The organism is Acetobacterium sp. KB-1, from assembly GCF_003260995.1.
Classification (GTDB): Bacteria; Bacillota; Clostridia; order Eubacteriales; family Eubacteriaceae; genus Acetobacterium; species Acetobacterium carbinolicum.
Genome location: NZ_CP030040.1, coordinates 1,556,957 through 1,672,299, shown reverse-complemented (window position 1 = coordinate 1,672,299; position 115,343 = coordinate 1,556,957). Strand labels below are relative to the sequence as shown.

General features: G+C 43.2%; 108 protein-coding genes and 4 tRNA genes (2 of these 112 running past the window's edge). 100 read left to right on the top strand and 12 right to left on the bottom strand.

Going from position 1 to position 115,343, the window contains the following annotated elements; genetic code table 11:
• The 4 genes from dnaJ to DOZ58_RS07690 form a co-directional block, all read left to right on the top strand.
• Positions 1 to 330 carry the end of a molecular chaperone DnaJ gene (gene dnaJ, locus DOZ58_RS07705; RefSeq protein ID WP_111887779.1) on the top strand. Its footprint begins 843 nt before the window's first position, so 330 of the gene's 1,173 nt are visible here — the last part of the coding sequence; its start codon lies off the left edge, out of view; its stop codon occupies positions 328 to 330.
• Between the two features lie 180 nt (positions 331 to 510).
• Positions 511 to 1,443 (top strand): cysteine synthase A, encoded by a 933-nt coding sequence (cysK, locus tag DOZ58_RS07700; protein ID WP_111887778.1) that lies wholly within the window; start codon positions 511 to 513, stop codon positions 1,441 to 1,443.
• Complete coding sequence (locus DOZ58_RS07695) at positions 1,440 to 1,874, top strand: Rrf2 family transcriptional regulator (protein ID WP_111887777.1); 435 nt, start codon at positions 1,440 to 1,442, stop codon at positions 1,872 to 1,874. Before cysK ends, DOZ58_RS07695 begins: the two co-directional genes overlap by 4 nt.
• 49 nt (positions 1,875 to 1,923) lie before the next feature.
• Positions 1,924 to 2,355 carry an MOSC domain-containing protein gene (locus DOZ58_RS07690; protein WP_111887776.1) on the top strand — a complete coding sequence of 144 codons (432 nt, stop codon included), beginning with the start codon at positions 1,924 to 1,926 and terminating at the stop codon, positions 2,353 to 2,355.
• A 120-nt stretch (positions 2,356 to 2,475) separates the two neighbouring features.
• On the opposite strand, the gene DOZ58_RS07685 is transcribed toward DOZ58_RS07690, so the two are convergent.
• Genes DOZ58_RS07685 through DOZ58_RS07675 form a run of 3 tightly spaced genes read right to left on the bottom strand, consistent with a single transcriptional unit; the run spans position 2,476 to position 4,566 of the window.
• Positions 2,476 to 3,732 (bottom strand): phosphotransferase, encoded by a 1,257-nt coding sequence (locus DOZ58_RS07685; protein ID WP_111887775.1) that lies wholly within the window; start codon positions 3,730 to 3,732, stop codon positions 2,476 to 2,478.
• A 12-nt stretch (positions 3,733 to 3,744) separates the two neighbouring features.
• A complete protein-coding gene (locus DOZ58_RS07680) occupies positions 3,745 to 4,212 on the bottom strand; it encodes a EutP/PduV family microcompartment system protein (RefSeq protein WP_111887774.1) in 468 nt (155 codons plus the stop codon).
• A gap of 3 nt (positions 4,213 to 4,215) precedes the next feature.
• Entirely contained in the window at positions 4,216 to 4,566 is a 351-nt protein-coding gene (locus DOZ58_RS07675) for a BMC domain-containing protein (RefSeq protein WP_111887773.1), read from the bottom strand.
• Positions 4,567 to 5,013: 447 nt separating this feature from the next.
• Between DOZ58_RS07675 and prmA the strand changes: the two genes are divergently transcribed.
• The 15 genes from prmA (at position 5,014) to DOZ58_RS07600 (ending at position 17,837) form a co-directional block, all read left to right on the top strand.
• Positions 5,014 to 5,952, top strand: coding sequence for a 50S ribosomal protein L11 methyltransferase (prmA, locus tag DOZ58_RS07670; protein WP_111887772.1), 939 nt, complete (start codon positions 5,014 to 5,016; stop codon positions 5,950 to 5,952).
• Between the two features lies 1 nt (position 5,953).
• Positions 5,954 to 6,706 (top strand): 16S rRNA (uracil(1498)-N(3))-methyltransferase, encoded by a 753-nt coding sequence (locus DOZ58_RS07665; RefSeq protein WP_111887771.1) that lies wholly within the window; start codon positions 5,954 to 5,956, stop codon positions 6,704 to 6,706.
• Between the two features lie 7 nt (positions 6,707 to 6,713).
• A complete protein-coding gene (gene mtaB, locus DOZ58_RS07660) occupies positions 6,714 to 8,039 on the top strand; it encodes a tRNA (N(6)-L-threonylcarbamoyladenosine(37)-C(2))-methylthiotransferase MtaB (RefSeq protein ID WP_111887770.1) in 1,326 nt (441 codons plus the stop codon).
• A 12-nt stretch (positions 8,040 to 8,051) separates the two neighbouring features.
• Positions 8,052 to 8,396 (top strand): histidine triad nucleotide-binding protein, encoded by a 345-nt coding sequence (locus DOZ58_RS07655; protein ID WP_111887769.1) that lies wholly within the window; start codon positions 8,052 to 8,054, stop codon positions 8,394 to 8,396.
• A 106-nt stretch (positions 8,397 to 8,502) separates the two neighbouring features.
• Positions 8,503 to 8,685, top strand: coding sequence for a 30S ribosomal protein S21 (gene rpsU / locus DOZ58_RS07650; RefSeq protein WP_013379247.1), 183 nt, complete (start codon positions 8,503 to 8,505; stop codon positions 8,683 to 8,685).
• Between the two features lie 11 nt (positions 8,686 to 8,696).
• The gene (locus tag DOZ58_RS07645; RefSeq protein ID WP_111887768.1) at positions 8,697 to 9,140 is read left to right on the top strand and encodes a GatB/YqeY domain-containing protein; all 444 of its coding nucleotides are present in this window, start codon (positions 8,697 to 8,699) and stop codon (positions 9,138 to 9,140) included.
• Positions 9,141 to 9,536: 396 nt separating this feature from the next.
• A complete protein-coding gene (locus tag DOZ58_RS07640) occupies positions 9,537 to 11,927 on the top strand; it encodes a cation-translocating P-type ATPase (RefSeq protein ID WP_111887767.1) in 2,391 nt (796 codons plus the stop codon).
• 187 nt (positions 11,928 to 12,114) lie between these two features.
• Positions 12,115 to 12,191: transfer RNA gene (locus DOZ58_RS07635), tRNA-Pro, on the top strand.
• 19 nt (positions 12,192 to 12,210) lie between these two features.
• Positions 12,211 to 12,287 (top strand) — tRNA-Ile (locus tag DOZ58_RS07630).
• Positions 12,288 to 12,296: 9 nt separating this feature from the next.
• Positions 12,297 to 12,372 (top strand) — tRNA-Phe (locus DOZ58_RS07625).
• A gap of 256 nt (positions 12,373 to 12,628) precedes the next feature.
• Positions 12,629 to 13,297, top strand: a complete 669-nt coding sequence (locus tag DOZ58_RS07620) for an L-fuculose-phosphate aldolase (RefSeq protein ID WP_111887766.1) — start codon at positions 12,629 to 12,631, stop codon at positions 13,295 to 13,297.
• A gap of 249 nt (positions 13,298 to 13,546) precedes the next feature.
• Positions 13,547 to 14,872, top strand: coding sequence for an amidase domain-containing protein (locus DOZ58_RS18530; RefSeq protein ID WP_162624471.1), 1,326 nt, complete (start codon positions 13,547 to 13,549; stop codon positions 14,870 to 14,872).
• 153 nt (positions 14,873 to 15,025) lie between these two features.
• Positions 15,026 to 16,387, top strand: a complete 1,362-nt coding sequence (locus DOZ58_RS18890) for a M23 family metallopeptidase (protein WP_242988634.1) — start codon at positions 15,026 to 15,028, stop codon at positions 16,385 to 16,387.
• Between the two features lie 146 nt (positions 16,388 to 16,533).
• A complete protein-coding gene (locus DOZ58_RS07605) occupies positions 16,534 to 17,094 on the top strand; it encodes a hypothetical protein (protein WP_111887765.1) in 561 nt (186 codons plus the stop codon).
• 50 nt (positions 17,095 to 17,144) lie between these two features.
• Positions 17,145 to 17,837: a RecX family transcriptional regulator gene (locus DOZ58_RS07600; protein WP_162624470.1), complete on the top strand. Its 693-nt coding sequence runs from the start codon at positions 17,145 to 17,147 to the stop codon at positions 17,835 to 17,837.
• Positions 17,838 to 17,845: 8 nt separating this feature from the next.
• Here the strand turns inward: DOZ58_RS07600 and DOZ58_RS07595 are convergent, their stop codons facing one another.
• Positions 17,846 to 18,697: a pyridoxamine kinase gene (locus tag DOZ58_RS07595; protein WP_111889707.1), complete on the bottom strand. Its 852-nt coding sequence runs from the start codon at positions 18,695 to 18,697 to the stop codon at positions 17,846 to 17,848.
• A gap of 100 nt (positions 18,698 to 18,797) precedes the next feature.
• Between DOZ58_RS07595 and DOZ58_RS07590 the strand changes: the two genes are divergently transcribed.
• The 9 genes from DOZ58_RS07590 to DOZ58_RS07555 all read left to right on the top strand — a co-directional run bounded on the left by DOZ58_RS07590 (position 18,798) and on the right by DOZ58_RS07555 (position 24,751).
• A complete protein-coding gene (locus DOZ58_RS07590; protein ID WP_242988633.1) occupies positions 18,798 to 20,192 on the top strand; it encodes a PLP-dependent aminotransferase family protein in 1,395 nt (464 codons plus the stop codon).
• 134 nt (positions 20,193 to 20,326) lie between these two features.
• Entirely contained in the window at positions 20,327 to 20,689 is a 363-nt protein-coding gene (locus tag DOZ58_RS07585) for a competence type IV pilus major pilin ComGC (RefSeq protein WP_111889706.1), read from the top strand.
• Positions 20,690 to 20,720: 31 nt separating this feature from the next.
• The gene (locus DOZ58_RS07580; protein WP_162624469.1) at positions 20,721 to 21,191 is read left to right on the top strand and encodes a prepilin-type N-terminal cleavage/methylation domain-containing protein; all 471 of its coding nucleotides are present in this window, start codon (positions 20,721 to 20,723) and stop codon (positions 21,189 to 21,191) included.
• Positions 21,181 to 21,597 carry a hypothetical protein gene (locus tag DOZ58_RS18525; RefSeq protein WP_162624468.1) on the top strand — a complete coding sequence of 139 codons (417 nt, stop codon included), beginning with the start codon at positions 21,181 to 21,183 and terminating at the stop codon, positions 21,595 to 21,597. Before DOZ58_RS07580 ends, DOZ58_RS18525 begins: the two co-directional genes overlap by 11 nt.
• Entirely contained in the window at positions 21,578 to 22,090 is a 513-nt protein-coding gene (locus DOZ58_RS07575) for a prepilin-type N-terminal cleavage/methylation domain-containing protein (RefSeq protein ID WP_162624467.1), read from the top strand. The genes DOZ58_RS18525 and DOZ58_RS07575 overlap by 20 nt, the downstream gene beginning before the upstream one ends.
• A complete protein-coding gene (locus DOZ58_RS07570; RefSeq protein ID WP_111887760.1) occupies positions 22,087 to 22,503 on the top strand; it encodes a hypothetical protein in 417 nt (138 codons plus the stop codon). Before DOZ58_RS07575 ends, DOZ58_RS07570 begins: the two co-directional genes overlap by 4 nt.
• Positions 22,500 to 23,471 carry a type IV pilus biogenesis protein PilM gene (gene pilM, locus DOZ58_RS07565; RefSeq protein WP_111887759.1) on the top strand — a complete coding sequence of 324 codons (972 nt, stop codon included), beginning with the start codon at positions 22,500 to 22,502 and terminating at the stop codon, positions 23,469 to 23,471. The genes DOZ58_RS07570 and pilM overlap by 4 nt, the downstream gene beginning before the upstream one ends.
• Positions 23,468 to 24,028 carry a PilN domain-containing protein gene (locus DOZ58_RS07560; protein ID WP_111887758.1) on the top strand — a complete coding sequence of 187 codons (561 nt, stop codon included), beginning with the start codon at positions 23,468 to 23,470 and terminating at the stop codon, positions 24,026 to 24,028. Before pilM ends, DOZ58_RS07560 begins: the two co-directional genes overlap by 4 nt.
• A 3-nt stretch (positions 24,029 to 24,031) precedes the next feature.
• Positions 24,032 to 24,751, top strand: a complete 720-nt coding sequence (locus DOZ58_RS07555) for a hypothetical protein (protein ID WP_111887757.1) — start codon at positions 24,032 to 24,034, stop codon at positions 24,749 to 24,751.
• A gap of 135 nt (positions 24,752 to 24,886) precedes the next feature.
• Here DOZ58_RS07555 and DOZ58_RS07550 read toward each other — a convergent pair whose 3' ends face one another.
• Positions 24,887 to 25,510: a MarR family winged helix-turn-helix transcriptional regulator gene (locus DOZ58_RS07550; RefSeq protein WP_162624466.1), complete on the bottom strand. Its 624-nt coding sequence runs from the start codon at positions 25,508 to 25,510 to the stop codon at positions 24,887 to 24,889.
• A gap of 236 nt (positions 25,511 to 25,746) precedes the next feature.
• Between DOZ58_RS07550 and DOZ58_RS07545 the strand changes: the two genes are divergently transcribed.
• From DOZ58_RS07545 to DOZ58_RS07500, 10 genes are all read left to right on the top strand, one after another.
• Complete coding sequence (locus DOZ58_RS07545; protein WP_111887755.1) at positions 25,747 to 26,841, top strand: BMP family ABC transporter substrate-binding protein; 1,095 nt, start codon at positions 25,747 to 25,749, stop codon at positions 26,839 to 26,841.
• 63 nt (positions 26,842 to 26,904) lie between these two features.
• Positions 26,905 to 28,443, top strand: coding sequence for an ABC transporter ATP-binding protein (locus DOZ58_RS07540; protein ID WP_111887754.1), 1,539 nt, complete (start codon positions 26,905 to 26,907; stop codon positions 28,441 to 28,443).
• Positions 28,428 to 29,492, top strand: a complete 1,065-nt coding sequence (locus tag DOZ58_RS07535) for an ABC transporter permease (protein ID WP_111887753.1) — start codon at positions 28,428 to 28,430, stop codon at positions 29,490 to 29,492. Before DOZ58_RS07540 ends, DOZ58_RS07535 begins: the two co-directional genes overlap by 16 nt.
• On the top strand, positions 29,492 to 30,424 hold the full coding sequence (locus DOZ58_RS07530; RefSeq protein WP_111887752.1) for an ABC transporter permease: 933 nt from the start codon (positions 29,492 to 29,494) through the stop codon (positions 30,422 to 30,424). Before DOZ58_RS07535 ends, DOZ58_RS07530 begins: the two co-directional genes overlap by 1 nt.
• A gap of 328 nt (positions 30,425 to 30,752) precedes the next feature.
• Positions 30,753 to 31,820 (top strand): 3-dehydroquinate synthase, encoded by a 1,068-nt coding sequence (gene aroB, locus DOZ58_RS07525; RefSeq protein WP_111887751.1) that lies wholly within the window; start codon positions 30,753 to 30,755, stop codon positions 31,818 to 31,820.
• A 131-nt stretch (positions 31,821 to 31,951) separates the two neighbouring features.
• The gene (aroA, locus tag DOZ58_RS07520; protein ID WP_111887750.1) at positions 31,952 to 33,253 is read left to right on the top strand and encodes a 3-phosphoshikimate 1-carboxyvinyltransferase; all 1,302 of its coding nucleotides are present in this window, start codon (positions 31,952 to 31,954) and stop codon (positions 33,251 to 33,253) included.
• Positions 33,231 to 34,310, top strand: coding sequence for a chorismate synthase (aroC, locus tag DOZ58_RS07515; RefSeq protein ID WP_111887749.1), 1,080 nt, complete (start codon positions 33,231 to 33,233; stop codon positions 34,308 to 34,310). Before aroA ends, aroC begins: the two co-directional genes overlap by 23 nt.
• Before the next feature lie 9 nt (positions 34,311 to 34,319).
• Positions 34,320 to 34,616, top strand: a complete 297-nt coding sequence (locus DOZ58_RS07510) for a chorismate mutase (protein WP_111887748.1) — start codon at positions 34,320 to 34,322, stop codon at positions 34,614 to 34,616.
• Positions 34,617 to 34,618: 2 nt separating this feature from the next.
• On the top strand, positions 34,619 to 34,948 hold the full coding sequence (locus DOZ58_RS07505) for a hypothetical protein (RefSeq protein ID WP_111887747.1): 330 nt from the start codon (positions 34,619 to 34,621) through the stop codon (positions 34,946 to 34,948).
• A gap of 178 nt (positions 34,949 to 35,126) precedes the next feature.
• On the top strand, positions 35,127 to 38,555 hold the full coding sequence (locus tag DOZ58_RS07500) for a pyruvate carboxylase (protein ID WP_111887746.1): 3,429 nt from the start codon (positions 35,127 to 35,129) through the stop codon (positions 38,553 to 38,555).
• Between the two features lie 270 nt (positions 38,556 to 38,825).
• Here the strand turns inward: DOZ58_RS07500 and DOZ58_RS07495 are convergent, their stop codons facing one another.
• The gene (locus DOZ58_RS07495) at positions 38,826 to 41,165 is read right to left on the bottom strand and encodes an Ig-like domain-containing protein (protein ID WP_111887745.1); all 2,340 of its coding nucleotides are present in this window, start codon (positions 41,163 to 41,165) and stop codon (positions 38,826 to 38,828) included.
• 544 nt (positions 41,166 to 41,709) lie between these two features.
• On the opposite strand from DOZ58_RS07495, the gene DOZ58_RS07490 reads away from it, so the two are divergent.
• From DOZ58_RS07490 to DOZ58_RS07450, 9 genes are all read left to right on the top strand, one after another.
• The gene (locus DOZ58_RS07490; protein ID WP_111887744.1) at positions 41,710 to 42,012 is read left to right on the top strand and encodes an STAS domain-containing protein; all 303 of its coding nucleotides are present in this window, start codon (positions 41,710 to 41,712) and stop codon (positions 42,010 to 42,012) included.
• 10 nt (positions 42,013 to 42,022) lie between these two features.
• On the top strand, positions 42,023 to 43,744 hold the full coding sequence (locus DOZ58_RS07485) for a GH3 auxin-responsive promoter family protein (RefSeq protein WP_111887743.1): 1,722 nt from the start codon (positions 42,023 to 42,025) through the stop codon (positions 43,742 to 43,744).
• Positions 43,741 to 45,417 (top strand): GH3 auxin-responsive promoter family protein, encoded by a 1,677-nt coding sequence (locus DOZ58_RS07480; protein WP_111887742.1) that lies wholly within the window; start codon positions 43,741 to 43,743, stop codon positions 45,415 to 45,417. The genes DOZ58_RS07485 and DOZ58_RS07480 overlap by 4 nt, the downstream gene beginning before the upstream one ends.
• 3 nt (positions 45,418 to 45,420) lie before the next feature.
• Positions 45,421 to 47,160, top strand: coding sequence for an ABC transporter ATP-binding protein (locus tag DOZ58_RS07475; protein WP_111887741.1), 1,740 nt, complete (start codon positions 45,421 to 45,423; stop codon positions 47,158 to 47,160).
• Positions 47,157 to 48,929, top strand: a complete 1,773-nt coding sequence (locus DOZ58_RS07470) for an ABC transporter ATP-binding protein (RefSeq protein ID WP_111887740.1) — start codon at positions 47,157 to 47,159, stop codon at positions 48,927 to 48,929. Before DOZ58_RS07475 ends, DOZ58_RS07470 begins: the two co-directional genes overlap by 4 nt.
• A gap of 151 nt (positions 48,930 to 49,080) precedes the next feature.
• The gene (locus tag DOZ58_RS07465; protein WP_111887739.1) at positions 49,081 to 50,004 is read left to right on the top strand and encodes a RimK family alpha-L-glutamate ligase; all 924 of its coding nucleotides are present in this window, start codon (positions 49,081 to 49,083) and stop codon (positions 50,002 to 50,004) included.
• Positions 49,998 to 50,915: a RimK family alpha-L-glutamate ligase gene (locus tag DOZ58_RS07460; protein ID WP_111887738.1), complete on the top strand. Its 918-nt coding sequence runs from the start codon at positions 49,998 to 50,000 to the stop codon at positions 50,913 to 50,915. Before DOZ58_RS07465 ends, DOZ58_RS07460 begins: the two co-directional genes overlap by 7 nt.
• A gap of 232 nt (positions 50,916 to 51,147) precedes the next feature.
• Positions 51,148 to 52,815, top strand: coding sequence for a metallophosphoesterase (locus tag DOZ58_RS07455; RefSeq protein ID WP_162624465.1), 1,668 nt, complete (start codon positions 51,148 to 51,150; stop codon positions 52,813 to 52,815).
• A gap of 90 nt (positions 52,816 to 52,905) precedes the next feature.
• A complete protein-coding gene (locus DOZ58_RS07450; protein ID WP_111887736.1) occupies positions 52,906 to 53,388 on the top strand; it encodes a DNA-deoxyinosine glycosylase in 483 nt (160 codons plus the stop codon).
• Between the two features lie 31 nt (positions 53,389 to 53,419).
• On the opposite strand, the gene DOZ58_RS19255 is transcribed toward DOZ58_RS07450, so the two are convergent.
• From DOZ58_RS19255 to DOZ58_RS07440, 3 genes are read right to left on the bottom strand one after another with little or no spacing between them, the layout of a single operon-like run.
• Positions 53,420 to 53,617 (bottom strand): hypothetical protein, encoded by a 198-nt coding sequence (locus DOZ58_RS19255; RefSeq protein ID WP_371414206.1) that lies wholly within the window; start codon positions 53,615 to 53,617, stop codon positions 53,420 to 53,422.
• Between the two features lie 43 nt (positions 53,618 to 53,660).
• Entirely contained in the window at positions 53,661 to 54,887 is a 1,227-nt protein-coding gene (locus DOZ58_RS07445) for an MFS transporter (protein WP_111887735.1), read from the bottom strand.
• Positions 54,888 to 55,952, bottom strand: a complete 1,065-nt coding sequence (locus tag DOZ58_RS07440; protein ID WP_162624464.1) for a uroporphyrinogen decarboxylase family protein — start codon at positions 55,950 to 55,952, stop codon at positions 54,888 to 54,890.
• Positions 55,953 to 56,204: 252 nt separating this feature from the next.
• On the opposite strand from DOZ58_RS07440, the gene DOZ58_RS07435 reads away from it, so the two are divergent.
• The gene (locus tag DOZ58_RS07435) at positions 56,205 to 57,734 is read left to right on the top strand and encodes a CdaR family transcriptional regulator (RefSeq protein ID WP_111887733.1); all 1,530 of its coding nucleotides are present in this window, start codon (positions 56,205 to 56,207) and stop codon (positions 57,732 to 57,734) included.
• A gap of 192 nt (positions 57,735 to 57,926) precedes the next feature.
• On the opposite strand, the gene DOZ58_RS07430 is transcribed toward DOZ58_RS07435, so the two are convergent.
• Positions 57,927 to 58,349, bottom strand: a complete 423-nt coding sequence (locus DOZ58_RS07430) for a pyridoxamine 5'-phosphate oxidase family protein (RefSeq protein WP_111887732.1) — start codon at positions 58,347 to 58,349, stop codon at positions 57,927 to 57,929.
• Between the two features lie 377 nt (positions 58,350 to 58,726).
• On the opposite strand from DOZ58_RS07430, the gene DOZ58_RS07425 reads away from it, so the two are divergent.
• From DOZ58_RS07425 to DOZ58_RS07410, 3 genes are all read left to right on the top strand, one after another.
• Entirely contained in the window at positions 58,727 to 59,086 is a 360-nt protein-coding gene (locus DOZ58_RS07425; protein WP_111887731.1) for a type II toxin-antitoxin system RelE/ParE family toxin, read from the top strand.
• 2 nt (positions 59,087 to 59,088) lie between these two features.
• On the top strand, positions 59,089 to 59,421 hold the full coding sequence (locus tag DOZ58_RS07420) for a helix-turn-helix domain-containing protein (protein ID WP_111887730.1): 333 nt from the start codon (positions 59,089 to 59,091) through the stop codon (positions 59,419 to 59,421).
• A 412-nt stretch (positions 59,422 to 59,833) separates the two neighbouring features.
• Complete coding sequence (locus tag DOZ58_RS07410) at positions 59,834 to 60,352, top strand: site-specific integrase (RefSeq protein WP_111887728.1); 519 nt, start codon at positions 59,834 to 59,836, stop codon at positions 60,350 to 60,352.
• A gap of 203 nt (positions 60,353 to 60,555) precedes the next feature.
• Here DOZ58_RS07410 and DOZ58_RS07405 read toward each other — a convergent pair.
• Positions 60,556 to 60,631, bottom strand: a tRNA-Ala gene (locus DOZ58_RS07405).
• Positions 60,632 to 61,033: 402 nt separating this feature from the next.
• On the opposite strand from DOZ58_RS07405, the gene DOZ58_RS07400 reads away from it, so the two are divergent.
• From DOZ58_RS07400 to DOZ58_RS07215, 38 genes are all read left to right on the top strand, one after another.
• Positions 61,034 to 62,287, top strand: coding sequence for a PocR ligand-binding domain-containing protein (locus DOZ58_RS07400; protein WP_111887727.1), 1,254 nt, complete (start codon positions 61,034 to 61,036; stop codon positions 62,285 to 62,287).
• A 2-nt stretch (positions 62,288 to 62,289) separates the two neighbouring features.
• Positions 62,290 to 63,408 (top strand): response regulator, encoded by a 1,119-nt coding sequence (locus DOZ58_RS07395; RefSeq protein ID WP_111887726.1) that lies wholly within the window; start codon positions 62,290 to 62,292, stop codon positions 63,406 to 63,408.
• A 291-nt stretch (positions 63,409 to 63,699) separates the two neighbouring features.
• Positions 63,700 to 63,975: an ethanolamine utilization microcompartment protein EutM gene (gene eutM / locus DOZ58_RS07390; RefSeq protein WP_070371827.1), complete on the top strand. Its 276-nt coding sequence runs from the start codon at positions 63,700 to 63,702 to the stop codon at positions 63,973 to 63,975.
• 28 nt (positions 63,976 to 64,003) lie between these two features.
• Positions 64,004 to 64,789, top strand: a complete 786-nt coding sequence (gene pduB / locus DOZ58_RS07385) for a propanediol utilization microcompartment protein PduB (RefSeq protein ID WP_111887725.1) — start codon at positions 64,004 to 64,006, stop codon at positions 64,787 to 64,789.
• A gap of 44 nt (positions 64,790 to 64,833) precedes the next feature.
• Positions 64,834 to 66,495, top strand: a complete 1,662-nt coding sequence (locus DOZ58_RS07380) for a propanediol/glycerol family dehydratase large subunit (RefSeq protein WP_111889705.1) — start codon at positions 64,834 to 64,836, stop codon at positions 66,493 to 66,495.
• 16 nt (positions 66,496 to 66,511) lie between these two features.
• Positions 66,512 to 67,171, top strand: a complete 660-nt coding sequence (locus DOZ58_RS07375; RefSeq protein WP_111887724.1) for a propanediol/glycerol family dehydratase medium subunit — start codon at positions 66,512 to 66,514, stop codon at positions 67,169 to 67,171.
• Positions 67,172 to 67,186: 15 nt separating this feature from the next.
• On the top strand, positions 67,187 to 67,690 hold the full coding sequence (locus DOZ58_RS07370; RefSeq protein WP_111887723.1) for a diol dehydratase small subunit: 504 nt from the start codon (positions 67,187 to 67,189) through the stop codon (positions 67,688 to 67,690).
• 37 nt (positions 67,691 to 67,727) lie between these two features.
• The gene (locus tag DOZ58_RS07365) at positions 67,728 to 69,542 is read left to right on the top strand and encodes a diol dehydratase reactivase subunit alpha (RefSeq protein ID WP_111887722.1); all 1,815 of its coding nucleotides are present in this window, start codon (positions 67,728 to 67,730) and stop codon (positions 69,540 to 69,542) included.
• Positions 69,543 to 69,544: 2 nt separating this feature from the next.
• Positions 69,545 to 69,919 carry a glycerol dehydratase reactivase beta/small subunit family protein gene (locus tag DOZ58_RS07360; protein WP_111887721.1) on the top strand — a complete coding sequence of 125 codons (375 nt, stop codon included), beginning with the start codon at positions 69,545 to 69,547 and terminating at the stop codon, positions 69,917 to 69,919.
• Positions 69,920 to 69,931: 12 nt separating this feature from the next.
• The gene (locus tag DOZ58_RS19160; RefSeq protein ID WP_111887720.1) at positions 69,932 to 70,348 is read left to right on the top strand and encodes a BMC domain-containing protein; all 417 of its coding nucleotides are present in this window, start codon (positions 69,932 to 69,934) and stop codon (positions 70,346 to 70,348) included.
• Between the two features lie 60 nt (positions 70,349 to 70,408).
• The gene (gene pduL / locus DOZ58_RS07350; protein ID WP_111887719.1) at positions 70,409 to 71,062 is read left to right on the top strand and encodes a phosphate propanoyltransferase; all 654 of its coding nucleotides are present in this window, start codon (positions 70,409 to 70,411) and stop codon (positions 71,060 to 71,062) included.
• Positions 71,063 to 71,066: 4 nt separating this feature from the next.
• On the top strand, positions 71,067 to 71,891 hold the full coding sequence (gene eutJ, locus DOZ58_RS07345; RefSeq protein ID WP_111887718.1) for an ethanolamine utilization protein EutJ: 825 nt from the start codon (positions 71,067 to 71,069) through the stop codon (positions 71,889 to 71,891).
• 24 nt (positions 71,892 to 71,915) lie between these two features.
• Positions 71,916 to 72,755, top strand: a complete 840-nt coding sequence (locus tag DOZ58_RS07340; RefSeq protein ID WP_242988669.1) for a flavoprotein — start codon at positions 71,916 to 71,918, stop codon at positions 72,753 to 72,755.
• A gap of 17 nt (positions 72,756 to 72,772) precedes the next feature.
• Positions 72,773 to 73,051, top strand: coding sequence for a EutN/CcmL family microcompartment protein (locus DOZ58_RS07335; protein WP_014356937.1), 279 nt, complete (start codon positions 72,773 to 72,775; stop codon positions 73,049 to 73,051).
• 12 nt (positions 73,052 to 73,063) lie between these two features.
• On the top strand, positions 73,064 to 74,074 hold the full coding sequence (locus tag DOZ58_RS07330; RefSeq protein WP_111887716.1) for a cob(I)yrinic acid a,c-diamide adenosyltransferase: 1,011 nt from the start codon (positions 73,064 to 73,066) through the stop codon (positions 74,072 to 74,074).
• 28 nt (positions 74,075 to 74,102) lie between these two features.
• Complete coding sequence (locus DOZ58_RS07325) at positions 74,103 to 74,513, top strand: heme-binding protein (protein WP_111887715.1); 411 nt, start codon at positions 74,103 to 74,105, stop codon at positions 74,511 to 74,513.
• A gap of 34 nt (positions 74,514 to 74,547) precedes the next feature.
• Positions 74,548 to 75,957: an aldehyde dehydrogenase family protein gene (locus DOZ58_RS07320; protein ID WP_111887714.1), complete on the top strand. Its 1,410-nt coding sequence runs from the start codon at positions 74,548 to 74,550 to the stop codon at positions 75,955 to 75,957.
• 14 nt (positions 75,958 to 75,971) lie between these two features.
• The gene (locus DOZ58_RS07315) at positions 75,972 to 77,297 is read left to right on the top strand and encodes a 4Fe-4S dicluster domain-containing protein (RefSeq protein ID WP_111887713.1); all 1,326 of its coding nucleotides are present in this window, start codon (positions 75,972 to 75,974) and stop codon (positions 77,295 to 77,297) included.
• Between the two features lie 23 nt (positions 77,298 to 77,320).
• Positions 77,321 to 78,277: a hypothetical protein gene (locus DOZ58_RS07310; RefSeq protein WP_111887712.1), complete on the top strand. Its 957-nt coding sequence runs from the start codon at positions 77,321 to 77,323 to the stop codon at positions 78,275 to 78,277.
• 69 nt (positions 78,278 to 78,346) lie between these two features.
• Positions 78,347 to 78,895, top strand: coding sequence for a BMC domain-containing protein (locus DOZ58_RS07305; protein ID WP_026396043.1), 549 nt, complete (start codon positions 78,347 to 78,349; stop codon positions 78,893 to 78,895).
• Positions 78,896 to 79,039: 144 nt separating this feature from the next.
• The gene (locus DOZ58_RS18520; RefSeq protein WP_162624463.1) at positions 79,040 to 79,969 is read left to right on the top strand and encodes a hypothetical protein; all 930 of its coding nucleotides are present in this window, start codon (positions 79,040 to 79,042) and stop codon (positions 79,967 to 79,969) included.
• 127 nt (positions 79,970 to 80,096) lie between these two features.
• Positions 80,097 to 81,842, top strand: coding sequence for a DNA polymerase III subunit gamma/tau (gene dnaX, locus DOZ58_RS07295; RefSeq protein ID WP_111887711.1), 1,746 nt, complete (start codon positions 80,097 to 80,099; stop codon positions 81,840 to 81,842).
• A gap of 87 nt (positions 81,843 to 81,929) precedes the next feature.
• Positions 81,930 to 82,274, top strand: a complete 345-nt coding sequence (locus tag DOZ58_RS07290; RefSeq protein WP_111887710.1) for a YbaB/EbfC family nucleoid-associated protein — start codon at positions 81,930 to 81,932, stop codon at positions 82,272 to 82,274.
• A gap of 7 nt (positions 82,275 to 82,281) precedes the next feature.
• Positions 82,282 to 82,881, top strand: coding sequence for a recombination mediator RecR (recR, locus tag DOZ58_RS07285; RefSeq protein WP_111887709.1), 600 nt, complete (start codon positions 82,282 to 82,284; stop codon positions 82,879 to 82,881).
• Positions 82,882 to 82,905: 24 nt separating this feature from the next.
• Entirely contained in the window at positions 82,906 to 84,633 is a 1,728-nt protein-coding gene (gene ptsP / locus DOZ58_RS07280) for a phosphoenolpyruvate--protein phosphotransferase (RefSeq protein WP_111887708.1), read from the top strand.
• Positions 84,634 to 84,659: 26 nt separating this feature from the next.
• Positions 84,660 to 84,923 carry an HPr family phosphocarrier protein gene (locus DOZ58_RS07275; protein ID WP_111887707.1) on the top strand — a complete coding sequence of 88 codons (264 nt, stop codon included), beginning with the start codon at positions 84,660 to 84,662 and terminating at the stop codon, positions 84,921 to 84,923.
• Positions 84,924 to 85,020: 97 nt separating this feature from the next.
• Positions 85,021 to 85,395 carry a YtxH domain-containing protein gene (locus DOZ58_RS07270; protein WP_111887706.1) on the top strand — a complete coding sequence of 125 codons (375 nt, stop codon included), beginning with the start codon at positions 85,021 to 85,023 and terminating at the stop codon, positions 85,393 to 85,395.
• A gap of 16 nt (positions 85,396 to 85,411) precedes the next feature.
• A complete protein-coding gene (locus DOZ58_RS07265) occupies positions 85,412 to 85,768 on the top strand; it encodes a DUF948 domain-containing protein (protein WP_111887705.1) in 357 nt (118 codons plus the stop codon).
• Positions 85,769 to 85,926: 158 nt separating this feature from the next.
• A complete protein-coding gene (locus tag DOZ58_RS07260) occupies positions 85,927 to 86,247 on the top strand; it encodes an STAS domain-containing protein (RefSeq protein ID WP_111887704.1) in 321 nt (106 codons plus the stop codon).
• A gap of 23 nt (positions 86,248 to 86,270) precedes the next feature.
• Entirely contained in the window at positions 86,271 to 86,684 is a 414-nt protein-coding gene (locus DOZ58_RS07255; RefSeq protein WP_111887703.1) for an ATP-binding protein, read from the top strand.
• Positions 86,674 to 87,426 (top strand): SigB/SigF/SigG family RNA polymerase sigma factor, encoded by a 753-nt coding sequence (locus tag DOZ58_RS07250; protein ID WP_111887702.1) that lies wholly within the window; start codon positions 86,674 to 86,676, stop codon positions 87,424 to 87,426. Before DOZ58_RS07255 ends, DOZ58_RS07250 begins: the two co-directional genes overlap by 11 nt.
• Positions 87,427 to 87,523: 97 nt before the next feature.
• Positions 87,524 to 89,602 carry an elongation factor G gene (gene fusA / locus DOZ58_RS07245; protein ID WP_111887701.1) on the top strand — a complete coding sequence of 693 codons (2,079 nt, stop codon included), beginning with the start codon at positions 87,524 to 87,526 and terminating at the stop codon, positions 89,600 to 89,602.
• Positions 89,603 to 89,880: 278 nt separating this feature from the next.
• Positions 89,881 to 90,474, top strand: a complete 594-nt coding sequence (locus DOZ58_RS07240; protein ID WP_111887700.1) for a xanthine phosphoribosyltransferase — start codon at positions 89,881 to 89,883, stop codon at positions 90,472 to 90,474.
• A 4-nt stretch (positions 90,475 to 90,478) separates the two neighbouring features.
• Complete coding sequence (locus DOZ58_RS07235) at positions 90,479 to 91,315, top strand: glutamate racemase (protein WP_242988632.1); 837 nt, start codon at positions 90,479 to 90,481, stop codon at positions 91,313 to 91,315.
• Between the two features lie 64 nt (positions 91,316 to 91,379).
• Entirely contained in the window at positions 91,380 to 92,390 is a 1,011-nt protein-coding gene (trpS, locus tag DOZ58_RS07230) for a tryptophan--tRNA ligase (protein WP_111887698.1), read from the top strand.
• A 227-nt stretch (positions 92,391 to 92,617) separates the two neighbouring features.
• Entirely contained in the window at positions 92,618 to 95,980 is a 3,363-nt protein-coding gene (locus DOZ58_RS07225; RefSeq protein ID WP_111887697.1) for a PD-(D/E)XK nuclease family protein, read from the top strand.
• Entirely contained in the window at positions 95,964 to 99,686 is a 3,723-nt protein-coding gene (addA, locus tag DOZ58_RS07220) for a helicase-exonuclease AddAB subunit AddA (RefSeq protein ID WP_111887696.1), read from the top strand. Before DOZ58_RS07225 ends, addA begins: the two co-directional genes overlap by 17 nt.
• Before the next feature lie 173 nt (positions 99,687 to 99,859).
• Positions 99,860 to 103,327, top strand: coding sequence for an ABC transporter permease (locus DOZ58_RS07215; protein ID WP_111887695.1), 3,468 nt, complete (start codon positions 99,860 to 99,862; stop codon positions 103,325 to 103,327).
• 95 nt (positions 103,328 to 103,422) lie between these two features.
• Here DOZ58_RS07215 and DOZ58_RS07210 read toward each other — a convergent pair whose 3' ends face one another.
• Positions 103,423 to 105,189 carry a S8 family serine peptidase gene (locus DOZ58_RS07210; protein WP_111887694.1) on the bottom strand — a complete coding sequence of 589 codons (1,767 nt, stop codon included), beginning with the start codon at positions 105,187 to 105,189 and terminating at the stop codon, positions 103,423 to 103,425.
• Between the two features lie 366 nt (positions 105,190 to 105,555).
• Between DOZ58_RS07210 and DOZ58_RS07205 the strand changes: the two genes are divergently transcribed.
• The 11 genes from DOZ58_RS07205 to DOZ58_RS07155 form a co-directional block, all read left to right on the top strand.
• On the top strand, positions 105,556 to 106,554 hold the full coding sequence (locus DOZ58_RS07205; RefSeq protein WP_111887693.1) for an ABC transporter substrate-binding protein: 999 nt from the start codon (positions 105,556 to 105,558) through the stop codon (positions 106,552 to 106,554).
• A complete protein-coding gene (locus DOZ58_RS07200; protein WP_111887692.1) occupies positions 106,526 to 107,317 on the top strand; it encodes an ABC transporter permease in 792 nt (263 codons plus the stop codon). Before DOZ58_RS07205 ends, DOZ58_RS07200 begins: the two co-directional genes overlap by 29 nt.
• Positions 107,302 to 107,940: an ABC transporter ATP-binding protein gene (locus DOZ58_RS07195; RefSeq protein ID WP_111887691.1), complete on the top strand. Its 639-nt coding sequence runs from the start codon at positions 107,302 to 107,304 to the stop codon at positions 107,938 to 107,940. Before DOZ58_RS07200 ends, DOZ58_RS07195 begins: the two co-directional genes overlap by 16 nt.
• Positions 107,941 to 108,079: 139 nt before the next feature.
• The gene (locus DOZ58_RS07190; RefSeq protein ID WP_111887690.1) at positions 108,080 to 108,910 is read left to right on the top strand and encodes a Cof-type HAD-IIB family hydrolase; all 831 of its coding nucleotides are present in this window, start codon (positions 108,080 to 108,082) and stop codon (positions 108,908 to 108,910) included.
• Positions 108,911 to 108,931: 21 nt separating this feature from the next.
• Positions 108,932 to 109,315: a Rid family detoxifying hydrolase gene (locus DOZ58_RS07185; protein ID WP_111887689.1), complete on the top strand. Its 384-nt coding sequence runs from the start codon at positions 108,932 to 108,934 to the stop codon at positions 109,313 to 109,315.
• A gap of 107 nt (positions 109,316 to 109,422) precedes the next feature.
• Entirely contained in the window at positions 109,423 to 110,067 is a 645-nt protein-coding gene (locus DOZ58_RS07180) for a transcriptional regulator (RefSeq protein WP_111887688.1), read from the top strand.
• A 394-nt stretch (positions 110,068 to 110,461) separates the two neighbouring features.
• Positions 110,462 to 111,172 (top strand): isoprenyl transferase, encoded by a 711-nt coding sequence (locus DOZ58_RS07175; protein WP_111887687.1) that lies wholly within the window; start codon positions 110,462 to 110,464, stop codon positions 111,170 to 111,172.
• Complete coding sequence (locus tag DOZ58_RS07170) at positions 111,156 to 112,040, top strand: phosphatidate cytidylyltransferase (RefSeq protein WP_111887686.1); 885 nt, start codon at positions 111,156 to 111,158, stop codon at positions 112,038 to 112,040. Before DOZ58_RS07175 ends, DOZ58_RS07170 begins: the two co-directional genes overlap by 17 nt.
• Positions 112,041 to 112,048: 8 nt before the next feature.
• Positions 112,049 to 112,843, top strand: a complete 795-nt coding sequence (locus tag DOZ58_RS07165; RefSeq protein ID WP_111887685.1) for an RIP metalloprotease — start codon at positions 112,049 to 112,051, stop codon at positions 112,841 to 112,843.
• A gap of 9 nt (positions 112,844 to 112,852) precedes the next feature.
• Entirely contained in the window at positions 112,853 to 113,917 is a 1,065-nt protein-coding gene (gene ispG / locus DOZ58_RS07160) for a flavodoxin-dependent (E)-4-hydroxy-3-methylbut-2-enyl-diphosphate synthase (RefSeq protein WP_111887684.1), read from the top strand.
• Positions 113,918 to 113,927: 10 nt separating this feature from the next.
• Positions 113,928 to 115,343, top strand: the beginning of a protein-coding gene (locus DOZ58_RS07155) for a PolC-type DNA polymerase III (protein ID WP_111887683.1). Its footprint extends 2,850 nt past the window's final position; the window shows 1,416 of its 4,266 coding nt (coding positions 1-1,416); it begins with the start codon at positions 113,928 to 113,930; its stop codon lies beyond the right edge, outside the window.

Here is a 115,343-nt window from a genome sequence, read left to right as displayed (position 1 = left end):
CCAATTACCTATGCCCAGGCGGCTATGGGAGACAGCATTGTAGTGCCTACCATTGACAGCAAGATCAAGCTTAAAATACCAGAAGGCACTCAAAACGGCAAGGTTTTCCGATTAAAAGGAAAAGGGGTCCCCAACGTCAATGGTCGTGGTCGGGGCGATCAGTTTATTACCATCAAGGTGGAAGTGCCACGTAAACTTAGCCGTGAACAGCGCCATGCCTTAAATGAGTATGCCAAGGTTGCGGGAGAAGATGCTCACCCTGAAGGCAAGCGTTTCTGGTCTCGCGTAGAAGCTGAGGCGAAGGAAAGTCATCCTAAAAAAGATGCCTGATCGTTTTAGGTTAGTATAAAGTTTTAAATGCCGGAGAAATCCGGCATTTTTTAGTTGACAAAGAAAAGCATGAGGCATATAATGAACCTACCAAAACATATCGAAATGATATGAATTAAGCAAGCCGTGTTCGGAAATATTAATTGAATTATAATTTTAAGGATAATGTGAGGTAAGAAGATGTCTAAAATTGCAAAAAATCTAACCGATTTAATTGGAAATACACCCTTATTGGAATTGTCGAACTATGAAAAAAGCCTGGAGCTGGAAGCTAAGCTGATCGCTAAGCTGGAATATTTTAATCCGTTATCTTCAGTGAAAGACCGGATTGGGTTTGCGATGATTGAAGCCGGCGAAAAAGCCGGGCTAATTAAAGAAGGTACCGTGATTATTGAACCAACCAGCGGTAACACCGGGGTTGGGCTGGCTTTTGTGGCGGCCGCCAAGGGGTATCGTCTTATTTTAACGATGCCGGAAACCATGAGCGTGGAACGTCGTAATCTGCTTTCGGCACTTGGGGCAGAGTTGGTACTGACACCAGGGGCAACCGGAATGAAAGGCGCCATTGCTAAAGCCACTGAATTGGCAGAAACCATTCCCAACGCTTTTATTCCCCAGCAGTTTGATAATCCCGCCAATCCAGAAATTCACCGTCAAACCACGGCCATTGAAATTTGGAATGATACCGATGGCGAAGTTGATATTTTTGTGGCTGGCATTGGCACCGGCGGAACCATTACCGGAGTCGGAGAAGTATTAAAAGAAAAGAAACCCGGAGTTCAAATTGTTGCGGTTGAACCAGAGGCTTCGCCGGTACTTTCCGGTGGCAGTCCGGGACCTCATAAGATTCAGGGGATTGGGGCTGGTTTCGTGCCCGGGGTTTTAAATACGGCTGTTTATGATGAAATTATTGCGGTCAGCAACGACAATGCTTTTAAAATAGCGAGAAACGTTGCCCAAAATGAAGGGCTGCTGGTCGGAATTTCTTCTGGAGCGGCCTTGTATGCCGCCATAGAACTGGCAAAACGCCCTGAAAACAAGGGAAAAACCATCGTGGTGCTGTTGCCGGATACGGGCGAACGCTATCTGTCAACGGGTTTATACGCGTTATGAAAATATCAACAAAAGGACGATATGCCCTGCGCCTAATGCTGGACCTGGCGATTAACAATACCGGGGAATACATTCCCATCAAACGGATTGCTGAGCGTCAGGAGATTTCAGAGAAATATTTAGAGCAGATTATCACCCAGATTTCAAGAGCGGGCTTTGTGAGAAGTGTCCGGGGATCACAAGGGGGTTACCAACTGGCCAATCCGCCGGCAGAATATACCGTTGGGATGATTTTACGACTGATGGAAGGGGAGTTGTCCCCGGTGGCCTGCTTGGATGAGCCGGGTAGCTGTGATCGCGCGGATCGCTGTGTTACGGTTGATGTCTGGCGGCAAATCAAAGATGCGATTGAAAATGTGGTGGATAATATCACCCTGGCCGACTTGGTAAAGTCTTATCATGAAAAAGGCAATTGCGAGTATTTTATTTAGAAATAACGGGAATAATGTTAAGAGAAAGTGATGGGAGTAGGTGGCACCGGTGGGAAAGGTTACAGCGATTTATCAAAGTATCGAAAAGGGTGAGCAGATTCGCCTGGATCAGCCAGCGCTTTTTATTGCGGGGTTCGGACTCGAAGGCGATAGTCACGGCGGTCGCGATCGACGACAGGTCTGTTTGTTTGGGCTTAGCAGCATTGAACAATTAAAAGAGGCCGACGGGGCTGGTTTATGTACCAGGCGGTTTAAACAAAATATTACAACCGCAGACATCAAGCTGTTTAAATTGCCACTGGGTACTCAGGTTAAGATTGGGGAAACGCTTCAGGAAATAACTCAGATTGGCAAAAAATGTTTTGGCTGTGAAATAGCGGATCAAGACGGAAAATGTATATTGGCCAATGAAGTTGTTTTTACGGCCGTGATCGAAGGTGGCTATATTAAAGAAGGTGACTTTGTTACGGTCATAAAATAATACATGAACACGATTATGGCATTGTGAATTTATGGTCATGGTATATCCGCCTAAAATAGAAAATATATTTACACAAAATACCGCTGATTTCATATATAAAATCAGCGGTATTTCGTGTTGTTAAGCCAGGTTTTTTAGTAACAGGGTATATTCTTTTATGTGGGTATACTTTTTTTGGTTTTGCATCAGCTCTCTGGAAATGTCCAGGCCCAGAAGTGAGGGGACTAAACGGTTTGCTTCAGGAAGCCTGAGCAGGTCATAGCAGATGCCGCGGTTAGCCAGTCGGGATAGGACATTGACCCCCGTGTATGACAAGGCATTTTGCAGCTGATCAATGAGATAAGCATCTACATCCAGATTTTTTAAGCTGTAGCTTTCCTCCCGATGGGCTTCCACCAGCTGGCGGAATTCATTTTGAAAGGTGGTATACAGATCAGTGATGGTGGTCAACAGGTAGGCCTGGAAATCGTTTTTTTCAGCGGTTGTCCGGGACTCATCACCAAACCAGGAAACATAGTTCAGGGTTAAGCTGGCAGTGAGTCGGCCAAAATCCTGGGCCAGCGGACCAAAACCGGCAAATTCTCCATCGATGATGCGGACGTCGTCAAAGCTGATCATGATGTTGGAACTGTGAAGGTCGGTATGAATCAGACATTCCTTATCATTTAGGAATTTGTTTTCCAAACGTTTGAATTCGGCCTGAATTTGAGGATTATCCACCAGTAAGGCTCTTTTTTCATCCGTGCCGGGAATCATCTCCCGTTCCCAGGAAACACCGATGTTTTCCCGAAAAAGAAAGGGGGCCAGGGCTGTGTATTCCGGATTTATAAAAAACCGTTCAACTTCAGATTTTTTATAGTTGGTGAGATGTAAATTGGAGGAGAAAAAAAGATTGCGGGCAAAAAATGCGCCAATCTTAGCAGTAAAATGTCCGTGTTTAACCATCCGGCAGAGCTCAAAACGGAGCAAACTCAAATCCATTAAATCCTCCATAACAATGATCCGGTTGGGTTCGTCAAAGAGATAAATTTCAGGACTGATGCCGGGATAGACCGAGTTCCAAAAAATAAGGGTGGCTATTTCCGAGCGCATCCGACCCAGATCCAGGGTCCAGCCATCGCCATCAGCTTCTTCCACGGTATTATTTTTTTCGTCCTCAATCCGAAACCGGGGCATGGAGAGCATTTGTTTCATGATCACTGATTTTCCCGACTGGTCGTAGACATGATAGATTAAGTTAACAAATCCTTCAATGCTTTCTTTTACGGCGTGTAAATCGACCACGGTAAGGTTGGCATCGGTTGGAAAGATGTTTTTTTCTTTAAGGTAGTTGGCAACGCCTGCCACTGTTAAATTGCCATAGCTGTCATAGGTCATTTTTTCACTTCCTTACTTATTGCGGTGGGGTTCCATATAATGATGGATGGTAGCTTCTAATTCCGGGATTCCTTCGCCACTATAGGCACTGACCACATAGATGTGTTTAGGATTGATACCGGCATAAATAAGAAGATTGCGGCTCCGTTTAATATTGCATTCGGGGAGATCTGTTTTTGTGATCACGCCAATCGAGGGAATGTTATAGGTATGGATAAAATTGGGTGGAAAGGCATTCTGGGAATCCATACAGGAACAAACCAGGATCACCAGTCCGGCGTCCATGGTAATATTTATGGCCTGACGTGAAAAAAATGGGAGTTCGATAAACTCCCCAGGGGTATCAATGAAATCGTCATAGTAACTGACCATTTGGGTCTTGGAATATTTAAGTTCTTCTTCATTTAGCCGTTGCATCAAGGTGGTTTTGCCGCTGCCGATTTTTCCGATTAAGGCCACCCGTTTTCGATTATTGGCCATCTATCAGGAGTAGGTGATTTTAGGAATGTCGAATCCTAAAATATGGTTAAGAGTATTGAGGATTTCAGAAACGGCAGCTTTGACATCACTAACCCGACCGGTGATTACAAGTGAACCACTGAAACGGTCCAGAAAACCGATTTCGACTGGGGCGGCTTTCGTTGCGGCGTCAGCGGCGATAATGGCGGCTTCGCTGGGGGTAATGGTTAAGATACCGATGGCATCGGCGGCTTCATCGTCCAGACCCAGTTTAATATAGATATCTGTTTTAGGCTTGGCAATAATATGTGCCAGGGTTACCTGTTTACCAGGAACGTATTCTTGTATGGAACGATTCTTCTTTTCAGTTTCCATCGTGTCACCTTTTCTTCGTGTATTTTGGTTGTTTGGATTTAATTTTTTCTAAAATTGTCGGTACTGGTTCATTACTTGTTTTAAAGTTTGTATTTATTTAACTGTGATCATTATAGCACTAAACTGGAACCCGTTACATCCATTAACGATATTTTACAGAAAGCCGGCAAAAAATTTCTGTATCCACGTTGTGCCGTACCGACCAATTATTAATCTGTTGTTTGCTGCGGGATCGGACAGGTTTAACAACCTGTCCGCCCCGATGCAAAGGGTCTGCCCCCTCGGTTACAACATGATGTAATAATTGTCGGTACGACTATAACTGTTACTAGAGATAAAGCATGAAAAACATATTTCTTTTATAAGCAAGATGGGTTATAATGATCAATTATTAAGCATGCGGTAAAGTGGTATAATACCACAACGATTAAACCAGGAGGTAAGGGAATGCTTTGGAAAGAAGTTCAAATCACAACAACATTGGAAGCTGAGGAAGCGGTGGTCAATGCTTTTTATGATGCCGGGGCAGATGGTGTGGCGATTCAGACCCTGCAGGATGTGCTATTAATACAACAAGATCCCAAAGTCAATTTTGTGGATGAAGCGCTTCTGGAAATTGATCCCAATGTTTCTATTGTCCGGGGCTATTTCAGCGAGGTGGAAGACACTGAAGAAGCGGTGCATAAACTAATTGCGTCAGTGAAGATGCTGCCATCCTTCGGTCTGGACCCCGGTGCCTGTGAGATGATGATCACAGAAGTGGAAGAAGAAGACTGGGCTAATTCCTGGAAAAAGTTTTACAAACCCACTAAGATGGGCAAAAGCATTGTCGTCAAACCAACCTGGGAAGACTATGTCCCGGATAAGGATGAAATTGTCATTAACATCGATCCCGGCATGGCTTTTGGAACCGGTACTCATGAAACCACCCAGCTCTGTGCCATTAAATTGGAAGAGTACATCAAGCCCGGAGATGTGGTGCTGGATATTGGCTGTGGAACTGGGGTACTCTCGCTGATTGCAGGTAAACTGAAAGCGAAAAAAGTGGTGGCGGTGGATTTTGATACCCTGGCGGTTAAAATTGCCCGGGAAAATGCGGAGCTCAATGATTTAGGCAGTATGGTTGAAATTCGCGAAGGTAACCTGCTCGATGTGATTGACGAGAAGGCCGATGTGATTGTGGCCAATATTCTGGCAGCGGCGATTGTGGAATTGTCGGGAATTATCAAACCCTACCTTAAAGAAAAGGGTATTTTTATTTCTTCGGGAATCATCATCGATCGGCTGGGGGATGTGCTAAGAGCTCTGGAAGCGGAAAACTTCAAGCTTGTTTTTGTTCAGCAGATGGGTGAATGGGTTGGAGTGGTCGCCCAGAAGAGGGACTAAGATGCACCGATTTTTTGTAAAACCCGAGCAGCGTTTCGAATCAACAATCACTATTTCGGGAGAGGATTTTAAACATATCGCCAAAGTCCTGCGGTTGGGGAAGGGTGACGTTATTGAAGTTTGTGATGGCCAGGGCACCGACTATCTGGTTACTTTAAACACGCCCGGCGAGCAGACTATTTCCGGCAGCATTGCCAGACACTACCCATCTCAGGGAGAAACGCCCGAGATGAGTGTCACCTTGTTTCAAGGACTACCCAAAGGCGCAAAAATGGAAGTGATCATTCAGAAAGCCGTGGAGCTGGGGGTTTATCAGATTATTCCCTTTTCTTCATGCCGGGCAGTTTCTCAAATTAAAGATAAGCAGGATAAAAAGCTCGAGCGCTGGCAGCGAATTGCCTATGAGGCCGCAAAGCAGTCCAAGCGGGGGATTATCCCCAGGATTTTGTGGCCGCTAACCTTTAAAGAAGTATTAAGCGAAGTTGCCCGGTATGACTTAATGATCTTAGCCTATGAAGACGAAAACCGGCAGACTTTGAAGGGCGCCCTGGAAGCGGTCCGAAAAATAAGCAAAACCGACAAACCGCTAAGCATCGGTGTGATCGTTGGTCCCGAAGGGGGCTTTGATCCTCAGGAGGCAGCAGCCTGTCAAGCCGCTGGAGTGATTAGCGTAACCCTGGGCAAGCGGATATTAAGAACCGAAACCGCTGGTATGGTGGTGCTCAGCCAATTGAATTTCTGGAAGGAAGAATAAGTTAAGGATGAATAATAAAAAAAAAGTTGGGTTTATGACCCTGGGCTGCAAGGTCAATACCTACGACAGCGAAGCCTTGATGGAAATCTTTGAGGCAGACGGTTACACCATTGTCGATTTCGCTGAGCTTGCCGATGTTTATGTGATCAATACCTGCACCGTGACCCACCTGGGCGACCAAAAATCCCGAAAAATGATGCGAAAAGCTAAGCGGATTAATCCCAATGCGATTATCTGTGCGGTCGGCTGTTATGTTCAGGTGGCCCCGGATGAGGTCGCAAAAATCGCGGAAGTGGATCTGATGATCGGTACCAAAAATCGCGCCGATATCCTTACCTATATTGAGGCCCACCGCAAGGATGCCAACCGGCGGGATTTTGTCTCAAATATTATGGATGAAAAGATTTTTGAACCGCTGATGATTTCGGAGGTCAAGGGTAAGACCCGGGCCTTTATTAAAATTCAGGAGGGCTGCAATCAATTTTGTACCTATTGCATTGTCCCCTTTGCCAGAGGGCCAGTCAGGAGCCGCGATTCGCAACAGATTATTGATGAAGTCAACCGGGTGGTTTTAATCGGCTATCAGGAGGTCATTCTTTCGGGTATTCATATTGCCTCCTATGGAGTGGATCAAGCCGGAAGTAGTGCAGATAAAGGGGATCTTATTGACCTGATTGAAGCCCTTGATCAAATTCCCAGACTTAAGCGGGTTCGACTGGGATCGATGGAACCCAAATTTATCACCCCGGAGCGGCTTAGGCGGTTGGCGGCCCTTGAAAGCTTTTGCCCGCATTTTCATCTGTCACTGCAAAGCGGCAGCGATACGGTGCTAAAACGCATGGGGCGCCGTTATACCACCGCTGAGTATTTAGAGATTGTCAGTCAGATCCGGGAAGTTTTCCCGTTAGCTGCCATCACCACGGATGTGATGGTCGGTTTCCCCGGCGAAACCGAGGATGAATTCAAAGAGACCCTGGACTTTGCCCGGGCCGTGAGTTTTTATCAAATCCATGTATTTAAATATTCCCGGCGCTCAGGAACTAAAGCGGCTGCCTTTATCGATCAGATTGATGAAACCATAAAAAATTCCCGCAGCCACACCCTTAGTGATCTGTCGAAAAAACTGGAGCTGGAATTTTTAAAGAAAAACGATGGCGTTCTGACAGAGGTTTTGTTTGAAGCAACCCATGACGAGACTGGTTATGAAGGTCATACCAAAAATTATGTTCCGGTTCGGCTTCAGACAGATGAAAAAATTAATGGCAGAATTCTAAAAGTTAGGGTATCATATAATAGTCAGTTTGCTGACAAATTAATCGGAGATTCGATATAACAGGAGGAAGATATGTCAAAGGACTGTATTTTTTGTAAGATTGTTAATAAGGAAATTCCGGCCGATGTAGTTTTTGAAGATGATCAAGTCATCGCATTTAATGATATTGCACCCCAAGCTCCGGTGCATGTGATAATTATTCCCAAAGAACATTTTGAATCGATTCTATCGGTACCAGCTGGAAACGATATTATCAGCCACATGCATACGGTGGCCAATCGGATTGCCCTTAAAACAGGGATTGCTAAAACTGGTTTTCGTCTGGTAAATAATTGCGGTAAGGATGGCAATCAAACCGTGCCCCATCTGCATTATCATTTATTGGGCGGTCGACCATTATTATGGCCTCCCGGTTGAAAAATAATTGACAGCGTAAGAAATAATGCGTATAATATAGTTTGACTCATACCATGTTGATTAACCGTACCGGAAATTAGCAACGGATTAGAGGGGGGGGTTGAAAATGTCTGAAGTAAAAATTAAAGAAAATGAAACACTCGAAAGTGCATTGCGACGTTTCAAAAGAAAAACTGCAATGGCTGGGGTTATGTCTGAAATTCGCAAAAGAGAGCATTATGAAAAGCCAAGCGTAAAGCGAAAAAGAAAATCAGAAGCAGCAAGAAAAAGAAAGATGAAAAAAAGATAGGATGTGACTAATTGGCATTAAAGGATCAATTACAGGCTGACTTAAAAACAGCAATGAAGGAAAAGAATAAGGTTAAGAAATCCACCATTACAATGATTCGGGCGGCTATTTTACAAGTCGAAAAGGATCAGAAAGTGGAACTGGAAGACGATCAGATTCTTGAAATTATTGCAAAACAGCTCAAACAACGTCGGGATGGCCTGGCCGAATTTGAGAAAGCTCAAAGAGACGATTTAATCCAGCAGGCTCGAGAAGAGATAACAATCATCGAGAGCTACCTTCCTACACAATTAACGGTTGATGAAATCAAAGTAATTGTGGCCGAAACGATAAAAGAAACCGGTGCAGTTGACGCAAAAGACATGGGAAAAATAATGAGTGCCCTGATGCCGAAGGTTAAAGGTCGCGCGGATGGAAAGCTTGTCAATCAAGTGGTCAGAGAAAGTCTGGCGTAGCAAAAAAATATTAATACTACACATATAAAGAGGTTTGTCCTGCGGCAGGCTTCTTTTTTTGTCTGGAAAATTTGAAGGGCTGGTGTGTGCTACCGTACCGACCAATTGTTAATCTGTTGTTCGCTGCGCCATGCGAAATCCGCTCCGCTCCTTTCGCATTGGTCGCGGGCAGTCGCCAACTACAAGCAAGCTTGTGAATGGCTCGTTGCCTGCGCGCAGAATCGGACAGGTTTATCAGCCTGTCCGCTCCGATGCGTACAACATGATGTAACAATTGTCGGTACTATGTTATTTGTCTGATCTTATCGCAGGTATTCTAAGACTGTTACAGATACAAGGTATTTTAAGATTATGATGTTATAATCCAAACAGTGAATAAATTACTGGGAGGATTCAATGGAGAATAATATCAACCTTGAAATTGGACTGACTCAAGCCCAGGTTGAAGAAAGGATCGCGGACGGAAAAGTTAATGTCCAACCCCAATCCAAAACAAAAACCATCGGCAGAATAATTAAAGACAATAGCTTAACCTTATTTAACATGCTTAACATCATCCTGGCATTGATGATTATTTTTGTGGAGTCGTTTCAGAACCTGCTATTTATTAATATTGTTATCATTAATACGTTTATTGGCATCATACAAGAAATAAAGGCAAAAAAAACCATTGATAAGCTCTCACTGATTTCCCAGCCTCATGTTAGTGTGTTACGGGATGGCAAGCTTGAGGAAATCGTCTTTGAAAAAATTGTGATGGATGATATTCTAATCCTGAAAGCGGGCAAACAGATTCCTTCGGATTCCCAGGTGGTAAAAGGGGAAATAGAAGTCAATGAGTCTCTACTGACTGGCGAGTCCGATTCGATTATGAAGTATGAAGGGGATGCTCTGCTTTCCGGCAGCTTTGTGGTGTCTGGGCAAGCGACGGTGCAGGTGACTCAGGTAGGTCTGGAAAACTATGCATCTAAATTGGTTGAAGCCGTTAAGGTCGCCAAAAAACCAAACTCGGAAATTATGAAAGCACTGGGCTTTATTATGAAAAGCATTGGCATTGTGATTGTTCCCCTCGGCCTGTTACTGCTTTATAAACAACTACTTGTCCAGAATTTGCCACTACAGGTGAGTGTAACCGGGACGGTGGCGGCCTTGATTGGGATGATCCCGGCGGGGTTGGTGCTCCTAACCAGTGTGGCTCTGGCGGTTGGGGTCGTTAGACTGGGGCACCACCAGACTTTGGTGCAGGAACTCTATTGTATTGAGACGCTGGCTCGGGTGGATGTCCTTTGCTTAGATAAAACCGGTACCATCACGGAAGGGAACATGGAAGTCCTGTCAATGGAAACCATTTGTCATGACAAAAATCCCGTTCAGGCGATCAGGGCTTTAATTGCTAATCTAAAAGATGACAATGCCACCTATCGGGCGCTTAGCGAAAGCTGTCAAGGGGAGGCCCCAAAATGGCTTTGCGAGCGGGTCATTCCATTTTCGTCGGAACGGAAGTGGAGCGGCGCTTTTTTTGCGGAACAGGGTACTTTTGTGATCGGCGCGCCGGAGTTTGTTTTAAAAGAGCGTTACGATGAAATTAAGGAAAAGGTTGAGCACTATGCCAGCGAAGGTAACCGGGTTTTAATGCTGGGGTATGCTAAAGAACCCTTTAAAGAAGATGGCAGCCTGCCAGAAAATATCAAAACCATCGCTCTGCTGCCGATGGGGGATAAAATTCGTCATGAAGCCAAGAAAACGTTGGAGTTTTTTAGAAACCAGGGCGTTGATATCAAGGTAATCTCTGGCGATAACCCGATCACCGTATCTCAGGTGGCACATCGGGCGGGACTGCTGGATTGGGATAATTTTGTCGATGCGTCGACGCTCACAGAAGATGAAGATGTTCACAAGGCTGCCCAGATCTATTCGGTTTTTGGCCGGGTAAGCCCAGGACAAAAACGACTTTTGATTGAAGCCCTTAAAAATCAGGGCCATACCGTAGCGATGACCGGGGATGGGGTCAATGATGTTTTGGCCTTACGAGAAGCGGATTGCAGCATTGCTATGGCCGAAGGGAGTGATGCGGTGCGCCAAGTATCCCAACTGGTCTTGTTGGATTCCAACTTTGCTAGCTTTACCCGGGTTTTGATGGAAGGGCGTCGGGTCATTAACAACATTACCCGTGCGGCATCGCTGTTTTTAGTGAAGACGATGTTTTCCCTGATGCTGGCCGTTATTGTGATCATTGCCAATGAGGCCTATCCCTTTGTGCCGATTCAACTGACCTTAATCAGTGCGTTGACTATTGGTGCGCCTTCTGTTTTTCTGGCTTTGGAGCCGAATAAAAACCGGATCACCGGAAATTTTTTAGAAAAGGTTTTAAAAAAATCGTTGCCGGGTGCTTTGACGGTGGTGTTTAATGTTGTGTTAATTATGATTGTTGGTTCCTATCTGGCATTGGATCACCAGCAGATTTCGACGCTGGCAGTGATTTCCACTGGTTTAATTGGTCTGGTTATTCTTTTTCGGGTCAGTCAACCTCTGGATAATAAGCGGTGGGCGTTATTTTTTACGATGACCGTTTCATTCCTATGCTGTGTCTTGTTTTTGGAAGACTTCTTTTTCCTGGTGCCGATTCAGGATTTCCTGCCAGCGATGTTGATTGTTTTGGGAATTACGATCCTTGATATCTATCCCTTATTGCGGATTTTTAGCTGGATCGTTGATCAGATTGAAAGGCTTCTCAATCGTCACCAAAAAGAAAAAAGGATGGCTAAAGCGACCGTATTAGAAAAATAGTAAAGCTAAAGCTTTTTTCACAAAAGGATCAGAAATCTGATTCTTTTGTGAAAAAAAGACTTGCATTCATGTATTTGATCGTGCTATAATAAGCAAGTCGTCAAAGATAAGCTTTATCTGAAAGAACAAAGATAAAATAAAGATTGACAACAGATTGATAAACATCTATAATAGTCAAGTATTGTATCGAGGTGTAGCGCAGTTTGGTAGCGCACATGGTTTGGGACCATGGGGCCGGAGGTTCGAATCCTCTCACCTCGACCATTTTTTTTAAATTACTTGGGGGCCTTTAGCTCAGTTGGTTAGAGCAACCGGCTCATAACCGGTAGGTCCGGGGTTCGAGCCCCTGAAGGCCCACCATATTTTTTTGCCCAGATAGCTCAGTCGGTAGAGCAGGGGACTGAAAATCCCCGTGTCGGTGGTTCGATTCCGCCTCTGGGCACCACCACTTAAAGAATAACAGCGAAAGCTGTTTTTTTTTGGTTAGAAATAGGTAAACATAAATAAACCTTAATCGCTATTGAGAAAAACGAAGAAATATTATAAAGTATAGAAATGACATCAGTAATATAAAAATACTTTTGTATCCTGAAATAACCTCAGAAACAGTCGGATGTGAAACGTTTTTTAAATGGAGAGCGGCTATTATACGAGTATCGATCGTAGACTTAAGTATTGTTATTAAAATTCAGGAGGATAAAATGATCTTACAAAAAGAACGAGAAGATGTGGTGCGTTATTGTCAAAAGCTGATTGAAGCAGGGTTAACGAAGGGAACCGGTGGCAATATCAGCATTTATAATCGGGAACAAAGGCTGATGGCAATCAGTCCTAGTGGCATTGATTACTTTGAAACAGAGCCGGAGGATGTTGTGGTTATCGATATCGATGGAAAGCATGTGGACGGAAAAAGAAAACCATCAAGCGAGCATGAGCTGCACCGCATTTTCTATGTGAAACGTGATGACATCGATGCAGTTGTTCATACGCACTCCGTTTATTCAACAGTACTGGCCACGCTTGAAGAGGGCTTGCCTGCCTCAAGCTACCTGATTGCGTTAGCGGGGTTGGATGTACGCTGTGCCGACTATGCGACCTTTGGTACTATGGAATTGGCGCAACTTACCTTTAAGGCCATGGTCGATCGTTATGCAGTATTGATGGCTAATCATGGTCTACTGGCTGGTGGTAAAGATATTCTAAATGCCTTTAATATTGCCGAAGAGATTGAACACTGTGCGGAAGTTTATGTCAAGGCCCGATCAATCGGAACGCCGGTGATTCTCAGTGAAGAAGAAATGACAAAAATGATTAGCATCTTTAATAAATCTTACGGACAAAAAACGACAAAAGCTGACTTAGACAAATAAAAAAAAGCTGCGAGTAACTCTTACTCGCAGCTTTTTTTACTGTCCCTGGCGACTAGCGCCGGGAAATTAAAAGGAACTCGGCGGCAAACTTGCAATCTGACAAACAACAATCGCTAACACAAATGAGTAGAAAGAGGGGAATGTTTGAGAAAAATCTAACCCGTGAGAAGGTTAATTTTCATTATCCGTTCACATAAAAAACACATTGTAGATATATAATTGTTACAAATGGTGAAGAGGTGCGAAAAAATGAAAAGAGTAATGAAAAGATCAAAGAAATCCATAAAGCGCAAACGGAGACGGACGATGATTGGCCTGGTGCTGATGTCCCTCATGGCAATGGGCGTTGTTTGCGTGGGTGTCATGGCAAATTCATACTCGATCACCACCAGCACAGAAAGCATCTTTGAAGCGAAAAACAAGAATAGTGATGCTAAAAAAGTAGGCGGCGATATAATAATTCGTGATAGTGATGAAACACTCGATGATGCTATGCTTGAGCCGATTCGCGACTATTTTAAAACTTATTTTAAGGCCCTGGCCAATCTGGAATCAGAAGATATCACCGCGATGTTTGTGGATTCGTTTAGCGAAAACGCCTGGATCAATCAAGCGTCTATGGATTATCTGATTCAATTAAGACAAAGCCAGAGTAATGATCTTAAGATGACGGATTATCAATGTGGGCTGACCGTCACCAGTATCAGTGAAGGATATGGTGAGATTGAAGTGGTTTTAGTAGAAGATCACCATATCAATTTCGCTTTTATTTCCAATGTTGATTCCTATAGTTCCGGGATTGCCCATACCTTTTATCTGAGCGAAACTAAAGATGGTTACGCGATCTCAGAGCATTACAAAGAAGAAGACAGTTTTTTGATGTTGGAAGAAGCCATCGCAGACAGCGATGAAAATCCTCAGGATGTGGCAGATCAACTTCTCGGTGAAGCCCTGGCTGTTATTGAAGAATTATCCCGGGAAAAAGACGACTTTAATATGGAAAACGGCGATAGTTGGACCAACTCCACCGATCACAGCTATGATGCTGAGGCAGCAGTGGATTATGCCATGACCTGGGTTGATCCCATTGAAGTCTTGCGTAACGAGGACTATGGCGTTTATGACAATTATGGTGGCAATTGCAATAACTACATCTCCCAAGCGCTTTTTGCCGGCGGCATCCCCATGGATAGTGATGGCTATAATAATACCCAATGGAAGTGGTATGGTGAAGAAGTGGATGATGAGGATGGCTCAGACTGGGGGCGAAGTCCGGCCTGGACGGGGGTAGCGGAGTTTTACACCTATGCCAGTGAAAATGAAGGGTATGGACTGGCAGCACTGGTGGATGAGAATGTTTTTTCCGGTTCGATGGGTGACGTCTTACAATATGGACATAACGGTGACTGGCTTCATTCGGTTATTATTAGCGATGTAATAAACGACGATGACGGCAACATGGCAGATTATCTCATTAATTCAAACACCACGGATCGCATAAACTATCCGGCCAGTGCCTATGGCTATTCGGAATTACGACTGATTAAAGTTTTGGGTTGGAATGACGGCGATTAGTTGAAGCAGATTTTAGTATCTGTATTTTTCTTCCTAATTTATGAATTAAATACGATATGTAGATGCGAGTTGGATTAAAAACGCAAATGACTTGTAAATTATAAAACCATATGGTATCATATTTGTAAATAAATTGTAACATGGAGGAGCGGCATGGATAAAACTCAGAATATCTTTGAAAAAGTTCGCGAAAGATTAAAAAAATACCGATTCAATTGGTCAACCCAAGAAGTTGAACAGGATGAATTCATAGAGATTGAGCATGTCAATCATTGCCAAACATTAAACAGTGACACAAAAAGACGATTTAAACTGCGGGGTTCTGCAGTTGTTGTTTGTACTTTTTTAGTATTGGTTGGAGCCGGAGTAGTTGATGCTCAAACCCGTGCCTATGAGGTAATTTACAAAGGTACAAGTATCGGCTGTGTTGACAGTTTGGATGTCCTGCAATTGGCTGTTAGCGATACGAACGATAGCAAAAGCGGCAGAAGAAACCGAGAAGGCAGCGATTACGAAATACGGATGGCTCGCTCCACCGATTTTTTAACAACTGAAGAAGTTGCTCAGGTTATTAAATCAATACGAGCTCAGGAGAAGACGGTTCAAGTTGCCCGGGCTGAAAGCGTGGCACCAACCGTTGAGGTTGCCCCCCCGGAGACACATTCAGATGAAACAAAACAGCTAGAAACCGTTAGTACAGAGGTATTAGTTGAAGAAGAACCGGTAGTTGAACCCGTTATGAGTACGGCTAATACCCCGGAAATCCAAACGGCAGCGGAGTCGGATCGTTCGGAAACACCAGTTGTTGAAGAAGAACCCGCGGTAGAGCTACCAGAAGTGGAGACCCCTCAAATTGAAACCGTCGTTGAGGGTATTCAGACAGAACAAAATCCGGCGGCAGTACCAGTTGAGGAAAACAAGGTGGTAGAAATTCCGTCGGTTGAACCAAAAGTTCCAGAACTACCGGCAGAAGTGGTGGTTGACAATCCGGTGGTTGAACCCCAAGTTCCAGAAACACCAGTAGAACCGGTGACTGAAGTACCGCCAGTAGAAGCCCCGGCAGAAGGACCACCAGTGGAAAGCCCGGCTGAAGAACCGGAAACGCCTCAGGTACAGTTTATTCTTCCCGCTAGCGGTCGCGTTGGTGAAATCCTCAGAAATTATGATGGTGGTTATTACAGTAACCATTATCGGGCGGCCGCAATTGATATCCTAAACAGTGAAGGAACAGCTATTTATGCAGCAGCATCAGGAACGGTTACCTTATCGAGTTGGTATGGCGGCTATGGAAAATGTGTCATCATTGACCATGGCAATGGCTATTCAACGCTGTACGGACACTTTAGTTCGGTGGATGTATCAGAAGGTGAAACCGTAGCCCAAGGTCAGCGCATTGGCGGTATGGGATCAACAGGGTCTTCTACAGCCAATCATGTGCATTTTGAAGTGCGGGAAAATAATGAGGCCCAGCCGATCAGTCATTATTTCAATGTCAGTTCCGGCGACTACATATAAGTCTGGCGGTACTGCATTATAAATATTCTCTATGTATTATAGACACCTAAAAAGGTGTCTTTTTTTTAAAAGATCTTGCGGAACTTGTATAAATATGGTATCATTATGTAACGAAAAAGTAACAAATAACAACAAGAGGTAAATGTATGGATGAAACTATAAAGAGTGAAAGAGAAAAACGACGAATCCAACGAAAGAGAAAAAGACAGACGCGTAGTATTGTCACTTTTATGATTTTGTTTATTATGGCAACTGTGGGGGTCGTCAGTGCTCAGACCCAGGGTTATGAGGTTTTTTACCGTGGCGAAAGTCTTGGTTATGTGCAGACCTCTGGAGTCTTTCAATCGGCGGTTGATCGGATTGAAAAGAACGTGATGGAATGTTATAATTACGATAATATCCACTTGGGCGATGGATTTGAACTGATCCCGAGCAGGATTGAAAATCCGATGGATTTTGATACCTGCATCCAGGTACTAAACAGTAAGAATATTCCTCTTTATGTGAGTGGAGCAGATATTTTCATGGATGGGCAAAAAATAGGGACCGTAACATCATTAGATAAAGCACAGGCTGTCATTGCAGCGTATCAAAGTGTTAACAACAAAAACCAAAGCGAGCTTGAATGTGTGGAAGTGATGGTGCCCTTGTCCGAAACCAAGGATTTTGCGGCCATGTTATCGGCCTTAAAAGGACGTACAAAATAAAAAATCGATCACCGGCTTTTGGCCGGTGTTTTTTTAAAAGGAGGTATCAGATGGCGGAAATAACGCGGGAAAAAGCGATGGATATGGCGGTAAAATATTTGTCTTTTAAGTCACGAACCAGTAGTGAAATGGTTAAGTATCTGAAAAAAAAGGACACTGATGAGCAAATTATTACCGAGGTGATGCAAAAGCTTAGTGAATACCGCTATATTGATGACCAGGTTTATTTAAAAAATTATGTCGAGAATAATCGGCATTTAAATTACTATGGCTCCCGTCGGATGATTCAGGACTTAAAAAAAAGAGGGATCAGTGATACCTTACTGCTGACCCTGGCAGATCTTCTTCCAAGCGAAGAGGAATATCGATGCGGTGAAATGGTGGCAAAAAAACAGCTGCGCGCATTAACGGGACAAACTTCGGTACAGAAGAAAAAGAAACTATATGATAAACTGGGAAGAATGGGTTACCCCACGGAAATGGTGTTAGAAATTATTAGAACTCTGGTTTTAGAAGAAGAACCCCAGGAATTAACCGAAGATGAGCTGGCAATTAAAGATCAGCAACTAAACGAAAAGCTTGACCGGGACTATCAAAAATATGCCCGCGCCCACCGTAAAAAGGGGGCAGCAGGCAAAGAGCTTAAGTTTAAAATTAAGAAGAGCCTGATAGGCCGGGGTTATCCTTATGAGCTGATCGACCAGAAGATCGCATCAGAACAGGAAGCGATAGAAGAAGACTAGGAGGCGGATTAGGATAAGCCCAACCGCTTAATCAAATAGGGGATAGCCCGTTCAAAACAGACCCCATAGCGTTTTTCCTGCCCCAGTTCCACGGTTTTTAGAATACATTCTCTCGTATAATCCACCGCAATTTGGGTGGATTCTTTTAGATTAAAATCGTTTAGCAGGCCAGCAAGTAGGGTGCTTCCAAAGATATCGCCGGTGCCATGGAAATAATCCGTCACCCGTTCATTAAAAGCATAGTCAAAGGTCCCCGACGCGGTGTCATAGGTGGCGGCGCCCAACTGGTGCGGATCAAAAGAAATGCCGGTAACCACTACTTTTTTAGAACCCAGCTGGGACAGTCGGACCAGTAAGGCCTCCACATAATTTTGATCATAATCCTCTCCCACATAAGGTTCATCCAGCAGGAAGGCTGCTTCGGTGAGGTTGGGTACGATAATATCAGCCTTGGCACAGAGTTTGGTCATGCCTTTGGCCATTTCGGGGGTATAAATAGAATAAAGTTCACCATGGTCGGCCATTACCGGATCGACCAGAATCAAGTTTTTTTCAGACTGAAAGCGATCAAAGAGATTGGCAATCAGATCGATCTGATCAAATGAGCCTAAAAAGCCGCTATAGAGCGCGTCAAATTCCAGATTAAGGGATTGCCAGTGATCAGCGATGGGACGGATATCTTCAGTTAAATCACGGTAGGTGAAATTCTCAAACCCACCGGTATGGGTTGACAGCACGGCGGTGGGCAGAACGCTGGTGTCAATTCCGGCAGCAGAAATAATGGGTAGCGCCACGGTTAGCGAACATCGGCCGACGCAGGAAATATCATGAATAGCGGCAACCCGCTTTTGCTTAGTAATCATTTGAAACTCCTTATTTTAAATGAGCTTATTATATGTTAAAATTGAACCTATAAAAAGCGTCAGTTAATCAAAAAATGATGGGTTCAGGTAAGGAGATATGATGATTACAATACCATTTAAGAATAAGGGTGCCTTTCTTTATGTCGAAATATACGAATATCTCAAGCGGGAAATAACCGATGGTAATTTAAAATTTGGCGAGAAGCTGCCTTCAAAACGTAGCCTGGCCAGCCATTTGTCAGTGAGTGTGAATACGGTGGATGCAGCCTATGGGCAGCTGGTGGCTGAAGGTTACCTTGAGTCCAGTCCCAAAAGAGGATATTTTGTCTGCCAGATTGATACCTATTTACTGAAACAAAATAATCACGTGTCGGAAAAAAAGATAAAAAAACCAGAAACCAGGTCCGTCAAAATTGATTTTTCACCCAATGCCATCGATCAACGTATTTTTCCTTATGAAGCCTTTCGTAAGATTTTTAAGGTTACCTTTAATGAATATGACAGTTACCTTTTAAATAAACCAGACCTTCAAGGTGAGTTGGAGCTTAGAAAAGCCCTGGTAGAGTTACTGTATCGCTCCCGGGGAGTACGCTGCAACGAAGATCAGATCATTATCGGTTCAGGAACTAGCCATCTGCTGCAAATCTTAGGTCTGCTCTGGGGAAAGAACAAATCGGTGGTGTTGGAGAATCCGGTTTATCTTAAAGCTTATCATATTTTTGAAAAAATGGGGAACCCGGTGATTTCCATCGATATTGATGAAAAGGGTATTCAAATCGAACCGATGAAGAAATTTTCGGATGTGGCCGTTTATGTGACCCCCTCCCACCAGTTTCCGTTGGGGATGAGTATGCCCATTGATCGACGCATTCGCTTACTTAATTTTGCCAATCAGGATCAGGGGAATTATATTATTGAAGATGATTATGACAGTGAATTTCGCTACAATGAAAAGCCGCTGCCCTCACTTCAGAGTATTGATAATAATGGTAAGGTGATTTACATTGGAACCTTTTCTAAATCCATTGCACCATCATTTCGGATTAGCTATATGGTATTGCCAGAAGCCTTGTTGAAGGCCTATCTTGAAATAGCGGATGCCATTAGTTCGCCAGTTTCCAGTTTGGAGCAAAAAATGATTGGTGCTTTTATTTCTGACGGTGTTTTTGAAAAGCATGTCAATAAAATGCGAAAAGTCTATAAGGGTAAACGGATCGTTCTGATGAATGCATTAAAGCAATGGGGTGATCGGGTCAAAATAACCGGTGAAAACGCCGGGCATCATCTGCTTGTACAGCTTGACAATGGTCTCACCGAAGAAGCTATGTATACCCGGGCCTTGGCTCAGGGCGTGCGAGTCTATCCGGTTTCACCCTATTTTATCCATGGTGCGGAAAATTATAAAAGCATGGTTTTGCTGGGGTATGGTTCGTTAACCGACAAACAGATTTATAGCGGGATTGGCATCTTAAAAGAAGCCTGGGATTTATAATCGGCTGACGATGCTGTTGATTAGATTTTAGATGAGGCAAAATATTTACTCTTTTTTTTAATATCCCAGCGTGGTAATATCAAATAAAAAGAGATAGGGGATTGAAAGTGGGAAATAAATGCAAACCCGTCAGAATGCACAGGATCATCCGACAAAATCGTTTTAGCGGCTTTACGTTGATGGAAATAATTGTTGTGATTGCTGTTTTAGGCGCCCTGGCAGCGATGGCGATTCCACAATTTACCGGTGTTCTCGAAAACTCTCAGAAAAAAACGGATGAGGCCAATATTCGGATTATTGAAAGTGCCGTTTTGCTTTATCAGGCGGAAATTGGGGATATTCCAGCAGGGGTAGATACCTTTAATGAACTGGTGACGGAGCTTAATCGTGTTGGCTATTTAAAAAATTCGGAAGTAAAGGCGGTCACGAAGGGTGTCGTTTTCACCTATGATAGCGCTTTAAAAGAAATCAGTTTGACTGCCAGCCCCGGTGTATAGCGCCACTTTAATGAAAACGAGTGCAAAAAAAATGAAACGTGCAAATCGTCCATGTCTACGGAAAAAAGAGGGTTATACCTTGCTGGAATTACTGGTGTCACTCTCAATTTTGGCTCTACTCACGGTTACTCTGCTTGGCACAGGATTTAACAGTCGTAATGCGTTTAGCGATAGCGCCTACGATGCCGAGTGTGAAAAAATCCTGTATGCCTTGCTTCAGTATCAAAATGAAGCCATTATGGATGGCTATCGGCGCCAGGTTCGGTTTTTAGATGATGGGATGCGGGTCGTCTGGACAAAAAACGGGGTCAGTCAGACAGAGCAGATTGTAGTAAAAACGCTGCGGTTCACAGGCTCCTATACGGGTGCCACAGCCTTAAATTTGTATGGACATGGAACCGTGTCCCAGGGAGGAACAATAAATTTGACAAGTTTAAGCGGTGATGTCAAAAGAATTGTGGTGCAGGTTGGCAACGGGAGGATTTATTTAGATGAATCGTAGGTTCAAAATCGGACCAATTATAAAGGCGCTTAAAGGTTATACAATAATGGAAGCGATTATCGCCATTGCTGTTTGTGGGGCGGCCCTGGTGATGATTTTGGGTCTGTATGGGATGGCGATAAAAACAGAGATGGTATCAAAGGCGATTTTTTCACGATCGGTGGAAATAAATAGCATTGTCGACGAAATTAATATCAATTTAAAAGAGCCTTCGACAACAAGTCTGAATGATCGGGTTAATTCTATTTTAATGAGCAGGTACCCGAATTATGAATTAAAAAATGTCGTGTCGGATCATCAACCTAATTTATATACGCTTGAAATCGCGCATACGAGTAAAAACAGTAGGGATAAGGTATTCTATATTAAAGTGTTCTGGAGGCAAGATGAGACGCCAGTCATTTAGAAAAGAAATGGGTCCCTCTGGCTTCTCTCTGATTGAGCTGTTAACGTCTTTAATGGTGATGTCTTTGTTGCTGGGGTTGCTACTATCGGGCTTGATTTATGCAAATACGATTAATAAAAAAGCCGAAACCAATCAAAAATTATTTTATACACAGCGATACATTGAGTTGTATTTTCAAAAACAGATTTTAAGATCGGAAAAAATAGTTTTTAAAAACAACCGCGTCTATCTTCAGGATCTGGAAAGCCCGGAAAGTTATTACAACTATTATCGTTACAGTAGCGGGTTTTTGAGACGCTATAAGGTTTATAAAAATGGCTTAACTTCGATCGGTTCTGGGGGTAATAGTCAATTTCTAGATGGTATTTCGTCTTTTTCGATGACCCTTGGCGCGAATCAGGAAATTGTTATAAAATACAGTTTAGTGGTTGAGGGATCAACTTACGATCGCGAAACGACGATTTCCCATGGAAGAATGGTGGAGTTTGTATGAATAAGCTAAGCGAAGATGGATTTGTGCTGCCCCTGGTTTTGGTCGTGATGGCATTATTAACAGCGGGTGCGGGTTATGCTTTAACCCGGGGAATGGCGGAACTGGAAGCCAATCGCTTGAATCAGGATTATCAGTTATGTATCGTGACAGGAAAAAATGCCATGGCGATTCTTCAGGCTGAGCTGGAGGAGGATGTCAATTATTCGGGTACTGGCGGGAAGAGTGCGGATGAGAACGGCGGTTATTATGAAATCCAGGTTTTTAAAACAGCAGAAAAATTGCGGTATGTGGAAATAAGTAGTGAATATAAGGCGTATCATATGAATTTCAGTGGTGAAATTGAGCTGGTAACGGATGCGGTGCCGTCAGGTCAGATTGTGAGATTTAACTGGAAAATGGTGGGGGCGGTGTGAAAAAGAGAAAAAAGTTCTGGGCGATTGATCTGGGTGAAGCGTTAACAAAAATAGTCGTTGGTGAGATTGGTGCGTCTGGTTGGGTCCAGATTGAAGGGTTTCGCATTGAAAAAACACCAGAACAGATTAGAAATATCGGCAATTCAGAAGAACAGTCGATGGTTAGGGGGTTTTTGCGTCATCTTTTAAAAGGCGCACGCCGTCATGATGACGTGATGTTGGTCATAAACCATAAAGAGATGCTAGTGGCTTCATTTACCTTTCCGATGATGACAATCAACGAGGTGGAAGAAGCAATCTATTGGCAATTGCAACTGCTTACATCAGAAAATCTGGAATTTTGGCGAATCGATTTTCAAGCGCGGGAGCGGACCCGGTGGTTTGAACATCTTGGTATTGATGAGACAAACTTGGATGTGCTGGGGGTTGCGGTAAAAAAAGATCTTTTGAGTCGGTATACAAAACTATTTGGTAAAACCGGCTGTCGTTTAGCGTCGATTGTTCCACAGTTTTATACCTTTGACAGTCTGATTGATCCCAACGTGGATCAGCCAACACTTATTATTGATATGGGAAAAAGTGAGACCCGTTTCTTTTATTATTACCGCGCCGCATTGGTTGAAAACCATCGGTTGGAGTTGGAAACGGGATGGGATGGAAAAACCTATTTGCGGGAAATTATTAAGGTAACGGAGCAAATTTTTGAATTTCCATTAGGGTATGAAAAAACCGGTATGAACGATATAAATGAAAATATTTATCTGATGGGAGGAGAGAGTCTTCATCGCGGCGTACTGGAGACGCTGTCAAAATGGCTAGATAAAAAAATCCGGCCTGTCGATGAGCTTTTGGATGAGAAAGAGGAACTGATTCTTCCCGGGAAAATGACCAAAGCCCAACGCTGCTTAATGACGCCCTGCGTGTGTGGATTAATCAAACAGGCGCAGTTGCGTGGTGGTTTGTTATGAAGTTAGAGATGAACTTATTACCAGTTGTTTCAGAAAGGAAAAAACAAAAGAAGCATACGCTAACAAAAGTGCAGATGATTTTTATCGGATTATTTATAGCAGTATTTATTATTTACGGAGCGTTGACTTGTTTGGATCTCCATTATCAGAAAGAGATTAAAAAGGTAGAGACACTGATTGAAAATAAATCTGATTATCAGGTGATTTATGCCAATCTTTCCCAGCAAAAAGAGCTGTTAAAACATCGCAGTCTCGTTTTGGAAGCCATCAACAAGGGAAAAGGACTACCGCTGCAAACGGTGGAGGAAATTCACAGGGTCCTACCGGCTGGGATAAAACTCTCCAATTATGAATTTCGGGATGGCCAACTGTCTGTCTCAGGTGAAGCAAAAAAGAAAGAAGAAATCCTGGAATTCAAAGAAAAACTTACGGGTCTGGAAATCTTTTTAGAAATTAACATGGTTAATACCAACACGAAAGAGGCGGTATCCACAATTAAGCCGGACGGGGAAGCCGGGTGGGAATTTACATTAAGTCTTCTAGTGGCGGAGGTTTAAGTGATGAATCAAAAGATGGAAAAACAATTAAGCGATAGAACCCCGAAAGCCCCAGAAGCACACCAAAAAAATAGTAAAACAAAGCTTCAGGAAGGGATTGTCGTAATGGCCCTATTGGTCATCTTCGTTACTTTACTGGTGATTCCTAAATACCAGGCCTACGGCGCAAGCAAGGCTGAACTTGAAAAAAGAGTACGCTATTATCAGGAATTGCCGGACCAAATGACGGAGGAAACCTATCTAAAAAAACTGGGTGAAATGAGTGAAGCGTTAAAGATAACCAACGATAGCCTGCCGGAAAGTTTAGATACGGTCAGTCTTTACGAAGCGGTTGCAAAAACAGCAGACACTGCTGAGGTAGGCCTCACTTCGCTGGAGTTTGGACTGATCAAGCTTCAGATCGATGATCCTCTAGGCGCAAGAATTGCGCCGGAATTTACTGAAAATGAAGAAAAAACGATTCAAGGACCGGATGGAAAGTTTTTAGCGACTTGTGAATTTACGGTGGTTTGTACCGGTAATGATGAAACATTTATGGCATTTCTGGATCGATTAAATCAATCAATTCCAGTTATTCGTGTCATCAGCTATGAAATCAAGAAAGGCTCTGGGTCTGAAAAACAGATGCACCTGAGGCTCGAAAGCTATGGCGTGGTGCAAAATAACCAGGATAATCAGAGGACAGAAAAAACGTATCAGCCACAAGAAATGCTAGCGCCCTAAATACCGTGCGATTCGATAACAGAACCACAATTACCGTGCCGATCAATTGTTAATCTCTTTTTTGCCTTGATGCAAATAATAGGATGTAACAATTGTCGGTACGGTTTTATCAGTTGTTAAAACAAGTAGCTTGTATCAATTGGGGTGTTTAACAATCGTCTCAAGGCTTGCAGTAATGGTTAAGAAGATGCGGTGGAGAGCTTTGATTTCCTGGGGTGAGATGCCATTCAAAGCCGTATTAAGGGGCGCAAATAGTTTGGCATGGACAGTTTCCAGTTGATCAAAAATTGCTTGACCATCGGGGGTCAGGGTGAAGACCACTTCACGCACGTTGACCGCTGATTTTTCTTTTCTTATGAGTTCTTTTTCCAGTAGTTTGGAGCTGCACTTTGAAATAGCGCTTTTTGAAATTCCCAATTTATTAGCCAATTGGGTCAGATTGATGCCTGAAAATCGGCCGATCATTTCAAGGGCTTTCAGTTCAGAAGGATAGAGAGAATAGGAACCATCATTGACTGTAAAGGTTTGCGGTAAAACAAGAATATCCTGATAAAGAGCAGCAGAATCAATCATCAGTTTCTTGAGCGCATCAAGATCTACGGAAGAATCGGATTGTTCAGGTTTTTGAACCGTTGATTTTTCTTTTTTTTGAACCGAACCTTCTTTTTTTTCTTCCGCGGCACTTTTCTTTTTCGTCTCTTTTTTCGAATCTTTTGTTTCTTTGACGTCCAACTTCTTAGCTTTTTTCTCTTTTTTCAAAATGACACTCCTTTCAATACGAAATCTACCATTTAACAGGGTGAAGAATCCGATTCACCACGGTTACATATAATAATACCGAATTAACCAACGCATTGCAATAGAAACATGGCTTAGACGACCGATTTATTCAACTTTTTTAGATTGCATTTTAGATGTTTTTTAGTTAAAATACTAGTGTGGGTAGGACTGTTTATCCGATGGTTCTAAACCAGATTAGAAATAGGAGGAAGAGAATGAAAAAAAGATTGGGAGTATTGATGCTTACACTGGTTTTATTGGTTGTAAGTGTAGCCGGATGCAGTTCAGGAGCGACATCAGGTAAAGCTGAGGTTACAAAGGTTGGTTTTATCTATGTTGGACCAGCAGATGATGGCGGTTGGTCACAAGCTCATGACAATGGCCGGGCAAAAATGGTAGAAAACTTAGACGGTAAGGTTGAAACCATCGTTAAAGAAAATGTACCAGAAGAAAAAAGCGCTGTTATTTCAACCATTAGAGATATGGTTGATCAGGGATGTACCATTATTTTTGGAACCAGCTATGGTTTTATGGATGGAATGGTTGAAGCAGCCGAAGAATTCCCTGATGTTAAATTTGAACACTGTTCAGGTTATATGACGTCTGATAATATGGGGACTTACTTTGGAAAAATTGAAGAACCACGTTACCTTTCCGGAATTGTCGCCGGCTTAACAACTAAGACGAATAAAATTGCTTATGTAGCAGCGATGCCAATTCCCGAAGTAATTCGTGGTATCAATGCCTTTGCATTGGGTGTAAAATCGGTAAATCCGGCAGCCACTGTTAATGTTTCCTGGACCAACACCTGGTATGATCCAACTGTTGAAAAAGCAGCCGCCGAAGCGCTGATCCAACAAGGTTGTGATGTAACCGCTCAGCATCAGGATTCAACAGCAACTATGGAAGCGGCTAAAGAAGCGGGTAAATTATCGATTGGTTATGATTTAAGTGCGGCACAAAGTATGCCAGAAGTCTATATGACGGCTCCACTTTGGGATTTTAGCGGTTATTATACCGATTCGGTTTCATCAGTCATTGACGGAACCTGGAAATCGCAGCAATACTGGGGTGGTATGACTGATGGGATCGTCCTACTGGATGAACTGACAACCTTGGCGCCAGGAACGGCTCAAGGTCAGATTGACACCGCTGAAGCCGCCATTAAATCAGGTGAGCTGGTAATTTTTGCGGGCGAATTAAAAGATCAGAGCGGCACTGTAAAAGTACCGGTTGGAACTACTCTGACAGATGAAGCGCAGTTAAGCATGGACTGGTTTGTTGATAATGTTGTTGGTAGTTTAAAATAATACAAATGGGTTAACGGACAGAGTCTTCTGACTCTGTCCGCTATTTTTAGTAAAGGTGAAAGCATGAATAATGATTATGTGGTTAAAATGGAAAACATCACAAAGGTTTTTGGTAAGGTCAAAGCCCTGGATCATGTGGAATTTTCATTAAAAAAGGGAGAAGTGCATGCCATCTTAGGAGAGAACGGAGCGGGCAAAAGTTCACTGATGAATGTTCTAAATGGCATTTATATGCCGGATGAAGGGCAGATCGAAGTGAAGGGCCAACGTGTTAGTATCAGTTCCCCCAAGATTGCCCTGGACTTGGGAATTGGGATGTTGCCTCAGCACTACAAGTTGGTCGATGCTTTTTCAGCAATGGAAAATGTGGCCGCCGGCAGTCGTAAAACAACCCCTTTTTTAAATAAGAAAAAGATTTTAGATGAGATGGGGAAATTGATTGCCCAATTGGGAATGGACATTAATCCCAATAAAAAGGTCTATGAAATGTCGGTTGCCGAAAAGCAGAGTCTGGAAATCTTCAAAGTCCTGTATCGGGGGGCTGATATTCTAATATTGGATGAACCCACGGCAGTACTAACTCCCCAGGAAATTAAGAATCTCTTTGAAATTGTTAAGAAGATGGTGGCAACAGGCTGTTCAGTGATTATTATTACTCATAAACTAGAAGAGGTTATGGAAATCAGCGATCGGATTACCATTATGCGTAAGGGCACGACCATTCAAACAGTTAATAAAGCAGAAACCACGCCGCAGGAACTGGCCGGGATGATGGTTGGCGATATGATGGAGCTTAATGTTCCCTATGTTGCGGTAAAACGGGGAGAAAAGGCGCTAGAAGTGAAAGATATCACCGCCATCGATCGAAATAAGGTCAATATTCTTGATCACGTCAGTTTTGACCTCTATGCTGGGGAAATTCTCGGCGTCGCCGGCATTGCCGGTAGCGGCCAGAAAGAACTATGTGAGAGTATCGCTGGTCTTTATCATATCAAATCCGGTGAGATTATTTTTGAAGGCGAAAACATCGTCGGCAAGAATCCCGAAAAAATCAGTCAGATGGGAATTAGTCTGAGCTTCGTTCCTGAGGACCGTTTAGGAATGGGTCTGGTTTCTTCGATGGATATTATTGATAATGTTTTATTAAAAGATTACCGCAACAAAAAAGGGCTGGGAATTTCTCGGGTTGTTTCCCGGGACAAGGCCGAAGCCCTGGTTGAACGCCTTAACGTGTCCACCCCCGCGATTGAAAATCATGCCGTCAGTTTGCTCTCTGGCGGGAATATTCAAAAGGTCTTGTTGGGTCGGGAAATTGAACTGGAACCGAAACTGATGGTGACGGCTTACGCCACCAGAGGTCTGGATGTAGGTTCTTCTCAAATTATTTATGAGCTGCTCAATGAGCAAAAAGTTAAAATGAAACCGATCATTTATGTGGGCGAGGATTTGGACGTTCTGATGAGTCTTTGTGATCGCATTTTAGTTATTTGTGAAGGTCGGGTAACAGGGATTGTGGATCCGCGAAAAACCACCAAAGAAGCCATTGGATTAATGATGTCCGGGGTTATTAGTGAAGGAGAACAAGCATGCTCCATATCGTAAAGAAAGATCTTCCCAAAACCCGGGAAAAAATAGTTGTTCGGCTGTCGGCTGTATTAGCAGCGTTGGCCTTGGCCTCAATCCTTGTTCTGGTTGCCGGAGCCAATCCCTTTGAGTTATATCTTGGGATTATTCAGGGCTGTTTTGGCTCGGTGTATCGTTTTGCTGCCACGATCGAGAAAATGGTACCGCTGCTGGTGCTCTCTTTGGGGGTAATGGTTGCCTTTAAAATGCGCTTTTGGAATATCGGTGCTGAAGGTCAGTTTCTGATGGGGGCAGTCGGAACCACATTGGTAGTCCGGCTACTGCCGGATCTGCCGCTACCAATTATGCTGATGTTGATGAGTGTCGTTTCTTTTTTATTTGGCGCCGTTTGGCTGATGGTTCCAGCTTTTTTAAAAGCCCGTTTTGGAACCAATGAAACGCTGTTTACGCTGATGTTAAACTATATCGCGTTAACACTGGTAACTGCATTGCAATACGATTTCTGGAAGGATCCGGCAGCCAGTGGGATGCCTAAAATAGCTAATCTTCCTCCCAATGCTTTACTACCCGGTGTCAGTGGTTTTAATTTAAGTATCTTGATGGCAGTTATTATTGTTCTGGCGATGTATTATTTTATGAACCGATCAAAAATCGGATTTGAAATTTCTGTTTTGGGCGAAAGTGAAAATACCGCCCGATACATCGGTATTAATGTCACTAAAACCATTATGATCGCCGCTCTTGTTAGCGGCGGTTTATGCGGTGTGGTCGGGATGATGCAAACCACGGGTGTCAGCGGGGCGTTATCAACTCAAATCACTGGCGGTTTGGGTTTCACAGCCATTATCGTAGCCTGGCTTTCAGGACTCAAGGTGCCCTTTGTAGTCGTTAATTCCTTTGCCTTTGCGGTATTGTTGCAGGGTGCCTCGTATATTCAAACCGCCTTCCAGATTCCCGGTTCGGTGGCAGAAATGATTCAGGCGATCATTCTGTTTTTTATTTTGGGCAGCGAGTTTATCTTGCAGTACCGCTTTGTTTCCGATAAAAATAAACGTGAGGTGGCATAATGGAATTTGTTTTTTTCTTAACGGCTGCGGTTAAGGCCGGAACCTGTTTGCTTTATGCGACTCTGGGAGAAATTATTTCAGAAAAAGTCGGCCACCTTAATCTTGGGGTGGAAGGGATGATGCAAATGGGGGCGGTGGTTGGTTTTATTGCCGGGTTTACCTTTGGCAATCCCTACATCGCGGTGCTCTGCGCAGCCATTGCCGGGGCCTGCGGGGCTCTGATTTATGGCTTTCTGACGATTAGCTTAAAGGCTAATCAGGTAGTTACCGGGCTGACGCTTAGTATTTTTGGGGTTGGCTTTGCCGCCTTCTTTGGCAAGAACTTTGTCGGGAAAAAAGTGCCGGAAGCGATTACCACATTTTTTGCGCCGATCAAGCTGCCGATTTTTGGGGATATTCCATACGTTGGTCAGATCTTTTTTAACCAAAGTGTTTATGTTTATTTTTCTTATCTACTGGTGATTGCCATTTATGTTTACCTTTATAAAACCAAGTGGGGCTTAAATACCCGGATGGTTGGTGAAAATCCGGTCGCGGCTGACGCCAGCGGAATTCCCGTGGATAAGTATAAATATTTTAATATTGCCCTTTGTGGAGCACTGTGTGGCCTGGGTGGAGCCTTTTTATCCCTGGTTTACATCAGTATTTATCCGGTTAATGTCGTCAGCGGACGAGGGTGGATTGCGGTAGCACTGGTTATCTTTGCGATGTGGAATCCCGGCAAAGCTTTATTGGGGGCCTATTTCTTTGGCGCTTTGGATATTGCCAGTTTTTGGCTCCAGCAATATACCCTGCCAGTTTCAATTTACTTCTTCACGGCCCTGCCTTATTTGGCAACAGTATTTGTTTTGATCTTTACCTCGATGCGAAAGAGCAGCAACAAAAAAGAACCAGCCTGGCTGGGTAAAAACTATTTCAAGGAAGACCGATAAAAAGAAAAGACCGTCTTATATAAGACCGTTGAATAAATTGCCGTACCGATCAATTTTAATCTATTGTTCGCCGCGGGATCGAACAGGCTATGCCGTGTTCGCCCCGATGCGTACAATCAGATTAATAATTGTCGGTACTGCGTTGGTACGATGTTTATAGTTTAACCGTCTTATATAAGACGGTTCTTTTGTAAACAAATCTGTCTTTACAATGGAGACAGGTGTTAACACAACTAAACCATTTAAAAATCCCAGGACAATGCTTTATGGTTTTAAATTGAAAAAACTATGATATAATAGAGGTTAAGATTTTAAAGGAGCCGAGAAAATGAAGGAATTAATTTGCAAAACAGAGAATATGCACCAGTACCCCATTATCATCGAAAAAGGCATTAAAGGGCGGCTGGCCCAAATGAAGGCGCTCTTTTCCCAGTATCACAAGGTGGTGATTATCACCGATAAAAATGTAGCAAAAGAGTATTTAAGCGATGTGGAACGTCAGGTTCGTCAGGCTGGTCCCAAGGTTTACAGCATTGTCATTCCTCCAGGCGAGGCAAGCAAGTGCCTGTCGCAAACCGCCGAAATATATGACGAACTGGTTAAATGTAATATCACCCGCAGTGATGCTATTTTAACCCTGGGCGGTGGCGTCGTTGGGGATTTGGGCGGTTTTTGCGCGGCAACCTATCTCCGCGGCATTGATTTGATCCAGGTACCGACATCATTGTTGGCACAGGTTGACAGCAGTGTCGGCGGAAAAGTCGGGATTGATCTAGATTATGGCAAAAATCTGGTCGGTGCTTTTCATCAGCCTAAAGCCGTTATCATTGACCCCTTATTTTTAGAAACCCTTGAAGATCATTATATGATTGATGGTATGGCCGAGGTCATCAAGTACGGTTGTATCAGTAGTGCCCCGCTTTTTGTCAAACTGATGGGGTATGCCTATTATGAGGATTTGGTTGAAGATATGGAAGAGATCATTGCCAAATGCTGTCAGATTAAACGGGATGTGGTTCAGACTGATGAGCATGAACAGGGACTGCGGCGGATTCTAAATTTTGGCCATACCATCGGCCATGTAGTGGAATCTTATTTTAAATTTAAAAAATATTCCCACGGTGAAGCGGTTGCCATTGGGATGGCACAGATCACGAAGAAAACGGTAGCAGAAGGGATCAGTCAGAAGGACACCTACACGAATATTATCGAAATCCTGGAGAATTACGGGTTGCCCACTGAGCTTCCCAAAATGCCTCTGGACAAGGTTCAGGAAATCTTGTTTACGGACAAAAAGTTTGAGAATGACTCGCTTTACATTTGTGCCCTGGAAAAAATCGGCAAGGCTCAAATTGTCAAAATTCAAAAACCCCAGGCCATCGAACTGTTTCGATAATAACTGAAATAAATAGAGCGATAACCCCGTAGCGATACGGGTTAACCGGTTGTAAAAATAATCGCTACTGAGTTATTGATTGTCTATTTGCCAAGTGAAAAAAGTAAAAATAGAAAATTGTGAGGAAGAAAATGAGAAAGATTGAGATTACACCAAGACAATTAACGGGCAGTTTGGAAATACCGCCTTCGAAAAGTGTCAGCCACCGGGCGATTATTATGGCGGGGCTGGCTAAGGGAGAAAGCGTGATTTCTAATGTGCTGATGTCTCAGGATATGATTGTTACCTGTGAGGCGATGGAAGCATTAGGGACAAGCATTTCTTATCATGAAGAACAAAACGGGCGGTTTACACTAACAATTAAGGGCTGCGATCCGCTGGTACTTGGGAAGGAGACCATCGAGTGCAATGAGTCAGGATCAACGCTGCGATTTATTATCCCGATTTTGCTGCTCCAGCCTAAACGGGTGGTGATTACCGGAAAGGGTCGTCTGGTTACCCGGCCGATGAAGCCCTATTATGATCTATTTGAAGAAAAATCAATTCATTATGAGCATTTAAATAAACAACAGGATCTACCTCTGGCAGTAGAAGGAACTCTGACTCCCGGCAGCTATCAAATTGATGGCGGGGTAAGTTCACAGTTTATTACCGGCTTACTTTTTGCCCTGCCCTTGCTTTCTGGCGATTCGGTTATTGAAGTTACATCAAAACTGGAGTCAAAACCCTATCTTGATATTACCCTGGACATGCTGAAGCACTTTGGGATTGAGATTGTCAATGACAATGACCGGCGGTTTTTGATTAAGGGAAATCAGGCCTATCGACCTTGTCATTACCGGGTCGAAGGTGATTTTTCTCAGGGCGCGTTCTGGCTGGCAGCGGGTGCCATTGGTGAAAAGATGGACTGCAAGGATCTTGATCTTTCTTCTTTTCAGGGGGACAAGGTAATGGTTGATCTGATAAAACAAATGGGTGGTGAAATCAGTGCTAAAGCTGATGGCCTGGTGGTAAAAAAATCAACCACTCATGGAATTGTTATCGATGTCTCTCAGTGTCCGGATCTGGTTCCGATTCTGGCGGTGTTAGGCAGCTTGAGTGTGGGCACCACCACCATAATAAATGGTGAGCGACTGCGCTTTAAGGAGTCGGATCGGTTGATGGCGATTGCTTTAGAGCTTAATAAACTGGGCGGCAAGATTGAAGAAACCGCCGATGGACTGATAATTCACGGGGTCGAAGGCTTCACTGGGGGCAAGGTTAAGAGTCATAATGACCATCGAATTGCGATGGCTTTAGCGATCGCTAGCATTCGGGCCTCAGGAAAGATCGTTCTGGACGGTGCCGAAGCAGTCAATAAATCCTACCCACATTTCTGGGAAGACTTTAAAGCGGTAGGAGGTGAGTGGATTGGGCTCGACGTGGGGAAATAAATTTAAGCTTTCGATTTTTGGTGAATCCCATGGTAATGGGATTGGTGCAGTCATTGATGGACTCCCCGCCGGAATTAAAATTGATCTGGAGCGGGTTCAGAGTGAGCTGAACCGCCGGGCCGCCCGGGGAAACCCGCTGGCGACACCCCGAAAAGAGGGGGATCAAATTGAAGTGCTGAGTGGCATTTTTAATGGCAAAACGACCGGCGCACCATTAGCGGGATTGATCCGCAACGAAAATACCCGTTCCGGAGATTATGCAAAAACCAAAGATCTGATGCGTCCAGGTCATGCCGATTATACCGCCGACGCCCGTTATGGTGGCTTCCAGGATTATCGCGGCGGCGGTCACTTTTCCGGCCGGCTGACGGCACCTCTGGTTTTTGCCGGGGCCATTGCCAAAGAGATGTTAAGCGTAATTTGTCCAGAGCTGGGAATCGGAAGCCGGATTGTATCAATTGGTGAGGTAAAAGATACCCCGATTGAGGATTGGAAGGTCTATCAAACCCTAATCAGGGGTTTTAAAAATCCCGCTTTCCCCCTTTATCATGCCAATCTGGAAGAAGCGATGAAACAGGCAATCATTGCAGCAATGGAAGATGAGGATTCGGTGGGTGGTTTGGTGGAAGGCTTTATCACTGGCCTGGAGCCGGGGATTGGCAATCCTTTTTTTGAATCCATTGAAAGTCGTCTATCGGCCTTACTCTTTTCTATTCCCGCCGTAAAAGGCGTAACCTTTGGGGCTGGTTTTGAAATGGTCAGCCTGCGAGGTTCCCAAACTAATGATGGCCTGCGCATCAATAACGGACAAATTGAGACCTTAACCAACCACAACGGGGGTATCAACGGTGGTATTTCCAATGGAATGCCAATTGTTTTTCAGGTCGCCTTTAAACCGACGCCTTCGATTGGCAAAGAACAGCAGACCATTAATCTGGCCAATCGAAACAACGCGACCTTAAAAATTCAGGGGCGTCACGATCCCTGCATTGTGATCAGGGCTTTTCCCGTGGTAGAAGCCGCCACCGCCATCTGTTTGGCAGATTTTTTACTTTAGGAGATAAGATTGAAAACATTAGATGAAATTAGAAATAAAATCGATCAGATCGATGCGCAGATGCGGGTCCTTTTTGAGCAGAGAATGGATTGCATCCAGGCTGTGGCTGAATATAAATACAATAATAATGGTAATATATTCGACCAGAGTCGGGAAGAAAAAATGCTGCAAAAAAATCTGGAGCAGCTGAAAAATAAGAACTACGATAAAGAATATGAACGTTTTTTAGAGGAAATTCTGATCTCCAGTAAGGATTATCAGAAGGATTATATACAAAAAAAAGAAACGCTGAAAAGAGGCGAGTAATCATGGATACCGGAATGCTTATTATTGTTCTGGTTATTGTCATTCCCGGATATGTTATCGTTAAACGTCTGGCTAACACCTTCTATTCAGATAATCCCAAGCTGGAAGAAGAAACAGAAAGGCGCTATGGATTTCAACGTCTGGAAAATGAAATAATCGAAAAGGCGAAAGAAAAAGAAATAAGTGAAACTCAGGTTAAACATAGCGACCATCAGCGAAAAAAAAGAAAACGTGTCCAAATCCCAAAAAAAGTGGATGCGGCAGTCGTAATAAAATATCGCCAAAGGGTTAAGAATGAAAAGTTAACTAAAGAAAACATTAAGCAGAAGTGAGTAAAACGCTTATTTTTAGCCCTATTTGAGTGTGATTGGGTGGTCGCTAAAAATAATTTGATAATCCTCAAAAAATAGCTTTAATAATGGCATACAATTTTATATAATAGTTACAATTATTTTTTTGGAGATGAGAATTGTTGATGCATAAAAATGCGTTCAGAAAGTAGAAGGAAAGATGAAAAAGTTTAATAAAGTATTAATCGCTAATCGAGGAGAAATTGCCATCCGGATCATTCGGGCCTGTCAGGAGCTTGGCATTCATACCGTGGCCATTTACGCGCAGGAAGATAAACTGTCTCTTTTTAGAACCAAGGCCGACGAGGCTTATCTGATTACTGGCACGAATGGTCCGGTGGAAGCTTATCTGGATATGGATAAAATCATCACCCTGGCCAAGAAAAAAGAGGTTGATGCGATTCATCCTGGTTACGGTTTTCTGGCTGAAAACCCGCTTTTTGCTAAACGCTGTGAAGAGGAAGGGATCGTCTTTATCGGACCAACGCACGAAATGATGGAAAAAATGGGTGACAAGATTCAATCGAAAATCGTCGCCAAAAGTGTGAAGGTCCCCACGATTCCCGGTGTTGAAAAACCAATCACCTCCGATTCGGAAGCCCTGGAGTTCGCACAGAAAGCCGGCTATCCGATCATTTTAAAAGCAGCTGCAGGCGGCGGTGGTCGGGGGATGCGAATCGTCCGGGACGAAAAAGATCTCTTAAAAGAGTTCCATTCAGCAACCAGTGAAGCAACCAAAGCCTTTGGTGATGGGACTATTTTTGTCGAAAAATATTTAGAAGAACCGAAACATATTGAAGTGCAGATTCTGGGTGACAACCATGGGAATGTGGTGCATCTTTTTGAACGGGATTGCTCGATTCAAAGACGACACCAGAAAATCGTTGAATTTACCCCCTCCTTAAGTATCAATGAAGAACAACGTCAGGCGATCTGTAAGGACGCCATTAAACTGGCTAAAGAAGTAAACTACCGTAATGCCGGGACCATTGAGTTTCTGGTCGATAAAAAAGGCGACCATTATTTTATCGAAATGAATCCTCGGATTCAGGTCGAACATACCGTTACTGAATTGGTCACCGGAATTGATCTGGTGCAGTCTCAAATTTTAATTGCCCAGGGCTTACCGCTCGACTCCGAAGAAATTGGTATTTCCAGTCAAGCGTCAATAGAGACGAGGGGAACAGCCATCCAATGTCGGATCACGACTGAAGATCCGAACAATCATTTTATGCCGGATACGGGCCGATTGGATGTTTATCGAACCGGTAGTGGTTTTGGGATTCGCCTCGACGGTGGCAATGGCTTTACTGGCGCAGTAATCACGCCCTATTATGACAGTTTGCTGGTCAAGAGTACCTCTTTTTCCAGAAACTTTGAAGATGCCCGTCGTAAAGCGCTGCGCGCGCTGAAAGAAATGACAATTGAAGGGGTTCAAACCAATAAGGATTTTCTCATCAACGTGCTTCAGCACCCCACCTTTATTGAAGGAAACTGTGACACCAAGTTCATTGATGATCACCCAGAACTGTTTGAGATTGAAGATCAGAAAAGTGAAGCGTCCAGTTTGCTCAAATACTTCGGGAATATTATTGTCAATGAAACCTTTGGAAATAAACCGGATTATGATGAGCCCTATATCCCGGCTATTCCGGTCGATACCGAATTTCGGGGTAGTAAACAGATCCTTGATGAGCAGGGGCCAGATGGTCTGGTAAAGTGGATCAAAGACCAGGAGAAACTGCTGCTGGTTGATACCACCTTCCGGGATGCCCATCAGTCTATCGCTGCCACCCGAGTACGAAGCCGGGATATGATCAAAATCGCCCGGGAAACCGCAGCCCTGGCACCGGATCTCTTTGCCCTGGAAATGTGGGGCGGCGCAACCTTTGATGTGGCCTACCGTTTCTTAAAAGAATCGCCCTGGCGACGGCTTGATGAACTGCGCAAGCGAGTTCCCAATATTTTGTTTCAGATGCTTTTGCGGGGTGCCAATGCTGTCGGTTACAAAAATTACCCAGATAACGTGATCCGCGCCTTTGTTCAGGAAGCGGCCAAAAGTGGGATTGACATTTTCCGTATTTTTGATTCACTCAACTGGATGGATGGGATGAAGATTTCCATTGAGGAGGTTTTAAAAACGGATAAGATTGCTGAAGTCAGCATCTGCTACACAGGGGATATTTTAGACACTTCGAGAACCAAATATAATCTCGATTACTATCTGAGAATGGCCCGGGAGATCGAAAAAACCGGAGCCCATATTCTGGCGATTAAAGATATGTCTGGTTTACTAAAACCGGGAGCCGCCTATAAGCTGGTAGAAGCCTTAAAACAGGAGGTTAGCCTACCCATCCATCTTCACACCCATGATACAACGGGTAATGGGGTGGCCACAGTGCTCTTTGGACAGATGGCCGGGGTCGATATTGCCGATGCAGCGCTAAACGGGCTCAGTGGTTTAACTTCTCAGCCGGCCCTGAACTCGATTGTGGCAGCCCTAAAAAATACCCCAAGAGATACGGGACTAAATGAAGATGAGCTCCAGATTTTATCGGATTATTGGGGCAGCACCCGTCAGGTTTATAGTAAGTTTGAATCTGAAATGAAATCCGGCTCCACTGAAATTTATAAGTTGGAAATACCGGGAGGTCAATACTCAAACCTTCGGGCCCAGGTGGAAAGTTTTGGTTTGGGCCATAAATTTCGGGAGGTTAAAGAGAAATACATGGAAGCGAACCTGATGCTGGGTGATATTGTCAAGGTGACACCCTCATCAAAAACGGTTGGTGATTTAGCCATCTTTATGGTTCAGAACAACTTAACCGCTGATAATATTAAAACAAAGGGAAAAGAACTATCTTATCCCGATTCGGTCGTTGATTTTTACAAGGGCATGATCGGACAGCCAGAAGGTGGATTTGATCCTGAGCTTCAAAAAATTGTCTTAAAGGGCATAGAACCGATCACAGTTCGTCCCGGGATTCTGCTTCCTGACGAAAATTTTGGTAAAATAAAAAAAGACTTCCATGAAGAGTTTGGTGTTGAACTGGACGATCGGGAAGTGTTAAGTGTTGCTCTATATCCCAAGGTAATGAAAGAATATATGGAATTCATTCAGGAATACGGTGATTACATGCGAATGGAAAGCCACGCCTTCTTCTACGGTTTAAAGGTCGGAGAAATCGTCGATGTGGAGGTATCCAAAGGAAAACGCTTTGTCATCAAATTAGTCAACATCGGCGTACCTAATGATGAGGGCATGTGCCCAGTACGATTTGAAGTGGATGGGTTCCGTCGTGAAATCTATGTTGAAGATAAGCGCAGCCTCTCGGCCAAGCAAAAGGTCACCATGCTAAAGGCTGATCCTAAAAACACTAAACAGATCGGCTCAGGTATTCCTGGAACTGTTCTAAAAGTATTGGTTAACGAAGGAGAAGACGTCAAAAAGAATCAGGCTCTGGTTATTGTTGAAGCCATGAAAATGGAAACCGAAATGGTCGCCAGCGAAGACGGCAAGGTCAAACGGATCTATGTATCGGATGGACAAAGCGTCGAGTCCGGCGAACTGATCGTCGAAATGGAATAAGAGACTCTATTATAATAGGAAGTTAATTAAAAAAGAAGTGATCACTGCTATTTGGTGGTCACTTCTTTAAATCTAGGTACAAGTCGTACCGACAATTGTTACATCATGTTGTGACCTAGGGGTCAGACCCTACGCATCGGGGCGAACACGGCGTAGCCTGTCCGATCGCGTAGCGAACAACAGATTAACAATTGGTCGGTACGCAGTGGCACGACAACCTAAAAGAAGTGATCACCATTATTTGGATGATCACTTCTTTTTTTAAATTTGCTATATCACGGTGAGTGAAACCGGGAGACTGACGGCGGTTACCGGCAGACAACCGGCTTTGGTATTAGTGATTTCGACATAGTAGTAGGTGGTTCCGGCCGGACTGGCGGTATCGGCCGCAAAGGTCTTATCAGTAGCACCATCAACTGCTTTGCCATCGGCATTGACGGCCACGGAGCTTTCAAACCACTGGTAGGTGAGGACACCGCCATCATTGACAGTGGCAGCTACTCTAAAAGAAGCTGTTGCTATCTCAGACTTAGGTGCGCCGAGGGCAGCCTGAGCAGTGCGGGTAGCCTGAGCCAAACTGGTTGCCACTGCGATGTCACTCAGTTGTGAAATACTGGTTGGTTGTTCCGTGATCGTTGGTATTTCAGCTAATGTTGTTACGATAACCGGTTCTGTTTCACCGGTTTCAGGATCGGCGGGATCAGGTGTTACTGGTAGGACAGCGGGATCGATACTGGTCACGACAGTACCCGCTAAGACGGTGACCGGATCAGCATTTTCAGAAGAGATCACACAGTTATAATAGACAGTACCCGGGGTTGCGGATGCCGGGGGATCATAAATTGGACCTGTAACCTCTGGTAGTGGGGTTTCGACATCACCGATGCGATAAGACCACTGGTAGGTTAAGGTCTTATCATCAGTAACATCAGCTTCCACAAAAACAGGAGCAGGATCTTCATTTAAATAAACACGTTGGGAGGATAGTTCCGAGCTGGCGGTAATTACCGGTTGGGCCAGGACCGTGAGGGTGATTAAGGCCTGGGTGTTATTCAGGTTGACATAGCCAGCAGGCATTACCAAAGTGCCGGTATAGATTGTTTCACCAATTTTTTTCGTGTCCACGGTATTGGGGGACCAGGTTACTGAACAGGGAAAAAGTTCACTGCCATAACCCTGGGCGATGACCACAACCGGCAGGGAGTAACTGCTGTCATAGGCAATGGTTTGTGCAATATTGTTATTGACGGTGTTGATGGTATTAATCATAGTCACAGCGGTGACATTGGTTTTGACTGTAATTTTACAGGTATCAGTTTTATTCCCATCCTGAGTTCGGGCAGTGATGGTGGTTTCGCCATTAGAAACTGGTGTGACCACCCCATTGGTGACGGTGGCAACCGCGTTATTAGACGTTTCCCAAATGATGGTTTGATTGGTCGCATTTTTGGGAAAAATAACGGTGTTCAGTTTTAAAGTATTACCCATAATCACATCTGCTTCAACCGGTGTTACCTGGATTGCTTCCACCGAAATATTTACAGGTGGGCTCGGTGGGGTTGGTGGGGTTGGGCTTGGCGGATTTGGTGGGGTTGGAGGGATAAACGGGGTATCGTGAATCGTATCAATGACCGACCCGGAATCGCTTGAACCGGAATACCAGGTGCCGCTGGACCCGCCAGAGGAACTACTATCGGCGACTCGGTTGGTATTGGTTGATACAGCTAATGAACCATTGGTATCACTGACAACCGGCTTGGTGGTAATATAAACGACCTCCGGGGTAACGGTCCCGGTAATGTACAGTACATCGTTGGTGGTGGCACTGGTAACACTGCCTTCACCGGTTATCTCAACCCGGGTTTCTGTGGCCAGAGAGGCAATTACGGCATTGTTGCCAAGTGTAATGCTGGTTCCTTCACCAGTAGTGGTTAACAACACGGTTCCCACATTGGCATTAAGGGTGAGAATAACCTTCGATTCAGCCACGATTTTATCAACCACCGCATTGGCTACAAGGGTTGATCCACCGGCATTGGTGCCGAATCCAATTAGTTTGGCTGGTGTGTTAAGAATAATGTCGCTGGCGCCCCGGGCCTGAATGTTTTCAATGGTACCATTTTCCTGGGTGGTGATGGATGTCCGGGCAGCGGCTTTCTCAACGTTTAGGGTCTTTACCTTACTTTGATTGTCAACAACGATGTTGGCCGCTGCTCTGGCGGTCAGCGTTTCAACGGTTGCTTCGCCAAGTAAAACAATTTTTACCCCGGGTTTCTCAAGAATGATGTTCTGGTAGGCGCCACCATCCAGGTAAATGGTGTCACCTCCTTTTACCAGTAATTCGCCTTGTACGGCTGCGTTGGTCAGCCGAATTTCGCCATCGGCAACCGCATCAGTAACGGTTAGATTACCGGTAAAGGTGGCATTTTCGATGTTGACATCAGAAACCTTAATCTCTCCGTTTTGATAGGTTGCTGTTTCGTTGTAGGTACCCGCCACGGTATAGTTTTTCATTTCGCTTCCTTCTTGGTTGCAGCTACGAACAAACAAAATGGCGGTCAGAAGAATTAGTAGGATGATAATAATGGAAATAATCGAGTTCTTTTTCATGACATTCCTTCCCTTTTCATTTATTTAATTTAAAATGTAATCATAAGTGCTCAGATTTGTTCTAAGTGTAATAATACTAGCACAAATTATGGTTGTTGTAAATAGCTTGTAACGAAGATGTAAAAGAAAATTGAATTTGTAAATAAAAACAGAACATCTTTCAACGATGCTTAGCAGATTCCCAAATACAGGGCTTTATTGGCTGAGATTATTTTTGAAAAGATCGCCTTTATGGATGCATTTTTTAAAGGATTAAACACGTGAATAACGATAAAGTATGCAATTGATTTGGATATAAATACAACTTTCGTATTTCGACTGGTTTTGTAATTGCGCATGGCAAATTATTGTGGTATGATCAATTAAAATTAAAAATTTGAAGGCATAAATGCCTTTAAAGCTAAACCGTCAAAGCGTTTTAACTGGGTTATGCCAAGAAAAGTCTCCTTTTATCAACAGGGCGACAATTTGGAACAATTCAGAATTATCGTTACAGATGAAAACAACAGATTGTTATAATTTTTAAAGAAGAAAGGGTATACGAATGAAAATTGAAGTAAAGCAAGAAAGTGATATTTTTCTAGTTGAACTAGAAGGCCGAATGGATACCAATACCTCCCCTGAGTTTCAAAAAGAAATGGAGCCGTATTATACTAAACAAGGATTTAAGATGATTCTGAATTTTGATAAGCTGGATTTTGTCAGCAGTGCCGGATTAAGAGTGTTACTGCTGATTCAAAAAAAATCCAAGGCACTTGATGGTAGTCTGGTGATTAAAAACGTCAAGCCGGAAATCCAGGAAGTATTTGATATGACCGGGTTTTCAGATATTTTGACCATCGAATAAGGGTGTGAAAATGGCGGGAAATAGTATGGCGGAAGAGCAGTTTAGGGCCATTTTTGGCGGCAACGATGATAAGAGTATTCCAGAACGTTTAAAGGAAATGCCCAATGAAAAATTAATTAAAAGTTTTTATTTTATCCAAAGTATTCCTGAGGCCACACAAATACGTGTGCTTCAGGATATTTTAAAATCTGCTCAGAATAGTGAGTTTGGCAGAAAAATGGGTTTTTCAGACATTAAAACCGTCGACGACTTTAGAAACAAGGTGCCAATATCGGATTATTCTCAGATTGAAGAAGAGCTGACACCGTTAAAAGCAGGTCAGGGAGACATTTTTTTTGACGGTCCAACAGCCAGTTTTGTTGCTACTAGCGGCTCCACTGGTGTACCTAAACTGATTCCTGAAAGTAAAAATGGGGAATGTGTCAAGGGTTTGGTTTCTCAGATTCGGGCCATCCTTTTATTAATGATGGCCCCGGAAGTAATGGCGCCGGGAAAAAAGGTATTGGCTATTGTTAACCCCTCGGAGTATGGCAAAACCGACGGAGGCATTCCGATTGGCTCCGCTTCTGGCCAGGCGGCCAAGGATATGCCAGTCGAGATGTTAAAAAAAATGGTGCTGCCACCGGCAATGATGATCGCGAAGGGACTGAGTAATGAGACAACCGATTACTTAACGATTCGCTATGCGTTGGCAGAAAAAAATCTGGTTGGTGTTGTTTGTAGCAATATTGCCCACTTTAATGTTTTACTAAAAAAAATGAATGCACAAGCCGACGATTTGCTAGAAGATATCAGAGAGGGTCAGATATCGTCAAAGATTTCCATTGATGCGGTACTGAGGGAAAAATTGGTTTCGGAATTATTGCCAAATCCGGAGCGGGCAGCAGAACTGGAAACAATTCTTAAAAACAAAAAGACCCTGGATGTGGCAATGATCTGGCCCGAGTTTGCGGTTGTGTCCTGCTGGATGTCAGCCAGTGCAGCAAAAATTGTGACCGATATCAAAAAGCACCTCCCTCAGTCGGTCAAATTCCTGGAATGGGGCTACGGCGCCAGTGAAGGAAAGTTTAATATACCAGATAAAGCCCAGGATCCAGCCGGATTACTTGCTCTTTTTGGTTATTTTTTTGAGTTTTTACCAGTCGGAGAAGTAACGAGTCAAACCCTTTTGGCCCACGAATTAAAAAAAGGTGGCTATTACGAACTGATCATTACCTCCTATTCGGGCTTGTACCGCTATAATATGAAAGATATCGTCCGAGTGACGGAGATGAATAATCAGATTCCCAGGCTTGTTTTTGTGTGCAAAGAATCGGAAAAGCTGGAGTTGGATCGCCTGAGTTTAAGGGTCTTTGAAATTGATGGGGCGATTGAGACAATTTCTAATTATTTAAATCAGGAGATCCGTTTTTATCAGATCTTATTGGATCGGGAGAATAAAAAGCTGATCTTTATTCTGGAACCCTATTCAGAGCGGTTTGATAGTGAGGTTTTTAGATTGAACTTGGAGAAACACCTGTTTAAGCTAAAGCCCAGCTATCAGCGATTAAGAGAATCATGCCACTTACGGGGAGTAGAAGTAATAATGGTGAGCGATGGTTACCGTGATTCGTTATTTTCCCGATCAATCATGCCCGGGAAGAATGTAAACCAAACAAAATTAAAAACCATTGTAACGGAATACCCTGATCGTAACAGCATTGCGGGTTGGGCAAAGGAAGGCGAAAAATGATAAAGATGATACCCAAACTGATTTATTCCCTTAATATTAAAAAAGGTTACAAAAAAATTGAGAATTTTGATCGTTTAACCGAAAATGCTCCGGAAATCAATAAACAATTGATGCTTGATATGATCGCTAAAAATGCCGACACCGAGTATGGAAGGCGCTATCACTTTGACCAGATTAAGACCATTGAAGACTATCAGAACACGGTGCCTTTTTCTATTTATGATGATTACGCCCCTTATATCGAACGAATGATAGCCGGAGAAAAGGATCTGTTGACTAAGGATAATATCATCCATTATGCCCTGACTTCCGGTAGTGTTGATAATCCCAAAAAGATCCCGGTTTCGGAACAAACGGTCGATCTTTACCGGGAATATGCCACCCAGTTCAGCTTTGCCATCATTGCCCGGGCATTGGGGAAAAAGTGGAAACGCGGTCGCGGACTAAACCTGATGGAAGTCAAATTTGAAACGCTGTCCAATGGTTTGTTTGCCGGGTCCATTTCAGGGCGGGGTGTTTACAGTATCAAAAACCTTTTGTTTTTGATGTTCACCTCACCTAAAGAAATTGTTTTTCCTACTGAAATAATGGACACCAAGTATGCGCACCTTCGTTTTGCACTGATGGAGCGAAATCTGTCCTATATTGTTTCTGCCTTTATGACTGGTATTTCTGACTTGATGAAATATATGGAAACAAATTGGGAAATGATCGTCGATGACATCGAAAAAGGCACCATCGATCCGGATATAAAAATTCCCGATGAGATCAAAGTTCAGTTATTGACCCAAATAAAGCCGAACCCCAAACGGGCGGCGGAACTGCGAGAAGAATTTAAAAAAGGTTTTGATACCCCCATTATTCCCAGAATCTGGCCCGAACTGGCTTTTGTCCACGCGATTGGTAGTGGAAGTTTTTCAGTCTATACGGATAAAATGCGTCACTATTTGGGGGATATTCCCATTTATTTCAGCGTTTATGCCGCATCAGAGTCAATTATGGCGATTTGTAACGAAATGGAAGCCCAGGAATTTGTCCTGATTCCCGACTCGGCCTTTTATGAATTTATCCCGGTGGATCAGGAAGAAGGGGAACAAACGCTGACTATGGAACAACTGGAAACCGGTAAGGATTATGAGATCGTGTTAACCAACACCTCTGGTTTTTACCGCTATCGGATCAAAGACGTGGTACGCGTGGTGGGCTGGTATAAAAAATGCCCCAAGATCAAATTTGTTTATCGACTCAATCAGATGGTCAGCATAGCTGGCGAAAAGACGACCGAAGAATGCGTTTCCTGGGCAGTTAAGGAATTTGCCAAGGCCACCGACTGCGAGCTGGTGGATTATTCGGTCTATGCCGATGTGGCGGTATCGCCGGGTCGCTATGTTATCTTTATTGAATTAGAAAAACCGCTGGCGAAGGGACAATATGAACAATATCGTCAAATCATGGAAGCGAAGTTAGGGACGGCCAACCCTTCGATTGGCTCCAAGGTCAAAAGTGGAATCTTGAGTCCTTCCGAAATTTCTTTTGTTCAGGAAGAAACCTATGCTCTTTATCGTGATCTGATGATTATGCGGGGGATTTCCGGGAATCAGTTAAAGCCGGTACGGGTGATTGACACGTTGGTCAAAGAGAACTTTTTCTTTGCCTTAGTGGATAAGGAGTAGCCGATGGTCAGTTTACTGTTACGGTATTTAAAAGATTACCGGCTCCAGATGATTCTGGTCTTTGTGTTTGTGCTCAGCCAGGCGGCGGCGCAACTTTATCTGCCTACAATGATGGGGGATATTATTGAAAATGGGGTGGCTCAGGGGGACACGCCTTATATTCTAAAAAGCGGCGCAATGATGCTGGCGGTTTCATTGGTGGCGGCGGTCTGTATGGTGGCATCAAGTTATTATTCAGCCTATGTCACCGCGTCCTTTACCAGTCGAATTCGGGCGGATGTGTTTGACAAGGTCAAGGATTTTTCCCAGACCGACTTCAATCAATTTGGCGCAGCTACTCTGCTGACCCGCTCCACCACCGATGCGACCCAGATGCAAATCGTTGTCATCAATGGGTTACGGTCATTACTACTGGTTCCAATTACCGGTGTTGGCGCTCTGGTGATGGCTTTTCGCGAAAATATTACTCTGACACTGTTGCTATTGGGATCGTTTCTGATCACGACGATTATTATTGGGCTAACTACGGCCCGAAGTATGCCCTTATTTAAGCTGATGCAGCAGAAAGTCGATCGGCTAAATCTTTTGATGAAAGAAAAACTCACCGGAGTCCGGACGATCCGAGCGTTTAACCGTCAGGATTATGAAACCGAGAAATTTGGTCAGGCCAACCAGGAAGGTATGCAAGCGGCTGTTAAAGCAAACTATGCAGTCGCTTTCTTTGCCCCGCTGATGCAACTGATGATGAACCTGACGATGGTGATCATTTTATGGCTAGGAGCCCAGGAGGTTCAGCAGCAAATTGTTACATTGGGTGGTTTGATGGTATTTATTCAATACGTTTTAATGTTTATGTCTGCTCTGGGTCTGGTTTCGGCTTTGCTTATGGCTTATCCCCAGGCGGCTGTTTCGGCGTCACGGGTTAAAGAGGTATTGGATTGCGACTTTTCCATTCAGGATAAAGAAAATCCGGTGATTCTTGAGAACATTGCGGGACGCATTGAATTTAGAGCGGTTTCTTTTGGCTATAGCGGTGCTGAAATAAATGTTCTGGAGCGACTCGATTTTGTTGCTGAACCAGGAAAAATAACCGCAATCGTCGGCGCTACCGGTTCGGGTAAAACCACGCTGGTCAATTTGATTATGCGGCTTTATGAGGTTAGTTCGGGTGCCATTGTAATTGATGGGGTCGATATTAGGGACTTAACCCAGCATGATCTGAGAAGCATTATTGCCTATGCGCCCCAGGAATCGGTGCTTTTTAGTGGAACCGTGTTGGAAAACATCCGGGTCGGCAAGGATCAGGCCACCGAGGCAGAGGTTATCGAAGCCTTATCGATTGCTCAGGCGCTTGACTTTATCAACGAACGGGAAGGCCAAGTGGCCAGCACGATTTCTCAGGGCGGCAAGGATCTCTCCGGAGGGCAGCGACAGCGCCTTAGTATCGCCCGAGCGGCAGTTAAGAAAGCCCCGATCACGATCTTTGATGATTGCTTTTCGGCGTTGGATTTTAAAACTGATTCTTTGGTTCGCAAAGCCATACGCGAAAAATTTGGTGATAAAACGGTGTTAATTGTCGCCCAACGGATCAGCACCATTAAACACGCCGATCAGATTCTGGTGCTGGATAATGGCGCCATTGTCGGTCAGGGTAAACATGAGGACCTGATCCGCGATTGCCGGGTTTATCAGGAAATTCTGAAATCCCAATCCTATAGCGATGGGAAGGAGGAATCACTGTGAAAACCAAAAAAAGAAAATACAGCTTTGGTGCTATTGGTAAGCGGCTGAGTCATTATTTAAAGGATAAAAAACATGTTATCTTTTTTGTGACGGTCGCACTGATTGCCAGTACCATCTTTGCAATTTTCGCACCGGTGGTGACCAAGGATATCACCGATAGCATCGCCGATAGTATTGCTAAAAATACCGATATTGATTTTTTATATATCGGGCAGCAGCTAATCATCCTGGCGGCGCTTTATATCTTAAGCGCCGGGTTTGCCTATTATGCCACCATGCGCACTACCTATTTGTCGCAATTGGCGATTAAGCGATTACGGGCCGATATTCAGGAAAAACTGAATAAACTGACGCTCAATGTCTTGGATCAGAGTGAACGGGGGGATTTGCTTTCCCGGGTCACCAATGATGCGACGACACTTTCGAGTGCACTGCAAAGCAATCTGACCCAGATACTGGTTCAGGCAACCAGTATTATCGGAATTATTGTGATGATGCTGGTGCTGAATGTGTCGTTGAGTCTGATCTTCTTTGTGGCGATTCCACTTTCTTATTTTGTCATGAAACTGATTACCAAAAAAACCCAGGTCCTTTTCAGACGACAGCAAAAAGAACTGGGTGCTTTGAATGGGCTGATTGAAGAGGTCTATGATGGTCATTTAATTGTCAAATCGTTTAATCATGAAGCAAAGTCAGCCGAAAAATTTGATGCGATCAATCAGCGGTTCTTTAAATCTTACCTGAGTTCCCGGTTTTATTCGGGATTGAGTTCACCCTTAATGAAGCTAATCAATAACCTGGCCTACATTGGTATCTGTGTGGTAGGCGGTATTTTTGTTATTACTGGAACGATGACCATTGGGACAATTCAGGCTTTTCTGATCTATGCCAATAATATTGCCAGCCCCACGGCTCTCATCTCTAATAATTTGAACTTTATTCAGGCCGGTGCAGCGGCTGCTGAGCGGATCTTTGAATTTCTGGATCGGGAAGAGGAACAGCTAGATCGAAGTACCGAAGTTCTTGATGTAGCCACTGCAAAAGGTCAAATTGAATTTAAAAATGTCGCGTTTGGCTATGTTCCCGAGCGGATTCTCTTTCATGATGTTTCGCTAACAGCAGAGCCTGGCGAAATTCTCGCAGTAGTGGGCCCCAGTGGTGCTGGTAAGACCACCCTGGTTAATTTGTTGATGCGTTTTTATGAGATTAATCAGGGCAGTATTTTGTTAGAAGGTCTCAATGTTAAGGCTCTTACTCGGCCGAACCTGCGCAGTGCTTTTGGCATGGTGCTCCAGGATACCTGGCTGTTTGATGGTACCATTGAAGAAAATATTGCTTATGGCAAAAGCGGGGCAACCCGGGACGATGTTATCGCGGCGGCAAAAAAAGCGCAGTGTGACGAATTTATTAGAAAACTGCCGCTGGGCTATGAGACCCGAATCGGCGGTGATTTTACCACCCTATCCGAGGGGGAATGCCAGCTTCTGGCCATTGCCCGAACGATTATTGCTGATCCCAAGGTATTAATTCTGGATGAGGCGACCTCGTCAGTGGATACCCGAACAGAAATTTTGATCACCCAGGCCATGGAAGCGATGATGAAGGGACGAACCACCTTTATCATCGCCCATCGGCTCTTTACGATCAAAAACGCCGATAAGATTATTTTTATGAAAGAAGGCGATATTAAAGAGGTCGGCAGTCATACCGAACTGATGAAGATGGGTGGTTTATACGCCAATTTATATTTAAGTGCATCAGATAATTAAAATTTCTGATAGATAAGTGGAATTACATATTTAACAAGGGGCGATCCGTGATGATCAAGGGGTCAGACCTTTGCCCGCACACTGCACAATTGCCAGTTCAATTTGCAAGAGACTTAAATTTAACGTAGATAGATAAAATTAGGAGGTTAGAATGAAAGGTTGGTTATTAAGAAATCCCGGAAAAATGGAAGATCCTTCAATTGTGAAAATTATGAAGGTGGTGGAAGAGTTACATGTTGACCTAACGGTGGTTGATCCGCTACAGATCCATGTGGTCTGTGACCATGACTTTGACGGAAAACTTTATGTCGGGGACGAAATCATGGCGGTACCGGATTATGTGGTGGCAGCCTTCTTTACTGAAAAAAACTACCATACCTCGGCAGCATTGCGAATGCTGGAATCATTGGGCGTACTCTGCATCAATTCGTATGATGCGATCAAAAATGTCGATGATAAGCTGCTGACCTTTCAGTTGGTGGCCGAGTCCATTGAAGCGGTTTGTTTTCCTAAAACCCTGCTGGTTACGGAATATACTGAAGCATCCTTTGTCAGTAAACTGTTTGATTATCCCGTGGTGATGAAGGTCATGCATGGCAGTAAGGGCAAAGGGGTGGTGCTGGTTAACAATGAAAAAGAACTGGATAACCTGATCAGTATGAGTACCGCCAGCGAAATCGGCGATGAAATTATTATTCAGGAGTGTATCAAAGCCTCCTCCGGTCGCGATCTACGGATGATTTTGGCCAACGGTAAGTTTGTCAAATCATTTATCCGTCAGAATGAACAGAGCTTTCGTTCCAATCTCGCCAAGGGCGGTCATATCGTCGAATATACTCCACCGGCTGCGGTGATTGAGGCCGCTGAAAGGGTTGCCCAGCTGCTTAAAATCAATATGGGCAGCGTCGATTTTCTCTTTGGCGAAAATGATACCTTCTATTTATGTGAAGCCAATGCCATGCCGGGAGTGGCCTTTGACATCAAAGTGATGTTTGCGGATTTAATGAAGCAGGTAAAAAACAGACCGGAACCGCTCTGGAAAAAACGCTTGCGAGAAGGTGAAAAAACATGCTAGGTTGGTTATTGGTTAATCATGAAACGCTGGCGGAACCGTCGATCCAGACGATTATTGCGCTGATTGAAAAGATGGGGGTCAATATCAGAACCGTGGATGTCAGTGAGGTTCAGGTGATGTGCGAACCGGGCGACAGTCTGCATTGTTTCATCGGCGGCGAAGCGGTAGAGGTGCCGGACTTTTCGCTGTCAGCCTTTTTCGGCGGCAATAACTATCATAGCAAGGCTGTTGTCAAAATGCTGGAATCCCTTAATGTACTTTGTGTCAATAGCTCTGAAAGTCTGAACAATACCGCTGACAAGCTGTTAACCTTTCAAAAACTGGGCGCCGCTGAGCAGGGCTTTTTATTCCCTAAAACGGTGCTGATGACCCCGAAAACAAAGCCGTCCTTTATTGCCAGTGAGCTGGGATTACCCTGTGTGGTTAAGGTGATGCACGGCAGCAAGGGCAAAGGCGTGGTTCTGATTAAGACCGAAAAAGAACTGGAAAACATTCTGGATCTTTATGCGGCCATGAATTTTGATGATCACATCCTGATTCAGGAGTGTATCGCCGCCTCAAAAGGGCGGGATATGCGGATTATGCTAAGCGGTGGAAAATTCTCAACCGCCTATATCCGCGACAATGGCGACAACTTTAAATCCAACCTTTCTCAGGGCGGTGATCTGCAATTTATTACCCCACCGGCTGAGGTGATTAACATCGCAGAACGAGCTGCCGCTGTGCTGGATATCTACTTTGGCAGTATCGATTTTCTCTTTGGTGAAAACGACACTTATTACATCTGTGAAGCCAACTCGATGACCGGGCTGACCTACTCTAAGGATGCCCTCAGTAATACCAAGAGCAATCCTTTATTGCTGACGCTTAAGAATATTATGGCAGAAGCGCAGAAGCGCAAGCAAAAATGATGTGGAAATAGCGATATAAGTTGCATTAGGTATTATAACAAGAGGTCGATCCGTGATGGTCAAGGGGTCTAGACTCTCGCCCGTACACTGAGCAATTGTCAGTTTAATTTATCTTTATAGAAGTAGTCGGTGGAGCCCTTGGGTTAGTTCTGACAATTTTTCAAAAGAATCATATGATTGATCAGTTTCGTCAAAATCAAATCCACAATAAATTTATAGAGGAGTTATGATTATGAAAACCACAAAGTATTTCAGCCTGGCGTGTTTAAAGATCGCCAATTCTATTTTGGGCGCCTACACAGCAATTTCGGATGGTGTAAAAGAGATGACCATCGAGTCCAATGTGTTAATGTCAGACGAGATAGATAACCCACCGGTAAATGACAAGATTCAAACCATTTTGCTTAAATTTAGCGATGAACTGGATCCATCTACCATCGCTGATGCGGTGAAGCTGTATCGCATCGATAGCACCGGAAATCCGGTGGAAGAAATCTGTGCGGTAAAAATCGATCTCAATGATCCCCAAACCATCCGAATTAATAATAAAGATATTACCCGTTTTGCCCAGGGGGAAGAGTATCAGCTGGTGATAAAAAGCACCCTGGGTTCTAAGACCAAAGCATCGCTGGGGTGCGATTATGTCGGCTATTTCGTCACCAATATTGATTTTGATTTATCCGGCAACCCGGAGTTAAACGAAGAACGAACCCAAATTATTATTGCCAGCGATTTTCATCTGGGTGTTGATTCAGCCTTTGCCGAGCTGGAAAAAAATAAACAGGCGCTGGTGGATTTCTTGGGCCAGGTCAAAAATTCGCCTAATGTCAAAGAACTGGTCATCGGCGGCGACTTACTGGACGAATGGTTTTTACCGATGGATTATCAGATGCCGGATTCCAAAGCAGCTTTCTTTGATCAGGTGGCGGCCAACAACCAGGCCATCGTTGACGGCTTTAATGCCATTATCAAAGCCGGCGAAATCAAGGTGACCTATGTTCCTGGGAACCATGATTTATTGCTGACTGAGGCCGATGTGGCTCGAATCTTTCCGGGCATCAGTCAGGCCCGAGCAGAACTCCAGGGTCTAGGTACCTACGTTACCGGTTCCAATTCAGAAATTGTTATTGAGCATGGCCACAAGTACAATTTTTTCTGTACCCCTGACCCGCTTTCAAACCGAGCGATCACAAACGATAATACCACTATTTTGCCGCCGGGTTATTTCTTTACCCGTATTGCCACCACCTGTGTAGTTGAGGGCCATCCCCAGTCAGACAATGTCTTCCCGGAAATGATTCCCAACAAAGAAGACCCCAGTCAATTTAATGCCTATTTGTACTATGAAACCTGGAAAGCGATTTTATCGGTGTTGCCAGTCAAAGAAAGCTTTGAGGACAAGGTGTTAAAAACTAATATTGATGGATTTACAGAAAATTATTCCATTAATGACTGTATTCCTCAACAAGATAAAGAAACAGGAGTGATTAGCGGCGTGCTTTATCACAACATTCAGGATACCTGGGAGGAGCGTCAGACCATCAATGGAATAAAGGCAAAAATCCCTGTCAGAGATGCGATTACCCAGGCAGCAGTCCCTGCCTTTACCGATTTTCAGGCTCAAACTCAGTTTTTTGATTTAGACTCGTCTAAACGGATTGTGGTGTTCGGCCATACCCATGTGGCCGATGTTATCCCCATGACCAACCGCGACCATCAAAAAAACATTTATGCCAACAGCGGCACCTGGATTGATAATGCTCAGGGTTACCCGACTCGGACCTTTGTGGTGATTACACCGCCCAAAGGCAGTTCAGCCATTGAAACCGTCAATCTGTATCAGTATTCGCCGGATCAGACCATTTCCCAATGGACCGAGGCGCAGGCAATCCGAATTTAAGCATAAAAACTCCCGTGAATCTGCAACAAATTCACGGGAGTTTTATGATGCGGTCTTGATGATGTTATAAGAGATGAAGAGGGAGAAAAAATGCCAATAACCCATACTTTTGAACCAGTCTATGATAAAAAATCAAAAATCCTGATCCTTGGGACATTTCCGTCGGTAAAGTCCCGAGCAAGGGATTTTTACTACCAGCACCCCCAAAATAGATTCTGGAAAGTGATCAGTGCTCTGGTGGGCTGGTCAACCCCTGACACCATTGAAGATCAAAAGACCCTGCTGCTAGAAAACCAAATTGCTGTCTGGGATGTGATTTATTCCTGCGATATCATTGGCTCAAGTGACAGCTCCATTAAAAATGTGGTGCCCAATGATATGGGGTTACTATTAAATAAGACTGACATCAAAACTATTTTTGCCAACGGCGGCAAAGCTTATGAATTATACAACCGATACTGTTTTGAGGCGACTAAGAAGGCTATTGTCAAGCTACCATCCACCAGTCCCGCCAATGCCAGCTATTCTTTGGAAAAACTGGTGGATTGCTGGGGTGAAGCATTGAACTTATAAATTTGCGTGTTAATTGCGCGATGTTTATTCGTTAAAGAAGAATATGGCCGATATTCTCCAAGTCAACCGTTACATCTGCATCGTGAAATTCGATTTCATACAATATGAGATGTTCACCGACTTGTTCAATCATTATTGCATAATCGGGTACTTTTTTAATGAATTCTGAGCTTAAGTCATAGATCGTATACTTGCTTTTTTTAACGACGCCATGTGAGAGCCATCTCAGTTTCCGTAGTTAAAAATTGGGATGGCTTTGATTATCAGTGATTTTAGTATTGCATTTCAACAGCTTCTTTTCTATTTTTAACGGTTAACAAAATCGATAACACTGCTCCGACCGAAGAAATTCCCGCTAAGACCGGTAAAATACCGACGATATCCGTGCCGAGAAGACCTTTTAAATAGTTTGCTACAAAATTCGAAAGAAAAACTGCGATACCACTGGCGGCACTCACCGCACCGATTGCGGTAGCGACAAAGCTTGGCGGAACAATGATTGTTGCCCGAACATAATAGAACGAATAGGCATTTCCCCAGGCGGCACCAAGAAGTGTACAGCAAATCGCGGTAACAATAAAGCTAGTTGAGATAAACAGGGCAAAGAATCCAACGGCAAAGATAATGTAGGTAGGGATGATTGTTGCACGATGCAGCTTCCCGAAAATCAAGCCAAACATAAGACCGATAACGCCCGAGCCAATTGTTCCTAGTGAGCCCAATGTTCCTGAGATTGCTTCATTCCCAATACCCGTTGCGGCAACATACAAAGCAATTTGATAGACAATAATGTAATAAACGATGCCGAGTGAAAAGAAAGCAGCCAGAAGTGGAACAAATTTTTTAACCCAGGTTTTATCAACGGCAACATTTGTTTCAATACTTCCGATGTTTCCATCACTTACATTAACAGCAATCAGCTTTTCTGCTTTAGCAAGATTCGGAACAAATAAAATGACCAGAACTAAAATCGGGGCGGCAACCCAATAGGTGCTATAAGCATTTTGCCATGATGTCACGGCCAGTAAACCGGCGATAAAACTTAAAATCGCTCCAATCGCAGCCATGGCAGAATTGTACCATCCCATAACGGTACCTCTTTTATTTTCATCAAGATAAACTTCGGCTACAATTGCAAGAGATGCTGAGCTTGTAAATCCCCAAGAAATACCACCTGAGATCATTCTAAGAATCAGAACATACCAGACATTATCAAAGGTGGCGCCAAGAATTGATGACACTGTAAACATACCAAAACCAAAGACTAACAGTGCTTTTTTATTGTACTTGTCGGCTAAGCGTCCACCTAGAATACAAAAGAATACTCCAAGTAGTGATGGACCAGTGACAATTAATGTTACGAGTGTGACGTTGTCAAATGTTTCAAACAAGCCACCGACAGCCGGAATAATTGCAAAATCGGCCATGGTACAGACGTTTGTTAAAAATATCGCCAGCAAAAATAAGAACGTTCTGGATTTTGACAATGAAATATTCATTTAGTTTACCTCTTTCTCAAAATATTGTCTTGAAATACGATAAAGTTCTTCATTTGATTTTTTTTCAATATCCAAATCCTCAGAAAATGGCCAGGCAATAAATTTACCAAATTTTCCCTGCTCTGTGATCCGTTTTGATAGTATTTCACGCATAATTTCTTCATCCTGACCCACATCAAAGGCACTGAAGGTTCCAATTTTTCCTTGATATCGGTCAACGACCGCAGTGATATTATTAGCCGTATCCTGGCCTTCCCAGGAATCAAATCCACAGTCAATGTATGCATCTAATAGGTTTTCTACATGGCCGCAGGAATGATAATTCACATATAATCCCATTTTATGTGCGGCATCCACCAGTTTTTTTGAGTGGGGAGCAATCACATCTCGAAAGGTTTTTTCAGACATAAAGGAATTTATCTGTGTTCCCATATCATCATGATAGGTGATGATGTCGGCATGATAGTATTTTTTTGCAATGCTCATCAACTTTATATGAAAATCAGTAAATTTGTCGAAAAGAGCAACAACTTCTTCCGGTTCTTCCAGCAAATAACAAAAGGTATCTTCAAAGCTTGTTAAATCAGCCAATCGTTCAAAACATCCGTTAACGATTACAAAAAGCGATGCTTTATCTGGATCAACATAAGGTTTGAAGTTCGCTTCATAATCGGCCGCCCAGTCAATAGCATCTAAATCTGGCCAGATCAGTTCTTCTTTCCAGTTGCAAATATCGGATAAACGCCTGGTTCCTGGCTTAACCATGGCGGCACCAGACAATTCTTCATATTTCCACTCAATCCCAAACCAATCAAGGCCGCCTTTGTTTCTGGCTTTTGCATCGGGCATTACTTCTGGCTGAATGAAGTTAAAATCACAGTTGAGATTAGGTGTCCAAAAGGGCCTTTTTCCTGCATACATTCGCAGAACATTTTCCCGAGGGGTAATGGGCGCATTGAATTTGGGCACCGGGTAATCTAAAAAACCATATCCGTATGCCTGAACAACCTGCTCACAGACCGAATCGGTAACCAATTCTGCTTCGTTGAACTTGAATTTTTTCATCGTTTCCTCCAATAACATTTTTTTCATACACAAAGTATAGATTTTTGATACATGTAATTTAGGACCATTGATATGAATTTTGACAATTTAGTAAATAGTGCTAAAATAATAAGGAATCACGTGTCTGATGTTGTGTATAAAGGGATTTTATCATAAATATCAGGGTTTCGTAATTCTTCAAACTATATAGAATTAAGATAATAATTTATATATAATATATAAATTGTGAAACAATTTTTAAGGAGTTGGAGCATGAAATTAAATTTATATGTGATTGCAGATCATTTAAAGGGATTTTCATTTGAATCCCAGTTTGCTGATCCGATCATGAAAGGGAGCTTAAAAGGAGTTTTGCTATTTTACTCTGGTATGGATTTGAAAACGGATCAACTGTATTTATCATATGCCAGCGATCTTCCAGAACCGCAGAGTGTGGAGGCTCATTATAACATTGTCTGTATTGGCAAACCTCCAGAAGCTTACTTAAAAAACACGGTTAACCTTCTTTATTTAAATTCGGACACTTCACTGAACGGTCTCTTTAATGCGATTGAAATGATTTTTCAAAAATTTGCCCAATGGGAAGAGACCCTTCAATCCATCTTTTATCAGAAGAAAAGCATTAAAGCATTATGTGAGGCTAGTCTTTGTGTTTTCGAGAATCCGATTTCCGTCTATACTTCGGATTTAAGGCTCGTTTGCTATGCCGAAAAAGAAAAACCGGATCAGCTCATGCTCTTTAATACGTCGGACACTGAAAAATACATGAGTATTGATGAAGTCAACGCGCTAAAAATCGACTCTGAGTTTATAGAAACCATCAAATCCTATGAGCCCACCATTTTTCCTAAAGATGCCTTTGGATATCGGATTCTGCTTGATAATCTTCGTATTCAAGATATCTATGTGGCTCGGATCTGTATTAGCGAAACGGATCAACCGATTAAAAAAAGTGATCTTTTCCTGATCCGAACACTCTCTTTTTATAGTGAATTATGTTTGCGTCATCATGATAATGAGCAATATAACAATCATCCTCAAAACTTTGATCACCTTTTATTTGAACTATTATCAAATCGTGAGGTTGAAGTCAAGTTATTGCATAAATATTTGGACTACTATCACTGGTCTGGCAAAGACTCATTTTTCTGCTGCCAATTACCCATTTCAAGTTATGAAAAATCTGTTCTGACTGCCAATGCTCTATCGTTTCAACTTTCTACTAATATTAAGGAGAGTTGCGTTATCCAATTCGAAAACGCCATTGTGTTGTTGATTAATTTGACCCGATCATCTAAAACCAGAAATCAACACCTCGGAAACCTAGCGTATTTTATTCGGGAAGGGATTATCAAAGCGGGCGTCAGTGAAGTTTTTCATGAGTTCTCTAAACTGGGCTTCTATTATCAACAGGCAAAAATTGCGTATCAAATGGGCAGTGTTTATGATGAAACCCTTTGGTGCTATCGCTATGAGAATTATGCGCTGCGTTTTTTGATTGATCGGGCATCGGAAGGTTATCATCCAGAGGTGCTCTGTATTCCTGGTCTTTTATGGTTGCGTGAATATGATCTGAAGCGAAGCCGGAATTATTGCGAGGTTTTGAAGGTTTATCTGGAAAATAATATGAATATTGCAAAAACGATTCGAGTCTTATATCTTCAGAGAGGAACTTTTTTGTATCAGCTCAAACGAATTACCGAAATCTCCGGTTTGGATTTAGCAGATTATCAAACGAGACTCCATCTGATGCTGTCCTTTGAGATTTTGGAGAAATTTTGAAATAATCGAAAAGCCAGCCCAGAAACCAGGCAATACGTAAGGCAGACTCAATAGTGTTGGTATAAATATGAATTTATTGTTCTTAGTGATTGAAGGACTCAGAACGAATAGAATAGTGTTTGAAGAGACTCTTAGAAAAAAACTCAGCACAACAATATCATTTTTATCGGAGAGTCCCTCACCCCGGTGGTCTTAAAGAAGAATATGGCCGATATTCTCCAAGTCAACTGTCGTATCTGCCTCGTGAAATTCGATTTTATACAATACGAGATGTTCACCGACTTGTTCAATCGTTATTGCATAATCGGGTACTTTTTTAATGAATTCCGCACTCAAGTCGTAAAGAGTACGGCTACTTTTTTTGACCCGTCCATGTTTGACCCGCACATGGGCATTCCCCTCATGGGGGATTGTTGTAAATGCGATAGATGTATTCTTAACTAATTCACCAACCTTTTGATTATCGCCAAAGGTAGAAAAATAGATAATCCCCTTCGAATCATCCTGGCAACAAAAATTTACAATTCTAACATTTGGTGCTCCATCAATACAGGTTGCTAAAGCAATTTCCACCTGTTCTGCCATTATCCTGTCATATTCCTTTACAAAATCCATTTCAATACCTCCACGTGTTATTATCCAAAATCAGTTCCTGGAGGCATAAATAAAGACCACCTGGAAGAGGAGCAAGACCCCCAATAGATCGGCTGAAAATCCAGCACATCTTTATAGGCCTGTAAGAAGAGGTTCAATCAAAGACCTCTTCTTTTTAATTTTCTGGATCGTGTCGTAAATGTCGCAAATTAATTTGTAACCCCTGTTATATATGTTGTAAATGTTATAAACTTATGGAATTAATGGAAATAATTCACATACATCCTATTTATGCGGTTCTTAGAACCTCTTCTATTTTGTGAGATAATGGAAAAAATTAAAACAGATTGCCATATTATAACAAATATGTTATAATTTAATCAAATAAAGAGGTTGATATGTTTAAAGTAATATTTTATAAAGATTTAAAAGGCAATGAGCCTGTAAGGGAATATCTCACCAGTTTAAAGGCCAAATCCAGCACCAGTAAGCAAGATCGTATCAAATTTACAAAAATCACTACCTATATGCGATCATTACAAGAATATGGTACCCGGATTGGTAACCCAACCGTTAAGCACATTGATGGTGACATCTGGGAGCTAAGACCTTTAGCAGACCGGATATTTTTCTTTTACTGGAAAGATAATACTTTTGTTTTGCTACACTATTTCCATAAGAAAACGCAGAAAACCCCGCAGAAAGAAATTGACAAAGCAATAAAAAACATGAAAGATTTTAATGAAAGGATGTGTTAAAAATGAGTATTAAAATAGGCAATGAAGAATTTACAGAGTTCAGCGACCTTTATAATGACCCTGATTTTATGAGCGATTCAGAAAGGGCAGAGGTCGAATTTGAGGTAGCCCTTATTGGTAAACTAATTGAAGCACGTGAAGCGAGCGGTTTTTCTCAACAAAAGCTTGCTGATCTAACAGGTCTAAAGCAACCGGCCATTGCACGCCTTGAGAATCTCAAATCGATCCCGAAGATTGACACCCTGTTTAAACTGCTTGATCCATTGGGTTATACACTGGCCATCGTTCCAAAAGAAAAGAAAGCGCCAATAAATGAGTCGATACATAGAACTTAACGGCGTTGTTGAACTGCCTGATAATGTGGATCATGACCAATTTTTGGATGAATTCATTGATTTCCTTGAAAGTAAAGGACTGGCAAGATCGGCGTAAAATCGCGCCGGTGTTCCTTGCCACAATTGGAAAGCAAGATTGGTTCACGTTTTTTCGGGAGCCAATTACCCTGGTACTTTTGAATATTTTTGAGCAAAAGTCTTTTTCTGATTTTTCAGATAAAGTAATCGCCTAATTTGGTGGCAAAAAACTTTTCCACAATCCGCATAGTTGGAAGAGGTAACCCTATTCAATGACTGATAAATCCAGAACTATTATTTCAAGGGAGGGGGGTCACGCATGCGACCTGCGTGTTATAAGAAAGTTGACCGCCGGTACGTTGTTATAAAAAAATATAAAAAATTAAGATAGGGATTGGAACCCATAAAATATAAGCTGGCTCTTAATCTTCTAATATTCAGTGGTTTACGGCGTGGGGAGATCGGCGGCCTGAAATGGTCGGACATTGATTTCGATGATAAGATTATCACAGTGAAGAGGGCTTTAAAATACATTGCCGGTGTGGGGCTGTTTGAAGGGGAAACCAAAACATTTAAATCCAGAAGAAGTATTAAGCTGCCTGATTTCGTCTTTGATTTATTTAAGGCCTATAAGGTCTGGCAAGTGGAAGAGCGCCTTAAGGTGGGGGATCGGTGGCAAGATCATGATTTTATTTTTACCCGGTGGAACGGGGAACCCATGAGCCTGGACACCATCGGCGGTTATTTGAAGAAATTCACAGACAGGCATGGGCTAAAGCCAGTGCATCTGCATTCACTGCGGCATACAAACGCTTCGATACTGATTGCCAGTGGTGTGGATCTCAAAACGGTATCTTCATGGCTGGGACATTCTAATTTATCCATAACCGGCACGTTATGCCCATGTGATTAATTCGGCCGATGCAAAAGCAAGCGATGCACTGGATCATATTCTAGTCACAAAAGCCCGTAAAGCTCAATAACGTTTTGTGATTGAGCTTTAGTTTTTCTTGTAACGGTCTCCAAATTGTCCCCAAGGTAGAGGTTTTTTGACCTCTTCTGCCCCTGGGACATAAAAAAAAGAGAACCTCATCGGCTCTCTTGCTCAATTCTTATTGGTGGAGATGAGGGGACTCGAACCCCTGGCCTTCTGACTGCCAGTCAGACGCGATCCCAACTTCGCCACACCCCCAGATGATACTGCTTTCAGGACACTTTTACAGTATAATTGAGGTGTCTTTTTTTTGCAAGTGTTTTTTTAAAAAGTTCAGACAAATTCTCGGTTTTTTAAAAAAATTGAGATAAAATGATTGGAAAAGTACTGATTATTTGGTTGAGAATACAAAAAATCGGATTTCTTACAGGTAACCGATAAAATTCGGAATTGTTCAAATTGTCGCAGTCAAGAAAATACCTGATTTATCTAAAACACCAATAAACTTAAAAATTCGCAGCAATATAATACTGATGCAAAGCAAAATAATATAAAGTGGTAAAAAAAATGCCAAAAATTTCCTGTTTGTGTTATAATATTACTCAAATGGGAATCGAAACAAATGAGAATTATGGGATTATTGACTAAAGGGGTTGTTATATGAGAGTCTTACTAAAGATTACTGACATTATTGACGTAGAGGTACTGCAAAGAATTCAGGATTCTTTTTCAGATGCCACTGGGCTTGCTGCGGTTACTGTTGATTACAAAGGCAATCCGATTACGGAATACAGTAATTTTTCAGAATACTGTACCTGCGTCAGAAAAGAAAGTAGCAATCGGGATTGTTGCTTTCAGTCAGATGCCCACGGCGGGATTGAGTCAGCCCGATCTGGGAAACCATCGATTTACATTTGTCATGGGGGATTGGTCGACCTTGCCGTTCCGATCATGGTCAAAGGTAATTATCTTGGCGCTATTATGGCCGGCCAGGTAAAAATAGATGAAGAAGAAATGAAACGGTTGCCTTTTGGGACAAGTCATGAACTGACCGATTTTTCAAAGAATCCTGAAATAATGGATCTATATGACAAAACACTAAAAACAACATTAACACAGGTAAGATCGGCAGCAGATTTGCTTTATACCATTGCCAATTATCTGGTAGAAAAACAGATGATTCATATTATTCAGGAGGAATTGCATAATAAGAACCTGGAATTAATGGAAGAGGTTAAACTGCGAAGTGAAGTCGAGGCTTCGTTAAAAGAAGCTGATTTAAAAGCTTTACAGGCTCAAATTAATCCACACTTTCTGTTTAATGTTTTAAATACCATTGGCCGGTTGGCACTTTTGGAAGGGGCAGATAAAACTCAGGAAATGATTTATGCGTTTTCGGATATGATGCGTTACACCCTGAAAAAAGAAAAGAACAATGTGGTAACGCTAAAAGAAGAAATGGAACATGTGCAAAATTATTTATCGATCCAGAAGATGCGTCTGGGCAATCGATTAAATTATCTGGTGGAAGTGGATGAGATGGCTGAAGATATCTTATGTCCGTTTATGACCATCAAGCCTTTTGTCGAAAATGCCATTATTCATGCCATTGAACCGAATGCAAGAGGTGGTGAAGTCAGAATAACCGCTGATATTCTAAAAGAAATTGCCATTCTCAAAATTGTCGATGACGGCAAGGGTATTCCTGATGATCGCATCCATAAAATTTTGGATGGTACCTATGAAGCGGACGGACGGGAAAAGAATACCGGAATTGGAATTAATAACGCAAACAAGCGGCTTATGTATTACTACGGCGTTGATTATGGGGTTGAAATAAAAAGTGAGCTTGAAAAGGGCACTGAAATTACGATTAAAATACCCCGTAAATCTCTAGCTGGGAGGGGATTATAATCATGTATAAACTGTTTATTGTAGAAGACGAGCATTTAGAGATTGAAGCGATTAAGCTCATTCTCAGTCAGCATGGGGAAAATATTGAAGTTGTGGGCGAAGCATCTTCGGGATTGGTAGCCATTGAAGAAATCCGTCGATTAAATCCGGATATTATCCTGCTGGATATTAATATTCCAGAGATAAACGGAATTGATGTTTTAAAAATGATCAAAAAAGAAGATCATGAAAAAAAAGTCATTTTAATTACGGCATTCAATGAATTTGATTTTGCCCATCAAGCCATTAAAGCCCGGGTGGATGATTTTCTGTTAAAACCGATCCGTCCCCAGCAACTCATGGATTCGATCAATCAGAGTATTGCTTCTTTAAAGAATAATGCGAAAGAACGATTTGATGAAAAAATGAATGAAGTCATTTTTGCAATTATTCAGAAAAAATACAGCGATGCCAGAACAGCACTGATCAACTATCTGGATATGATTTATGATTATCATACCTATGATATTATGTCGGTCCAGTCAGAAATTAAACACTTTATGGAAGAACTTAATATTGTCACTCAGGATATGTGCGGCTATGAGCTGAATAGTCCGCTCTGTTCAAGCAATAACATGCAATTTGTCAGCGGCTACAAGAACCGCTACGATCTAAAAATTGAGATCATGAAAACCATCGACAAGGTTTTTGACCGGATGCTGGATAATAAAGAAACGCGAAAGAATAATATCGAAGATATTTTAAACTATATTGACCGAAACTGTTATAAAGACATTTCTCTCGATCAGGTCGGCGAGTATGCAAATATGAGTTCCTATTATTTAAGCAAGATCTTTAAAAAGGAAACAGGCGTTAATTTCGTAACCTACCTAACGGAACGAAAAATCGAAATTGCGAAAGATATGCTGGCAAATACCGATGTTCCGATTATCAATATTGCCCTGGATCTTTCTTACCATGAACCGAACTATTTCAGTAAGGTTTTTAAAAAGAGCACCGGGATGACACCGACAGAGTATCGGAAAGAGCGCCGTAGTATTGCTTTAGAGGAAGAAAATCATTCGGGAAATACGCATTCCAATGAAGAAAAATATTCAGAAAAGCATCGAGAAGTTTCTTGAATAAAAATTGAGTAAAACAGCAAAAACGAAGAACAGGAAAACCTGATGGTTGACCTGTTCTTTTTAGTGAAAGAATAAGCAAGGCTGGCTTTAAAGTGCAGGGATTCGACAAAATATTGCACTATGTTTTTGTGTACAGATACAAAAAACAGCGATAGTAAAAGGTTTTCAGAGCGATTTTGAGAAACTTAGAATAATTTTATAAGAATAGCACAAGTAATTATCATAGACTTTGAATTAAAATAGAGGTAGTTCAGTAACAAAATCTTGAAATTAAGGAGGATAGAGCTTATGACAAACGAAGCTTTAGGCATGATTGAAACTAAAGGACTGGTTGCAGTAATTGAAGCAGCTGATGCAATGGTAAAATCAGCAAATGTATCATTAGTAGGCTACGAAAAAATCGGTTCTGGATTAGTAACTGTTATGGTTCGTGGTGATGTTGGAGCTGTTAAGGCTGCAGTTGATGCAGGTGCTGCGGCTGCTGACAAAGTAGGACAGGTTGTTTCTGTACACGTAATCCCAAGACCACACGGTGATGTGGAGAAAATTTTACCAAGTCTATAATATTTAATAATTACGGAGGTGTAAATTAATGAAAGATGATTTAATGAACAAGTTGATGGAAGAAGTTATGAAAAAAATGAGTGAAGTTGAAGAAACTGGCTCAGTTGCCGCTGCCACAGGTGTATGCGGATTGACCGAATTTGTAGGAACCGCTGTTGGTAACACAATTGGTTTTGTTATTGCAAACGTGGACAGAACTTTACACGAAGCAATGAAAATTGATCCTAAATACAGATCTATCGGTATTCTTTCTGCTAGAACTGGTGCTGGTCCACAGGTATTTGCTGCTGATGAAGCTGTCAAAGCGACTAATTGCGAAGTTGTTTCTTGTGAATTCGCAAGAGATACTGAAGGTGGCGCAGGTCATGGTTCTTTAATTATCTTTGGTGCAGAAGATGTATCTGATGCAAAACGTGCTGTTGAAGTTGCCCTTAACGACCTAAACAGAACCTTCGGAGATGTATATGCAAACGCTGCAGGTCATTTGGAATTCCAATACACAGCTCGAGCAAGTTTTGCTTGTAATATGGTATTAGGCGCTCCAATTGGAAAAGCTTTCGCAATCATTGTTGGTGCTCCAGCTGGTATCGGCGTATTAATGTCTGATGCTGCTTTGAAAGCTGCTAACGTAGAACTTTGTGGTTATGCTTCACCTGATAATGGTGGTACTAAATTCTCGAATGAATCAATGATCTTCATTTCTGGAGACGCTGGCGCAGTTCGTCAAGCCGTATACGCAGCTAGAGAAGTTGGTAAACAAGCTTTAGAAGCTCTTGGCGGTCCTTGCCCACCTGTAACAACACCTTATATTTAAGCAGCTGTTGTTAGTTTTCTAAGAAAGAAGGAGGAATAATGACTATGAAGTCAAAAAGATTTGAAGCTTTAGCAGCTCGTCCAGTCAAAAAGGATGGTTTTGTTAAAGAATGGCCAGAAGTAGGTCTCATTGCAATGAACAGCCCTCAAGATCCAACACCGAGCCTGGTGGTTGAAAATGGTGTGGTTGTTGAATTAGATGGAAAAAAACGAGCTGAGTTTGATATGCTTGATACATTCATCGCGAACTATGCTATTCGTTTAGAAAAAGCCCAAGAATATATGGCGATGGATTCTTTAAAAATTGCTAATATGCTTGTTGATATTAATGTGCCGAGAGACGTTGTTGTTGATATTACAACATCAATCACGCCTGCTAAAATTACCGAAGTTCTTGGTCACATGACCGTGTTGGAAATGATGATGGCTCAAAGTAAAATGCGAGCTCGTCTAATGCCTTCTAACCAATGTCACGTTACCAACGTAAAAGATAACATGGTTCAAATCGCTGCTGATGCTGCAGAAGCTGCTATCCGTGGATTTGATGAAATGGAAACAACCGTCGGTATCGGTCGTTATGCACCATTTAATGCTCTTGCTATCATGGTCGGCGCAAATGTTGGTCGTCCCGGTATCTTAACACAATGTGCGGTTGAAGAAGCGACCGAACTTGATCTTGGTATGAAAGGTTACACCGCTTACGCTGAAACGATTTCGGTATATGGTACCGAACCCGTTTTCATGGATGGCGATGATACTCCATACTCTAAAGCTTTCTTAGCATCAAGCTACGCTTCCCGTGGTTTGAAAATGCGTTTTACATCTGGTTCTGGATCAGAAGTACAAATGGGTTATGCTGAAGGTAAATCAATGCTTTATCTTGAAGCGCGATGCTTATATATCACTAAGGGTGCCGGCGTACAAGGAAGCCAGAATGGTTCAGTTTCTTGTATCGGTGTTCCAGCTGGTGTACCGGGCGGTATCCGCGAAGTATTGGCTGAAAACTTATTAGCAGCATGCCTCGATTTAGAGTGTGCTTCTTCTAATGACCAGACCTTTACTCACTCTGACTTACGACGCGTTGCGCGTTCATTAATGCAAATGGTACCAGGAACTGATTACATCTGTTCTGGTTACTCTGCTACACCTAACTATGATAATATGTTTGCAGGCTCTAACTGGGATGCCGATGATTATGATGATTGGAATGTAATCCAACGTGACTTAAAAATCGATGCCGGTTTACAACCTGCTGATGAAGATACCGTTGTTGCTGCTCGTGCTAAAGGCGCTCGCGCAATGCAGATCTTATTCAGAGAATTAGGCTTGACCGAAATCACTGATGCTGAAGTTGAAGCTGCAACTTATGCTCGTGGATCACAAGACATGCCTGACCGTGATGTTGTCGCTGACTTAAAATCTGTTGAAGATTTAATGGGTCGTGGCGCAACAGCGGTTGACTTTATTAAAGCTTTAGACCGAGGCGGCATGAGAGATGTTGCTGAATCGATCTTTAACATTCAATTACAGAAATGTGCTGGTGACTACTTACACACTGCTTCTAAATTAAGCTCTACATGGGAATGTATTTCAGCAGTTAACTATCCAAATACCTATCATGGAGTAAAAACTGGTTATGTAATCAGTGACGAAAGATGGGCACAAATCCAAGATATTCCATGGGCTGTTGACCCAGCAAGCATATAGGAAGGGGTGTAATAAAATGGCTATAAACGAACAAATGTTAAAAAGCATTATTGAAGATGTCTTAAAAGAAATGACTGGCGCTGCGCCAGCTTCTGCACCAGCTTCTGCACCAGCAGCTACTGCTGCCGGCGCTGTTAAACTGTCTCCAGTCGGAGAAGCAAAACAAGGAATGGCGAGTGATGAAGTAATAATCGGTTTAGCACCAGCTTTTGCTGAGTCTCAACATGAAACGATCATCGGTATTCCACATGATAAGGTTCTTAAAGAAATTATCGCTGGGATTGAAGAAGAAGGCTTAAAAGCTCGAGTTATCAAAATTTACCGAAGTTCTGACGTTGCTGTGTGCGGTCATACCGCTGCTAAACTTTCTGGATCAGGTATCGGCATTGGCTTACAGTCAAAAGGTACCTGCCTCATTCACCAAAAAGATTTACCACAGTTAAGTAACTTAGAATTATTCTCCCAAGCGCCATTGATCGATTTAGATACGTTCAGAGCGATCGGGAAAAATGCTGCTAAATATGCTAAAGGCGAAAGCCCAGCACCCGTTCCAGTAAGAAACGACCAGATGGCTCGTCCAGCTTACCAGGCGAAAGCGGCCCTATTACATATTAAAGAAACTGAACATGTTGAAGCCGGTAAAAAAGCCGTCGAACAACAAGTTTCGTTTGTATAAGTGGAGGTGACCAGAATGACACAAGAACAAATGTTGGAACAAATCGTTAAACAAGTTATGAGTTCTATGAGTACCGCTGCAGCTCCTGCTACAGAATCTTGCGGAACTGTTTCAAAAGCTGATTACCCTATCGGTGATAAAAGACCAGAGTTGATTAAATCCGCTACTGGTAAAGCTTACAAAGAATTAACCTTAGATAAATTATTAGCTGGGGAATTAACACCAGAAGATTTACGAATCAGACCAGAAACCCTTGAACTTCAAGCTCAGGTTGCTGAATCTGTAAAACGTGATGCATTTGCCAGAAATCTAAGAAGAGCGGCTGAACTAATTGCTGTTCCAGATGCTCGTTTATTAGAAATCTACAATGCCCTGCGTCCATACAAATCGACTAAAGAAGAATTACTGGCGATTGCTGCTGAACTTAAAAACCAGTTCAATGCTCCAATTTCCGCTTCTTTAGTAGCTGAAGCTGCTGAAGTATACTATAACCGAAAACGATCAAAAGAATTCTTATAGAATTAGCATAAATAGGAAGTGTTGGGAGGACTAACATATGATTATTGCAGGAATAGATATTGGAAACGCAAGTACTGAAACAGCTCTTGCCCGATATGTAGATGGAAAGCCTGAATTTCTTTGTAGCGGTATTGTTGATACCACTGGGATGAAGGGAACCCGTCAAAATATTCATGGAGTTTTCGCCTCTCTCAAACAAGCCCTTGAAAAAGCTGGTTTAACCGTAGAAAATGTTGATTTAATCCGGATCAATGAAGCTGCTCCCGTTATTGGGGATGTAGCGATGGAAACAATTACGGAAACAATTATTACGGAATCAACCATGATCGGTCACAATCCCTCGACACCAGGGGGATTGGGGATCGGTGTGGGTGTGACCGTAGACATAAGAGAAGTTAATGATTGTGATAAAGGCGAGTCAGTTATCGTTGTTATTCCAAGAGAAGTGGATTTTGATGATTCCTCTCGAATTATTAACCATGCTGTTAATAACGGCATATTTATTAATGGTGCCATTGTCCAACGTGATGATGGCGTTTTAATTAATAACCGACTTGTCAAAAAAATTCCGATTGTTGATGAAGTTTCGCTGATTGATAAGGTGCCAAGAAACATGCGTGCTGCCATTGAGGTTGCCGCACCAGGTTCGGTAGTTGAACAGCTATCAAACCCATACGGTATTGCAACCGTATTTGATTTAACATCCGACGAGACAAAACAGGTTGTGCCTGTTTCACGAGCCCTCATCGGAAATCGTTCAGCAGTTGTTATCAAAACGCCGGCAGGGGATGTCAAAGAAAGAAAAATCCCGGCTGGCCAAATCATTATTCAGGGCACAAACAAAAAAGCTCAGGTTAATGTGGATGATGGTGCTGAAAAAATTATGGAAGCAATACGTTCTGTAGCTCCGGTAGAAGATATTAAAGGAGAAGCTGGCACCAATGCCGGTGGAATGCTTGAAAAGGTGAGACAGGTCATGTCAAACCTGACAGATCAACTGCCAAGTGCAATTAAAATTCAAGATTTATTAGCCGTCGATACTTTCGTTCCTCAAACAGTCAAAGGTGGGATTGCGGAAGAATTTTCCATGGAGAATGCCGTTGGTATTGCCGCCATGGTTAAGGCTGATAAATTGCAGATGAATATGATTGCCCATGAATTGGAAGCTGAACTGGGTGTAAAAGTTGAAGTGGGCGGAGTTGAAGCCGATATGGCGATCCGTGGTGCGTTAACAACACCTGGTAGTAATAAGCCTTTAGCGATTATCGATATGGGCGCAGGATCGACAGACGCAGCGATTATTAACAGGGCAGGTGAAATTAAGTCCATCCATTTAGCAGGTGCCGGAAACATGGTCACCCTGCTCATCGCATCTGAATTAGGATATGACAACATGGCTCTGGCGGAAGATATTAAAAAATATCCGTTAGCTAAGGTTGAAAGTTTATTCCATATTCGTCATGAAGATGGAACCGTTCAATTTTTTGACAAGCCACTTGATCCCAGAACTTTTGCACGGGTTGTCATTTTGACACCAAATGGAATGATACCCATGCCGGGTAATTATTCACTAGAACGTATTCGAGCAATACGTCGAGAAGCGAAAACAAAAGTATTTGTTGTAAATGCGATTCGTTCATTAGAACGTGTCAGCCCGACCGGAAACTGTCGGGATATTGAATTTGTTACCTTAGTTGGCGGATCAGCCCTCGATTTTGAGATTCCGCAATTAGTAACGGACGCCTTATCCAAGTATAGCATTGTTTCAGGACGGGCCAATATTAGAGGGGTTGAGGGTCCACGTAACGCAGTAGCCACTGGTCTCGTACTTGCTTACGAAGAGGGTGAATAAAGATGCGAATGGATTTTGATGCTCCAAAACCAGAAATAAAAGTTGTCCATGGCAAAAATATAACGTATCAAAAGGTCGTTGATGAAGTATTACACGGAATCGAAGAAGAAGGCATTCCGTTTTCTATCGAAGAACTGGAAGAAACCAATCCGGTGGAACTCGCTTTTCGAGGCGCGGAACTATCCCACCTTGGCGTGGGAATTGGAATTACGGAAAATGAAGTGGTACTCCATTATATAAAATTAAAAGAGGATCATCCAATTTTTAAAATTCCAGCTTACAGCGATGAGGCAACGCTACGAGCAATCGGAAGCAACGCTGCCAGGCTGGTGAAAAGAATGCCCTTTAAGAATCTTGATAATACGGAACTGTCGTAAGGAGGGGTTAATTTGAATAGAAGAGAGGCCGTTGGCCTAATAGAAGCTATTGGGTTGGCCACAGCGATTGAAGCGGCCGATGCGGCAGTCAAGTCAGCAAATGTAAGACTGATTGGTTACGAAGCGTGTAAGGGCGACGGGATGTCGACCATTAAAGTAGCAGGCGATATCGGTGCTGTTAAAGCGGCAGTTGATGCGGCTACGGCTGCTTGTGCTAAAGGCCGGGGCGTTTGGGCAACCAAAGTGATCGCCAGACCCAGTGAAGGAATTGAGAAATTAATTTACAATAATCAAACAGTCGGGTTTACACCACCAGTCGAACCAGAAGCTGAAGTTGTCACGAAAGCCGTCACTATAGAAGAAAATACAGAAACAGCAGAAACAGCAGAAGAAAATGAAGAAACAGCAGAAGAAAATACAGAAGAATAATCACTTAAATCTGTTGAATGATTCAGACAAAAATGATCTTTTGAAGAAAAGGTGTTAACTATGAATGCAGACGAAAAAAAAGTCATTGAACAAATCGTAATCAATACGGTTAAGAAATTGATGGAAGAAAAAGACACTCCGAATCGTGTTGTTTTAGGAATTTCTAACAAACACATTCATCTTTCCCAGGAAGATATTGAAACACTTTTTGGCAAAGGTTATGAACTGACCAATATGAAAGACTTAAAACAGCCCGGACAATATGCCGCAAAAGAAACCGTTAAGGTAATAGGGCCGAAGGGCAGCTTTGACACGGTTCGTATTTTAGGACCTGCCAGACCGGAAAGTCAAATTGAAGTATCTTTAACGGATGCCAGAACCTTAGGCATTAAAGCTCCAGTTTGTGAGTCAGGGAAACTTGAAGGGACACCGGGAATTACACTTGAAGGACCATGCGGTTCGGTTACCCTTAGTCACGGCGTGATTGTTGCACTAAGGCACATTCATATGCCGACTGAGGTCGCTAAAAAACTTGGCATTAAGGATAAAGACTGGGTTTGCGTTGAAACAAGCGGAATTCGGAAAACTGTTTTCTGTAATGTGTTGGCCCGAGTATCCGATAAATTTGATTACGAAATGCATTTAGATACCGATGAAGCAAACGCAGCAGGACTAAGTAACAATGATTATTTAAAAATAATCCCAAACAGGTGAAATAATGGATTGGAAATCTGGTAACGACGCAATATTGGAATTTGCAGAATTAATTCGGGGGAAAAAAGCCAATGCCTACACGGGCGAATTAAAAGTTGGTGTCGATCTCGGTACTGCAAATATTGTCATCGCTGTGGTTGATGAGAACAATCGTCCCATTGCCGGAGCGACTCAAGGCGCGTCAGTGGTTCGCGACGGAATTGTCGTTGACTATCTCGGAGCGAGTCAAATTGTACGAAAACTTAAAGGTGAGGTTGAAGCAATTTTAGGCATTGACTTAACATATGCCAAAGCAGCCACAGCCATTCCTCCTGGTATCTTGGCCGGGAATACTAAAATTATCTCCAACGTGGTCGATTCAGCCGATTTTGTGGTTACAAATGTCGTTGATGAACCAACCGCAGCAGCCACCGTTCTTGGTATCCAAAATGGAGCGGTAGTGGATGTTGGTGGCGGAACCACGGGAATCAGTATTCTCAAAGATGGTGAAGTTATTTTCACAGCCGATGAAGCGACCGGAGGAACACATATGAGTCTGGTACTGGCAGGTTTTCATCACATCAGCTTTGAAGAGGCAGAGGAACTAAAAAAGAACGAATCACAAAACAAAATATTTCCAATTATTAAACCCGTTGTTCAAAAGATGGCGTCGATCGTCAATCGATTTGTGGTCGGGTATGATGTAGATGTTATTTATGTGGTTGGTGGGGCTTGTGTTTTTGATAATTTTGAAAAAATATTTGAAGATGAAACAGGTATCAAAACCATTAAACCAGTAGAACCATTATTGGTAACACCCTTAGGGATCGCCTTTAATTGTCAAAGGTAAGAAATGTGGTGATAGAATTTGGACATGGAGAAAATGCTCGAAAGCGGTTTGTTGGATATACTTATTCAAAAAATTGTTGACGAGGTTGTCAGGCGAATAAAAAATCAACCCAAAAAAGCAGTTGTTTTCTTTACGGGAGCTACGATTGGTTTTGACGAGTCGATGGATTCACTGTTGAAATTACAAAAAGATGGTTGGCAATTAAAAGTTGTTCTTTCTGATGATGGTATGAAGGTGTTAGACCCTTTAGCTATTCAAAAAGAATTAAGTCTTGATGTGATTTATCACAGTGGGAACATCAAAAGCCAAAAAGAGCTTTACGGATCGGCAGATCTATTTGTAATGGCTACCATGAGCGTGAATACAGCAGCCAAACTGGCTGTGGGAATAACCGATACGGTGCTTTTATCCCTTGTAAATCACGGATTTATGGCTGGAACACCGGTCGTTGCAGCGATCAATGCGTGCGATCCGGATGATCCCCAGAGAGCAACTCTCGGAATGGGAAAATCGTCTCCAAAATACCGCGAAATGTTGAATAATAACATCAAAACACTGCGGGATTTTGGAATGAAATTAGTAAGTGGTAAAGACTTGTATGCGACTTGTGTTGGTGGAACCCCCACAGAAGCAAATGATTTAATCGTTGAAAAGACAGCGCGGCCTGTTAGCAAAGAAACGGTGGTTAATCAGATCTTGCTGGGCAAGAGTAGCGAATGCGTGATTGATAAAAATGTCATTTCACGGGTCGATATTTTAAAAGCCAGGGAATCGGATGTGATTAAAATACCATCGGGGTCAATTATAACGGGGTATGCTGCGGATGCCGCAAAGGAATTTGGGCTCCAGATTATCAGGATTTAAGTAAGGGTGGTGAATATATGCAGTTAGCAAAAGTAGTCGGAAACGTAGTATCAACCCAAAAAGATCCAAATCTTGTGGGGTGTAAACTATTGATAATAAAAAAAATTGACGAATATGGTGAATTTGAAAAATATTCAAGTTCTTCTACAGCAATTGCCGTTGATTCAGTGGGTGCAGGTATTGGCGAAACAGTGATCGTGACATCGGGAAGTAATGCCCGTTATGTATATGGTGACAAGATGGCTCCGCTTGATATGACCATTGTTGGCATTGTTGATGAAATTCAGATTGTTTAGCGGGGTGAAGAGATGCCAAATGTGTATACCCGAGGCGGGGACAAAGGTGAGACCGGTCTTTTTGGATCCAGTCGAACACCGAAGGATAATATCCGTGTCGATGCATATGGAACCATGGACGAAGCAAATTCGACTATTGGTTTAGCCTATTCACTTTGTGAAGATAATGATATCAAAGAAATATTACACTATTTGCAAAAACGAATCTTTGTTTTAGGCGCAGAACTTGCCAGCGATGAAAAAGGCAAGGCGATGCTTGCAGACAGAATTTCTCAGGCCGATGTGGATTACATGGAATGTACAATGGAACAATATCTCGCGATTATTGGTCCCCAAAAAGCATTCATTATCCCTGGCGCCAGTCCCGCATCAGCAGCACTTCACGTTGCTCGAACGGTTGTCCGACGAGGTGAACGATTGATTGTAAAATATAATCGTGAAAATGAAGAAAGTCGTCCGGAATTGGTGAAATTTGTTAATCGGCTTTCAGATACCTTGTTTGTTTTAGCCCGTACCGTCGAGTTTAATGGTTTTGTCAAAGAAATTGTCGATCGGGTAAAAGAAAAACTGAACGCGTTAGAACAGACTGATTTGGATAGCGTTAACAGTGGAGCAAGTAATAAAGATTATTCATTACTCACGTTAGCAAAAAAAATGGCGGCAGCAGCCCGAGTTAAGGCAGAAGAAATCAATGTGCCGATTGTTTTTTCAGTTGTCGACAGCGGTGGTAATCTGGCCTACTTTGAACGCATGGAAGATGCGTTAATGGTTAGCATTGATATTTCAGTGAACAAGGCATATACGGCCAATGCACTGAAAATGTCCACCGATAAGGTTGCCGATGTAGTAAAAGAGAATGGCTCCCTATATGGTCTGCAATGGACAAATAATGGTCGCATGGTTGTTTTTGGCGGGGGTTATCCATTAAAACACAATGGTGAAGTGATTGGCGGAATTGGTGTCAGTGGCGGAAGCGTTGACGAAGATATGATTATTGCCAAGAGTGCTTTGGCTATTTTGTAGAATACTAATTAATCAGGAGGAAGAAAAAATGACAACGACTGGAAAATTATTAGATATGGCAAAAAAAATGGCAGAAGCGGCGGCTGCAAAAGCAATCGAAATTGATGTGCCAATGGTGATTGTAGTTTGTGATGCCAGTGGCAACACGGTTTTATTTAACCGCATGGAAGACTCTTTACTCGCTAGTATGGATATTGCAACGAACAAAGCTTATACAGCCGTTGCGCTTAAAATGGGTACTGATCAAGCAGCCGATCTTGCCAAAGAATCAGGACAACTTTTCGGAATCGCGTCCTGTGATAAAGGTAGAATGGTTGTATTTGGCGGTGGTTTCCCTATTTTTGAAGGGGATAAGATCATCGGAGGTATTGGAGTGAGCGGTGGCAGTGTTGCAGAAGACATGACTGTTGCTCAAGCTGGACTAGACGCATTAAAATAAGACAAAAAATAACACGATCCAGGAGGTACCTTGTATGAATATTGATACAACAGGTATAGAATATATTGTAAAAAAAGTAATGGCTGAAATTGATTGTGCAGTTGATGGTGGTAAGCCTTTAAAAGATGGCGAACTTGGTGTTTTTAATAATATGGAAAATGCCATTGACGCTGCTTTTGAAGCGCAAAAGTCATTTATGAGACAATCGATGGCGTTTCGAAGTAAGTTGATTGCGGCGATGCGAGCTGAAATGCTAAAAAAAGAGAATATGGAAATGATTTGTCAAATGGCGGTTGAGGAAACCGGTATGGGCAACTACGAACATAAGCTTTTAAAACATGAACTGGCCGCAGTTAAAACACCTGGGGTAGAAGATCTTGTTGCAGATGCATTTACCGGAGATGATGGTTTAACCCTGATTGAACAATCACCTTTTGGTGTGATCGGTGCGGTTTCGCCATCAACCAATCCCAGTGAAACGGTTATCTGTAACTCAATTGGCATGCTGGCGGCTGGAAATACGGTTGTATTTGCTCCGCATCCCAGTGCTAAAAAAACCAGCGCTTTAACAGTTAAACTGCTTAACAAAGCAATTTTAGAAGCTGGTGGACCAGAAAATCTGATTGTCACAACAGCTGAACCAACCATTGATAGTGCGAACTTAATGTTTGGCAGTCCCCAAATCACCATGCTCTGTGCAACTGGTGGTCCGGGAGTTGTAAAAACGGTTTTGCAAAGTGGTAAAAAAGCAATTGGTGCCGGAGCGGGAAATCCGCCAGCATTAGTTGATGAAACGGCTGATATTGAAAAAGCTGGAAAAGATATTATTGATGGCTGTTGTTTTGACAATAACTTACCTTGTATCGCTGAAAAGGAAGTGGTTGTTGTTGAACAGGTGGCGGATTATCTGATTTTTAACATGAAAAAAAATGGTGCTTACGAACTGAAAGATGCCAAAAAAATTGCCGAATTAGAAGAACTGGTTATTCCCGGTGGTCGTTTAAGCCGCGATTATGTGGGCAGAAGTGCCAAAGTGATTCTAAAAGGAATTGGGATTGAAGTCGATGATTCGGTTCGGGTAATCATTATGGAAACAGCTAAAGATCATATCTTTGCAGTTGAAGAATTGATGATGCCAATCCTACCAATTGTTCGCGTTAAAAATATTGCCGAAGGAATTGATTTGGCAGTAACCCTTGAGCATGGCAACCGACATACCGCGATTATGCATTCAACAAATATCAATAACTTAACTGAAATGGCAAAAAGAGTGCAAACCACTATTTTTGTTAAAAATGGTCCTTCATACGCTGGTATCGGCGTTGGCGGAGAAGGTTATACAACCTTTACCATTGCCGGTCCTACTGGTGAAGGCCTGACATCTGCTAAGACATTTACTCGTAAAAGAAGATGTGTATTAGTAGGAGGATTTACGATTAAATAATAGAGGTGTTGTTCATGAGCGCAAATTTAGTAGAATTGGTACAAAACGCCGGCATCGTTGGTGCTGGCGGGGCAGGGTTTCCAACCCAGGTCAAATTAAATTGCACCGTTGACACAGTCGTCGTTAACGGCGCAGAATGCGAACCATTATTGCGCGTTGATCAACAACTGATGGCACTGGAGGCTGTTAAAATGTTAACAGCTCTTCAGGCTGTTATGGATCAAACACAAGCAAAGGAAGGCATTATTGGCCTCAAAAAGAAATATACACCTGCTATTGAAGCGATAGACAAAGAATTAATTGCATTTCCGAAGATTAGAATGCACTTGTTGAAAAATTTTTACCCGGCTGGGGATGAACAGGTTCTTGTTTATGAAACAACCGGACGGATTGTTCCTGAAGCCGGAATTCCGTTAAATGTCGGTACATTAGTGATAAATGTGGAGACACTTATAAACATTTATGATATAATGGTAGACAATAAACCGGTTATGGATACATATTTGACATTAACAGGTGAGGTTAAGAACAAACTAACAACAAAGGTACCTTTGGGTATCACCGTTCGTGAAGCTTTGGAATTAGCTGGCGGAACGACCATCGCGGATTTTGTCGTAATTAACGGCGGACCAATGATGGGAAAAATTGTCGATTTAGAGTCAACGATTACAAAAACAACCAAAGGACTGATTGTCTTAGCAAAAGATCATTCGCTGATTATTTCTAAAACAAAGTCCATCAAGGAAACCATGAAAATGGCAGGGATGGCTTGTATGCAATGTAACTATTGTACAGAGCTATGTCCAAGATACGCGTTGGGTCATAACCTGGAACCCCATAAACTGATGCGGATCGCTGCTTATGGTTCAACCTGCGACACGTCCACTCAAGCTACAAACGCTTTTCTATGCTGTGAATGTGGCTTATGTCAATATGCATGCGTAATGGACCTACAACCTTGGAAGTTCAATGCCATGCTCAAGCGAGAATTTGGAAGCAAAGGGATCAAAAATCCTCATCACAATGAACCAACAGCAGCTGTGCCCTTCAGAGAAGGCAAACAGTTTAACGTTTACCGTTTAGTATCACGATTGGGACTGACGAAGTATGATCTTCCGGCCCCGATGGTAAAAACGGAGAAGACGTTTTCGAAAGTCAACCTATTATTGTCACAACATATAGGTGCTCCTGCAGTGGCCGTTGTAAACGTTGGAGATCATGTGGAACGAGGACAACTCATCGGGGATATCCCTGAGGGAAAACTGAGCTCAAAAATTTTTGCTAGTATTAGCGGTAGGATTTCAGCCGCGGATAGTGAGAAAATCACTATCGAGTCCTAAATCATATTTTAAGGGGGATAATTATGGACTTTACAATGTTAATCGCCGCATTTGGCGGTGGCGTATTAGCCACATTTATGGGCGGGATCACAGCCTTTGTTTTCACCGGTTTAACCGTTTTAGCGGCAATCATGGGTGGAGAATTTGGGGCTCCTGCAATTGGTATTATTAGTTTCGGTTCCTGGTTTGGTCCTCATGTTGCCTTCGGTGGTGCTGTAGCAGGTGCTGCGTTTGCAATGACCAGAAATCACATTGAAAATGGTCAAGATATCGTAACACCACTTGTAAAATTTGGTGATCCGATGGTATTGATCGTAGGTGGTATCTTCGGTATGGTTGGTTTCCTGATCCAATACATTGTTGGACCAGTGATTGGACCAGTCGTCTTTGGTGGACTTCTTGGTGAAGGCGCTGCTGGCTGGACTGACACCGTTGCTTTCACTGTTATGCTTTCTGGTATTATTGTTCGTTTAGTATTTGGTAAAACTGGTCTAACGGGAAAAACACCAGCCGGAGAAAAACGCGAATGGATTGCGACCGGAAGCCGTTTAGGTTTTGTACTTACTTATGGCGCTGGTATCGGTATCTTAATTGGTGGTGTTGCTGCTGCCTTAGGAACACTAGGATTAGTTGATGGCGTTGCTGAAGCAGCTTATCTGTTCTCAATGACACCCGTTATTGGTTTTGCAATTGCGGCATTCTCACTGATCTTAATCATGTGTGGTGTTTACTTTGAAGGATGGCATCATATTGTTTTACCTTCAGGTACAACCGCAGTATTAGTGTTCACAGCTACCTTAAATCCTTTTGCTGCAATTATCGGCGGCGCGATTACAGGTATGTTTACAGCTTTCGTAGGCGAATGGGCAGCAAAAACGCTTAACAGTCATTGCGACACCCACATCGACCCTCCAGCCGTAACAATCTTTATAACACAGCTTATCAATACCGTAATTATTGGTGGATTAATCTTAGTTTAATCTTTAGTTGAAGTATTTGGTAAAAATTAAAAAAAATTAAACATTCACAGTATAGAAAGAAGTGGTATTTTGAAAAAAGCAGTTGGTTTTATGGAATTTAAGAGCATTCCAGTTGGTATAGAATCCACTGATGAAATGCTGAAATCCGCAAATGTTGAGCTGCTGATGGCGTCACCTTTATGTCCTGGAAAATACGTCAGTATTATTGCTGGAGATGTGGGAGCCGTCGAAGCATCAATAAAGAATGGGGCACATGTGGGTGGTATCCACATGTTAGAATCTCACGTTATACCGAATATTCACCCCGATGTTCTACCGGCCATGTTAGGCGCCGGTGAAATCGGTGATGTGAAATCGCTAGGTATTGTTGAAACGATTAATGCAATTTCTTCAATTTTGATCGGAGATATTTGTGCGAAAGCATCAAACGTAGAACTCCTTGAAATTCGAATTGCTAGAGGCTTGGGTGGAAAAGGCTTTGTATTAATCACTGGTGAAATTTCTTCTGTTAAGATGGCTATTCAAACAGCACAGACAGAGATGGCTGAATCAAACCTCATTACGAGTTATTCAGTTATCGCTTCACCACATAAGGATATTGCGAAAATCCTGTTTTAGCACAAGAATAAAAACTGAAATGTATAAAAGACAAATGGCTTCGGTCATTTGTCTTTTTATACACTAGATTTCTATTTTTTATAAATGCTCCAAGGCCATTTATAAAAAATAGAACCACACTATGTCATTAAAAAGGAGAGTGTCATGGCTCGAAAAAGTAAACCTAAATCACAATTAATAAAAGAGACTGCGATTCAAAATAATTTGAATACATCGAATTCAAGTGAAGCGGGGAATGAAGAAGTGGGAAAATTGGATGATTTTATAAAAAAAGTTGGCAGAGTGATCACTGGTAAAGAGGAAAGCGCCGAAGATTTGAGTGACAATAATCCCCCGGAAATGAATGAAATAAAAATTGCAGCAGAAGCCAAAGCCAAGGCGGAGGCAGACGCCAAAGCCAAGAAGGAAGCAGAAGCTAAAGCCAAGGCGGAGGCAGAAGCCAAAGCTAAGAAGGAAGCAGAAGCCAAAGCCAAGGCGGTAGCGGAAGAAAAAGAAAAACAGGAAGCCGAAGAAAAAATTAAGGCAGAATTGGAAGCGGCCGAGGCAAAAGCAAGGGAGCTGGCTAAAAAAGCAGCAGCAGCTAAAGTTGCTGCTGAGGTAAAAGCAAAAGCAGCAGCTGCAAAATCAAAGGATTTACTTGAAAAAGTCCATCAAAAAGCTCAGGATGAAGCAGCGGCACTTAAAAAAGTAGCTGAAGATAAGCGCGTAGCAGAAATAGCTAGAAAAGAACAGGAAGCAAAAAAACGAGCTGAAATTAAAGCGAAAAAAGCGGCCGAAGAAGCAGCGAAATTAAAAGCTGAACAAGACGAGGCAAAAAGAATTGAACGGGCCCGTCAAAAAGCGGTTGAAGATGAAGCTAAAAATAAAATTGAGCAAGAAGAGCGGCTTCGTAAAGAAATTATAAAAAAAGCCAAAGAACTTCAAGAATTGACGGCAAAGGCAGCAGAACGTGCAATTTCAAAAGAACGTAAAGTTCGCGCGGAAATTGCGAAAAAGAAACAGAAAGCTCAAGCACAAAAAGAACAGGCAAAAAAGGCGAAGCGAGAAAAAGATCTGCCATTCCACCTTTTGTAGAAATTAGGGAGTTCCTTTTAAAGGGAACTTCTTTTTTTGTACACTCTGAATGGTTGTATGCTTTGGACTATACAATTAATTCAGATTGTAATATAATAAAATAAAAGTTCAGAATAAAGAGGGAACAATGTCATATTTAGCACTCTATCGGAAATATCGGCCGCAAACCTTTGATGAGATGGTGGGCCAGGATAGTATCACCCGAATACTAAAAAATCAAATTAAATTTAGTCGAATTGGGCACGCCTACCTTTTTTCAGGGATTCGAGGAACGGGAAAAACATCATTGGCAAAGATATTCGCTAAAGCCATCAATTGTCCCAATGGGATTGACGGAAATCCATGTAATCAATGTGATGTTTGTCTAAAAATTGATCGACCGGGCGTTATGGATATCATCGAAATTGATGGTGCATCAAACCGCGGAGTCGATGAAATACGTGAAATTCGGGAACGAATAAAGTACCCTCCAACCGTTGGTCGGTATAAAGTTTATATTATTGATGAAGTTCATATGCTCACTAAGGAAGCGTTTAATGCGCTCCTAAAAACGCTCGAAGAGCCTCCGGAACATGCTGTTTTCATACTGGCCACAACAGAACCGAATAAATGTCCGGTGACAATTTTGTCCCGATGTCAGCGTTATGAAATTCGGCCAATTCCCAAAGCGCTGATTATAAAACAGATGAAAAAGATCTGTCAGGATATTCAGGTGACGATGTCGGAAGAAAGCTATGATTTTATTGCAACTCGGGGTGAAAACTCAATGCGCGATTCGCTTAGTTTATTAGATCAGGTCATCGATTTAAAAGACGATGCCGGAGAAGTAGCATTTTCTGATCTGCTGGCATTTACGGGCATGGCTGATAAACAAAGTATTGGTAATTTAGTAAAGCAAATTATTAATCATGACAGCACTGGAGTTTTAATCGGATTAAGAGGGCTAATCAGCAATGGAAAAGATAATATTTTACTAATGGATCAGCTAATTGAATTTTTGCGGGGGATTTTGATAACGAAAACCGCAAAAGAGACGGCTAAGGAAATTCTACTCTGTACAACTGAGGATTTTGCAGCCTATCAAGAATTTAGTGAACAGCTGAGCTTTAATCAATTATATCAAATGATCAGCCAACTGATTGACGAGAAAAATAAACTAAAATACAGCAGCCTTCAGGGAATTATTGTGGAGATGGCTCTGTTAAAACTATGTTTGGAAGAACAAAAATTGACCCCAAAAGCAGAAATGGTCGCGCAAAAAATAGAGCGCCAGCCATTGCCGCCAATTGCACCTCAAAGCAGACCGGTCACTAAAGCGTCGTTACCTGAAAAAAAGCCGGAAGCAGAACAGCTGCCATCAAAAAGCAGCCTACCTGAGACTGAGTATGATGATCAGGAAGAGGATCGATTTGCTCCCGGTGTAGCTAATTTTGAAGCGGTTCCTGAACATATTGATAAGGAAGGCTTGTCCGGACAAGAAGAAACAGTTTCTCAACCTAAGCCAGATAATAAGAACACGACTGGCGGGAATCGTCATGATGAGATGCGTTTTTTTAAAATTCTCTGTGAGGAAATAGGAAAAACGAACTCCGGGCAGGCGATGTTTTTAAAACGTGGCGAACCGGCTCTGAAAGATGAAGGACATCTAGTGATTATTTATTCGGTGGAGAATAAAAATTTTTATCAGTTTGTTAATAAACCGGAGCTGATTAAAGGTTTTGAAGCAGTGCTGCTTCAAAAAACAGGAAAATCCATTATGGTTTCAATCCAGTTGGAAGAAGAAAATTTTAATCAGCTCGATCTACTTGAAAAAACCCTGCGAATCGTTAACAATGAAGCTGTAAAAATAATCAAAACCGAGGATGAACAATAAAATTAGGTTAAAAAGATAGTGATATCCATGGACTATTAGTGTTATAATAATGAAGTTATTAAGAATAGAGAACTATAGGAGGATAGAATGGCAAAAAGAAAAATGCCGGCCGGAATGGGCGGCGGTAATATGAATAACATGATGAAACAAGTGCAGAAAATGCAACAAGATATGGCAAAATTACAAGAAGAACTGGAAGAACGCGAAGTTGAGGCGACAGCCGGTGGTGGTGCGGTTAAAGTTGTAGCGACTGGTAAAAAAAATATTTTATCGATTAAGATTGATCCTGAAGTAATTGACGAAGACGATATTGAAATGCTTGAAGACCTGGTGTTGGCAGCGGTTAATGAAGCCATTGTTAAAGCAGAGGAGATGGTAAATAGCGAAATGGGAAAAATTACCGGTGGCATGAATATTCCGGGTTTAATGTAGGCGATCGATGGGATACTACCCGAAAACCCTTGAGCGGTTAGTTCAGGAGTTGGGAAAACTACCCGGCATCGGAGAAAAATCGGCCCAACGGTTAGCGTTTCACATAATCAATCTCTCAGATGAAGAAATATCAAGCCTATCTGAGGCCTTAGTTTTGGCGAAAACAAAAATCGTATTATGTCAGAAATGTTTTACCATCACGGATAAAGAGATCTGTGATATTTGTGAGAACCCAAAGCGGGATCAGCAAACCATCTGTGTGGTTCAAAATAGTCGTGATATTTTTGCCATTGAGAAAACGCGGGAATACCATGGCCTGTACCATGTTTTGCACGGCGCCATTTCACCACTGGACGGCATTGGACCTGCGGACATCAAAGCCCGGGAACTCTTACTGCGCATTGGTGAAAGCGATATAAAAGAGGTTATCATGGCAACCAATGCGACGGTCGAAGGCGAGGCAACTGCTATGTATCTCGGAAACCTGATTAGTCCTCTCGGGGTGAAGGTTACCCGTTTGGCTAAGGGCATCCCCATTGGTGCTGACCTTGAATATACAGATGAAATAACATTAATTAAAGCCTTTGAAGGAAGAAATGAGATCTAAACCTTTAAGAAAAGGAGAATGAAGATGTTTGTTAAAGAAGGAATTATTGCATCGCCTGGTATTGTTATTGCCAAGGCACTCGTTTATGAAAAAATTCAGGTGGAAGTTAACAAAAGTAAAATTGAAGACGCCGAGGCTGAAATTGTCAAATTCCAGAATGCGCTAAAGAAAAGTCATGAGCAATTAGAAACCATTCGAGCAAAAGCCGTCAGTGAACTTGGTGCAGAAGAAGGTGCAATTTTTGAAGCCCATGCGATGGTTTTGGATGATCCGGAATTTGTAGAAGGGGTTGAATTAGAAATCAATGACAATCACCTGAGTGCGGATCATGCGGTTAAAATCGTCACGGACCGGTTCTATGAAATATTTGATCAGATGGATGACCCTTATTTCAGAGCCCGGGTTGCTGATATTAAAGATGTAGGGACCCGGGTTCTCCATAATATTCTGGGAATTGTCCAGGCAGATTTGTCCCAACTCGATGACGATGTCATTATCATTGCCGATGATCTGACACCTTCGGATACGGCACAAATGGATAAGAAACGGGTGATGGGTTTTGCGACTAACATCGGTAGCCGAACATCTCATACCGCTATTATGGCCCGTAGTCTCGAAATTCCCGCGGTACTTGGTTTAGGTGACATCACTGAGACCGTTAAAAGCGGGGATTTAATGGTGGTAGATGGTTTGACGGGTAAGGTATGCGTTAATCCAACTAAAGAACAACTAAAATCATATGAAAACGAGAAACTGAAATACCAGAATTATCTAAAAGAATTGGAAGAACTAAAAGACCTGGACGCGGTCACCTTAGACGGTAGAAAAGTTGAACTGGTTGGGAATATTGGTGAACCCAATGACGTGGCTGGCGTTCTGAAGAATGGTGGAGTCGGGGTTGGACTCTATCGAACTGAGTTTTTATACATGAACAGCGAAGTAATGCCCAGTGAAGAAAAACAGTTTGCAGCTTACCGGTCCGTTTTAGAAGCGTTTCCTGATGGGCCGGTAATTATTCGGACGCTGGATATTGGTGGTGACAAAAAATTGCCGTATTTACCAATGGATGAAGAATTAAATCCCTTTTTAGGCTTGCGGGCAATCCGGCTATGTTTCAAAGAAATTGGATTATTCAAAATCCAGCTCCGGGCCATTTTGCGCGCCAGCGTTTATGGACATGCCCATATCATGTTTCCGATGATTTCATCCATTACCGAGGTAAGACAGGCAAAAACGATCCTTTTAGATTGTATGAAGGAACTCGATGAGGAGCAGCTACCCTATGATAAGGCGGTCAAGGTAGGTGTAATGATTGAAATTCCATCGGCTGCCATTGCCGCCGATATTATTTCAAAAGAGGTCGATTTCTTCAGCATTGGCACCAATGATCTCTGCCAGTATACGCTGGCGGTAGACAGAATGAATCAGGACGTGTCCTATCTGTACGATCCGTTTAATCCGGCTATTCTGCGTCTGATTAAACAGGTTACGGCAACATCAAAAGATAACTTTTTCACCGGCATGTGTGGTGAAATGGCCGGCGATCCGTTAGCGGCGATCCTGCTTTTGGGACTGGGCCTTTATGAATTTAGTATGAGTGCACTGTCAATTCCTCAGATAAAAAAAATCATTCGCAGCGTTCGTTATGAAGATGCAAAAAAAATTGCACAAGCTGCACTTGATATGGAAACCGGTGAGGAAATAATGGATTTTGTTAAAGACTCAATGAAAAAATTGAACTTAAATATTTAAAAAAAGAATCATTAGGAGGAATTACAATGGTAAAAAAAGAAGTGACTGTATTAAATGCAACAGGTTTGCATGCCCGCCCAGCGTCGATGTTTGTTCAAACAGCGGGTAAATTTAAATCAAAGATATTTGTAATTAAAGAGGGAAACTCAATAAATGCCAAAAGTATCATGGGTATTATGGCAGGCGGGATTTCTCAGGGGACAACGGTCGAAATTCAGGCCGAAGGTGATGATGAAGCCGAAGCAGTGGATGCCTTGGTACAATTAATCAACGATAAGTTTGGCGAGTAAGTTTCTTTGAATTAAAAAATAAAATAAAAAACTGTTAATTAAGGGTGTTTTGAGGTAAAATGTAGTAAATATCACAATGAAAGTGGAGGAATTTAAAATGAGCAGTAACAAATTATATTTTGTTGGTGGGCTTTTTCTAGGAACCATCATCGGCGGAACCTTGGGTGTATTATTAGCACCAGCAGCAGGCGATGAAACGCGAAAAAAATTGGCTGATGGTACTGAAGAAGTCCTGGGAAATGCCTATGATCAAGCCGTGGAATATGGTGAAAATCTCAAAGAACAATTCCAGGACATGCAAGAACAATTTACAGAACGCGTTAATGAATACAAAAACCAGATCGAAAGCAAAATTCAGGAAATTCAGGACGAAGTTGAACAGGATATTGCTGATTTAAGCGACGAGCTGGAAGCCCTTGAAAAAGAAGAAGCTGAATTGTCAGAAGAAGTTGCTGATAAAGAAGAAGCGTAAGGGTTGGACATTATAAATGATAACGTTAAATTTTAGCTTGTGGGAATTAGCTCTGTTATTAGTCGGAGTTGCCTTTGTGGTCGGAACGGTATATTTAGTCAAACTTTTTAAAAGTCTGGCAGCAACCTTTGACACAACCACCAAGCTGATGGAAGATAATCGTCTGGCGCTTCGTAGTATTATGGAAAATGCCGATGAAATAAGTAAATCCACAGCGCACGTGGTAGAGAAGTCCAGTCTGATGGTGGATGAGGTTGAAGTTGCGCTAAATACCATTAAACATGATGTCATTGATCCGGTGGTAAAGGCCGCATCGGTATTAAAAAGAGGCTTGGGAATTTTTCAAACCAGAAATAGAAAAGATAAGGTATAGGCCGTGGATTACAACCCTAGGCCCAATGACGGTAAGTGCCTCATTGGGTCTAGTTTTGGATTCATCAGAAGGCCGGCAATTGGCGACCGCCTCTAATAAAGCGGCGGACAAAAAAAGAGCTTTCTTTTCGAACAGATTAATTGTGAAATGGAGTTTATATGAATAGCAATAACATAACTGAAATGGGAAAAACAAGTATGGTCAGTATTAAAGGCGAAATCGACATTTATTCCATCGAGAAATTTAGAGAATCAATTGAAAGAGAAATTAAAACAAAGGCAACCGAAATTATTCTGGATTGTTCCGAGTTGTCCTATATGGACAGTACCGGCATGGGCGTTTTAATCGAACTGAGAAACAAGTCCAAAGAAATGGGACAACGGATTATTATGATGAACCCGCGACCCAATATTAAAAAGTTATTATCCCTTACAGGGGTTGATAAAATAATTGAAATTGTGGACAATCCTGCTAACTAAGCAAATTGAGAAGGGGAAAAAGAATGGATAGTATAAAACTGACACTGCCAACCAAACCCGAATATGTCAGCTTGGCACGTCTTACAATTGCATCAGTGGCAAACACGATGGGCTTTTCCATTGGCGATGTGGAAGATCTGAAAGTTGCAGTGTCTGAGGCCTGTACTAATGCACTAACCCACAGCAATAATCCAGACCCAAGCTATGACTTGACCTATGTTGTGGAGCATCAGAAGTTGGTCTTTACGGTAACCGATCGAGGTGTTGGATTTGAACCAGAAACTGTGGAAATGCCAGATCTTAATGGCAAACAATTGGGCGGCTTTGGTTTATTTATCATCAAATCACTAATGGATAGGGTGGAAATTATTAGTGAGCGAGGGTCAGGAACTTCAATTACCATGATTAAGAACCTATCGACGGCCCATGAAGTATGAGCGAAAAATCAGTAAAGAAGATGTCAAAAAGTTATTTATCGAGTACGAACAAACAAAAGACCGTGAATTAAGAGACTTGCTTATAGAAAATTATCTCTACATCCCTAAAATTCTTTCCCGCAAATATGGGCATCGAAATGGTGATAATGAAGATATTTTTCAGGTTGCCTGTCTCGGTTTAATGTACGCGGTGGAGCGGTTTGATGTCAGCAGAGGTTATGAATTTGATACCTTTGCCACGCCGACGATTATTGGTGAAATAAAGCGTTATTATCGGGATCGCGAATGGCTGATTCGAATTCCAAGGAAGGTTCAGGATCTTAATCGGGAGATTAATCAAACTCGGACAACCCTGGAGCATAAGTTGATGCGTTCACCAACCATTTCTGAAATTGCTGTTTATCTGGAGATCACTGAGGAAAGCATTATCAAAGCGATGGAAAGTAGTAATGCCTATTATCCTAAATCACTATCGATGGAATACGAAAGCAACCAGGATGGGCAGGAGGTCAGCTTGATGGATCTTTTGGGAAACAGGGATAGCAACATGGAAAATGTGGAAAATATTGATCTTCTAAAGCAGAAGATTGAAGCGCTTAATCCGGTTGAACGGATTATAGTAGAACAGCGTTTTTTCCGGGGCAAAACACAAAAAGAAGTGGCAGAATTCATTAATAAGTCTCAGATGACCGTATCGCGAATTGAAAAAAAAGTGATGAAAAAGATAAAAGAGGATCTATGAGCAAATTTTTGTAGATTATTTTTCTAAAATATTATAAAATAGCCCTATACCAAAAAAACAATTAAATCATTGGCAAAATAAGCGAGGGGGAAACAGCATGAAAACGTATCCAACAAAGAACATCCGTAACATTCTTATACTAGGTCACGGTGGGAGCGGAAAGACAACCTTGACTGAAGCATTGGCATTTAATGCAGGTGCCGTTGATCGTATGGGAAAAATTGACGAGGGAAACACCCTATCGGACTTTGATCCAGAAGAAAAGAGACGAAAGTTTTCAATTTCTTCATCGATTATTCCTTTAGAATTTGGTGGACATAAGATCAATCTTATTGATGTGCCAGGTTATTTTGATTTTATTGGGGACGCCTATGCAGCACTTCGGGTAGCTGATGCCGTAATTATCGTCGTGGATGCATTGTCAGGTGTTCAGGTAGGAACTGAAAAAGCCATTGAGCTATTAGAAAAAGCAAATGTACCAGCATTTATTGTTGTTAATAAAATGGATCGCGAAAATGCGACCTTTGCAAAGGTCATGGACGAATTAAAAGAAACCTTTGGCAATAAGATTGTGCCCTTTGAATTACCAATGGGTGAAGGCGAAGCCATGAATGGTGTTGTTAATATTGTTGACATGACCGGTAGCCAGAGAAAAGAGAATCGCTGTTTTGACGTGGTCATCACAGACGAAATGAAAGCAGAATTAGAACCTTATCGGGATATGATTATGGAATCAGTGGCTCAGACGAGCGAAGCACTGATGGATAAATATTTTGAAGGCGAAGAATTAACCCGGGATGAAATTCATAGTGGTATTCGCAAAGGGGTTATCGATGGTGAGTTGATGCCGGTGTTATGTACCTCAGCAACCCTGAATATCGGGGTTGAAACCCTGGAAAATATGCTCATCGAGTATCTTCCATCACCGGGCGAAGGAAAATTTGAAGTGGGCAAGGACCCCCGGAATAAAAAAGAAATTGAACGGAAATGCAGTAACAATGAACCCTTTTCAGCACTGGTATTCAAAACCATTGCGGACCCATACGTTGGCAAATTGTCAATTTTTAAGGTAATGTCAGGGATTCTCGACCATTCCGTAGAAATATATAATGCTACCCAGGAAATAAAAGAAAAAGCCAATCATATTTACGTACTCAGAGGAAACAAGCAGATTGAGGTTGAGAAACTCGAAGCTGGGGATATCGGCGCCTTTTCTAAATTAAGTGATACGGTTACTGGGGATACCTTAACCAGTGTCAAATCACCGATTGTTTATGATAAAATTGAATTGCCCAAACCAATTATCGCCATGGCCATTGAGCCCAAAACCAAGGCCGATATTGATAAACTGGCCACCGGACTCCATCGACTGGTGGAAGAAGATCCAACGATGACGGTGAGCCGTAATAAAGAAACCAAACAAACGCTGGTCTCTGGTTTGGGAGAAATGCATCTGGAAATTATTTCTCAAAAACTAAAACAGAAGTTTGGCGTTGATGTTAATCTGGTTGATATGAAGGTTCCCTACCGGGAAACCATTAAGAAAAAAGCAACCGCTGAAGGAAAACACAAAAAACAATCCGGTGGCAGCGGCCAGTTTGGTCATGTCTGGATTGATTTTGAGCCAGGAAGCGACCCCAATGCTCCATTCCAGTTTGTTGACAAGGTTGTTGGTGGAGCCGTTCCCAGAAACTTCATCCCAGCCGTTGAAAAGGGTCTGGAATTATGTATGATTGAAGGTGTACTGGCCGGCTATCCGGTCACCGGCGTTAAGGCAACACTCTATGATGGTTCCTACCACGCGGTTGACTCTGATGAGATGTCCTTTAAAATGGCAGCCACAGCAGCTTACCGAAAAGGTATGAAGGACGCGGCACCGGTTATTCTAGAACCCATTTATCATGTTGATATTACCGTACCGGAAGAGTACATGGGCGATATCATGGGTGATTTAAACAAAAAGCGCGGTCGAATTATGGGAATGGATTCAGCTTCAGGTGGAAAACAACGGATTATGGCTGAGGCCCCGCTGGCAGAAATGTTTAAGTATGCCACCGAGCTACGCTCTATGACCCAAGCCAGAGGCGAATTCTCGATGGAGTTTGTCCGCTATGAAGAAGCACCAATGATCATTTCCGAAAAAGTGATTGTCGCAGCTCAAAAAGAAAAAGAATAATCAAAGTGAATTAGTAGGTAACCTTGCAGGAAAAAAATCCTGAGAGGTTGCGAAAAAACGTCCGTAGACCAATTGTTAATCAGTTGTGTGTCGCAAATCGTATCGACTAGCACCGTGTTCGCTTTGATGCACACAATACGCGATAACAATTGTCGGTACTACTTTATCTATTTGCTTTAAAGAGAAACGCGCGGGAAGAAATTCCCGCGCGTTTTGCGTGTGTTCAAATTTATAAGAGTATGTTATAATAGTTCGATTAGGATACGAAGGAGCAGTCAATGGAATTATTAGAACAAAAAATTAGACAAGAAGGTCGTGTCAAAGGCCAGGGAATCCTTAAGGTGGATTCATTTTTAAATCACCAGTTGGATGTAGCGTTATTTGATGAAATGGGAAAGGCTTTTGCCAAACGCTTTGCCGGAGAGGGAGTCAACAAAATCCTGACCATCGAGACATCGGGGATTGCCATTGCAACTTGCACGGCCAGATATTTTGACTATTGTCCGGTGGTTTTTGGAAAAAAATATGTGTCACTCAATTTAGATCAGGAAATTTATTCCAGTGATGTATACTCCTATACCAAACAGCAGGCCTATAAAATTATGGTCTCAAAAAAGTATTTAAGGCCGACCGATCGTATTTTAATTATCGACGATTTTTTGGCCAATGGCAAGGCGGCAGAAGCCTTAATTGATTTGATCAATCAAGCCGGTGCTACCTTAGTTGGGGTGGGCATTGCTATCGAAAAAGGATTTCAGGATGGCGGGGCATTGATTCGTCAGCAGGGAATTGTTCTGGAGTCATTGGCAATCATTGATGGTATGAGTGAGGACGAAGGAATCGTATTTCGTGATCAATCGGGAAAGAAGTGAAAGAATGGACAACAATGGACCGATTGGGGTTGTTGATTCGGGCATTGGTGGTTTTACAGTATTAAAAGCACTTCAAGACCGACTGCCCAATGAAAATTATCTCTATTTTGGCGATTCAATGCGAATGCCTTATGGTGAGCGGGAAAATGATGAATTAATCATGCTGGCCAATACCATTATCAGTGAGTTGGAAAATAGAGGGGTTAAAGCTGTGGTTTTAGCCTGTAATACGCTTTCTTCTCTGATTGTCGAACTGAGCGCCCGAGTGCCTTTATTCAGTGTCATTGAGGCTGGCGTCCAGGAAACCCTGAACTGGCGGGACCGGGGTTTGGTAGGACTGATTGCCACCACGGCAACGGTTAAAAACCGGGGCTATGAAAAGGAACTGGAGTTGTGGACGCGCGATGTGGAGTACATTGCCCAGGGAACGCATACCTTAGCCAAGGTCATTAACGATGGCCAGGGAGATCTGAAAATATTAAAAAACAATATCCGGGAAGCCGTGGAACCAATTTTACTTAAGGGCATCAAACAAGGAATCGTCATTGAAGAACTGTTGCTGGGGTGCACCCATTTTCCGATTGTGGCGGTGACCATCCGGCAGATGTATCCGGAGCTGGAACTAATTAATCCAGCCAATGGTCTGGTTCGCCAGCTTACCAAGCACCTGACTGAGTTTAACTATTTCAACTCCCGGGACGACATTGGCAGCACCCAAATTCTCACCACTGCCGATTATGATATTTTTGTGCGGATGATTAAAGAGTTGGAGATCGATTGTGATTCTCTGGAAATGACAGAACTACACTTACCATCAACCAGCACATCAGTAAGTTTTTAAAACGCTAACCTGGCGGTTTTTTCTTTTATTAACGAAAGAACAGCCATTAAATAAGGAGTAAAACATGACAATAGAAGCACCCGTAAAAAAAATTGTATACAGTGGCATCCAACCATCGGGGACCTTTACCATCGGAAATTATTTTGGTGCCATGAAAAACTGGGTAACGATGCAGGAAGATTATCGTAGTCTTTTTTGTGTGGTGGATCTTCACGCCATCACCATGCCCCAAAACCCGGCCGATTTGCGCAGGCGGACCTACGAATCGATTGCGCTGCTGTTAGCCCTGGGTATTGATCCTGAAAAATCGATTCTTTATGTGCAGTCGATGGTGCCGGAGCATTCAGAATTGGCCTGGATTTTAAATTGTTCAACCTATATGGGCGAACTCAGCCGGATGACCCAGTTTAAAGATAAATCCCAAAAACAGGGGGAAAACATCCGGGTCGGTCTTTTTGACTATCCGGTGTTGATGGCTGCGGATATTCTTCTTTATCAAACCGATTTAGTCCCGGTCGGCAATGATCAGCGCCAACATGTCGAACTGGCCCGGGATATTGCCATACGTTTTAATCAGAATTTTGGCAATGTGTTTAAGGTGCCGGAAGCTTATTTTGGCGATTCTGGGGCGCGTATTATGAGTCTTCAGGAGCCGGGACGAAAGATGTCCAAATCAGATGAAAACAGCAATGCGTTTATCTCATTGCTGGATGACTCTAAAACGATTGTGAAAAAGTTTAAACGAGCAGTCACCGATTCGGATATGGCTGTTTATCATAATCGCGAAGAAAAACCCGGTGTTTCTAATTTAATGGAAATCTATTCTTGTGCCACCGGAAAAAACCTAGAAGAGATCACCCGTGAATTTGACGGCAAGGGTTATGGCGATTTCAAGCTGGCTGTCGGCGAAACCGTTGCCGATACCTTGCTGCCGGTTCAAAATGAGTATCATCGGCTACTGGGGGAAAAGGCGTATCTGGAGCAGATCATGCATGTTCACGCCGAAAAGGCGTCCCAGATTGCCTGGAGAACCCTGTCAAAGGTGCGCAAAAAAGTAGGTTTTGTGACCGTATAATAAGGGTTTGGCGTGATGTTGCCGTACCGACCAATTGTTAATCTGTTGTTTGCTGCAGAATCGGACAGGCTCTGCCGTGTCCGCTCTGATGCAAACAACATGATGTAACAATTGTCGGTACTACTTTATTCTCTATCGACAGTTTTGATCACCATCTTTAAATAAGGATGGTGATTTTTTAAAATAGTGGCGAATTAGTGATGTAAAAAGGCAGAAAGGAAAAACGGATGGGAATTACAATGATCGTTGGCCGGCAATCTCAGGTGTTGAGTGAGACGGTCTATCACCAGATTGGTGCGGCCCTGGATGCAGGCAAAGAAAAACTCTATTTAATGGTTCCGGAACAGTTTACCCTGGGGGCTGAAGAAGCGCTGATGAAGTCCAATCGCTTAGTAGGGCTACTTGATGTCGAGGTGTTGAGTCCTAAGCGGCTGGGAAATCGGGTGCTCCAGGAAACCGGCGGGCTTGCCAAGACCTATATGGACAGTCATGGGAAAAATATGCTGCTGCAAAAAACCATGGGGGATATTCAGGAACAATTGACCATTTATCGTTCCAGTATTAAAAAACCTGGTTTTCTTGCGAGTATTTCAGATTTGATTGGTGAACTCAAACAAAATGAGATTGCTCCAAAAAATTTGGAAGAAACCAGAAAGACGCTAGGTCACGGCATCATGCCCCAAAAATTAGGCGATGTAATAAAGATTTACACCCATTTTCAGGAATTACTGGGAACTGACCGTAAAGATGAAGAAGACTTTCGTAATTTCGTCAATGAAAAGATCGCTTCGGCAGAATTTCTCAAGAACAGTGAAATCTGGATGGATGGGTTTCAGAATTTTTCAGCCCAGGATTATCGCATGATTGCAAATCTGGTCGATACGGTTAAGGAAATCCATATTGCCCTACCGTGGGACCCGAACCCATCAGCACGGGACCAGGAAGTTTTTTTATTAACAGCCAATACCATGGCGTCCATCAAAGAAATTGGAGCCAGAGCGCAGGTGTCATTTAAACTGGAAAAAATCACCAATCAAAATCAGCAAAATCAAAAAAGTCCGGAGCTTGCTCATCTGGAGACCAATCTCTTTGCTTATCCCAAGGTGGAATATCAACACGCAGTCAATCAGATCAGCCTGACGCAATGTCAGAATACCTGGGAAGAGGTTGAAATGGGCGCGCGCAAGATTCTGACCCTGGTTCGAGAAGAAGGGTTGTCCTTTCGGGATATGGTGGTGCTAGCCGGAAATCTGGATGAATACGGGAGCATCATTAAGCGTATATTCTCCCAGTATAAAATCCCTTATTTTATGGATGATCTGCGTGCCATTGGGGATAACCATCTGGTTGAAGCAGTGGTAACCGCTTTGGAAGCGATCCAGAATCATTATCGGCTTGATGATGTTTTTGGTTTTGTTAAGACCGGCTTTTCACCGATTACCTTGTCTGAATGCGAAGATCTGGAAAACTATGCCCTGGAGTTTGGCATCCGGGGTAAACAATGGGAAAAGGAATTCACCAAGCTCAGCCAGAACCCGGCCCTGGAGCTGGGTCGTCTTAATGCCCTGCGCCTTAAACTGATCACGCCGCTGATTCAGCTAAAAGCTGTGATGAAGGCGGGTAGAACCTGTCAGGATTATACCAAAGCCCTCTATGAATTTCTGGTGGCCATCGAAACCCCGGAAAAAATTGAGGATCTGGTGGAACAGTTGTCAGAATCCGGCAATTATGAAGCGATGGAACTCTACCACCAGATCTGGAACATTTTAATGGAAGTTTTTGATCAGATTGTTGAAACGATGGGAAATGATGAAGCCACGACCGAAGAATATTTGCGGATTCTAAAAAGTGGTTTTCAGGGCTATCGGCTGGGAATCATCCCGCCTTATCGGGATTATGTCAGTATTACCGATTTACGCAGGAGCCGCAGCTCAGCCTTTGAGGTACTGATTGTTTTTGGCTTAAACGAAGGGAAAATCCCGGGAACCGGCACCGAGCCCAACCTTTTCTCAGATTTGGAACGGCAGATTCTGGGTGCTCACCAGATCAGGCTGCAAAACAATCGCAGCTTTCAAATGGATCAGGAACGGTTTCTGGTTTATGATCTCTTAACGAAACCCAAATCCCGGTTGGCCCTTTATTGGTCGTTAGCCGATATGGAAGGCAACAGTCAGCAGCCCAGCATTCTACTGAGCCAGATGCTTATGATCTTCCCGTCACTAAAGATTTTGTCAACTCTTAACGATGGGGTGGCAGCATTCTGGAATACCCTCAGTACGCCTGATGCGACCCTCTGGCATCTGATTAGCCACCTGCGTAACAGTCGATCTGAAGCCGGTTCGGCGCAGCAGCAGGAAGAGGCGCTGTGGGCCGAAGTGCAGCACTGGTATCAAAACAACCCGGACTACCAGCAAATCATCGGCAATCTGACGGAGGCCCTAAATTATGCCGGGGTTTCGCAGGCCATGACCGGTGCGGAGGCTACCGTTCTTTACGGCAAAAACTTGCGCACCAGTATTACCCGGTTGGAAACCCACCGCCAATGCCCTTTTTCCCACTATGTCAGATATGGCTTAAAACCCGAGAGCCGGCCCATTTATACTATTGCCGCGCCCGAAATCGGAACCTTGCTCCATGAACTGATCGACGGCTTTTTCCGGGAAGTTCATGACCAAAAACTGGACCTGCGGACCCTGCCTAAAGAGCGACGGGATACACTGCTAGAAGGGGTCATGGAAAGCTGTCTGCCGCAGATAAAAACCAATGTCTTTAACAGCACCGGACAAAACCAGTACCTGGGGAAAAAACTGGAACGGGTTGGCAAAAAGTCTGTTGATATCCTGGTTGCCCAACTGTGTGCCGGGGATTTTGAACCCCAGGCCACTGAGTTCTGCTTTGAACAGGAATTAAGTCTGCCGGATGCGAAACTGGGAGAAGTGAAGATCTATGGGAAAATTGACCGGCTGGACCTCTATGAAAAAGATGGTCAAACCTGGGTTAAGGTCATCGACTATAAAACCGGGAGTAAAAAGTTGGGTTATGATGATATTTATTATGGCCTTTCGCTCCAATTGCTGGTCTATCTGGATGGGGCCATGACAGTTATTGACGCCGAGGATATTCTGCCGGGGGGAACCTTCTACTTTTATGTTGATGATCCGATGCCGCGATTGGATTTTGGTGAGAATGTCCAGGCGGCGATCAATAAGTCCTTTAAACTCAATGGTCTGCTTCTCGATGACGAAATGGTCATCGCTGCCATGGATCATGATGCCGATTCCAAAACATCGGACATTTTGCCGGTTTATCGATCGGAATTTAAGCTAAGTCGGGAGGAATTTGAGGGCATCATCGACTATGTCCGAAAAACCGTGGTTCGTCAGATCAAAAGCATTTACGAGGGTGATATTAAAGTCCGGCCTTATAAAAAAGGCCATGACTATGCCTGCCAGTATTGTGATTATAAGGGCATCTGTCAGTTTGATGACGCAATCACCCGGGGTGGTTATGAGGTACTGAAAGCAGCAATGAAGAAAGATCAGTTTTTTACATTAATCGAGGAAGGAGAAACCGATGAAATGGACCAGTGATCAGTTAAAAGCGATAAAAAACCGTGAAACCAACATGCTCGTATCGGCCGCCGCCGGATCCGGTAAAACAGCCCTGCTGATTGAGCGAATTATTCGCATTATCCGGGAAGAAAAGGTGGGCGTCGATGAGCTGCTGATTCTGACCTTTACCCGGGGAGCAGCCGGAGAAATGAAAAATCGCCTCAGTCAGGCGCTGGCCAAAGAACTGGAAAACCCGGAAAATGATCGCAGCTTTTTAATGAAGCAATTAAATATTTTAGGGGGAGCCTCCATTTCCACCCTTCATTCTTTTTGCCTTGGTATTTTACACCAGTATTTTCATAAGGGTGACATTGATCCTGGCTTTGCCATTGGCAACGATACTGAAATCGCGCTGATGCTTAAAGAAACGCTGGAAGAGGTTTTTGAAGACGAATACCAGCAGGCCATCACGAATGAAAATAGTGCAAATAAAAATATGGCGCAAAATAGTGAGGAAGAGCCCGAACGGAGTCGGAATAAAAACGAACAGTCCCTCGATTTTCTGGATCTAATTGAAAAATATAGTGGTAATAAAAATGATCAGGCCTTAAAAGACACCGTTGAAACCTTATACCGTTTTCTGGCCACCCAGCCAAACCCGGAAAATTGGAGCAATCAGGCCTTGTTGCTGTTTGATTGCGATGTCAAAAGCCTGGAAGATTCAGTGTGGGGATGCGCCTTAAAAAAAATAATTGAGACTGAGCTTCAGGGAGCCATCGATGCAGCCATCGAAGCCGGGAACTTAAGCACTGCTGTTGGTTTTGAGAAAACCCATGAGCAGAGCAAAAGCGAAGTGCAGATGCTTAAAGCGCTAGAAAAAACGATCAGCACCGATCTGGTACAGGGATTGGAAGCCTTGAAATCGCTAAGTTACGAGCGCTTTAAAGGAGCGGCCAAGCAAGATAAAGAGCTGAATGAGCTGATCAAAAAATATCGTGATGAAGCCAAAACCAGTATGGTTAAACTACAAAAACGATTTGCCATCAATATCGATGAGATGGTCCAGGAGCTTAATAGCCTAAAAAAACCGATGGCCGATCTGGTTTTACTGACTCAGAAATTCTGGACTGCCTTTCAGGCGAAAAAAGCTCAGAAAAATCTGGTTGATTACAATGACCTGGAACAGCTGACACTAAAAATTTTAGGAGATCCGGAGGTGGCCGATGAGGTTCGCGCCCGGTATCGCTATATTTTTCTGGATGAGTATCAGGACACCAACGAAATGCAGGAAACCATCCTAAAGCGGATTGTTCGGGATAATAATTATTTTATGGTCGGGGATGTTAAGCAAAGCATTTACCGCTTTCGGCTGGCCGACCCGACCATCTTTATTGGCAAGTATAAAAGCTTTGGCAAGGATGAAAACCTCAATAACAGCCTGGTGACCCTCAATCAGAATTTCCGTTCCGCCCAGGGGGTGGTTAACAGTGTTAATGCTATCTTTGAGAAAATCATGAGTGTCGGACTGGGGGAAATCAATTATGACGAACAGGCTCGGCTTAACAAGGGTCTGCCCCATGACGGACCCTATCAAAAAACTGAGATCCATATCATTGAAGAGCAAAAACAGGAAGCGGGAGAGCTTCAGGCGTTTGAGGAACAGGAGCAGGAAGATCTAACCGCAGTTGAAATTGAAGCCCGATTTGTGGCTGAAAAAATTCAGTCTCTGGTGGGAACAACTTTTTTTGATACCCGAAACAATCAGGAGCGGGCGATCAACTATGGTGATTTTGGGGTGTTGATGCGCAGTGTGGCCGGACGCGGAGATGTTTATCTCAAGGTGTTTAGTGAAATGGGGATTCCTACCTATTTTGATGGTGGCACTAATTACTATGAGTCGCTAGAAATTACCATGATCCTAAACCTGCTTAACCTGATGGATAACCAGCATCAGGACCTGCCGCTGTTAAGTATTATGACCTCGCCGATTGGCAATTTTTCCACTACTGAATGCACCCGGTTGCGAATTGCTCACCCGCAGGGATTTTTTTATCAGGCGGTGGAAAGCTATTGCCAGCTCGAGTGCGATGAACTGTCTAAAAAGCTGGGCCGTTTTTATCAAAAACTGACGGCTTGGCGAAATCAATCCAAGCTCATGCCAGTGGAAGATTTTCTCTGGAAAATCTATCTGGAATCCGGCTATTATGCCTTTGTGGGAGCTCTACCTGGCGGCGAACAGCGACAGTGTAATTTGCGAATCCTGCTTAAGCGGGCCGGTGACTATAAAAAATCCACCCTTAAAGGGCTGTATCAATTTATTCGCTTTGTCGAAAACATGAAAAAGCACAAGCAGGATATTTCGCCCCCGGCGATGGTCAGTAATCAAGAGACGGTGGTGCGACTGATGACTATCCATAAAAGCAAGGGGCTCGAATTTCCGATTGTCATTCTTTCTGGTACCGGTAAGGGTTTTAATAAGCGCAGCAATTACGCCCAGGTGTTATTCCATAAGGATCTGGGAATTTGTCCGGACTATGTTAATCTGGAAAAACGGTATAAGCATAATTCATTGGCTAAAGAGGTCTGCAAGGCCCAGAGCAATCAAGAAATGCTTTCCGAAGAAATGCGCCTGCTTTATGTCGGGATGACCCGGGCTGAAGAAAAGCTGGTGATTGTCGGGACCGTAAAAAATCATGACAAAGCCAAGCAAAAATGGCATAATGAACCGGACGAGTATCACCTCCTTAATGCCGCCAGCTTACTTGACTGGGTGATGATGGGGGTATTGGCTGGGCGGGACCCCAGTGAGACGAATCCGGAGTTAGCAGATTTTACGATTGCTTATCATCAGGGGACTCAATTCACGGAAAAACAGGCGCTGGAAAGAGAAGATCGGAAGGACCCGGCGAATGAGTTACAGGCAATTGATCCGGAGATGGAAACACCTGCCGCAGCACCGGAAAAGTTGACAACCAGTATTTCTCAGGCTGATCGGGAGGCGATTTTCCAGCGACTTAATTTTTTATATCCAGTCAAAGCAGAGAATGAACTTCCCAGTAAGATGAGTGTGACCGAAATTAAAGATTATCAAAAAGCTGATTTGACGCGTCAGCAGGAAAAAATCAGAAAGCTTTCTAAAAAGCAGGAGAAGCCCAAGTTTTTAGAACAAAAACAGACCGATTTCACCGCCGCTCAACGGGGCTCGGCCCTTCATCTTTTAATGGAAGTGGTCGATTTAAAACCGATCCGGGAGGAACTGTTTAGTAGTGGACAAGCCGCTTTGCCGTTGTTTCTTAAAAAGTATCTGGTCAATCAGATTGAGACCCTGATTCACAAAGAATTTTTGCCGGCAGCCTTGGCCAGAACCATTAGTGTCGATAAACTGATCAGCTTTTATACCTCTGCTCTGGGGATTAGGTTATTATCGGCCGAAAAAATCAGGCGTGAGATCCCCTTTAACTATGCTTACGATCCGGCTGAAATCCGGTTAGAATGGACGGACATTCGCGAAAAGATCATCGTTCAAGGGATCATTGATTGTGCCTTTATGGAAGACCAAAAATGGGTTATTATCGACTATAAGACAGATTATTTTAAAGATCCCCAGCAACGGGAGCAAGTACTTAGAGGTTACGAAATTCAGATCAATCTGTATGCAAAGGCCCTGACCGAATTAACTGGCGTCCCGGTTAAGGAAAAGGTAATCGGATTGATTACCTTAAACGAAGCGATCAGCATAGTGTGAGAGATTTCGTGACAGACTGAATTATTTAACCGGGAATGGGTGTTTTATTAATAAAAGCATGATAAAATATAAAAAACCTTGTTTTAGGCATAGCCGGGAAAACAGCTCTCGGGTCATTACCGCGCGGTTATTGGCAACCAATGACCAGCAATTTTATTTAAAAGGATACATTAATGAAAGCATTGCAAAAAGACACATTCAGAGAAATCAAAAAATCAAAAAACCGTTTCTTATCGATCGTTGCGATCATTGCTCTAGGCATCTGCTTTTTTGTAGGGGTTAAAACAACCGGCCCCAGCATGAAATATACAGTCAGTCAGTACTATCAAAACCAGCAACTGATGGACATGCGTCTAGTCTCGACCTATGGTTTTTTGCCGGCGGATGTGGACGCGATTAAAAATTCTCCAGGCGTGGCGACGGTGATGCCCGGCTATTCGGCGGATGTCATTATTGAGCGGGGCGATAAACGCCCTGTGATCAAATTGATGGCCTATAATGAAGACCAGGCCCTGAATCAACCACTGCTGGTGGCAGGGCGCCTGCCGGAAAATGAAGACGAACTGTTGTTGGAACAGCCTCAGGAAGCTAAGGGCATGGGTGCTTCCAGTTATACTTACCAACTGGGTGAAACGATCAAGCTATCCTCGGAGGTTGGCGATAAAGCACTATCTGATTCGATCAAACGGGATACCTTCACAATTGTTGGTTTTGTTAGATCGCCCCAGTATGTGTCGATTGAGCGCGGCAGCACCTCGGTTGGCCGGGGCGAAGTCGATTATTATAGCTTTATTCCCGCAGAAAACTTTGTCTTTGAACGGTATACTGAGGTTTATCTCTTATCACAGGCCACTGCCGACCATGTTGATCCCTTTTCAACTGAATACGAAGAAGCCATTGGGTTCCTGGAGAAACAATTGGAAGCCCTGGGTATTTTGCAGCTGGGAATCAATCACGATGATATTTTGGCTAAAGCTCAGGTAGAACTGGATAAGGGTCGGGCCAAGTACAACGATGGGGTGACCCAGTTTAATGACGGGATGGCTCAGGGCGAGGCCAGTTTGAATGATGCCAAAAACCAGTTAATTAACGGCGAGGCCGCCCTCAGTGCTGGCTGGAACGAGTATAACACCATGATTGCCCAGACACAGGCCCAACTTGCCGATGCCAAGAATCAGATCATTCAAGGTGAGGCAGATCTGATTCGTGGGGCTGACACCTTAAAACAGGAGCTGGCAAATGGTGAGGAAAAGTTGGAAACCCTGCGCCAGGGAATCACCGACTTAAGAAACGGAATTGCTAAAATGGAAACTCAGGACCCCTCCGGTCAGTTACCGGAGCTGGAAGCCCAGTTGGCGGAGCTGGAAAACCAGATTGCCCAGGGTGAGTCAGCACGGGCAGATCTGGAGGTCCAAAGCGCGGCAGTCGAAGCCCAGATTCAGAGTCTGGATCCGACTGACCCGGATTATCCGGCCCAACTGGCGGAACTGGAAGCTCAGTTGAATGAAATCAACAGCCGGATTATTGAGGTTGAAGCAGGTTTAGCCCAGGTTTACGCCGCAAAAGAGCAGATCAACCAGGGGATTGAAGCGATTTATGATTTTTCTGTCCAACTGACCGGAATGAAAAATCAACTGGCTGAGTTGGAAACAACCCTGCCCCAGGCCGAAGCCGCTCTGGCCCAAGCTGCTATTGACGGCGAGAATCAGTTATCAGCAGGATGGGCTCGCCTGGCTGATAGTAAAAACCAATTAAGCGCTGGAGTTGCGGCCTTTGAAGCCGGCCGGGAAGAAGGACGCAGTACCCTGATTGCGTCCCAGAATCAATTGGATGAAGGATGGGTGAAACTCCGCGATGGGGAAGCCCAGTTGGCAATGAAACGGGCAGAGGGCGAAGCCGAACTGGCCAACGCCGCTAATGATTTAGCAAAGGCCGAAGCTAAAATTAATGATTTGGAGTTTGGAAAATGGTATCTGTATAACCGTGACGACAATCCCGGTTATACCAGTTACGGTGAAGACGCAAAGCGGATTGATAATATTTCCGGCGTGTTTCCACTGATTTTTCTACTGGTAGCTGCCCTGGTTTCCTTTACCACGATGACCCGGATGGTGGAAGAGCAGCGCACCCAGATTGGTACGCTTAAAGCATTGGGTTACCGCCATGATCAGATCGGTTCGAAGTTTTTTGTCTATGCCTTATTAGCTGGCAGTATCGGCTCGGTGATTGGACTGATTGTCGGTATCAATACATTGCCGTATTTAATCGCCGGAGCCTATGGTTTGCTTTATCAGGTGCCGGATTTAATTATTGCACCGCCATGGATACCGCTTTTAATTTCTTGCTTGATTGCGATTTCCGGTACCGTGGTGGCAGCTGTGATCGTTACCTATTACGAGCTCAAAGAACACCCTTCAGAGTTGATGCGTCCCAAGGCACCAAAGATTGGAAAACGGATTTTCCTTGAGAGTATTCCCTTTATCTGGAAACGGCTGGGCTTTATTGAGAAGGTCACTGCCCGTAACCTACTGCGTTATAAGGGTCGGTTTTTTATGACCGTGATTGGGATCGCCGGATGTACCGCTCTGATTCTGGCTGGCTTCGGGCTTCAGGATGCGATTTTCGCGATGATTCCCCGACAGTTTGAGAACATTACGGTTTTTGATGGTTACATGGCGTTAAAAAATGAAGAAACCCTAGTTGAAAAGGCGGACTTCAAAAAAATATTAGAGAATGATCCCCGCTTTAGTGAAAATATGTTGGCCCATCAAGCCAAGATGACCGTTGAAAAAACCGGAACGGGTAACGGCAAAGCGGCCTATCTGTTTGTGCCGGAAACAGCGGAGCAGATTAATACGTTTATTCATTTGCAAAACAGAAAATCAGCAGAAGCGATAAATTTAGAAGAGGCGGGTGCCGTTTTATCAGAAAAAGTTGCCGGCAGTCTGGGACTGAAGGTGGGCGATACCATCCGGGTCTACAATGAGGACGAAAGCCATGAAGTGGTATTAGGAGCGATTACTGAAAACTATCTCGAAAATTATCTTTATTTATCGCCAGCAGTTTATGAAGAAGCCTTTGGAAAAGAGCTGATGGTTAATATGGCTTATGTTAATATTCCCGATGCCAACACCGATCTGGAAGATGCCATTGCCAGTGACTGGCTGGCCAGAGATGGGGTGGTAGCAGTAAACTTTACCGGAAATATTGTAAAATCATCGGCTGACAGCATCAGCAGCTTGAGCATTGTCGTCGTCGTGATGCTGCTTTCGGCCGGAGCCCTGGCAGCGGTGGTGCTTTATAACCTGACCAACATCAATATTTCCGAACGGGTTCGAGAAATTGCCACCATTCGGGTTCTGGGGTTTTATGATATGGAGGTGTATAAGTACATTTTCAGGGAGAATGTTGTTTTATCGGTGATCGGAATCATCGTGGGTCTGTTTTTAGGCGTTTTACTTAATGGCTTTATTATTAACACCGTCGAAACAGATATTGCCATGTTTGCCCGGGGCATTGAGCCCACCAGCTTTATTTACTCGGTGGTCTTTACGCTGGCCTTTACCTTTATCGTCAATATTCTGATGACGCCAATTATTAAACGGATCAGCATGGTGGAATCACTTAAATCAATCGAATAAAATCGAATCAAAAAAGCCGACTGGAAATAGACATTTCCTGTCGGCTTTAAATTTATTAACTCAATTAGAGATTAAGGGGGGGGGAGCGCTTAAAATCAGGTCGGGTTGACGATAAACGCGTCACCGGAGGTATTAAAGGTGCTCCCTTTGGGTAAGGTCATAATTTCAATGCTTTCGAGCCGGTAGCCGTAGCCGGAGCTACCGGATTGTTCGCCATTAGCCGCCCAACTCAACCAGCCCAAATTTTCAACATGGGTACGGTAATAAATATCAAATTGATCAGCATCGGGACCGGTTAGATTAATCTCTATCGCTTCCAGGCGAAGACCAGCTCCAGAAGTGCCACTGAGATCACCGTTATTGCGCCATTCCTGCCAGCCCACATCCTGGATATGGGTTCGATAGGTTACGCCGACGTCATAACCGGGATTATCCAAGGCAATCTGAATCGCCTCCAAACGGTAACCTAAACCCGAGGTGCCGCTGAGTTCACCGTTTCGTTTAAACACGTCTTCCCAACCAAGGTTTTGAATATGGGTTTTATATAAGGCGGTTAATGATTTATCAGCTATTACCGTTGCAAGAGCGCGATCCAATTGGATCAAGCCATAGCCAAAATAATCATCTTTCCCTGGAACACCAAGATCCAGAGCAGTGGAAGTCAGTGCGGCTTCCACCTGGTCGGCATTTAAGCTCCCATTGGCGGCCAGTAAGACCCCACAGGCACCGGCAACGATGGGAGAAGCGAAAGAGGTGCCACTATCATTTATATAGTCGCCATCAATAGAAGTCGTGTAAACATCTTCTCCGGGAGCAGCCAGATCGACCATCGTGTTATACTGAGAAAAGGCGGCCCGGTCATTGAAACGGGTGGTTGCCGCCACCGAAATGACGCCGTCGTAAGAAGCGGGGTAAGATGACAATCCGGTTTTGGGATCATTTGCTTCGCCCTCATTTCCTGAGGAGGCCACCAGCACCTTACCTCTGTCTTTGGCATATTGAATAGCAGCCGCTTCGCTGTTGTTGTAATCATAACCACCATAGCTCATGTTAATGACTTTGATGTCGGAACGATCAGCAGCATCCATCAGGGCAGCGCAGATATTGGCAACCGAGAGGCCTTTGGCACCGACCCGATAGGGGGCAATTTTTACATTGGCCGTTCCGGCCACACCAGAGAGTCCAATGCCATTATTAGCAGTAGCGGCAATAAAACCGCTAACCAGGGTTCCGTGACCGTCCTGATCTAAAACAGTGCTACTTTTGGTGACATAGTCATAACCGGCAATAATGCGGCCAGTCAGATCGGGGTGATTGGTATTGAGTCCGGTGTCTAAAACCGCGACGCCAACGGTTTTGGCATTTGAGACTTGGTCCCAGGTTTTATCGGTGCCGATGCTTTGAAACTGCCACGCTTTGCCATCGGTAACATAAGGATCATTGGGGAGCGAATAGGTTTTTAGCGTATCATTGCGATCAACTGCTAAAACATTGGGGTTCTCACTGATCGTTTTAATCAATGCATCAACATCGACATCGCTTTTTACCTCCAGAATATCGACCCGATCAGATACGGTTTCTCCTTTAGCGACCGCATTAGTGGATAATGACAGGCTCTTAACATTAAGGGGACTTGAATCTCTGTAAATAATAACGATCTGCTGACTTGTATTGTCGTCACTTTCCAGATCAGGAAGTTCGGACAAGGTGTTAATGTTCATTTGATTGTTCACACTCATTTCACTGGAATTAGAAAGAGTATCAGTTTGAATGGATTCATTTGCCAGGGTAGGTACCGACAAAGAAAGCATCAACATCACGATACTAAAAATAATCAGGTAGGGTTTCATTTTTCGTTTCATGGAATCTCCTCGGATATTTAATAGGTCTAAAAACAGGTTCTCAGACGCGCAAGTTTCTAACCTGAATTATATCATAATTAGCCAGTGATTACCTTAGATGTAACTTGAAATAATCGTTTAAAAGAGGATGATTCGGGAATAAAAAAGCATGGCTTGCGAATAGGTTTATTAAGACGAGCAGTCGTTTCATCAAATGAAAAAGATGGCGATACTTCGCGAAGCGCTTAACGACAAAGTCGAATATTTCCACCTTGTTCTTCTTTCAAATAAACTATTTGCGTGTTAGAATGATTACGATTGAAACGAATACCGCTTACCAGACAGAAAAATTATTTCTGGCTGGAATCAAATGAAAAGGAAGAAAAGATGAAAAGAGAAAACAAGATGAAAAAATTAGTGATCCTGATGGGTTTAATCATGGTGATGATTTTTAGCTTTACCGCTTGCCAGGCAAAACCGGCAGAACGGCAAACCGTGAAAGTTGGCACCTTGGCTGGACCAACCGGTATGGGCATGGCAGAAATGATTGTTAATGGTGTGGATCTGGGCGAAAATGTCACCACCGAATTCACGGTGGCCGGTGCTCCGGATCAGTTGACAGCCAGTGTCATCAGTGGCGAATACCAAATTGCCGCACTGCCCAGTAATTTAGCCGCCGTGCTGTTTAATAAAACTGAAGGTCAGGTCGTTCTGGGATCAGTCAATACCCTGGGAGTGCTTTATATTGTGGCCGATGAAACCGCTGGCGTTACCAGCATCGCCGACTTAAAAGGAAAGACCATTGTGGCCAGTGGCCAGGGATCGACACCGGAATATGTGCTCAACTATTTACTGGAGAAAAATGGATTGACCCCAGGTGTAGACATCACGATTAATTATGTGGCTGAGCACAGTGAAGCAGTGGCTCAATTAGTTGCCGGACAGGCTACGATTGCCATGCTGCCGGAACCATTTGTGACCACCGTTACAGCAAAGAAACCGACAATCAAAATAGCAGTGGATCTATCAAAAGCCTGGGCAGAAGCCAGTAACGGTTCGCAATTGCAAATGACAGCCGTCGTTGTTAATAAGGAATGGGCAGAAACCAATCCCCAGGTGCTAAAGCAGTTTATGGAAGCCTATGAAGCATCCGTCAAGACAGTGAATGACGATCCCGCTGAGGGGGCAAAAAATATTGTGGCCGCAGGGATTATGGCCGACGCAGCATTGGCAGAAAAAGCGATTCCAAATTGTAATATCGTCTTCATTCCGGTTAAAGAGGCACAGCAATCTTTAAATGAGTACTATACCATATTAGCCGGATTTGAACCAAAGGCTGTGGGAGGAAAAGTTCCTGGTGAAGATTTCTACGTTCTTGGAAAATAACCAAAATAAAACGAAATGGATCAGCAAGATTGGAGTGGCCTTTTTCTGGGTGCTCCTCTGGGCCTTGGCAGCCCGGTGGGTAGACAGCCCACTGGTGCTGCCATCGCCGCTTAAAACCCTGAAAGGTGTGATAACCCTGGCTGGGGATTTTGAGTTTTTTGTGAGCATCGGGGTCACCTTGCTCCGAGTATTTGGCGGGGTTTTTATTTCAGTGGTACTGGGTCTGGTGCTGGGTTTGGCTGGGGGGCTCAACAAACCCTTTTATGGAATCATGAATCCCTTTGTCAGTACCATCAAGTCGCTACCGGTGGTTTCGGTGATTATTCTAATCAACTTATGGATCGCCTCTGGTTTGGTACCGCTGGTGGTTACCTTTCTGGTCTGCTTCCCGGTGACCTGGACAAATGTGGTGCAAGGGGTGAGAAGCACCGATCACAAGTTGCTGCAGATGGCAAAAATTTATAATGTGGAGCAATCTAAAATAATCCGCGATATTTATGTGCCATCGATAAAACCCTATGCAGTATCCGCGCTGATGAGCGCCATCGGTTTGGGGTGGAAGGTTACCGTCACCGCCGAGGTTTTGGCCAATGCCTTGCCGTCTATCGGGATGAATCTGTATTACGCAAAAATTTATCTGGAAACCGATTTGCTTTTTTCCTGGACCCTGGTGATTGTGATCTGCAGCCTTGCCATTGAAAAGATGACGCTCTATGTGATCGGAAATCGTCAAAAGGGAGGCAGTCAATGTCCATTATCATAAAAGACCTCGGTAAAAAATATGGGCAAGAGACTATTTTTAAAGACTTTAATCTGGTATTTGAAAAAAATAAAATCACGGGCATTCTGGGACCTTCCGGAGCCGGAAAAACGACCTTGCTTAATCTTTGCGGTGGCTTGGAGCAGCCCGATCGGGGAACCATTGAAGGCATTAATCCCCAGGCAATCTCCTATATTTTTCAGGAACCACGGCTGCTGCCCTGGCGAACGGTCCGGGAGAATCTGCGCTTTGTTTTTAAAGCAAGGGCGATTAAAAAACCTGGCTCCCATGAACGTGAGATTGATGCCATGCTGGAACGCGTTGGTTTGACTACCGTTGGGGACTATTATCCCCACGAGCTCAGCGGTGGCATGCGTCAGCGGGTATCCATTGCCCGGGCCTTTCTATATCCTTCCGAATTACTATTGATGGATGAACCATTTAGCAGTCTCGACAGTTCACTAAAAAACCGGCTGATGGATGACTTTTTAAAAATTTGGGAGCAGAACAAACGAACGGTGATCTTTGTCAGTCATCAAGAAGATGAGATCAGGCACTTAGCCGATATTATCCTGACCTTTTCGGATAAACCAGTTCAAGTTTTAAAAAAAGAAAGATTAACGTAATGGTGCAAAACAAACAATTTAAAAAACTGTAAAGGCTTACCTGATGAAAAACTGATGTTCTTATGTTAAACTATCCTTATGTTAAACGAATGAGTCACATCGAGTTAAAAAATATGAAGAATAAGAAATGGGGTAAACCATGGATATAAAACTAATCGCACTGGATATGGACGGGACTACGCTACAAAAGGATTATATGTCAATTTCAGAAAGAACCCGAATTGTTCTGGCTAAGGCCATTGCCAAAGGCATTCATGTGGTTCCATCGACAGGACGGATCTTGGGTCAATTGCCGGAATCGGTGGTGAGTATTCCGGGAATTAATTATGCCGTGACCTCGAATGGGGCGGCGGTAACCAATTTAAGTACCAAAGAAGTGATCAGCAGCAACTATCTGGGGTCTGGCAGCGTCAAAAAGATTATGAAGACACTGACCCGCCGAAACTTATTTTGTGAGGTTTATTATCAGGGCCAATCCTACGGTGAGCGCCGTTATTTTGATATGATTGGTGATCGGAATGAATTGTCAAAGGATCTGATTGCCTTTATTCGCAGCAATGCCAGAGCCGTTGATAATGTGTTGGATTTTACTACGGAACATGCTTCCGAAATCGAAAAAATTAATATTCCTTTGCTCAGTGACAATAACCTGCGGGTGCTCTGGCAGAAGTTTTCTCAAATTCATGGTGTGACGCTGACCAAAGCGATTTCAAACAACATTGAGGTCAATCATCGTTCGGCCAATAAGGGCGATGGGTTAAAACAGCTTTGTCGGATCTTAAAATTAGCACCGGGAAATGTAATGGCAATCGGAGACAGCGACAACGATCTGCGGATGTTGGAGTTTGCCGGCCTCAGTGTTGCCATGGGGAATGCGTCAGAGGAAATTAAAGCCATGGCCAACCATGTTACGCTACCCTTCTATGAGGATGGGGTTGCCCATGCCATTGAGAAGTTTGTATTGGCTTAGTAAATAATTAAGGAGATCATTATGAATAAAAAAGCTATCATCGCCGACAAGGCACCGGCTGCAGTGGGACCTTATTCCCATGCGTACTTAGTTGGAGAGACCCTGTATACCTCAGGTCAGTTAGGACTGATCCCTGAAACTGGTGAGTTGGAGAATGGCGTCGCAAAGCAGGCCCAAAGAGGTTTGGACAATTTAAACGCTGTTTTAGAAGAAGCTGGGTTTAGTCGACAGGATATCGTTAAAACGACGATATTTTTGGCTGATATGGCAGACTTTGCCATGGTTAATGATATTTACGCCGCTTTTTTTGAAGGTCAGGCTGAGTATCCGGCTCGATCCTGTGTGCAGGTAGCTGCTTTACCCAAGGCTGCCCGCTTTGAAATTGAAGCGATTGCAGCTAAATAAAACGCCAGGACTTAAAAAAATAGTGATAATAAGGAACCCATGGCCATCTTGTTACGACAGATGACCATGGGTATCTTTCTGGCCAATCAAATAAAGAGAGGGATATTGTGAATAAAAAACTGGAGAACTATGTGACCCTGGTGGATTTTTTAGCAGAATTTATGGGAGAAAATACGGAAGTTGTTCTCCATGATATGACCGACTGGCATCATTCGGTGGTCGCCATACGCAATGGGCAGATCAGCGGACGAAAGGTTGGCGATCCGATTACGGAAACAAACTTAAGAATTCTTCGCAGTGAGGTGCATAAAAAAGTACCCTATATGAATAATGATCCCAAAAAATTCAAGAAAAAAGAATCGATCAAATCGGCGTCCTGGTTTATCAAGGACGAAAATGACGTTCTGATTGGCATGATCTGTATCAATTCGGATAGTCATGAACTCATTGCCGCCCGGGATCTTTTAGACAAGATGATCCGTCCGCCACTGGTTGAAAATGAACAAAAGGAAAAAGGACCCGAAAAAATAAATATTGATGTAAAAGAACTGGTGGATAATAATCTCAATCATATTTCCCAGGATTTGCTTAAAAAACTAAAACTCTTATCCAAGGATGAAAAAGTCGAGCTGGTGGGGAAACTGGATGAAATGGGAACATTTTCGGTTAAGGGAACCATCTGGTATCTGGCCAAGTGCATGGGCGTTTCGGTCCCCACCCTTTACCGCTATCTTTCACTTACTAAAAAATAATTTTAGGGACAGGATGCATGCTTAATTTAAGTAAGTAACAGACATTGGTCTACACGGAACGTTAAAATGATTAAAGCTAACCTTAACCAAAATAAAAATAAATTAATTTTTGTTTAATCGTTTACTTTTTGATAGAAAGATGTTATATTGATAACAATAATTCTCATTTTCACAATAATTTCCAGGGGGACCTCAGGCTATGCCTGAGGTTTTTCCTTTTTTGGCGTGTTTGGCTGGACACGATTTGCAGTTCGGATAAATTGAGTCTTAAATAAAGCTTGTTTCAAGGTATCCCCTGGTGATAGAATTTACAAATCTTAAAAAATAGCATATAATATTGAAAGAAGAAAAGAGTGAAAAAAATGCGCAAATACAATAGAGAGTGGGGTGCAATATGACAAGTCAGTTAGATAAAGATAATCTGCCTGAGCATATAGCCATAATCATGGATGGAAACGGCCGTTGGGCAAAAGCAAAAAATCGACCCCGTTTATTTGGCCATAATGCCGGCATGAAGACATTGAAAAAAATTGTCCGGGCATCCTCAGATGTCGGCATAAAGATAATTACGATGTATGCTTTTTCCACTGAAAATTGGAAACGGAGTCCCGAAGAAGTCACGGGGTTGATGAATATTGCGGTTGAGTATTTCCATAAAGAAGTTGGGGAATTACATGAAAACAATGTCAAAATCAACGTCATTGGAGACATGAACGGGTTAACAAAAAAAGTTCGGGAAGCCGCTGTGAAAGCCATGGACACCACCGCTAAAAACACTGGCCTGGTACTTAATATTGCCCTGAACTACGGGAGCAGAGACGAAATTGTCCAAGCCGTGAAGGGCCTTATGGCCCTGGGGATAAGCCCGGAAGCGGTGAGCGAAGCCCAGATCAGCGCGCATCTTTATACCAAAGGTCAGCCTGATCCGGATCTGCTGATTCGAACCGGTGGGGAAAGTCGGCTGAGCAATTTTATGCTATGGCAGATGGCCTACTGCGAATTTATGTTTACCGACATTTATTGGCCAGACTTTGAAGTCGCAAATTATTATGAAATGATCGCAAATTATCAGAGAAGGAATCGTCGTTATGGATCGGCCGAGTAGCAGTTTGGAGAGCCGCCGGGCGGAACGATTAAGAGGTGCGAGCAGACGGGCTGAAAAGAGTTCCATGAAAACCCGAATCTGGACCGGGGTTATTGGTCTGCCGCTGCTCATTATTATTTTGTATACAGGGGGATTTATCCTGGTCATTGGTGTGTCCTTTCTGGCTTTTGTCGGGACGATGGAGTATACCCGAGCTGTCAACAAAATGATTCACCCTAGAATTAATGTCTTTCTGATGATTATTTTGTCGATTATGCTAATGGTGACCATCAAATTGGATTATTATTTTCTGATGCCGGTTTTGCTGGTAGCCTTTATTATTATTTTCTGTTACGAAATTTTATCGGGAAATGTTGAGATTTCGCGCGGTAGTGCCACTTTGATGGGGCTCATATATGTACCGATTATGTTTGGTCATCTGTTTCTTTTTGAAACTGTCAACAAAGGCGCCTACTATATGTGGCTGATTTTTGTGATCGCGTTCACAACCGATACGGCAGCCTATTTTATTGGGAAATCCATCGGCAACAGAAAGATTGCGCCCCTGATCAGCCCCAAAAAAACCATCGCCGGATCGGTTGGCGGAGTCATTGTTGCGGCACTGAGTACCATCCTTTATGGAACCATTTTAAGTTCTTACTTTAGTTTTGTTTTGCCCTGGTATTTATACCTGATTGTTGGCGTTTTTGGAAGCATTGCCGGACAATGCGGGGATTTGACAGCATCGATGATCAAGCGCAAAGCCAAAATAAAAGATTTTGGCACCATTTTGCCCGGTCATGGTGGAATTTTGGATCGCTTTGACAGCATCCTCTTTATCATTCCTCTTATTTATATTTTTGCCAAATTAACCATTGGCATCGCGTAGGTGAAAATTTGAATTTATATACGATCCTTATTACATTGCTTATTTTGTGTGTCTTAGTGATTGTTCATGAGCTGGGACATTTTATGGTGGCAAAAAAAACTGGCATCTTCGTCGAAGAATTTGCTATCGGTATGGGACCAAAATTATTTAGTAAACAAGGTAAAGAAACACTATTTACCGTTCGAGCCTTTCCAGTCGGGGGATTTTGCAAAATGCGGGGCGAAGAGCCAGCATTTGATGAAGAAGGCAACCTGCTTCCTAAAGATCCCAATATCCCCATCGATCCCCGCAGCTTTGAAGCAAAAAGCCGGGGTGAAAAGCTGCTGGTGTTAGTGGCCGGTTCGGCCATGAACATTATCTTTGCCCTTGTCTGTCTGATTGTGGTGGCCTTATTTACCGGTCACACCAACATCTTTGACGCCATAGGTACCGCCTTTTTAAATACCTGGCGGTTTTCCGGTCTGATTTTTCAGAGCTTCGGGATGTTGTTTACGGGTCAGGTGGGCTTGGATCAGCTGGCTGGGCCGATTGGAATGGTATCGATGGTCGATACCTTTTTGCAAAGCGGGTTGGTTATTTTGCTGGCCTTTACCGCCATGTTAAGTGTCAATTTGGGGATTATCAACCTGTTTCCACTGCCAGCCCTGGATGGTGGTCGAATTTTTATCCTCCTGATTGAAATGGTGGTGCGTCGGAAACTCAGTCCGGAATGGGAATTAAAAATTAACTACTTTGGATTTATTGCCCTGATTGCCCTGGCGGTCCTGATTGCTGTGAATGATATTATGCGGCTGGCAGCATAGGAGAACGATGTGAAAAAACGAAAAGAAACCCGGGTGGTGAGGATTGGAGCAACTGCCATTGGCGGAGAAAATCCCATTGCCATCCAGTCAATGACCAATACCGATACCCGAAACAGTGTTGCAACAATTGCTCAGATTACGGCTCTGGAAGCCGCCGGGTGTGAGATTGTCCGGGTCGCAGTTCCTGATGAAGCGGCGGCCCAGGCTATTACTGAGATAAAAAAAGGAATTCATATTCCGCTGGTGGCTGATATTCACTTTGACTATCAACTAGCCCTGACCGCTATGGAAAATGGGGTTGATAAGTTGCGCATTAATCCGGGTAATATTGGTTCGGAAAAAGGCATTCGGGAAATTGTTGCGATGGCGACCGAACGCGGCATTCCGATTCGAATTGGGGTGAATGCCGGCTCCCTGGAAAAAGAAATTCTAGCCAAAAATAAGGGTCGAGCTACCCCGGCCGGGATGGTCGAATCAGCGGTACGGCACATCCGAATTTTAGAAGATGCCGGCTTTGATAACATCGTGGTTTCAATGAAGGCTTCAGATGTCCGGTTTACCATCGCGTCTTATGAACAATTTTCACAAAAGTATGATTACCCCTTGCATCTGGGGATCACCGAGGCTGGAATCCTGCGAAGCTCAGCCGTTAAATCGGCGATGGGCATCGGCTATCTGCTACTAGATGGGTTAGGGGATACGCTGCGCGTGTCGATAACTGGCGATCCGCTCGAAGAAATTGATGTGGCTCGCGATATTCTTAGCGGCATCGGTCTTTACAGTGGTCGACGACCCCGGGTGGAAGTTATCTCCTGTCCCACCTGTGGTCGTACCGAAATTGATTTAATCGGCATTGCTAAAGAAATCGACCGGCAGCTGAGAACGGTTGAAAAAGACCTCCGGGTGGCTGTGATGGGGTGTATTGTGAATGGTCCCGGCGAAGGCAAGGCGGCTGATATTGGCATTGCCGGGGGAAAAAATAAGGCGGTGCTATTTAAAAAGGGTGAAATTATAAAAAGCATTGCCGAGGATGAAATCATCTCGGTATTATTAGAAGAAATAGAAAAAATGTGAGGCGAGATCTTTGAGTATTTTAACCCGACGACAAGAACGATTTAAGAAAATAATAGCAGACTATCATCTGATCACCGATAGTATAAAAATCAATTCCGCTAAAGAGGAATTGATTTTTAAATTTTCAAGTCCTAAAAAACAAACCGATACCGAATTTATAAAAACCGCAATGCAGGAAATTTTTGATTATGCAAAAGCCTTGCAAGTTGAGGTTGCACCCCTTAAATATCAGGATGGTAAGCATCTGTTGGCCACCGATAGCAAAGGGGTCTGTCAGCTACTGGTGGGGATCAATCAAAAGATTACCAACATCCTACTCATTAATACCTTGATTGCCGAAGGCAATACCTTTTATGTCAGGGGACGATCCACTGGTGAACTGGATGGCGAAGCACTGGCGATTTTTTCCAGTCGTTTCAAGCGATTAATCGCCGAACACTATGGTCTGGAAGCCGAATTGGTGGTGCGTTTCACCGATGATGATTCAGTGGCCCAAAAAAGTCAGCAGGATCTGGAAAAACGATTGGCTGCCATTAAGCCGGTTAGTCCCAGTTCAAGTGGATCAGCGAATGGCTCCAACCAGGCCAAGCTTCCCAAGGCTGAAAAACCGGGGGATGTGGTCACCGGAAAAAAGATAACCCATACCTGGGAATGGCTTAAAAATGTCGATTTTAATATCAATGGCGAATCCGAAGGTAAAAGTCTGGTTATTAAGGGCTGGGTTTTTGGGGTCAATACGCGGCCGCTAAAAAACAATAAGACCCTGCTGACCTTTAATATTACCGACAATACCAACAGTATCACCTGTAAAATCTTTACCGACAAAGAAGAAGTCATTGCCGGCATTAAAGAAGGCGGTTGGTATCTGGTTGAAGGTAAGATTAATTATGACGAATATTCTCAGGAAATGATGTTTTATCCCCGCAATATCAACCTTTCCAAAGAAACCATTAAAACCGATGATGCCCCGGTCAAGCGGGTGGAGCTTCATCTACATAGTCAATTCAGTGCCATGGATGCGGTCAGTAAGGTCGAGCAGATTATGAAGCAGGCTTCTAATTTTGGGCATGACATCATTGGCATTACTGACCACGGAGTGCTGCAGGCTTATCCGGAAATGATGGAACTGGGACGAAAGAAAAAAATCAAAGTGCTCTATGGGGTCGAAGGTTATCTGGTTGAAGATCAGCTAAACATGGTTTATGGCGATCAGGATCAGGATTTCTGCGGCGAATTTACTTTTTTTGATTTAGAAACGACCGGTCTGGTGCCGGGAAACCACAAGATTATTGAAATTGCTGCGGTGCGGATTAAGAATAAACAAATTGTCAATAGCTTTTCGACGTTGGTGAATCCCCATTGTGAAATACCGGCATTCATTACTAATCTGACCAATATTACCAATCAAATGGTGGCTGATGGGATG

Bases quoted from the DNA above. Each gene is read 5' to 3' on its own strand.
- cysK (WP_111887778.1), top strand. From the start codon at position 511: ATGTCTAAAATTGCAAAAAATCTAACCGATTTAATTGGAAATACACCC.
- DOZ58_RS07695 (WP_111887777.1), top strand. From the start codon at position 1,440: ATGAAAATATCAACAAAAGGACGATATGCCCTGCGCCTAATGCTGGAC.
- DOZ58_RS07685 (WP_111887775.1), bottom strand. From the start codon at position 3,732: ATGACCTATGACAGCTATGGCAATTTAACAGTGGCAGGCGTTGCCAAC.
- DOZ58_RS07680 (WP_111887774.1), bottom strand. From the start codon at position 4,212: ATGGCCAATAATCGAAAACGGGTGGCCTTAATCGGAAAAATCGGCAGC.
- DOZ58_RS07675 (WP_111887773.1), bottom strand. From the start codon at position 4,566: ATGGAAACTGAAAAGAAGAATCGTTCCATACAAGAATACGTTCCTGGT.
- prmA (WP_111887772.1), top strand. From the start codon at position 5,014: ATGCTTTGGAAAGAAGTTCAAATCACAACAACATTGGAAGCTGAGGAA.
- DOZ58_RS07665 (WP_111887771.1), top strand. From the start codon at position 5,954: ATGCACCGATTTTTTGTAAAACCCGAGCAGCGTTTCGAATCAACAATC.
- mtaB (WP_111887770.1), top strand. From the start codon at position 6,714: ATGAATAATAAAAAAAAAGTTGGGTTTATGACCCTGGGCTGCAAGGTC.
- DOZ58_RS07655 (WP_111887769.1), top strand. From the start codon at position 8,052: ATGTCAAAGGACTGTATTTTTTGTAAGATTGTTAATAAGGAAATTCCG.
- rpsU (WP_013379247.1), top strand. From the start codon at position 8,503: ATGTCTGAAGTAAAAATTAAAGAAAATGAAACACTCGAAAGTGCATTG.
- DOZ58_RS07640 (WP_111887767.1), top strand. From the start codon at position 9,537: ATGGAGAATAATATCAACCTTGAAATTGGACTGACTCAAGCCCAGGTT.
- DOZ58_RS07620 (WP_111887766.1), top strand. From the start codon at position 12,629: ATGATCTTACAAAAAGAACGAGAAGATGTGGTGCGTTATTGTCAAAAG.
- DOZ58_RS18530 (WP_162624471.1), top strand. From the start codon at position 13,547: ATGAAAAGAGTAATGAAAAGATCAAAGAAATCCATAAAGCGCAAACGG.
- DOZ58_RS18890 (WP_242988634.1), top strand. From the start codon at position 15,026: ATGGATAAAACTCAGAATATCTTTGAAAAAGTTCGCGAAAGATTAAAA.
- DOZ58_RS07605 (WP_111887765.1), top strand. From the start codon at position 16,534: ATGGATGAAACTATAAAGAGTGAAAGAGAAAAACGACGAATCCAACGA.
- DOZ58_RS07600 (WP_162624470.1), top strand. From the start codon at position 17,145: ATGGCGGAAATAACGCGGGAAAAAGCGATGGATATGGCGGTAAAATAT.
- DOZ58_RS07590 (WP_242988633.1), top strand. From the start codon at position 18,798: ATGATGATTACAATACCATTTAAGAATAAGGGTGCCTTTCTTTATGTC.
- DOZ58_RS07585 (WP_111889706.1), top strand. From the start codon at position 20,327: ATGCACAGGATCATCCGACAAAATCGTTTTAGCGGCTTTACGTTGATG.
- DOZ58_RS07580 (WP_162624469.1), top strand. From the start codon at position 20,721: ATGAAACGTGCAAATCGTCCATGTCTACGGAAAAAAGAGGGTTATACC.
- DOZ58_RS18525 (WP_162624468.1), top strand. From the start codon at position 21,181: ATGAATCGTAGGTTCAAAATCGGACCAATTATAAAGGCGCTTAAAGGT.
- DOZ58_RS07575 (WP_162624467.1), top strand. From the start codon at position 21,578: ATGAGACGCCAGTCATTTAGAAAAGAAATGGGTCCCTCTGGCTTCTCT.
- DOZ58_RS07570 (WP_111887760.1), top strand. From the start codon at position 22,087: ATGAATAAGCTAAGCGAAGATGGATTTGTGCTGCCCCTGGTTTTGGTC.
- DOZ58_RS07560 (WP_111887758.1), top strand. From the start codon at position 23,468: ATGAAGTTAGAGATGAACTTATTACCAGTTGTTTCAGAAAGGAAAAAA.
- DOZ58_RS07555 (WP_111887757.1), top strand. From the start codon at position 24,032: ATGAATCAAAAGATGGAAAAACAATTAAGCGATAGAACCCCGAAAGCC.
- DOZ58_RS07545 (WP_111887755.1), top strand. From the start codon at position 25,747: ATGAAAAAAAGATTGGGAGTATTGATGCTTACACTGGTTTTATTGGTT.
- DOZ58_RS07540 (WP_111887754.1), top strand. From the start codon at position 26,905: ATGAATAATGATTATGTGGTTAAAATGGAAAACATCACAAAGGTTTTT.
- DOZ58_RS07535 (WP_111887753.1), top strand. From the start codon at position 28,428: ATGCTCCATATCGTAAAGAAAGATCTTCCCAAAACCCGGGAAAAAATA.
- DOZ58_RS07530 (WP_111887752.1), top strand. From the start codon at position 29,492: ATGGAATTTGTTTTTTTCTTAACGGCTGCGGTTAAGGCCGGAACCTGT.
- aroB (WP_111887751.1), top strand. From the start codon at position 30,753: ATGAAGGAATTAATTTGCAAAACAGAGAATATGCACCAGTACCCCATT.
- aroA (WP_111887750.1), top strand. From the start codon at position 31,952: ATGAGAAAGATTGAGATTACACCAAGACAATTAACGGGCAGTTTGGAA.
- DOZ58_RS07505 (WP_111887747.1), top strand. From the start codon at position 34,619: ATGGATACCGGAATGCTTATTATTGTTCTGGTTATTGTCATTCCCGGA.
- DOZ58_RS07500 (WP_111887746.1), top strand. From the start codon at position 35,127: ATGAAAAAGTTTAATAAAGTATTAATCGCTAATCGAGGAGAAATTGCC.
- DOZ58_RS07495 (WP_111887745.1), bottom strand. From the start codon at position 41,165: ATGAAAAAGAACTCGATTATTTCCATTATTATCATCCTACTAATTCTT.
- DOZ58_RS07490 (WP_111887744.1), top strand. From the start codon at position 41,710: ATGAAAATTGAAGTAAAGCAAGAAAGTGATATTTTTCTAGTTGAACTA.
- DOZ58_RS07485 (WP_111887743.1), top strand. From the start codon at position 42,023: ATGGCGGGAAATAGTATGGCGGAAGAGCAGTTTAGGGCCATTTTTGGC.
- DOZ58_RS07480 (WP_111887742.1), top strand. From the start codon at position 43,741: ATGATAAAGATGATACCCAAACTGATTTATTCCCTTAATATTAAAAAA.
- DOZ58_RS07475 (WP_111887741.1), top strand. From the start codon at position 45,421: ATGGTCAGTTTACTGTTACGGTATTTAAAAGATTACCGGCTCCAGATG.
- DOZ58_RS07465 (WP_111887739.1), top strand. From the start codon at position 49,081: ATGAAAGGTTGGTTATTAAGAAATCCCGGAAAAATGGAAGATCCTTCA.
- DOZ58_RS07460 (WP_111887738.1), top strand. From the start codon at position 49,998: ATGCTAGGTTGGTTATTGGTTAATCATGAAACGCTGGCGGAACCGTCG.
- DOZ58_RS07455 (WP_162624465.1), top strand. From the start codon at position 51,148: ATGAAAACCACAAAGTATTTCAGCCTGGCGTGTTTAAAGATCGCCAAT.
- DOZ58_RS07450 (WP_111887736.1), top strand. From the start codon at position 52,906: ATGCCAATAACCCATACTTTTGAACCAGTCTATGATAAAAAATCAAAA.
- DOZ58_RS07445 (WP_111887735.1), bottom strand. From the start codon at position 54,887: ATGAATATTTCATTGTCAAAATCCAGAACGTTCTTATTTTTGCTGGCG.
- DOZ58_RS07440 (WP_162624464.1), bottom strand. From the start codon at position 55,952: ATGAAAAAATTCAAGTTCAACGAAGCAGAATTGGTTACCGATTCGGTC.
- DOZ58_RS07435 (WP_111887733.1), top strand. From the start codon at position 56,205: ATGAAATTAAATTTATATGTGATTGCAGATCATTTAAAGGGATTTTCA.
- DOZ58_RS07430 (WP_111887732.1), bottom strand. From the start codon at position 58,349: ATGGATTTTGTAAAGGAATATGACAGGATAATGGCAGAACAGGTGGAA.
- DOZ58_RS07425 (WP_111887731.1), top strand. From the start codon at position 58,727: ATGTTTAAAGTAATATTTTATAAAGATTTAAAAGGCAATGAGCCTGTA.
- DOZ58_RS07420 (WP_111887730.1), top strand. From the start codon at position 59,089: ATGAGTATTAAAATAGGCAATGAAGAATTTACAGAGTTCAGCGACCTT.
- DOZ58_RS07400 (WP_111887727.1), top strand. From the start codon at position 61,034: ATGAGAGTCTTACTAAAGATTACTGACATTATTGACGTAGAGGTACTG.
- DOZ58_RS07395 (WP_111887726.1), top strand. From the start codon at position 62,290: ATGTATAAACTGTTTATTGTAGAAGACGAGCATTTAGAGATTGAAGCG.
- eutM (WP_070371827.1), top strand. From the start codon at position 63,700: ATGACAAACGAAGCTTTAGGCATGATTGAAACTAAAGGACTGGTTGCA.
- pduB (WP_111887725.1), top strand. From the start codon at position 64,004: ATGAAAGATGATTTAATGAACAAGTTGATGGAAGAAGTTATGAAAAAA.
- DOZ58_RS07380 (WP_111889705.1), top strand. From the start codon at position 64,834: ATGAAGTCAAAAAGATTTGAAGCTTTAGCAGCTCGTCCAGTCAAAAAG.
- DOZ58_RS07375 (WP_111887724.1), top strand. From the start codon at position 66,512: ATGGCTATAAACGAACAAATGTTAAAAAGCATTATTGAAGATGTCTTA.
- DOZ58_RS07370 (WP_111887723.1), top strand. From the start codon at position 67,187: ATGACACAAGAACAAATGTTGGAACAAATCGTTAAACAAGTTATGAGT.
- DOZ58_RS07365 (WP_111887722.1), top strand. From the start codon at position 67,728: ATGATTATTGCAGGAATAGATATTGGAAACGCAAGTACTGAAACAGCT.
- DOZ58_RS07360 (WP_111887721.1), top strand. From the start codon at position 69,545: ATGCGAATGGATTTTGATGCTCCAAAACCAGAAATAAAAGTTGTCCAT.
- pduL (WP_111887719.1), top strand. From the start codon at position 70,409: ATGAATGCAGACGAAAAAAAAGTCATTGAACAAATCGTAATCAATACG.
- eutJ (WP_111887718.1), top strand. From the start codon at position 71,067: ATGGATTGGAAATCTGGTAACGACGCAATATTGGAATTTGCAGAATTA.
- DOZ58_RS07340 (WP_242988669.1), top strand. From the start codon at position 71,916: ATGGAGAAAATGCTCGAAAGCGGTTTGTTGGATATACTTATTCAAAAA.
- DOZ58_RS07335 (WP_014356937.1), top strand. From the start codon at position 72,773: ATGCAGTTAGCAAAAGTAGTCGGAAACGTAGTATCAACCCAAAAAGAT.
- DOZ58_RS07330 (WP_111887716.1), top strand. From the start codon at position 73,064: ATGCCAAATGTGTATACCCGAGGCGGGGACAAAGGTGAGACCGGTCTT.
- DOZ58_RS07325 (WP_111887715.1), top strand. From the start codon at position 74,103: ATGACAACGACTGGAAAATTATTAGATATGGCAAAAAAAATGGCAGAA.
- DOZ58_RS07320 (WP_111887714.1), top strand. From the start codon at position 74,548: ATGAATATTGATACAACAGGTATAGAATATATTGTAAAAAAAGTAATG.
- DOZ58_RS07315 (WP_111887713.1), top strand. From the start codon at position 75,972: ATGAGCGCAAATTTAGTAGAATTGGTACAAAACGCCGGCATCGTTGGT.
- DOZ58_RS07310 (WP_111887712.1), top strand. From the start codon at position 77,321: ATGGACTTTACAATGTTAATCGCCGCATTTGGCGGTGGCGTATTAGCC.
- DOZ58_RS18520 (WP_162624463.1), top strand. From the start codon at position 79,040: ATGGCTCGAAAAAGTAAACCTAAATCACAATTAATAAAAGAGACTGCG.
- dnaX (WP_111887711.1), top strand. From the start codon at position 80,097: ATGTCATATTTAGCACTCTATCGGAAATATCGGCCGCAAACCTTTGAT.
- DOZ58_RS07290 (WP_111887710.1), top strand. From the start codon at position 81,930: ATGGCAAAAAGAAAAATGCCGGCCGGAATGGGCGGCGGTAATATGAAT.
- recR (WP_111887709.1), top strand. From the start codon at position 82,282: ATGGGATACTACCCGAAAACCCTTGAGCGGTTAGTTCAGGAGTTGGGA.
- ptsP (WP_111887708.1), top strand. From the start codon at position 82,906: ATGTTTGTTAAAGAAGGAATTATTGCATCGCCTGGTATTGTTATTGCC.
- DOZ58_RS07275 (WP_111887707.1), top strand. From the start codon at position 84,660: ATGGTAAAAAAAGAAGTGACTGTATTAAATGCAACAGGTTTGCATGCC.
- DOZ58_RS07270 (WP_111887706.1), top strand. From the start codon at position 85,021: ATGAGCAGTAACAAATTATATTTTGTTGGTGGGCTTTTTCTAGGAACC.
- DOZ58_RS07265 (WP_111887705.1), top strand. From the start codon at position 85,412: ATGATAACGTTAAATTTTAGCTTGTGGGAATTAGCTCTGTTATTAGTC.
- DOZ58_RS07260 (WP_111887704.1), top strand. From the start codon at position 85,927: ATGAATAGCAATAACATAACTGAAATGGGAAAAACAAGTATGGTCAGT.
- DOZ58_RS07255 (WP_111887703.1), top strand. From the start codon at position 86,271: ATGGATAGTATAAAACTGACACTGCCAACCAAACCCGAATATGTCAGC.
- DOZ58_RS07250 (WP_111887702.1), top strand. From the start codon at position 86,674: ATGAAGTATGAGCGAAAAATCAGTAAAGAAGATGTCAAAAAGTTATTT.
- fusA (WP_111887701.1), top strand. From the start codon at position 87,524: ATGAAAACGTATCCAACAAAGAACATCCGTAACATTCTTATACTAGGT.
- DOZ58_RS07240 (WP_111887700.1), top strand. From the start codon at position 89,881: ATGGAATTATTAGAACAAAAAATTAGACAAGAAGGTCGTGTCAAAGGC.
- DOZ58_RS07235 (WP_242988632.1), top strand. From the start codon at position 90,479: ATGGACAACAATGGACCGATTGGGGTTGTTGATTCGGGCATTGGTGGT.
- trpS (WP_111887698.1), top strand. From the start codon at position 91,380: ATGACAATAGAAGCACCCGTAAAAAAAATTGTATACAGTGGCATCCAA.
- DOZ58_RS07225 (WP_111887697.1), top strand. From the start codon at position 92,618: ATGGGAATTACAATGATCGTTGGCCGGCAATCTCAGGTGTTGAGTGAG.
- addA (WP_111887696.1), top strand. From the start codon at position 95,964: ATGAAATGGACCAGTGATCAGTTAAAAGCGATAAAAAACCGTGAAACC.
- DOZ58_RS07215 (WP_111887695.1), top strand. From the start codon at position 99,860: ATGAAAGCATTGCAAAAAGACACATTCAGAGAAATCAAAAAATCAAAA.
- DOZ58_RS07210 (WP_111887694.1), bottom strand. From the start codon at position 105,189: ATGAAACGAAAAATGAAACCCTACCTGATTATTTTTAGTATCGTGATG.
- DOZ58_RS07205 (WP_111887693.1), top strand. From the start codon at position 105,556: ATGAAAAGAGAAAACAAGATGAAAAAATTAGTGATCCTGATGGGTTTA.
- DOZ58_RS07195 (WP_111887691.1), top strand. From the start codon at position 107,302: ATGTCCATTATCATAAAAGACCTCGGTAAAAAATATGGGCAAGAGACT.
- DOZ58_RS07190 (WP_111887690.1), top strand. From the start codon at position 108,080: ATGGATATAAAACTAATCGCACTGGATATGGACGGGACTACGCTACAA.
- DOZ58_RS07185 (WP_111887689.1), top strand. From the start codon at position 108,932: ATGAATAAAAAAGCTATCATCGCCGACAAGGCACCGGCTGCAGTGGGA.
- DOZ58_RS07175 (WP_111887687.1), top strand. From the start codon at position 110,462: ATGACAAGTCAGTTAGATAAAGATAATCTGCCTGAGCATATAGCCATA.
- DOZ58_RS07170 (WP_111887686.1), top strand. From the start codon at position 111,156: ATGGATCGGCCGAGTAGCAGTTTGGAGAGCCGCCGGGCGGAACGATTA.